General features: G+C 51.3%; 122 protein-coding genes and 1 tRNA gene (2 of these 123 cut by a window edge). 62 read left to right on the top strand and 61 right to left on the bottom strand.

All coding sequences use genetic code 11. The features are described 5' to 3' along the window. Positions 1 to 201, top strand: partial view of a putative phosphothreonine lyase domain-containg protein gene (locus tag Q7J08_RS08235; RefSeq protein WP_304911203.1) — the 3' portion only. The gene continues 474 nt to the left of window position 1, outside the view; only the last 201 of its 675 coding nucleotides appear in the window; its start codon lies beyond the left edge, outside the window; the stop codon is at positions 199 to 201. Here the strand turns inward: Q7J08_RS08235 and Q7J08_RS08230 are convergent. From Q7J08_RS08230 to Q7J08_RS08170, 13 genes are all read right to left on the bottom strand, one after another. Then, positions 189 to 710 carry a hypothetical protein gene (locus Q7J08_RS08230; protein WP_304911202.1) on the bottom strand — a complete coding sequence of 174 codons (522 nt, stop codon included), beginning with the start codon at positions 708 to 710 and terminating at the stop codon, positions 189 to 191. The genes Q7J08_RS08235 and Q7J08_RS08230 overlap by 13 nt on opposite strands. Before the next feature lie 113 nt (positions 711 to 823). After that, positions 824 to 967, bottom strand: coding sequence for a 50S ribosomal protein L40e (locus tag Q7J08_RS08225; RefSeq protein ID WP_304911201.1), 144 nt, complete (start codon positions 965 to 967; stop codon positions 824 to 826). Positions 968 to 1017: 50 nt separating this feature from the next. Further along, complete coding sequence (rdgB, locus tag Q7J08_RS08220) at positions 1018 to 1575, bottom strand: RdgB/HAM1 family non-canonical purine NTP pyrophosphatase (RefSeq protein WP_304911200.1); 558 nt, start codon at positions 1573 to 1575, stop codon at positions 1018 to 1020. After that, a complete protein-coding gene (locus tag Q7J08_RS08215) occupies positions 1572 to 3149 on the bottom strand; it encodes a bifunctional N(6)-L-threonylcarbamoyladenine synthase/serine/threonine protein kinase (RefSeq protein ID WP_370651245.1) in 1578 nt (525 codons plus the stop codon). The genes rdgB and Q7J08_RS08215 overlap by 4 nt, the downstream gene beginning before the upstream one ends. 13 nt (positions 3150 to 3162) lie before the next feature. Next, entirely contained in the window at positions 3163 to 3345 is a 183-nt protein-coding gene (locus tag Q7J08_RS08210) for a 30S ribosomal protein S27ae (protein ID WP_304911199.1), read from the bottom strand. Positions 3346 to 3347: 2 nt separating this feature from the next. Continuing rightward, entirely contained in the window at positions 3348 to 3641 is a 294-nt protein-coding gene (locus tag Q7J08_RS08205) for a 30S ribosomal protein S24e (RefSeq protein ID WP_304911198.1), read from the bottom strand. Positions 3642 to 3685: 44 nt separating this feature from the next. Beyond that, complete coding sequence (locus Q7J08_RS08200; protein WP_304911197.1) at positions 3686 to 4171, bottom strand: GTP-dependent dephospho-CoA kinase family protein; 486 nt, start codon at positions 4169 to 4171, stop codon at positions 3686 to 3688. Next, positions 4172 to 4390 (bottom strand): transcription elongation factor subunit Spt4, encoded by a 219-nt coding sequence (gene spt4, locus Q7J08_RS08195; protein WP_304911196.1) that lies wholly within the window; start codon positions 4388 to 4390, stop codon positions 4172 to 4174. After that, positions 4390 to 4962 (bottom strand): DNA-directed RNA polymerase, encoded by a 573-nt coding sequence (locus Q7J08_RS08190; protein ID WP_304911195.1) that lies wholly within the window; start codon positions 4960 to 4962, stop codon positions 4390 to 4392. Before Q7J08_RS08190 ends, spt4 begins: the two co-directional genes overlap by 1 nt. Positions 4963 to 4985: 23 nt before the next feature. Next, positions 4986 to 5399, bottom strand: coding sequence for a PIN domain-containing protein (locus tag Q7J08_RS08185; RefSeq protein WP_304911194.1), 414 nt, complete (start codon positions 5397 to 5399; stop codon positions 4986 to 4988). After that, positions 5363 to 6598 carry a translation initiation factor IF-2 subunit gamma gene (locus Q7J08_RS08180; protein ID WP_304911193.1) on the bottom strand — a complete coding sequence of 412 codons (1236 nt, stop codon included), beginning with the start codon at positions 6596 to 6598 and terminating at the stop codon, positions 5363 to 5365. The genes Q7J08_RS08185 and Q7J08_RS08180 overlap by 37 nt, the downstream gene beginning before the upstream one ends. A 68-nt stretch (positions 6599 to 6666) precedes the next feature. Next, positions 6667 to 6948 carry a DUF2098 domain-containing protein gene (locus Q7J08_RS08175; protein WP_304911192.1) on the bottom strand — a complete coding sequence of 94 codons (282 nt, stop codon included), beginning with the start codon at positions 6946 to 6948 and terminating at the stop codon, positions 6667 to 6669. A gap of 45 nt (positions 6949 to 6993) precedes the next feature. After that, on the bottom strand, positions 6994 to 9600 hold the full coding sequence (locus Q7J08_RS08170; protein WP_304911191.1) for an oligosaccharyl transferase, archaeosortase A system-associated: 2607 nt from the start codon (positions 9598 to 9600) through the stop codon (positions 6994 to 6996). 125 nt (positions 9601 to 9725) lie between these two features. Here Q7J08_RS08170 and Q7J08_RS08165 point away from each other — a divergent pair, with 125 nt between their 5' ends. Next, complete coding sequence (locus Q7J08_RS08165) at positions 9726 to 10856, top strand: glycosyltransferase (RefSeq protein WP_304911190.1); 1131 nt, start codon at positions 9726 to 9728, stop codon at positions 10854 to 10856. A 2-nt stretch (positions 10857 to 10858) separates the two neighbouring features. Here the strand turns inward: Q7J08_RS08165 and glmS are convergent, their stop codons facing one another. From glmS to Q7J08_RS08125, 8 genes are read right to left on the bottom strand one after another with little or no spacing between them, the layout of a single operon-like run. Beyond that, positions 10859 to 12601: a glutamine--fructose-6-phosphate transaminase (isomerizing) gene (gene glmS, locus Q7J08_RS08160; protein WP_304911189.1), complete on the bottom strand. Its 1743-nt coding sequence runs from the start codon at positions 12599 to 12601 to the stop codon at positions 10859 to 10861. 1 nt (position 12602) lies between these two features. Next, on the bottom strand, positions 12603 to 13727 hold the full coding sequence (locus tag Q7J08_RS08155; protein ID WP_304911188.1) for a sugar phosphate nucleotidyltransferase: 1125 nt from the start codon (positions 13725 to 13727) through the stop codon (positions 12603 to 12605). Position 13728: 1 nt separating this feature from the next. After that, positions 13729 to 14928, bottom strand: a complete 1200-nt coding sequence (gene glmU / locus Q7J08_RS08150) for a bifunctional sugar-1-phosphate nucleotidylyltransferase/acetyltransferase (RefSeq protein ID WP_304911187.1) — start codon at positions 14926 to 14928, stop codon at positions 13729 to 13731. Positions 14929 to 14931: 3 nt separating this feature from the next. Then, positions 14932 to 16191: a phosphopentomutase/phosphoglucosamine mutase gene (locus tag Q7J08_RS08145; RefSeq protein WP_304911186.1), complete on the bottom strand. Its 1260-nt coding sequence runs from the start codon at positions 16189 to 16191 to the stop codon at positions 14932 to 14934. A gap of 36 nt (positions 16192 to 16227) precedes the next feature. Further along, positions 16228 to 16818, bottom strand: a complete 591-nt coding sequence (locus tag Q7J08_RS08140; protein ID WP_304911185.1) for a hypothetical protein — start codon at positions 16816 to 16818, stop codon at positions 16228 to 16230. Next, the gene (locus tag Q7J08_RS08135; protein WP_304911184.1) at positions 16815 to 17345 is read right to left on the bottom strand and encodes a cyclase family protein; all 531 of its coding nucleotides are present in this window, start codon (positions 17343 to 17345) and stop codon (positions 16815 to 16817) included. Before Q7J08_RS08135 ends, Q7J08_RS08140 begins: the two co-directional genes overlap by 4 nt. Then, positions 17346 to 18455: a SufD family Fe-S cluster assembly protein gene (locus Q7J08_RS08130; protein ID WP_304911183.1), complete on the bottom strand. Its 1110-nt coding sequence runs from the start codon at positions 18453 to 18455 to the stop codon at positions 17346 to 17348. It lies immediately after the preceding gene. Next, positions 18443 to 19171, bottom strand: a complete 729-nt coding sequence (locus tag Q7J08_RS08125) for an ABC transporter ATP-binding protein (RefSeq protein WP_304911182.1) — start codon at positions 19169 to 19171, stop codon at positions 18443 to 18445. Before Q7J08_RS08125 ends, Q7J08_RS08130 begins: the two co-directional genes overlap by 13 nt. A 239-nt stretch (positions 19172 to 19410) precedes the next feature. Between Q7J08_RS08125 and Q7J08_RS08120 the strand changes: the two genes are divergently transcribed. The 4 genes from Q7J08_RS08120 to Q7J08_RS08105 are packed head-to-tail and all read left to right on the top strand — an operon-like array spanning position 19411 to position 23024. Further along, the gene (locus Q7J08_RS08120; protein WP_304911181.1) at positions 19411 to 19563 is read left to right on the top strand and encodes a hypothetical protein; all 153 of its coding nucleotides are present in this window, start codon (positions 19411 to 19413) and stop codon (positions 19561 to 19563) included. Between the two features lie 8 nt (positions 19564 to 19571). Beyond that, positions 19572 to 20516: a ribonuclease H-like domain-containing protein gene (locus Q7J08_RS08115; RefSeq protein ID WP_304911180.1), complete on the top strand. Its 945-nt coding sequence runs from the start codon at positions 19572 to 19574 to the stop codon at positions 20514 to 20516. Then, complete coding sequence (locus Q7J08_RS08110) at positions 20509 to 22716, top strand: DEAD/DEAH box helicase (RefSeq protein WP_304911179.1); 2208 nt, start codon at positions 20509 to 20511, stop codon at positions 22714 to 22716. The genes Q7J08_RS08115 and Q7J08_RS08110 overlap by 8 nt, the downstream gene beginning before the upstream one ends. Before the next feature lie 14 nt (positions 22717 to 22730). Beyond that, positions 22731 to 23024, top strand: a complete 294-nt coding sequence (locus Q7J08_RS08105; RefSeq protein ID WP_304911178.1) for a hypothetical protein — start codon at positions 22731 to 22733, stop codon at positions 23022 to 23024. 245 nt (positions 23025 to 23269) lie between these two features. Here the strand turns inward: Q7J08_RS08105 and Q7J08_RS08100 are convergent, their stop codons facing one another. Together Q7J08_RS08100 and Q7J08_RS08095 are read right to left on the bottom strand one after the other, a co-directional pair. After that, on the bottom strand, positions 23270 to 23836 hold the full coding sequence (locus tag Q7J08_RS08100; RefSeq protein ID WP_304911256.1) for a TATA-box-binding protein: 567 nt from the start codon (positions 23834 to 23836) through the stop codon (positions 23270 to 23272). A 168-nt stretch (positions 23837 to 24004) separates the two neighbouring features. Then, positions 24005 to 24859, bottom strand: coding sequence for a pirin family protein (locus Q7J08_RS08095; protein WP_304911177.1), 855 nt, complete (start codon positions 24857 to 24859; stop codon positions 24005 to 24007). Positions 24860 to 25239: 380 nt separating this feature from the next. Between Q7J08_RS08095 and Q7J08_RS08090 the strand changes: the two genes are divergently transcribed. Further along, positions 25240 to 25875 (top strand): MarC family protein, encoded by a 636-nt coding sequence (locus tag Q7J08_RS08090; protein WP_304911176.1) that lies wholly within the window; start codon positions 25240 to 25242, stop codon positions 25873 to 25875. A 2-nt stretch (positions 25876 to 25877) separates the two neighbouring features. Further along, the gene (locus Q7J08_RS08085; protein WP_304911175.1) at positions 25878 to 26555 is read left to right on the top strand and encodes a hypothetical protein; all 678 of its coding nucleotides are present in this window, start codon (positions 25878 to 25880) and stop codon (positions 26553 to 26555) included. On the opposite strand, the gene tsaA is transcribed toward Q7J08_RS08085, so the two are convergent. Continuing rightward, the gene (gene tsaA, locus Q7J08_RS09470; protein ID WP_370651244.1) at positions 26524 to 27363 is read right to left on the bottom strand and encodes a tRNA (N6-threonylcarbamoyladenosine(37)-N6)-methyltransferase TrmO; all 840 of its coding nucleotides are present in this window, start codon (positions 27361 to 27363) and stop codon (positions 26524 to 26526) included. The genes Q7J08_RS08085 and tsaA overlap by 32 nt on opposite strands. A gap of 53 nt (positions 27364 to 27416) precedes the next feature. Here tsaA and Q7J08_RS08070 point away from each other — a divergent pair, with 53 nt between their 5' ends. Beyond that, a complete protein-coding gene (locus Q7J08_RS08070; RefSeq protein WP_304911174.1) occupies positions 27417 to 27875 on the top strand; it encodes a YbhB/YbcL family Raf kinase inhibitor-like protein in 459 nt (152 codons plus the stop codon). Between the two features lie 87 nt (positions 27876 to 27962). On the opposite strand, the gene Q7J08_RS08065 is transcribed toward Q7J08_RS08070, so the two are convergent. Continuing rightward, the gene (locus Q7J08_RS08065) at positions 27963 to 28532 is read right to left on the bottom strand and encodes a TATA-box-binding protein (protein WP_304911173.1); all 570 of its coding nucleotides are present in this window, start codon (positions 28530 to 28532) and stop codon (positions 27963 to 27965) included. 72 nt (positions 28533 to 28604) lie between these two features. Then, the gene (locus tag Q7J08_RS08060; protein WP_304911254.1) at positions 28605 to 28925 is read right to left on the bottom strand and encodes a transcription factor S; all 321 of its coding nucleotides are present in this window, start codon (positions 28923 to 28925) and stop codon (positions 28605 to 28607) included. Between the two features lie 102 nt (positions 28926 to 29027). Here Q7J08_RS08060 and artA point away from each other — a divergent pair, with 102 nt between their 5' ends. From artA to Q7J08_RS08035, 5 genes are read left to right on the top strand one after another with little or no spacing between them, the layout of a single operon-like run. Next, positions 29028 to 29882: an archaeosortase A gene (gene artA / locus Q7J08_RS08055; protein WP_304911172.1), complete on the top strand. Its 855-nt coding sequence runs from the start codon at positions 29028 to 29030 to the stop codon at positions 29880 to 29882. A 2-nt stretch (positions 29883 to 29884) separates the two neighbouring features. Next, positions 29885 to 30259, top strand: a complete 375-nt coding sequence (locus tag Q7J08_RS08050) for an HIT family protein (protein ID WP_304911171.1) — start codon at positions 29885 to 29887, stop codon at positions 30257 to 30259. 40 nt (positions 30260 to 30299) lie between these two features. After that, positions 30300 to 31808, top strand: a complete 1509-nt coding sequence (locus Q7J08_RS08045) for a homocysteine biosynthesis protein (protein ID WP_304911170.1) — start codon at positions 30300 to 30302, stop codon at positions 31806 to 31808. Further along, on the top strand, positions 31805 to 32191 hold the full coding sequence (locus Q7J08_RS08040; protein ID WP_304911169.1) for a 4Fe-4S binding protein: 387 nt from the start codon (positions 31805 to 31807) through the stop codon (positions 32189 to 32191). Before Q7J08_RS08045 ends, Q7J08_RS08040 begins: the two co-directional genes overlap by 4 nt. Then, positions 32191 to 32901 carry a UPF0280 family protein gene (locus tag Q7J08_RS08035; RefSeq protein WP_304911168.1) on the top strand — a complete coding sequence of 237 codons (711 nt, stop codon included), beginning with the start codon at positions 32191 to 32193 and terminating at the stop codon, positions 32899 to 32901. The genes Q7J08_RS08040 and Q7J08_RS08035 overlap by 1 nt, the downstream gene beginning before the upstream one ends. Here the strand turns inward: Q7J08_RS08035 and Q7J08_RS08030 are convergent. Beyond that, positions 32898 to 33305, bottom strand: coding sequence for a hypothetical protein (locus Q7J08_RS08030; RefSeq protein WP_304911167.1), 408 nt, complete (start codon positions 33303 to 33305; stop codon positions 32898 to 32900). The two genes, Q7J08_RS08035 and Q7J08_RS08030, sit on opposite strands and share 4 nt — an antisense overlap. Positions 33306 to 33407: 102 nt before the next feature. Here Q7J08_RS08030 and Q7J08_RS08025 point away from each other — a divergent pair, with 102 nt between their 5' ends. From Q7J08_RS08025 to hisD, 7 genes are read left to right on the top strand one after another with little or no spacing between them, the layout of a single operon-like run. Next, complete coding sequence (locus Q7J08_RS08025) at positions 33408 to 33638, top strand: hypothetical protein (protein ID WP_304911166.1); 231 nt, start codon at positions 33408 to 33410, stop codon at positions 33636 to 33638. Beyond that, complete coding sequence (locus Q7J08_RS08020) at positions 33635 to 34186, top strand: tRNA (cytidine(56)-2'-O)-methyltransferase (protein WP_304911165.1); 552 nt, start codon at positions 33635 to 33637, stop codon at positions 34184 to 34186. The genes Q7J08_RS08025 and Q7J08_RS08020 overlap by 4 nt, the downstream gene beginning before the upstream one ends. After that, on the top strand, positions 34183 to 35256 hold the full coding sequence (locus tag Q7J08_RS08015) for an ATP-grasp domain-containing protein (protein WP_304911164.1): 1074 nt from the start codon (positions 34183 to 34185) through the stop codon (positions 35254 to 35256). The genes Q7J08_RS08020 and Q7J08_RS08015 overlap by 4 nt, the downstream gene beginning before the upstream one ends. Beyond that, on the top strand, positions 35253 to 35888 hold the full coding sequence (locus tag Q7J08_RS08010; RefSeq protein ID WP_304911163.1) for a TFIIB-type zinc ribbon-containing protein: 636 nt from the start codon (positions 35253 to 35255) through the stop codon (positions 35886 to 35888). Before Q7J08_RS08015 ends, Q7J08_RS08010 begins: the two co-directional genes overlap by 4 nt. Further along, the gene (locus Q7J08_RS08005; protein ID WP_304911162.1) at positions 35881 to 36360 is read left to right on the top strand and encodes an HDIG domain-containing metalloprotein; all 480 of its coding nucleotides are present in this window, start codon (positions 35881 to 35883) and stop codon (positions 36358 to 36360) included. The genes Q7J08_RS08010 and Q7J08_RS08005 overlap by 8 nt, the downstream gene beginning before the upstream one ends. A 40-nt stretch (positions 36361 to 36400) precedes the next feature. Next, entirely contained in the window at positions 36401 to 36853 is a 453-nt protein-coding gene (locus tag Q7J08_RS08000; RefSeq protein WP_304911161.1) for a C-GCAxxG-C-C family protein, read from the top strand. Between the two features lie 50 nt (positions 36854 to 36903). Then, positions 36904 to 38151, top strand: a complete 1248-nt coding sequence (gene hisD, locus Q7J08_RS07995; protein ID WP_304911253.1) for a histidinol dehydrogenase — start codon at positions 36904 to 36906, stop codon at positions 38149 to 38151. A gap of 230 nt (positions 38152 to 38381) precedes the next feature. Here hisD and Q7J08_RS07990 read toward each other — a convergent pair whose 3' ends face one another. From Q7J08_RS07990 to ilvE, 9 genes are all read right to left on the bottom strand, one after another. Further along, positions 38382 to 39638, bottom strand: a complete 1257-nt coding sequence (locus Q7J08_RS07990; RefSeq protein ID WP_304911160.1) for an SPFH domain-containing protein — start codon at positions 39636 to 39638, stop codon at positions 38382 to 38384. Then, positions 39638 to 40177, bottom strand: a complete 540-nt coding sequence (locus Q7J08_RS07985; protein ID WP_304911159.1) for a hypothetical protein — start codon at positions 40175 to 40177, stop codon at positions 39638 to 39640. Before Q7J08_RS07985 ends, Q7J08_RS07990 begins: the two co-directional genes overlap by 1 nt. Positions 40178 to 40184: 7 nt before the next feature. Further along, positions 40185 to 40529: a hypothetical protein gene (locus tag Q7J08_RS07980; RefSeq protein ID WP_304911158.1), complete on the bottom strand. Its 345-nt coding sequence runs from the start codon at positions 40527 to 40529 to the stop codon at positions 40185 to 40187. Further along, positions 40526 to 41119 (bottom strand): hypothetical protein, encoded by a 594-nt coding sequence (locus Q7J08_RS07975; protein ID WP_304911157.1) that lies wholly within the window; start codon positions 41117 to 41119, stop codon positions 40526 to 40528. The genes Q7J08_RS07980 and Q7J08_RS07975 overlap by 4 nt, the downstream gene beginning before the upstream one ends. A gap of 9 nt (positions 41120 to 41128) precedes the next feature. Beyond that, positions 41129 to 42160 (bottom strand): hypothetical protein, encoded by a 1032-nt coding sequence (locus Q7J08_RS07970; RefSeq protein ID WP_304911156.1) that lies wholly within the window; start codon positions 42158 to 42160, stop codon positions 41129 to 41131. Continuing rightward, positions 42157 to 42870: a hypothetical protein gene (locus Q7J08_RS07965; protein WP_304911155.1), complete on the bottom strand. Its 714-nt coding sequence runs from the start codon at positions 42868 to 42870 to the stop codon at positions 42157 to 42159. The genes Q7J08_RS07970 and Q7J08_RS07965 overlap by 4 nt, the downstream gene beginning before the upstream one ends. A gap of 108 nt (positions 42871 to 42978) precedes the next feature. Continuing rightward, the gene (locus Q7J08_RS07960) at positions 42979 to 43299 is read right to left on the bottom strand and encodes a M48 family metallopeptidase (protein WP_304911154.1); all 321 of its coding nucleotides are present in this window, start codon (positions 43297 to 43299) and stop codon (positions 42979 to 42981) included. 74 nt (positions 43300 to 43373) lie between these two features. Then, positions 43374 to 43446, bottom strand: a tRNA-Glu gene (locus tag Q7J08_RS07955). Between the two features lie 68 nt (positions 43447 to 43514). Then, positions 43515 to 44378 (bottom strand): branched-chain-amino-acid transaminase, encoded by an 864-nt coding sequence (gene ilvE / locus Q7J08_RS07950; protein WP_304911153.1) that lies wholly within the window; start codon positions 44376 to 44378, stop codon positions 43515 to 43517. 177 nt (positions 44379 to 44555) lie between these two features. Between ilvE and Q7J08_RS07945 the strand changes: the two genes are divergently transcribed. From Q7J08_RS07945 to Q7J08_RS07935, 3 genes are read left to right on the top strand one after another with little or no spacing between them, the layout of a single operon-like run. Next, the gene (locus Q7J08_RS07945) at positions 44556 to 44999 is read left to right on the top strand and encodes a peptidylprolyl isomerase (RefSeq protein ID WP_304911152.1); all 444 of its coding nucleotides are present in this window, start codon (positions 44556 to 44558) and stop codon (positions 44997 to 44999) included. Positions 45000 to 45037: 38 nt separating this feature from the next. Then, a complete protein-coding gene (locus Q7J08_RS07940; protein WP_304911151.1) occupies positions 45038 to 45316 on the top strand; it encodes a MoaD/ThiS family protein in 279 nt (92 codons plus the stop codon). Between the two features lie 3 nt (positions 45317 to 45319). Then, complete coding sequence (locus Q7J08_RS07935) at positions 45320 to 45718, top strand: molybdenum cofactor biosynthesis protein MoaE (RefSeq protein WP_304911150.1); 399 nt, start codon at positions 45320 to 45322, stop codon at positions 45716 to 45718. 45 nt (positions 45719 to 45763) lie between these two features. Here Q7J08_RS07935 and Q7J08_RS07930 read toward each other — a convergent pair whose 3' ends face one another. Genes Q7J08_RS07930 through Q7J08_RS07920 form a run of 3 tightly spaced genes read right to left on the bottom strand, consistent with a single transcriptional unit; the run spans position 45764 to position 48385 of the window. Then, a complete protein-coding gene (locus Q7J08_RS07930; protein ID WP_304911149.1) occupies positions 45764 to 46897 on the bottom strand; it encodes a sugar-specific transcriptional regulator TrmB in 1134 nt (377 codons plus the stop codon). Then, the gene (locus Q7J08_RS07925; protein ID WP_304911148.1) at positions 46887 to 47873 is read right to left on the bottom strand and encodes a homoserine dehydrogenase; all 987 of its coding nucleotides are present in this window, start codon (positions 47871 to 47873) and stop codon (positions 46887 to 46889) included. The genes Q7J08_RS07930 and Q7J08_RS07925 overlap by 11 nt, the downstream gene beginning before the upstream one ends. Then, on the bottom strand, positions 47870 to 48385 hold the full coding sequence (locus Q7J08_RS07920; RefSeq protein ID WP_304911147.1) for an ACT domain-containing protein: 516 nt from the start codon (positions 48383 to 48385) through the stop codon (positions 47870 to 47872). Before Q7J08_RS07920 ends, Q7J08_RS07925 begins: the two co-directional genes overlap by 4 nt. A 282-nt stretch (positions 48386 to 48667) precedes the next feature. On the opposite strand from Q7J08_RS07920, the gene Q7J08_RS07915 reads away from it, so the two are divergent. From Q7J08_RS07915 to hisB, 11 genes are all read left to right on the top strand, one after another. Further along, the gene (locus tag Q7J08_RS07915) at positions 48668 to 48940 is read left to right on the top strand and encodes a ferredoxin family protein (protein WP_304911146.1); all 273 of its coding nucleotides are present in this window, start codon (positions 48668 to 48670) and stop codon (positions 48938 to 48940) included. Next, the gene (locus Q7J08_RS07910; protein ID WP_304911145.1) at positions 48937 to 50070 is read left to right on the top strand and encodes a 2-oxoacid:acceptor oxidoreductase subunit alpha; all 1134 of its coding nucleotides are present in this window, start codon (positions 48937 to 48939) and stop codon (positions 50068 to 50070) included. The genes Q7J08_RS07915 and Q7J08_RS07910 overlap by 4 nt, the downstream gene beginning before the upstream one ends. After that, positions 50067 to 50861, top strand: a complete 795-nt coding sequence (locus Q7J08_RS07905) for a thiamine pyrophosphate-dependent enzyme (RefSeq protein ID WP_304911144.1) — start codon at positions 50067 to 50069, stop codon at positions 50859 to 50861. The genes Q7J08_RS07910 and Q7J08_RS07905 overlap by 4 nt, the downstream gene beginning before the upstream one ends. Continuing rightward, the gene (locus tag Q7J08_RS07900) at positions 50858 to 51391 is read left to right on the top strand and encodes a 2-oxoacid:acceptor oxidoreductase family protein (protein ID WP_304911143.1); all 534 of its coding nucleotides are present in this window, start codon (positions 50858 to 50860) and stop codon (positions 51389 to 51391) included. The genes Q7J08_RS07905 and Q7J08_RS07900 overlap by 4 nt, the downstream gene beginning before the upstream one ends. Next, positions 51388 to 52473 carry an ADP-forming succinate--CoA ligase subunit beta gene (gene sucC / locus Q7J08_RS07895; protein ID WP_304911142.1) on the top strand — a complete coding sequence of 362 codons (1086 nt, stop codon included), beginning with the start codon at positions 51388 to 51390 and terminating at the stop codon, positions 52471 to 52473. Before Q7J08_RS07900 ends, sucC begins: the two co-directional genes overlap by 4 nt. Then, positions 52470 to 53342 carry a succinate--CoA ligase subunit alpha gene (gene sucD, locus Q7J08_RS07890; protein ID WP_304911141.1) on the top strand — a complete coding sequence of 291 codons (873 nt, stop codon included), beginning with the start codon at positions 52470 to 52472 and terminating at the stop codon, positions 53340 to 53342. The genes sucC and sucD overlap by 4 nt, the downstream gene beginning before the upstream one ends. Then, on the top strand, positions 53342 to 54148 hold the full coding sequence (locus Q7J08_RS07885) for a diadenylate cyclase (protein WP_304911140.1): 807 nt from the start codon (positions 53342 to 53344) through the stop codon (positions 54146 to 54148). The genes sucD and Q7J08_RS07885 overlap by 1 nt, the downstream gene beginning before the upstream one ends. 169 nt (positions 54149 to 54317) lie before the next feature. Beyond that, positions 54318 to 55535: a methionine adenosyltransferase gene (locus Q7J08_RS07880; RefSeq protein ID WP_304911139.1), complete on the top strand. Its 1218-nt coding sequence runs from the start codon at positions 54318 to 54320 to the stop codon at positions 55533 to 55535. 2 nt (positions 55536 to 55537) lie between these two features. After that, positions 55538 to 56398 carry an ATP phosphoribosyltransferase gene (hisG, locus tag Q7J08_RS07875; protein ID WP_304911138.1) on the top strand — a complete coding sequence of 287 codons (861 nt, stop codon included), beginning with the start codon at positions 55538 to 55540 and terminating at the stop codon, positions 56396 to 56398. A 1-nt stretch (position 56399) separates the two neighbouring features. Further along, entirely contained in the window at positions 56400 to 57119 is a 720-nt protein-coding gene (gene hisA, locus Q7J08_RS07870) for a 1-(5-phosphoribosyl)-5-[(5-phosphoribosylamino)methylideneamino]imidazole-4-carboxamide isomerase (RefSeq protein ID WP_304911137.1), read from the top strand. Next, positions 57107 to 57688: an imidazoleglycerol-phosphate dehydratase HisB gene (gene hisB, locus Q7J08_RS07865; protein ID WP_304911136.1), complete on the top strand. Its 582-nt coding sequence runs from the start codon at positions 57107 to 57109 to the stop codon at positions 57686 to 57688. The genes hisA and hisB overlap by 13 nt, the downstream gene beginning before the upstream one ends. Before the next feature lie 130 nt (positions 57689 to 57818). Here hisB and Q7J08_RS07860 read toward each other — a convergent pair whose 3' ends face one another. From Q7J08_RS07860 to Q7J08_RS07850, 3 genes are all read right to left on the bottom strand, one after another. Then, entirely contained in the window at positions 57819 to 58022 is a 204-nt protein-coding gene (locus Q7J08_RS07860) for a histone family protein (protein WP_011832869.1), read from the bottom strand. Positions 58023 to 58192: 170 nt separating this feature from the next. Beyond that, the gene (gene mtxX / locus Q7J08_RS07855) at positions 58193 to 58948 is read right to left on the bottom strand and encodes a methanogenesis marker protein Mmp4/MtxX (RefSeq protein WP_304911135.1); all 756 of its coding nucleotides are present in this window, start codon (positions 58946 to 58948) and stop codon (positions 58193 to 58195) included. Continuing rightward, entirely contained in the window at positions 58945 to 59937 is a 993-nt protein-coding gene (locus Q7J08_RS07850; protein ID WP_304911134.1) for a methanogenesis marker 2 protein, read from the bottom strand. The genes mtxX and Q7J08_RS07850 overlap by 4 nt, the downstream gene beginning before the upstream one ends. A gap of 173 nt (positions 59938 to 60110) precedes the next feature. Here Q7J08_RS07850 and Q7J08_RS07845 point away from each other — a divergent pair, with 173 nt between their 5' ends. From Q7J08_RS07845 to comE, 8 genes are all read left to right on the top strand, one after another. Beyond that, complete coding sequence (locus Q7J08_RS07845) at positions 60111 to 60869, top strand: TrmB family transcriptional regulator (protein ID WP_304911133.1); 759 nt, start codon at positions 60111 to 60113, stop codon at positions 60867 to 60869. 87 nt (positions 60870 to 60956) lie between these two features. Next, positions 60957 to 62390 (top strand): replication factor C large subunit, encoded by a 1434-nt coding sequence (locus Q7J08_RS07840; protein ID WP_304911132.1) that lies wholly within the window; start codon positions 60957 to 60959, stop codon positions 62388 to 62390. 297 nt (positions 62391 to 62687) lie between these two features. Then, entirely contained in the window at positions 62688 to 63479 is a 792-nt protein-coding gene (locus tag Q7J08_RS07835; RefSeq protein ID WP_304911131.1) for an ATP-binding cassette domain-containing protein, read from the top strand. Further along, complete coding sequence (locus tag Q7J08_RS07830) at positions 63476 to 64189, top strand: GTP-binding protein (protein WP_304911130.1); 714 nt, start codon at positions 63476 to 63478, stop codon at positions 64187 to 64189. The genes Q7J08_RS07835 and Q7J08_RS07830 overlap by 4 nt, the downstream gene beginning before the upstream one ends. Further along, positions 64189 to 64815: a (Fe-S)-binding protein gene (locus Q7J08_RS07825; protein WP_304911129.1), complete on the top strand. Its 627-nt coding sequence runs from the start codon at positions 64189 to 64191 to the stop codon at positions 64813 to 64815. The genes Q7J08_RS07830 and Q7J08_RS07825 overlap by 1 nt, the downstream gene beginning before the upstream one ends. Continuing rightward, positions 64812 to 66038 carry a methanogenesis marker 16 metalloprotein gene (locus Q7J08_RS07820; protein ID WP_304911128.1) on the top strand — a complete coding sequence of 409 codons (1227 nt, stop codon included), beginning with the start codon at positions 64812 to 64814 and terminating at the stop codon, positions 66036 to 66038. The genes Q7J08_RS07825 and Q7J08_RS07820 overlap by 4 nt, the downstream gene beginning before the upstream one ends. After that, positions 66039 to 67277: a cysteate synthase gene (locus Q7J08_RS07815; RefSeq protein ID WP_304911127.1), complete on the top strand. Its 1239-nt coding sequence runs from the start codon at positions 66039 to 66041 to the stop codon at positions 67275 to 67277. Continuing rightward, complete coding sequence (gene comE, locus Q7J08_RS07810; RefSeq protein WP_304911126.1) at positions 67274 to 68389, top strand: sulfopyruvate decarboxylase subunit beta; 1116 nt, start codon at positions 67274 to 67276, stop codon at positions 68387 to 68389. The genes Q7J08_RS07815 and comE overlap by 4 nt, the downstream gene beginning before the upstream one ends. Positions 68390 to 68393: 4 nt before the next feature. Here comE and Q7J08_RS07805 read toward each other — a convergent pair whose 3' ends face one another. The 4 genes from Q7J08_RS07805 to Q7J08_RS07790 form a co-directional block, all read right to left on the bottom strand. Beyond that, on the bottom strand, positions 68394 to 69020 hold the full coding sequence (locus Q7J08_RS07805; protein WP_304911125.1) for a GyrI-like domain-containing protein: 627 nt from the start codon (positions 69018 to 69020) through the stop codon (positions 68394 to 68396). Positions 69021 to 69025: 5 nt separating this feature from the next. Beyond that, positions 69026 to 69748 carry a DUF4276 family protein gene (locus Q7J08_RS07800; protein WP_304911124.1) on the bottom strand — a complete coding sequence of 241 codons (723 nt, stop codon included), beginning with the start codon at positions 69746 to 69748 and terminating at the stop codon, positions 69026 to 69028. Then, positions 69712 to 70812: an AAA family ATPase gene (locus tag Q7J08_RS07795; protein WP_304911123.1), complete on the bottom strand. Its 1101-nt coding sequence runs from the start codon at positions 70810 to 70812 to the stop codon at positions 69712 to 69714. The genes Q7J08_RS07800 and Q7J08_RS07795 overlap by 37 nt, the downstream gene beginning before the upstream one ends. A 997-nt stretch (positions 70813 to 71809) precedes the next feature. Beyond that, entirely contained in the window at positions 71810 to 72358 is a 549-nt protein-coding gene (locus Q7J08_RS07790; RefSeq protein WP_304911122.1) for an HdeD family acid-resistance protein, read from the bottom strand. 109 nt (positions 72359 to 72467) lie between these two features. Between Q7J08_RS07790 and Q7J08_RS07785 the strand changes: the two genes are divergently transcribed. The 7 genes from Q7J08_RS07785 to Q7J08_RS07755 all read left to right on the top strand — a co-directional run bounded on the left by Q7J08_RS07785 (position 72468) and on the right by Q7J08_RS07755 (position 82823). Then, complete coding sequence (locus Q7J08_RS07785; RefSeq protein ID WP_304911121.1) at positions 72468 to 74375, top strand: Yip1 family protein; 1908 nt, start codon at positions 72468 to 72470, stop codon at positions 74373 to 74375. Between the two features lie 17 nt (positions 74376 to 74392). Next, positions 74393 to 75994: a PKD domain-containing protein gene (locus Q7J08_RS07780; RefSeq protein ID WP_370651243.1), complete on the top strand. Its 1602-nt coding sequence runs from the start codon at positions 74393 to 74395 to the stop codon at positions 75992 to 75994. Positions 75995 to 76603: 609 nt separating this feature from the next. Further along, positions 76604 to 78253, top strand: coding sequence for a cache domain-containing protein (locus Q7J08_RS07775; RefSeq protein WP_304911120.1), 1650 nt, complete (start codon positions 76604 to 76606; stop codon positions 78251 to 78253). Positions 78254 to 78259: 6 nt separating this feature from the next. After that, positions 78260 to 78691: a hypothetical protein gene (locus Q7J08_RS07770; RefSeq protein WP_304911119.1), complete on the top strand. Its 432-nt coding sequence runs from the start codon at positions 78260 to 78262 to the stop codon at positions 78689 to 78691. 179 nt (positions 78692 to 78870) lie between these two features. Continuing rightward, positions 78871 to 80565 (top strand): cache domain-containing protein, encoded by a 1695-nt coding sequence (locus Q7J08_RS07765; protein WP_304911118.1) that lies wholly within the window; start codon positions 78871 to 78873, stop codon positions 80563 to 80565. A gap of 140 nt (positions 80566 to 80705) precedes the next feature. Next, the gene (locus tag Q7J08_RS07760; RefSeq protein ID WP_304911117.1) at positions 80706 to 82400 is read left to right on the top strand and encodes a cache domain-containing protein; all 1695 of its coding nucleotides are present in this window, start codon (positions 80706 to 80708) and stop codon (positions 82398 to 82400) included. 6 nt (positions 82401 to 82406) lie between these two features. Next, positions 82407 to 82823, top strand: coding sequence for a hypothetical protein (locus Q7J08_RS07755; protein ID WP_304911116.1), 417 nt, complete (start codon positions 82407 to 82409; stop codon positions 82821 to 82823). Positions 82824 to 82880: 57 nt separating this feature from the next. On the opposite strand, the gene Q7J08_RS07750 is transcribed toward Q7J08_RS07755, so the two are convergent. The 8 genes from Q7J08_RS07750 to nifB all read right to left on the bottom strand — a co-directional run bounded on the left by Q7J08_RS07750 (position 82881) and on the right by nifB (position 91785). Beyond that, entirely contained in the window at positions 82881 to 84110 is a 1230-nt protein-coding gene (locus Q7J08_RS07750) for a TIGR00300 family protein (protein WP_304911115.1), read from the bottom strand. A 667-nt stretch (positions 84111 to 84777) separates the two neighbouring features. Beyond that, on the bottom strand, positions 84778 to 85746 hold the full coding sequence (locus Q7J08_RS07745) for a polyprenyl synthetase family protein (protein ID WP_304911114.1): 969 nt from the start codon (positions 85744 to 85746) through the stop codon (positions 84778 to 84780). Between the two features lie 9 nt (positions 85747 to 85755). Further along, the gene (locus tag Q7J08_RS07740; RefSeq protein WP_304911113.1) at positions 85756 to 87099 is read right to left on the bottom strand and encodes an RNase J family beta-CASP ribonuclease; all 1344 of its coding nucleotides are present in this window, start codon (positions 87097 to 87099) and stop codon (positions 85756 to 85758) included. A 19-nt stretch (positions 87100 to 87118) separates the two neighbouring features. Then, complete coding sequence (gene fni, locus Q7J08_RS07735) at positions 87119 to 88186, bottom strand: type 2 isopentenyl-diphosphate Delta-isomerase (RefSeq protein WP_304911112.1); 1068 nt, start codon at positions 88184 to 88186, stop codon at positions 87119 to 87121. Beyond that, positions 88183 to 88938 carry an isopentenyl phosphate kinase gene (locus Q7J08_RS07730; protein ID WP_304911111.1) on the bottom strand — a complete coding sequence of 252 codons (756 nt, stop codon included), beginning with the start codon at positions 88936 to 88938 and terminating at the stop codon, positions 88183 to 88185. Before Q7J08_RS07730 ends, fni begins: the two co-directional genes overlap by 4 nt. Next, positions 88931 to 89803 carry a mevalonate kinase gene (gene mvk / locus Q7J08_RS07725; protein ID WP_304911110.1) on the bottom strand — a complete coding sequence of 291 codons (873 nt, stop codon included), beginning with the start codon at positions 89801 to 89803 and terminating at the stop codon, positions 88931 to 88933. Before mvk ends, Q7J08_RS07730 begins: the two co-directional genes overlap by 8 nt. A gap of 1 nt (position 89804) precedes the next feature. Continuing rightward, positions 89805 to 90644, bottom strand: a complete 840-nt coding sequence (gene amrB / locus Q7J08_RS07720) for an AmmeMemoRadiSam system protein B (RefSeq protein WP_304911109.1) — start codon at positions 90642 to 90644, stop codon at positions 89805 to 89807. A 208-nt stretch (positions 90645 to 90852) separates the two neighbouring features. Next, positions 90853 to 91785, bottom strand: a complete 933-nt coding sequence (gene nifB / locus Q7J08_RS07715) for a nitrogenase cofactor biosynthesis protein NifB (protein WP_304911108.1) — start codon at positions 91783 to 91785, stop codon at positions 90853 to 90855. A 117-nt stretch (positions 91786 to 91902) separates the two neighbouring features. On the opposite strand from nifB, the gene Q7J08_RS07710 reads away from it, so the two are divergent. The 4 genes from Q7J08_RS07710 (at position 91903) to Q7J08_RS07695 (ending at position 97156) form a co-directional block, all read left to right on the top strand. Continuing rightward, the gene (locus Q7J08_RS07710) at positions 91903 to 95130 is read left to right on the top strand and encodes a tetratricopeptide repeat protein (protein ID WP_304911107.1); all 3228 of its coding nucleotides are present in this window, start codon (positions 91903 to 91905) and stop codon (positions 95128 to 95130) included. Then, a complete protein-coding gene (locus Q7J08_RS07705; RefSeq protein WP_304911106.1) occupies positions 95131 to 95607 on the top strand; it encodes a 23S rRNA (pseudouridine(1915)-N(3))-methyltransferase RlmH in 477 nt (158 codons plus the stop codon). A gap of 72 nt (positions 95608 to 95679) precedes the next feature. Continuing rightward, complete coding sequence (locus Q7J08_RS07700) at positions 95680 to 96360, top strand: phosphoribosylaminoimidazolesuccinocarboxamide synthase (RefSeq protein ID WP_304911105.1); 681 nt, start codon at positions 95680 to 95682, stop codon at positions 96358 to 96360. A gap of 64 nt (positions 96361 to 96424) precedes the next feature. Beyond that, positions 96425 to 97156, top strand: coding sequence for a protease inhibitor I42 family protein (locus Q7J08_RS07695; protein WP_304911104.1), 732 nt, complete (start codon positions 96425 to 96427; stop codon positions 97154 to 97156). 46 nt (positions 97157 to 97202) lie between these two features. On the opposite strand, the gene Q7J08_RS07690 is transcribed toward Q7J08_RS07695, so the two are convergent. The 5 genes from Q7J08_RS07690 to Q7J08_RS07670 all read right to left on the bottom strand — a co-directional run bounded on the left by Q7J08_RS07690 (position 97203) and on the right by Q7J08_RS07670 (position 103013). After that, entirely contained in the window at positions 97203 to 99914 is a 2712-nt protein-coding gene (locus Q7J08_RS07690) for a DEAD/DEAH box helicase (RefSeq protein WP_304911103.1), read from the bottom strand. Beyond that, positions 99911 to 100666, bottom strand: coding sequence for a metallophosphoesterase (locus tag Q7J08_RS07685; RefSeq protein WP_304911102.1), 756 nt, complete (start codon positions 100664 to 100666; stop codon positions 99911 to 99913). Before Q7J08_RS07685 ends, Q7J08_RS07690 begins: the two co-directional genes overlap by 4 nt. A 2-nt stretch (positions 100667 to 100668) precedes the next feature. Next, the gene (locus Q7J08_RS07680) at positions 100669 to 101367 is read right to left on the bottom strand and encodes a hypothetical protein (protein ID WP_304911101.1); all 699 of its coding nucleotides are present in this window, start codon (positions 101365 to 101367) and stop codon (positions 100669 to 100671) included. Positions 101368 to 101741: 374 nt separating this feature from the next. After that, positions 101742 to 102071: a hypothetical protein gene (locus tag Q7J08_RS07675; protein WP_304911100.1), complete on the bottom strand. Its 330-nt coding sequence runs from the start codon at positions 102069 to 102071 to the stop codon at positions 101742 to 101744. 576 nt (positions 102072 to 102647) lie between these two features. Beyond that, complete coding sequence (locus tag Q7J08_RS07670; protein ID WP_304911099.1) at positions 102648 to 103013, bottom strand: hypothetical protein; 366 nt, start codon at positions 103011 to 103013, stop codon at positions 102648 to 102650. A 352-nt stretch (positions 103014 to 103365) separates the two neighbouring features. On the opposite strand from Q7J08_RS07670, the gene Q7J08_RS07665 reads away from it, so the two are divergent. Then, on the top strand, positions 103366 to 104331 hold the full coding sequence (locus Q7J08_RS07665; protein ID WP_304911098.1) for a replication factor C small subunit: 966 nt from the start codon (positions 103366 to 103368) through the stop codon (positions 104329 to 104331). A gap of 7 nt (positions 104332 to 104338) precedes the next feature. Here the strand turns inward: Q7J08_RS07665 and Q7J08_RS07660 are convergent, their stop codons facing one another. Together Q7J08_RS07660 and Q7J08_RS07655 are read right to left on the bottom strand one after the other, a co-directional pair. Further along, positions 104339 to 104827 (bottom strand): tetratricopeptide repeat protein, encoded by a 489-nt coding sequence (locus Q7J08_RS07660; protein WP_304911097.1) that lies wholly within the window; start codon positions 104825 to 104827, stop codon positions 104339 to 104341. Continuing rightward, positions 104824 to 105198, bottom strand: coding sequence for a HEAT repeat domain-containing protein (locus Q7J08_RS07655; RefSeq protein WP_304911096.1), 375 nt, complete (start codon positions 105196 to 105198; stop codon positions 104824 to 104826). The genes Q7J08_RS07660 and Q7J08_RS07655 overlap by 4 nt, the downstream gene beginning before the upstream one ends. Before the next feature lie 140 nt (positions 105199 to 105338). Here Q7J08_RS07655 and cfbA point away from each other — a divergent pair, with 140 nt between their 5' ends. The 7 genes in view from cfbA to hemB are tightly spaced (at most 2 nt apart) and all read left to right on the top strand, a layout consistent with a single transcriptional unit that may run on beyond the window. Next, entirely contained in the window at positions 105339 to 105752 is a 414-nt protein-coding gene (cfbA, locus tag Q7J08_RS07650; RefSeq protein WP_304911095.1) for a sirohydrochlorin nickelochelatase, read from the top strand. Continuing rightward, positions 105749 to 106894 carry a coenzyme F430 synthase gene (gene cfbE / locus Q7J08_RS07645; RefSeq protein ID WP_304911094.1) on the top strand — a complete coding sequence of 382 codons (1146 nt, stop codon included), beginning with the start codon at positions 105749 to 105751 and terminating at the stop codon, positions 106892 to 106894. Before cfbA ends, cfbE begins: the two co-directional genes overlap by 4 nt. Before the next feature lie 2 nt (positions 106895 to 106896). Then, positions 106897 to 107958, top strand: coding sequence for a Ni-sirohydrochlorin a,c-diamide reductive cyclase catalytic subunit (gene cfbD, locus Q7J08_RS07640; protein WP_304911093.1), 1062 nt, complete (start codon positions 106897 to 106899; stop codon positions 107956 to 107958). Beyond that, a complete protein-coding gene (gene cfbB, locus Q7J08_RS07635; RefSeq protein WP_304911092.1) occupies positions 107958 to 109361 on the top strand; it encodes a Ni-sirohydrochlorin a,c-diamide synthase in 1404 nt (467 codons plus the stop codon). Before cfbD ends, cfbB begins: the two co-directional genes overlap by 1 nt. Position 109362: 1 nt before the next feature. Further along, positions 109363 to 109977, top strand: coding sequence for a bifunctional precorrin-2 dehydrogenase/sirohydrochlorin ferrochelatase (locus Q7J08_RS07630; protein ID WP_304911091.1), 615 nt, complete (start codon positions 109363 to 109365; stop codon positions 109975 to 109977). Beyond that, a complete protein-coding gene (gene hemA, locus Q7J08_RS07625; protein ID WP_304911090.1) occupies positions 109974 to 111248 on the top strand; it encodes a glutamyl-tRNA reductase in 1275 nt (424 codons plus the stop codon). Before Q7J08_RS07630 ends, hemA begins: the two co-directional genes overlap by 4 nt. Further along, positions 111227 to 112068, top strand: the 5' portion of a protein-coding gene (gene hemB, locus Q7J08_RS07620) for a porphobilinogen synthase (RefSeq protein WP_304911089.1). It continues 124 nt past the right edge of the window; 842 of the gene's 966 nt are visible here — the first part of the coding sequence; the start codon lies at positions 111227 to 111229; the stop codon falls past the right edge of the window. Before hemA ends, hemB begins: the two co-directional genes overlap by 22 nt.

Here is a 112068-nt window from a genome sequence, read left to right as displayed (position 1 = left end):
GACAATGAGGACGCGTATGATGACCGGAAAGTGATCTATGTTTTCACCTCTGACTGGGCGGATGAACCGGATGTCATGCGAATCCGTGCAGAACTCAAAGAACTCGGATTTGTCGACAGAATAGGATACAAACGAAATCTGGATACCTACGCCGGCGAATACCGAGAAAAAGGTAAACGCGTTGCGTATTACTCGGTCTGAGTACTTCTCTTTTTTATTACAAAGCCTATAACAGAGATCACGATCGCCAGAAGACAGGTACTACTGGCAACAAGATATCCCCAGGGAAATCCTGCCTCGCCAAGCGCGTTTTTGATGATCAGGTCAATGCAGATACAAAGGAGACCGCTGAGGAAAATGATTGCAGGGACAGTAAACCATATGCTCCGCGGTTTGATCAGCAGACCGTATACGAGCCACATGAAGACGATTCCCGTGGCTGAAACCGGCACGCCGATAGGCAGGAACCAGTTAGTATCCCCGCTGAACTGATCGAGTATCAGGAGAAACGGCAGAAGTAATGCCGTGATGATGCCGAGAGACATTTTCAGCCCTCTCTTTTTGTAATAGAGCAGGGGCATCAGGACAAGCCAGCCGAACAACAATGAGCAGACCGGATAGACCAGCCAGCCGACGGTATTTGTGAGTGCCAGATTACAGATAATACAGATAAAAACAGCTGCAAAAACACAGATGGAGAGAATCCACATTGTCAAATCAGAAAATGATGGTTTCATGTCGGTGTGCTCTTTATTTCAGGAACGATACTTTCATGCAAAAAAATGGGACGGTGCAAAATCCCGCACCAAAACTATGCGAAAGATTATGCTTTGCGTTCTTTATTCTTCGGGCGAAGGGACGATGAACCGCATTTGCGGCAGGTCGTTGCGCGAACAGCGTTACGTGCGTTGCATTTCATGCAAACTTTAACATTAAGAAGTCTGGCTTCTGCTTCTGGGAATCTCATCTATGAATAACCCCGTATATTGAGTTCTAGTATGTATGCTCTTGTTCATATTAACGATTCCGTTCAGACCGTGCTGAAATATACCATTCACGAAAGGCGAAAAGGGCACGGGCGCGATGGGAAACGGTGTTTTTCTCGTGCATATCCATCTCGGCAAGGGTGCGTCCCTGAACGGAAAATATCGGGTCGTAGCCAAATCCATCCGTTCCGCGGGGAGCGTCGGTGATCTCACCCTCGACCCTGCCTTCAAAGGTCTGCACGCCGGTTTCATCAATATAGGCGATCGAGGTGGCGAAATAAGCACGGCGGTTGGTGATACCCCCCATAAGGCGCAGAACACCGGCGTTTCCAAGGGTATCCTGAATGTATGCAGCGTACGGGCCGGGAAATCCGGATAATGCTTCGATGAAGAGTCCGGTGTCGTCAACGATCAGCGGGATCTTAAGGGCAGCATAGGCCTGCTCTGCTTTTGCCCGGGCGATCTCTGCAATATCGTCCGACTGCGGTTCGATGCAGTCAAAGGAGATATGCGAGACGTCCGCGATCCCGTGAAAGAATGCGGCGACTTCGGCAGCTTTGTTTTTGTTTCCGGTAACGACGGTTATCATAAGTATCTCCCGCGAAGTTCGATCTCGTGTTCGCGCAGGATCACGCTCGCGGCATCAGGAAACGCCGCGCAGTATCCTTCGATGAATGCATTTTTCAGAGATTCCGGATCTTCTGTCGTGCTTTCCAGTGTCTGGAACAGAACATGAAGATCGACTCCGCGCGGTTCGATCTCCCCGGTGATCTGTGAGAGACCAAAGTCGATGAGATAGATACGACCGTTGTGCCAGATCATGTTGGAGGTCGTCAGATCACCGTGGGTTATGCCTGCTTTGTGCAGTTTTCCAACCGTGATCCCCGCACCATGAGCGTAATCTTCATTCATGACGTATTTGAGCACATCGCCGTCGAGTTTTTCCATGACGATCTCGTGGTCGGTAACATCACGGATCACCGGGACCGGGACCCCGGCGCGTCTCGCAGCAGAGATGGAACGCGCTTCGGCACGTGTCCGTTCGATGATCAGATGCTGATCGAGTTCAGGTACCCGGTATCCTTTGGACAAACGTGTTTTTACCACATCCTTATCCGTGAGGTTCACCGATGCCTCTGCGCCGCGCTCAGCAGTTTTCGACTGACCAGGTGCGAAGAGCAGGCCAGCATCGAGCCGCCACGTCACTTCGACCTGATCCGAGCGGAATCCGGGATTCACGACTGAGTCAGCGATTGGGATGGTGGATCCGGCTTCCAGCATGATTTTCCCGGTGTAGGCGATCATCGCGCCGTTGTCCCCCATATACGTTCGCGGGGGCGCCATGAACTTCGCTCCGCGTTCTGCACACATGATCCCAAGCATTTCCTGCAGGCGTGCATTTGCCCCGACGCCGCCGACCAAGATGACCTCATCCTTTCCCGTGTGGGCGAGGGCCCGTTCGGTCACTTCAACACACATGGCAAATGCCGTTTCCTGAAAACTGAAACAGACATCTTCCATGGATGCACCGCGCATGGTCGCTTCCTTTGCGGCACTCATCAGCCCGGAGAACGCGAGATCCATTCCTTTCACGGTGTAGGGAAGAGGGATGTATGATCCGTTCTTCGCCAGGTTCTCGATGATGGGACCCCCGGGGTGAGGAAGGTCGTGACTCCGCGCAAACTTGTCGAGAGCATTGCCAAGCCCAATATCCAGCGTTTCGCCAAAGATACGGTATTTCCCATTCAGAAATCCAAGGACCTGGGTGTTTGCACCGGATGCGTAGAGCACGATCGGGTCGGCAAACTTTGTGTACCATCTGCCGATCTCCACATGGGCGACACAGTGATTCACGCCGATCAGTGGTACGCCAAGTTTGAGCGCAAGGGTCCGTGCCGTGGTCGCCGCTATCCTGAGTGACGGTCCAAGTCCGGGACCAATTGAAAATGCAACGGCATCGATCCTGCCTCCTGCTTCATCCAGAGCTTTTCTGATAACATCGGATGCAACAGAAGCATGATGCTGAGCAGCCTCACGCGGATGGATACCGCCTGTTGGCGGAGCGTAGGGTGAGGAATGAAGACAAACTAAATCTTCCGCAAAAACAGCGGCACTGAAGTTCCATGCTGTTCCTTCAATGCCGATGACCCTTTTTTCGGGCATAATGTAATGTATATTATTGCTTAAACTCGGTGTACCCGCACTTTCCGCAGGTAAATCGGTCTGAGTGTTCACCCATAAAGACACCGGCTCCACAGCGCGGGCATGTACGGTGAGCAGTAGTTGCTTTTCCCTGTCCGTCAACGGTGTAAAGTTCGCTGCGTTTCGGGGTTGCTTTTACTACCTTCTTTGCTGCCATTTTTACTCCTCCTTTTCTGCTTTGGGCTGTCCGCGTATAATCAGAAACTCGCGTTCAGTGGATTTGAGTGCTTCCGGGGTGTCGTAAATGCGGGCTACACCGGTCACTGCTTTCGTTCCAAAGCGCCCCTTTAACGGGGAGAGGATCAGGTTTTCAACAGGGGCATTGTGCATCGCGGCAATTTTTGCGCCGATGTCAGAACGGGCCGGGGTTGGACCTTCATAACTTGCGTTGAATGCAAGCTCGTTACGGCTTAAAAGCTCGTTCCTGGTATTAGAGGTAATCTTAATCTCCATCGATATCCCACAATTATTGGAATGCAGTATATTTAATACTGGCGTCATAGACTGACAAAATAGGTCAACAGTTTTTTTGCATCGGCACGAAGCTTTTTGTTTACTTCGCAGACAACAAGTCCCTCTTCCGGCTGACCGTACAGAATTACGGCGCCATCCGGCAGGATTTCTGTGAGCGGAAGGACGGCAAGATCCTCTTCGCCCCTGACCATGACCACACAGGGCATTTTTCCCTGTGCTTCACGGAGCGCGGAAACGAGTTCATCCGTGATCGTTCCTGCGGGGTTTGTCACATGCAGGATATGTCCACGGATCTCCGGCATTCTGAGATAGGGAGAACGTTTGGTAAATCCGTCAATGACCCCTATCGACGGGATAAGACCTGCGGATAATGCATTGTGAGTGACAACATCCCCGACAGTACAGAATATCTTTCCTTCAAGATAAGGAATGACCATGGAAAAATCAGAAAAAACAGTACCGAACGGCTCTCTGAAGAGCCACCGGTTCTCTGGCGGGAGCGTTAGCATTTATCGTACCTTGATTGCGTATCTGCCGTTAAATTCTATGTTCATCTTCTCTGCAACATCAGAGTGGCGCGAGTCGATGATCACGAGGTACCCGAACCATTCAGGCGTCAGGGCATTACCCTGACATTCGGGACAGACAGTTTTATCCGCTTCAAGGATTTTGTGACAGTTTCGGCATGCCTGCAGGAGTTTCTTTTGTGTGGAACGTTTTGCTGCCATTACTTCGATTCCTTCTCAGCTTTCTCTTTGTTCATGTCCTCTTCGATCCATGCAAGAGTGCCGAGGCCCGGCTGACGCATCGTCAGACCGATCTTTGATTCACGGGGATCACGTTCGTTTAAGGAGAGAGCAACAACTCTTGCGCGCAGACTGTCGCCAACGCCAATCGTTCTGCCGCTGTCTTTACAGACAAGGCGTGAGTTTTTCTCATCATAATCGATGTATTCATCGGATATCTGACTCATGTGAAGCATGGCATCGATCGGACCGAGAGACACGAATGCCCCAAAGCTTGTTGTCTCGACGACAACTCCTTCGATTATTTCCTGGAGGGATAAGCGGAGTACAACAGCGATAAAGTCAACGTCGTAATACACGCCTCCATCACTGTAGATGATCTCTCCATCGCCAACACGGTCAACGCTGGTCACTGCGATGAAAATACCCATCTCTTTGTCAACACTCCCTTCAAACTGTTCCTGCAGGACGTCAAGAATAACGGTGTTGAGATCTTCACCCATGCGTTCCGGGGGGACTCTGACTTTGTCGTTTAGTTTCAGCTTATAATACATATTTGTCTCCTCGCCTGTTTTGCTTATTTTCCAATTAGTTCTAGTTTGCAGCGTGATCTGAGAACAACGACCGGGATACGGTGTTGTTTCAGACGATTTCTCAATTCTCTATCATTGGTAACTACTACAGCATTAAACATCTCTGCTGTGCGGATGACTTTGTCATCAACAGGGATATTTTCTGCCAGTTCCGAAAGGACAGTGCAGCGGGTTAGAACGGTCAAACCAAATCGCGCAGCTGCCGCATCCTTTCCCCGTCCCATCGAAAGACCGCGCAGTTCGTACACCACCTCAGCAGGCACGAGCGCGTCATAGGCGCCCAGGAGTTCACGCAGACCTTCGAAAAGGTCAACGTTGAACTGTGCAGGCATCATCAGGGCATTTGTGTCTAAGATGACCGTTACTCGGTCAGAAGACCCATGCCGATCAAACGCCATCTGCCCCCTACCTGACGGCTGATTGCGATCCTGGAACCTACTTCGGCGCAGACCGGACGTTTCAGCATGACTTCAGCCTGGTTTTTCTTCGCTGCAAGAACGATTCCCACAGTTACAGCTGTTCCAACAGAAAGCATCAGCGGCTCTTTGAGTTTGAGCGGCTCGATGTTCAGTTCAGCTGATGAACCGACTACACGCTCCATGAGCGTGACATCGAACCTGAGTTTTTCCCACACGGGCGGCAGTGATCCCGCCATGCCGGCAACCTGTCCAACAAGCGTGTCACTTTTGGTGATGGCCGGATCGAGTTTCGTGCCGATCGCTGCCAGTCCACCGGGCGTTGCCGTGAGGACCTTATGGGATGCCTTGTTCATCGAGGTGATCCTGGTTGTGATCGGTTCCCACTTTGCTTTGTTCTCCGACATGTATTGTCTGCCGGGACGGATTTCAATATCATCACCTTCGTGGAACTCGCCGCGAATAAGTGAACCTCCGATAACGCCGCCTTTGATATCTTTCCAGGAACTGCCCGGACGGTTAACATCAAATGACCGTGCAATCAGCATGGTCGGCGTGACATCGGACTCGCGCTCAACATCAGGGATGGTGGAATTCAGCGCATCCAGAAGCATGCCGAAGTTTATCCTTTTCTGTGCAGAGACCGGAATGATCGGTGCATTTTCAGCGACCGTTCCTTTTACAAATGCTTTGATCTGTTTATAGTTTTCCAGCGCCTTTTTTTGCGGAACAACATCGATCTTATTCTGAACTATGACGATGTTTTTGATGCCGGTCAGCTCCAGAGCCATAAGATGTTCTTTGGTCTGAGGCTGCGGACACGGCTCATTTGCCGCAATAACGAGCATCGCGCCGTCCATGATGGCAGAGCCTGAGAGCATCGTTGCCATGAGTGTTTCATGACCCGGTGCATCTACGAATGAAACAGATCTGACTGCTTCAAGTTTTTCACCGCAGGTGGGGCATACCTCTGTATTTGTATAGAGATCTGCACCCCCGCATTTTGGACATTTATAAAACGTTGCGTCGGCGTACCCAAGCCGGATCGAGATCCCGCGCTTCAGTTCTTCACTGTGGCGGTCTGTCCACGAGCCGGTAAGCTGGCTGACTAATGTAGTCTTGCCATGGTCAACGTGACCAACTACGCCGATATTTACGTTTGGTATTGTAGGATCATGCAAAGAAACCAAAACCTCCTCTAACCCTATATAGTTGACTTCAACACTGATATATGTGTGTGATACCGGATTTATCCTCCGCCTTCACAACTCTGATCGGTATTTTGCCAGGCATTTTCCTGCATATCCTGTATTTTTTCCTGTTCCTCTTTGAAATCTTTCTTGAAGTCATGTGATTTTGTCACATGATGTCTCCCTTCTTTAATCACGGTGAGCTGATCTATTCGGTAGTACATACCAGTGCTGTCAAGTTCGGCGAAAGTGTCTCCCCTTTCTTCCATAAACGACACGATTTTTCCGACAGTGCCGGTCCGACCGTAACGTACGGTCTCTCCAACTTTGAACGTACTCATGATTAGTACATGGAAGGTGGTTTATGATAAAAGTGTGGGAAAAAGTTAGTTGATAGTCAGACCATTCTGCACTGCTTGTTCAGAGACTGCGAAGGTCTGCCCGGTTCCAACAATGGTGTATAGTCCGGTGGTTTTTACGTCAGAAGAACTTCCCGAGGTGACATAGGGGACAATAAACTGCCCGTCCACACTTTCCTGACGGTAGGTGAAGGTCCGGCCGTTGTTCGTTATAACGTCTACTTCGATGATCCCCTCTCCTTTGATGACAGCTCCGGGAACATATTCGAAGGTCTTTACATATGCAGTTCCGCCTTCATTTGCTCCGGTTACATAGCCTCCAACGACATAGGTCGTTGATTCATACGTTAAGCGGAAGTGCTGAAGTGCGGGTACCTTGACACTTGGAAGATTGTAGTTGGTAAGATCGGTTGGGGCTGAGATTACGTAGGCATATTTTCCGCTGGTCGCGTTGGCGTTATAATTCTCAGCTGCAGTCCATGCTTCATCAACATCAGTGTAAACTTTTGTAGATGTAATCACCGGAGCACCGTATCCTGCAGTCGAGTCGGTGATCACGACATAAACACTTCCTGCATCAGTCATCGAGCCGTCAAAATTCTGTAGCCTGACGGTCAAAGTGTTGTAGAATTCGGGTGTAGGGGCTGAAACATAGGAATAGGTCCCGTCTGAGCCCTGTTGAAGGAAGGTGTAGTAGTAAGGGGTGGTTTGTAATGTAGTGTCATTCCAGATGGCCATTGCTCCAAAGATGCCGTTTGCCATCAGATAATCGGTCATTACGTACTTTGTACCAAGATGATCCAGCTTTTCCATGATCTGCGCCTCATCTGTATTTGTTAATACGGCAGCAACACCATACTCTCCAGAAACTCCCGCCTGGAACGGATTGCTGTTTGGAATCCTCTTACCGATGGTTGTGATGTAATGCCCGTAGTCCCACCATGAGAGAACACCATAGGACTCAGGCGGATAGGTAAATGTAGATTCATCATAGATCGTCAGATAATCCACCCCGGTGTCAGGAGTATTTACAGAGAGCCACTCGCACGCGTCGATCCAGTCCTGTGTCGTCCCCCCGTTTGCAGAGGCTGAACTTAATTCAACTGCATATGCAGATGAAGAACCTACAAATACGACTGCGATGATCATGATAACAACAAAGATACCCAGTTTGATCGGATCCGGTTTTCCTGAAGCAGATTTCTCCTGAGTTTTGGATTTTTTGGCTTGTTTTTTGTTTGCAGGTTCAGTTGGTTTTTGTGATTCTGTGCGTTTTGCAATAAGTAAACCAAGATCTTTTTCTGCAAAGGTGATCGCCCATCCTACGAATACAGCTGCGAGTAACGCGACATTTGCGGCAAAGTAATACTCCCAGCGTATGTGAGCACATGTCGCAAAGAACATGAAGAAAGACCAGATAACGACAAAGAGGACACCGGGCGTTTGATGCTTCCAGATATTCCAGAGGAGGCAGATAAATCCGCCGATCGCAAGAAGAATTCCCCAGTTATATGATGAAACTGCGCTGGTAAAAGACCAGGAAGACATCTCCTGAACGGTCGCAGCAGTGGCATTGTTTGCGAAGAACCCGGCAAGATTTCCGATCAATGAGTTGAAGAGATCTGGGAGAGCGAGGGCAAGGATCAGTGAACCTGTAGCCAGCAGTATGACCAGCGTAATCAGATAATAATACCAGGGTTTTTCGAATTTTGTTACGAGGCGCGATATAAGATATAATACGACCGTGCCGAGAACAAGGAGCAAATGTACGAGGAACAGACCTAATGAATAATCGGTGAAACCGAAACTGAAATTACGAATGCCGTACAGCAGTAATCCAAGTGCAGCAATGATAAACGTGACCACGTTCAAACTGAGGAGATACTCAGTTGGTTTGCCTGAATATTGATTCAGAATGAACTGGATCAGCGTAAATACGGCTACAAACATACCAAAGACAACCATGGTAGTCATCGTAAGGAGCCCAAGGAAGTATGCGATACCGCAGATAACTCCGTAGAGTAAAGGCAGTTTCAATGTTGAAAATTGTTTGAGATCGATCTTGTGATCGCTGAGTGCATACAAAGTGAGCACATAGCAGAGACAGAATAAACTAGAGAATAATGTTTCCGCAATGTGGTGATCAAAATGTCCGTAAAGCGAACGGGAGAGGAATTGACCCCCTATAACTGCAATGAAGAGCGCGGAGATGAAACCTGTTTTCCAGTCGCCGATCCTTTTTCCAAGGAAGAACATGACCGGAACCATGAGTGCACCGAGAACTGCCGGGGTCCAGGATACTGCCGTGATAATGTCCACCCGTGTTGCGGCCCCTGCGATAAGAGCAAAGAACGAGGCAATGTAGGTAAAGAGCGGACCCCAGACGATTTCCTGTCCGGTAGGATACAGCGTCATTGGTTCGAAGAAGATATACCCAAAGTTGTTTGCAAGAGCCACTTCAACTAACCGGAGGTTATACCACGCATCCGGGCCTGCGATCATATTTCCGGTGCCGGCTAGGACGGCCATCGGGATTATTCGTATCCAGAAAGCAAGTAAAGTACATATTAGGACGGCGAGTCCGATAATGCCATAACGATATCGTTTATCGTTCCAAAAACTCTGAAAATCCATAGTCTATCACGGGTAGATATTAGCTATATATTATCTGAGCGTTGTTAAACAATAAAATAATTGGAAAGCTAACCCGCAATCATGAATATCTCTAAGTATGGAATCAGCGCAATGAATAATAAATAATGTTTCTTTATCTCCTTCCAGTCGGGGCGGGAATCATACTTCTTGCAGTCATCCCCTACATAGTATATTTATTCGGCGTGACCTTCGGAAAAAAGCCCGTAGAGATGGACTTAGATATAGCGAAGACTCTTCCGGCTATCTCCATTGTGATTTGTGCTTACAATGAAGAAAGAACCATCGCCAGAAAAATCCAAAGTATCTCCTCCTGCACGTATCCAAATGAGTTGATGGAGGTTGTCCTTGTTATCGACTATTCGGATGATAAAACCGAAGAGGTTGCTCGAAGTGAACTGGTCAATGTCGACTTTTCCTGGAAAATATATGTTAACAAACAGAGATTCGGGAAAAACACCTCACTTAACACGGGGATCGGTCTCACTGCGAACGAACTGATTGTCGCAACAGATGCAGATTTAGTCTGGGATACCACAAGTGTTGAGCATCTCGTTCGGAGGATACTGGCTGATGATAAATTTGCTGCAGGAACCGGCGATCTTCAGCCAAATCCCGGAGCTGACCGTGTCACCTCTATGGAAAAAACATACCGGTCCTATTTTGGTCGAATGGCTGAATGGGAATCTGCTCATGATGCCACGCCGGCATTTAACGGCTGCCTCTTGATCATGAGAAAAAGCATAGTCGACGGAGTGAATGAGACAAGCGGCGCAGACGATGCTAATCTTGCTTTTGAAGCTATACGGAAAGGGTATCGGACATTTTATGAAACTCGGGCAGCTATCTACGAAGAATTACCGGAAAATCTCAAAAAACAGTACACCCAAAAAGTGCGGCGGGCCAAAGGACTCATCCAGACAACACTCGCGAACCGGGATCTGCTGGAAGTAGATCGTCCCTTCTGCCGGATATTCTACCCTCTTCGGTTATGGATGTATGTGATTACACCGACAATGCTTCTGATCGGCGGCATAATTTTTTCGATCGGATTACTGCTCAATCTACCGCTCCTCTTGACAGCGCTTCTCATCGCCTTCCTTTTGTTTAGTGTCATCAAAAAAGGAAATCTGATGACTGCTTTTGTCACGAATCAGTTTTATCTTCTCGCCGGCTTCTACTCAAGAAAGAATAATGCTGTCCTATGGAAAAGCACGTCGAAAAAAGTCGGAGAGTAACGTTACTCTACCGTCACACTTTTTGCCAGATTTCTCGGCATATCAACATCTCTCCCAAGAGAAACTGCTGTGTGATATGCGAGCAGCTGTAGTATGATCGAAGACAGGATGACCGACCCGTATTCTGAAACCGCAGGAAGCGGAATACATACGTCAGCAACATCTTCCAGATCTTTGTCGCAGTCTTTGCCGATCGCAATGATTGGAGCGCTCCGTGCTTTAATCTCTTTTAAGTTTGACATCATCACCGGGTAAACAGTGCTTGAAACACACATCGCTATGACCGGGGTCTCCGGGGAAAGTAATGCAAAAGGTCCGTGCTTCAGTTCACCGGCGGCATAGCCTTCTGCATGGATGTAGGAGATCTCTTTCATCTTTAACGCGCCTTCCATTGCTACCGGATAAAACATCCCTCTCCCAATGTATAGAAGGGAGGAAGCATCTTTGCATAATTTGACTGCATCCGACATATCCGTGTTGAGGATCTCAGGAATATACCGCTGGATCTCGGTCAACTCCCTATCCAGCTGATGATCAGAGAGCAGATTTACTATCTGCATAAATGCGGCGACCTGAGAGAGAAATGACTTCGTTGCTGCAACACTCATCTCAGGACCTGCTCTCGTATAGAGAACGGATGAAGCTACTCTTGTAATGGAACTTCCCAGAACATTGGTTATTGCCAGTGTCTGAGCACCTAAACTTTTTGCAAGTTTCAGGGCTGAGATCGTATCTGCCGTTTCTCCTGACTGTGAAACACCGATCACCAGATCCGTGTGCGGTGTCGGGAAGTACTTAAATTCTGATCCAAGTACCACGCGTGTGGGGATATGACATATGCTTTCCATCAGATAGGAAAAAACCAGTGACGCGTTTGCCGAGGTCCCGCAGGCAACAACCGTAATGAAGTGCGCGTTTTTGATCAGATCCATCTCATTCGTACAGCGTTTAATTGAAGAAAGGGTATGTGCAAAAGCTTCCGGCTGTTCGAAGATCTCTTTGAGCATAAAATGCCGAAACCCTCCTTTTTTGACCTCTTCCAAACTCCACTCGATCTCAGTGACCCCGCGTGAGACAGGTAAGCCAGCATTATGAATGGTAAAACCGTTTTTCGTTATCTCCATAACATCCCCCTCCTCGAAATACACAGCTTTCCGGGTGTAATCCAGAAGAGGAAGAGCATCGGATCCCAGTATAAATTCGCCGTCACCGATACCAAGAACAAGAGGGCTTCCGTGTCGTGCCGCGATCACCTTCTCTTCTCCTTCAGCGAGTATCAATAGCGCATACGAACCCTCGAGAAGGGGCAAGATACTTGATACTGCTGCAAAAAGATTTCCTGCATACTTTTCTGCGATCAGATGGGGGATGACTTCCGTGTCGGTCTGTGATGTAAAAACGACACCGCGGTCTTCCAGTCCTCTTCTGAGGTCTGCATAATTTTCAATGATCCCGTTATGAACCACGGCGATCTTCATCTTTTCATCAAGATGCGGATGGGCATTCGTTTCGCTGGGAACACCATGGGTCGCCCAGCGTGTGTGACCTATGCCAACAGTCCCTTTCAGATGTTTGGCGGATTCGGCGGATTCTGAAATTTTTCCAAGATGCTTGTAGGATGAAAGTGATGGAGAAAGAGTGGCTAGCCCGTATGAATCATAACCCCTGTACTCTAAGCGCAGAAGACCGGATGTACAGACCTCGGCGGCCTCACGGTATCCGATATATCCCACAATCCCGCACATCTCAGATCACCTGAGCGTTATCCGGAATCTCTTTTTCCAGGATTTTTCCGCCTTCGATAATGACATTGTTCCCAATTATTCCGCCTTTTATTACAGTGAAGGGGCCAATATTTACGCGGTCTCCGCATACAGCACCGAACTCGTTGGACACTGTCGAGAGATGATTACTGTAGATCCCACCCTCTCCGAGAATCGTATCTACAACCCGGGAGTGAGATCCGATGATACAGTCATTCATGATAATACTGTTTTCGATGTAGGTAAAAGGTTCAATCGTGACGCGGGATCCAATGGAGGTGTTTGGACCTATGCATACATTTGGCCCGACTATGCTTCCCTCTCCGATAACTGCCGGACCGAGAATTACCGTACCCGGGCCGATCACGGTGTGTTTTGCAATGGATACGTGTCCCTGGACAGTAACGCTTTTGTCGACCGTGCCTGAAATTTTTTCTCTTACCTGTTTGAGCAGGTTTTTGTTTACTGAAAGCAGATCTTTTGGATAGACAGCATCCTGCCAGTCGTTTGCCGAAACGATGGAGATCTTCATTCCCGCTTTGATGCTTTTCTCCAATGATTCGGGAATTGTCCGCTCCCGTATATTTCCGATAAACTCCGGTGTAAAGATATAAACACCGCAGCTTACGAGAGACCCCGGTTCAACATCTTTCGGTTTCTCCACAATCCCAGTCAAAATCCCGTCATTGCTGGATATCACGCCAAAATTGGCGGGAGATGAGTGAGGGGCCACCAAAACGGCATTCTCTTTGTCCAGTATTGAACGCAGCGATTCAGGATCAACATAGTTGTCTCCTGCAAGCACGAGGGTTTTTGTATGGACATACTTCTTCGCCATAGAAAGAGCATGCGCTGTTCCCAGCTGTTTGTCCTGAACGACCACCTGCACGGGAACCGGATAGGTATTCAGAAACGTCATCACCTGTTCCTTTTTGTATCCGACAACCACCGTGATATCACGAATACCTGCGGCAACGACCGAGTTCAGAACATGTTCGAGGATGGGGCGGTTTGCCACAGGGAGCATGACCTTCGGACGGTTTTTTGTCAGAGGGCGAAGACGGGTCCCTTCTCCGGCTGCGAGGATAACTGCCTGAATTTTCGTCATCTTACTTCACCACCGTTTTGTTTTCGATCATTCCTGAAACGAGCGTGTGGGGTGCGACTCTTGTTCCGCTGCCGATCGAGGATCCGGTATTTATGGAACAGTTGATCCCAAACATTACATCATCCCCGATGACTGCCCCGAACTTCTTTCGACCTGTGGACATCCCGCCTACTTTTACCGGTCCATGATCGTGACGAAGGTTCGCGATCTTCGTTCCAGCGCCAAAATTACATCTGCTTCCGATCACACTGTCTCCGATGTAATTGTAATGCGGGATCTTCGTGTCATCAAAGATAATGGAGTTTTTGATTTCTACGGCATGACCTATGTGACAGTTGTTCCCGATCGTCGTTCCCGACCGGAGATATGCATTCGGCCCGACAACGGTGTTCTCACCTATGATACAGGGCCCTTCAATGTAGGTCCCGGATTTAATAACGGATCCTTTTCCAAGAATCAGCTGACCTTTGATCATCACATTTTCCTCAACAGTTCCATTCTGCTCTCCGACCACAGTCTCAAGGAGATGTTCATTTGCACTCAGCATATCCCAGGGGTATCCCACGTCCATCCAGATCGAGAGGGGATAAGCGGTAAGTTTTCCCTCCGAGATGTAATCAGTCAGAGCATCGGTCAGTTCGTATTCCCCTCTGGTTGACGGTGAAAGCTTTTTGAGAATGACAAATATATCTGGATCGAAGAGATAGGCTCCGGCGTTGATGATATTTGATTTCGGGTGAAGGGATTTTTCTTCCAGCGTAGTGATTTTATCATTTTCAACAGTTACTACCCCAAAACTTTCCGGGTGCATCGTCGTAGAGGTGGCCATAACCGGACTTGGAAGAGCAGTGATCTTTTCCAGATCAGCTCTTTCAAGGATCATGTCGCCGTTCAGCATCAGAAATATATCATGAATAAACGGTTCGACCGTTTTCAGGGCATCTGCCGTCCCCATCTGTTTTCTTTGAACAACGTAGTGTATCGACACGCCAAAATTTGAACCATCATCAAACCATGTTCGGATCGCTTCTTCACGGTATCCGACAACAAGAATTATTTCAGTGATGCCGGCATCACGCACATTTCTGATAAGATGTTCAAGCATCGGCTTTCCCGCTAAAGGCAACATGACCTTGGGGCGGGACGTTGTGAGAGGTCGCATACGGGATCCTTCACCTGCGGCTAGAATTACACACTGCATACATTACTCCTTGATCTGATGAATGGCATTACGGATCCTGGTCATTCCTGCATCCAGCATCCGTTTTGCATCGTCTCTTGTTCTTCCTTCTGCTGTACAGCGGATCTTAGGTTCGGTCCCGCTTGCACGGATCAGGCACCATCCGTTTTCTTCAGTGAGCCGGATCCCGTCCGTCGGCTTGTCCGCGCCGAGCCCTGAAAGGATCTCTTTTCCATGCTTTGTCTCCAAAGAATCACGAAGGATGGTATATCGCGGCATCGCATCAAGCTCCTCTGCCACATTCCATTCACCCGAAATCTCGGCGAAAAGTGCTGCAGCGTAAGGTCCATCGGGACAAAGGGAGTGTTTCGGGAAGATCCAGCTTCCTGACGGCTCACCGCCGAACGTCCCCCATGAGATGAGTTCCTCGGAAACAAAACTGTCACCAACCGGAGTTCGGTGAACCTCGGCGATCTCTTCGATCGCCATTGAAGCGTCAACGGTTGTAACAACCTGTTTTGCATCCAGATACTTCGCAAAAAGCATGAGCAGATGATCACCGTCAATATATCTACCCCAATTGTCGAACGCCATCATCCTGTCGGCATCCCCGTCATTCACGACTGCACAGTCAGCATCGATTTTTTTCATCAGCTTTGGGATGTGGAGAAGATTTTTTTCGAGCGGTTCGGACGGGCGCGCAAACTTTCCTGCGGGATCACAGTTTACAGAAATGACGGTTGCTCCCGATTCTTCAAAGAGCTTGGGCGTGATCTGTCCGCCGGCTCCGTTACCACAATCCACGACCACAGTCAGGTTTTCCGGAATACAAACTGATGTAAGGATCGCTTCTTTATGCGGAGTAATAAGATCAGCATCAGTTAATACACCCTGTTCGTCCCACTTACTCCACGAAGGATGTTCTACCTCATCTTCGATCTCTTTTTGCTGAGCGAGCGTATAAGAGGATCCGTCAGACCGGAAAAGTTTGATCCCGTTGTAGGGCTCAGGGTTATGTGATGCCGTTATCATAACACCTGCATCCGCAAATCCGGCACAAAAAGCTACGGTCGGGGTGGGACATATCCCGCCGTAGATAACATCCGCCCCATTACTGATCAGTCCCGAAATCACTGCGTTTGCGAGGATTTCCCTGCTGGTTCGCGAATCGGTTCCAAAAACAATGTGTTTTGCATTTTGTGCAACTGCCGCTCCAACTATCGGAGCAAGGGAAAGGAGGCGCTGATCAAACATCTGTCTGATACCGGACGAGCCAAAAAGCATAATGATTGTAATTATGTGTTTAAGAGAGTTAAATTATTAGGTCCCATAGGGACACCAGGACCTTTTTCCAAGAAGAGATGCCACTCCCGCACATGTGGGGCCGACAAACAACAGCTCCTTTTCCTGTTGAATCGCTTCATCAATTTCGGCAAGAAGATCGTTATCCTGCAATGCATCACCGGTCACGACCACAACATCGGCATCTTCTAGAAGTAATGTCTGTTTTATTTTTGGGATATCGCGGCCAAGAATGTAGACGTTTTTTCCATCAAGATACCGGACCAGTTCTTCATGGCAATCCTCAAAGTTTACTGTTGGACATGGACCAAGTTTTCGAATAAGCATGAGAAAACCTGTGACCACCGTCAAAGCTCCTGCCGCGGCAGCTTTTGTTTTTGGGGATTTCAGCGGGGCATCATACAGATTTTCAAGCCGCATTTTTGCACAAAATGGCTCAGTAGATGAGATCTCGGCGACCCTCCCGCCGAAACATACCTCAAGACAACTTCCGGAACAGAACTGGCATATGTGATTCTCAGGGCGGTTTATATAGACAAGGTCGCCGTCTTCAACACCCATTCCTGTAGCAACTTCGTGCAATTTTCTAACGGCATCATGTAATATCATAACATATCATCCAGTAAAATAACTCGTGCAGGCGAAGCGTCCGCCCCTTCGATTTTCAGAGGCAGAGCGATCATTTGATAAACACCATCCGAAATCTTCGAAAGGTCCAGCATCTCGATGATGACGATCTCATTTTTCAGTAAAAAACGATGAACGTCATCATCTCCTATCGAAGGTGTGTCACAACCAACTGTTTTGAAACCTTTGAGCAGGAGAACTTCAGCCATTTCCATAGATAACGGTGCTGCATTTTTAAAAAAAACTGCCTTGCAGTTTTGTGTCGGCAAAAGGGGAGAGGTTACGACCTCGACAGGAATGATCAGATTATCCAATCCTATCCTGTCAATGGTTTTTTCATTCGGGAAATAATGTGCGGGGGCATCGATGTGGGTGCCGGTGTGTGTCCCAAGAAACATGGATGAGATGTAAGCATTTCCTGCCTTCAGCGGGGTCAAAAGAAACTCCGGATCCCCGGGATATATATACATCCCGGGATGCAGGCCGACACTCACATCATAGATCTTCATTCAGAATCCGTGATCAGCCGAATCGATTGCATTTTCGATCTGCTTCTGGAGAGCATCCGGAAGACCTTCGATCCTGACATCCAGGAATCCGCGGATGATCGTTGCAGTAGCCTCTTCTTCCGAGAGTCCGCGTGCCATGAGATACTCAATCTCATCTCTCGCGATCTTGCCGACCGCTGCCTCATGGGACAGTTCAACGTCAACAACACGTCCGTCGATTTCAGGGATCGCGTGCATAATGCCGTCTTTTAATATAAGTCCGCGGCATTCGATGTGTCCTTTTGTCTGAGGGACTTCAGCAATTATAGCTCCGCGGGATATGATCGTTCCGCCGTTTGTAATAGCGCGGGTTATCAATTCAGCGCTGGTGTTCGGCGCCTGAAGCACGGCTCTCGAACCTGCATCGATGTATGAGCCGGTTCCGGCGACGATGACACTTGAAAAGCGTGCGACTGCGCCTTCACCTTTGAGAAAAGCGGTTGGATACATCTGGACCATTTTTGTAGGGCGCATACAGACGTAGTTGGAAAGGAACGTTCCTCCTTCTTCGACGACGGTCGCCGTACGCGGGAAGACTTCGATCTCTTCTCCCCACGTATGGATCATGGTCGAGGTCACTTTGGCATTTTTCCCAACATAGATCTCGTTGATCCCATAGTGTGCCCCCTCTTTTGTTTTCAGAGAACTTGCACATCCTGCGATCAGATGGACTTCGGACCCTTCCTCGGCTATGACGATGTTGTGCACAGTCTGAATCGTGTCGCCTTGGAGAAACATACAGCTCTGGAGGGGAAAGGTGGTTTTTGTTCCTTTATGGGCGATTATGACATAACCTCTCTGAGGGTGATCTGCGACGTACTGTGTGTACTTATCTTTGTCAGCCGGGACAAGGTTCCAGCAGTAATCCTTGAGCCACTCGTATTTTTCGAGTGCTTTTTCGATCATCAGCACCTCTACTCCTTCGGCTTGGGAACCTGCGTGAAGGATATGATCATTTACGAGGAGGAAACTTCCTGCGCGTCCTTCCATTGAATCGGTGTGGATCCCGGTTAAGGCAAGGCGTTCTTTATCTTCGGGGCTGATCCCCGAGAATCCATTCATTTCCGGCATGATAGACAGTCCTTATATCCTGATGTTTTCACACTTTTGAGAATTTCACGCGGGTTTCCGCTGCACTGGAGAGATCCGTCGATCAATACATAACCGACATCAGCCTCAAGATAATCAAGAATATATCCAGTGTGTGTGATGATCAGTCCAGATTTGGTACGGTTTTTCATATGGATCCCTTTTTCCAGAAGAGCGGCGGCGGCATCGCCGAGGAGGGCCATATTTTCCACATCCACTCCGCTTTCCGGTTCATCCAGCATCACAAATGACGGATTCTGAACGGTAAGCTGCAGGATCTCACTGCGTTTTATTTCTCCGCCTGAGAATCCTGCATTGACATCTCTGTCAAGAAATTTGGTCATGTGCAGTTTTTCCACGATAATTGGGATCCGTGCCTCATCGATGTTATTTGTTGCATTGATGAATTTGCCGAGTTTCAAGCCGGATATTGTGGGCGGGCGCTGAAACATGATCCCCATTCCTAGTTTTGCACGTTCGTGGACCGGTTTATGCGTAACATCAACGCCATTAAAGATTATTTTCCCGGAGGTTACTTTCGAAGAGGCAAAGCCCATTATCGTACGTAGAAGAGTAGTTTTTCCTGACCCATTCGGGCCAAGGAGGACATGGGTCTGTCCATCCGGCACGATCAAAGATATCCCGTGCAGAACTTCGCGTCCGCCAACTTCCACATGCAGGTTTTCTATCTCAAGCATGAAAAATCACGTAATTGTTTTGTCGTCTGTAATTGTAAAGATGCGTATTTGAGTAAAGATAAAACCACAATATATCTCAGCTCATCTCGATTTTTTGCACACGATTCCAAACCAATATTGAGCTTAGATTTTGAAAATAACTAAAAATTATTCTATTTTATAACATTTTTAAATGAGGGAGGAGGCATTATCGCACCGCGCGGTTTGGGATATATATACTCTGGAGTTGATTTTTGTTTATGACGAGTATTGCTTTAAACTCAATCGCAAAACGTGCAGAAGGATACACCGTAGTTCAGAGAAAAAACCAGCTCTCCAAACTCTGCTGGTTTGCATCAGACAACAGTGAACATGCACTCTCAACAAAAGATCAGAACTACCTTATTTGCTGATCCCCTTCATGCAGGTCCTCAGTAAGGAATTCGTACAAAGTGTATTTCTGAAAACAGAAACACGTGGGAGGGGAAATGCAGAGATCCCCGGTACCTTTGAGATAGATACACCTGATGGTACGTGTCTTTCGAGGGAAACTACCCGGATCTACCCGGATTATCTCATTTCAGAAGAGAGGATTCGCGAACGGTGTATGTGTGAACTGACATTGGTGCCCGGGATAGGTCCAAGACGTGCTTATGAGTACCGAAGAAAAGGCGTGGTGAATCTTACCGACCTAAGACATACCTGCCGGCGGGAATCTGCATTTGAAATCGCAGATGTTATCGAGAATGGGAATCCTGGAGACATTTTCAGGATCTTTCAGGATGCTCACAGAGGAAATGATCCACTATTACTGGGTTTTTCCCATGCACTTCCGAAAGAAGATCTTCTGTATTTCGATATAGAGACACTTGGCATGTTTCAGTCCCCGATCATCCTTTTCGGGTGCGGTGTCTGGAAAGGGAACGAACTTACCGTTACTCAGTATCTTCTCCGTGATATCGAAGACGAACCTGCTGCTCTCTATCTGACCGGTCAGGCTTTTCGAAAACATGCCCATGTCGTCACCTATAATGGGAAAGGGTTTGATGTGCCGTATCTGAATAATCGTCTATCCTATTATGGCGAGCGAACGGTCTGTCCTGATCTGCATTTTGATCTTTTGTATCCCACCAGAAGACTTTACGGAGCTGATATTCCTGACTGTTGTTTAGGTACTGTTGAAAAGTTTGTTCTTCACACGCCAAGATCGAACGATCTGCCGGGATATCTGGTCCCCGCTTATTATCAGAATTATCTCCGCACCAGAGACCCGTCAATTCTCACGCCGATCATGAAACATAATGAACTCGATGTTGCAAATCTCGCTCTGCTTCTCCGAACTGAATGTGAGACCATCTATGGATGACAAAAATATGTATATAAAATACGAAGAGGCACAAGTTCCAAAATATCAGATACCGAAATCTCCGATTTCCGAAAAGATCACACGGTATCTTACAGAGAGAAACATCAGGCTCTACGCTCATCAGGCAGAAACATTTGACCAGGTATCGAACGGAAAAAATGTGATCATCACAACGCCGACCGCTTCGGGGAAGACCCTTGCCTACTCCCTTCCCATTCTGGAAAGACTCGTCACTGATCCAGATGCGACCGCATTGTTCATCTATCCGACAAAAGCCCTAACTCGCGATCAGCTGCTCTTCTTTACAGAATTTGACTCTGCTCTTCATGCAAAAACAAAACCGGCGATCTATGACGGCGATACAAAACAGGAGCTTCGGCCAAAGATCCGTACAGACTCGCGCATCATTCTCACAAATATGTATGAACTTCATCATATCCTTGGATGGCGAGCCAAATGGGGTGATTTTTGGACAAATCTCTCATTTGTAGTTGTTGACGAGGCACACAGATACCGGGGTATTTTTGGATCCAACACGGCCCTTCTCTTGAGAAGACTGCGGCGTGTCTGCAATTTTTACGATGCAGACCCACAGTTCATTTTATCATCGGCAACTCTGGGGGATCCGGTGTCATTTGCAGAAACCTTGACCGGTCTGCCGTCTGTGGAGATCAGCAGTGACGGATCACCGCGTGCAAAACGGATCTTCCGGATCTACTCTCCCGAAAACAAAAGCAGTATCTCTGCTACCGCCGAACTGGTTAGTTCCCAAATTAAAGCCGGAATGCAGACATTGTGCTTCACCCGTTCAAGAAATGCTGCAGAGATTACAGCCATGCGATGCCGCGAGGAGCAGCCTGCTGGAAATATTGCCTCCTATCGCGGAGGATATCGTCCGGCTGAACGAAAAGAGATCGAAGCAAGGCTCAAAACAGGGAACGTATCCGGGGTCATCAGTACCAACGCTTTGGAGGTCGGCATTGATGTGGGCGGTCTGGACTCCGTCGTCATCAGTGGATTTCCAGGATCTATGATCTCTGTTCTTCAGCAGGCTGGACGCGCAGGAAGAAACGGACAAGACGCAGTCATTACATTTGTTGCCGGACAAAATCCGATCGATCAGTATTATGCCAGAAACCCTGAGGCATTTTTTGATGCCCCGCGCGAACAGGCAATCCTTGGCATCGAAAATCCCTATATTCTCTCCTCTCATCTCCAGTGTGCCGCAGCCGAACTCCCGTACAAGCCCGAGCGTGACCAGAAATACTTCGGGGATGCTGCTGCTGATTTAATCACCGTTCTCAAAAACGAACATCTCGTTTCCAGCACCTCGAAAGGATATGTTTACTGCGGCGTGGAAAATCCTGCACAGAACACACCGTTCTTTGGGATAATAGGAAAAACCTGGTCAGTACTTAACGGGAAAACCATTCTTGAAACCATGGATGAAAATCAGGCATACAGGGAAGCATATCCGGGCGCAGTCATCTTTCATCAGGGTGAACGTTATCGTGTGGAAACCATCGAACCTGAACATCGCCTCATCAGAGTCAGAAAAACATCAGATCTCTATCACACGAGACCGATTTCAATGACGGAAATCACCATCACTGCAAAAGAAAAAACCAGAAGACACAATGATCTTCAGGTAAATTACGGCGAAGTTATGGTCTCATCCCAGATCCTTGGCTACTCAGAGATTGAGTATGATCAGATCATAGCAGCACATGAACTGTCTGTGTCCCCGCGGAGATTTACCACGAAAGCCTGCTGGATAACCATTGACGAAGAATGCGGCATCAAACCGGAAGCGTTCGCCGGTTCGCTTCACGGTGTTGAACATGCTCTGATTGCCGCGATGCCGCATTATGTCCTTTGTGACAGAGCCGATATAGGCGGGGTATCCACGCCGTTCCACAGCGATACTGCCGCCCCCACGATCTTCATCTATGACGGAGTTGCCGGCGGCATAGGTCTTGCAGAAAAAGCAACGGAGATTTTCCCGGATATACTCACATTTGCCCGTGAGATAGTAACAGGATGCCCCTGTAAAAATGGCTGTCCTTCCTGCATCCACTCACCTAAATGCGGAAATAACAACCAGCCTCTGGACAAAACCGGCACGGTCTTCCTTCTGGGACACCTCGAACGCGAATCCAAAAAACCGTCGTCTATAAATAATTCTGATGTAAATTCTTAATATAGGTTTAAACCATGAAAATCGAGCATATTGGTGTATCTTCCGCAGCATTTGTTGTGGGAGGAGTTTTAGCTGTCCTCTGGGCGATCCTTGGAATTATCAAAGGTGTCCTGCTGATGTTTAATCTTCAGTTTGACATAGGATTCACACTTGGATTTGGTCTTGGTGTTGTTGATATCCTCGCCTACTTCATCGTTTACGCACTCGCAGGATTTATCGTCGGCATGATTGTCGGGGCAATTTCCGCAATTGCCTACAACAAAACTGTCAAACTCTTCGGCGGACTTGATATCTCACTGAAAGAATAAAAATCCAGATCAACTCATTTTTATTTATCTGAAAAAGCTATTTTTGAGTTATTCAACAAAAATATCCCAGGCATATCTATCTATAAGTCACTGGTTTTTCTTAAAATACGAGATATGGTCGAATTATCATAGAATAAATCAATCCAAGGCACACTGAGAAAAATATAAGATATAAGGCAGGCATCTCTGAATTGAAATCCCCCTAAAATTAAGATGTATGTGAGAATCTCACAGAGGATGATTGATTATTTTTGTTCTGTCAGGACATCCTTGAGGCTTTCTTCAAGGAAGTCAAGACCTCTTCGGACATCATCAAGATTCTTGCCGCCGGTCAGGATGATCTTTCCGGACGAGAAGAGGAGTGCCACGATTTTTGGATCTTTGATCCGGTATACGAGACCTGGGAATTGTTCCGGCTCATACTCGATCGCTTCGAGAGAAAGGGTCGCGACAACACGGTTGAGATTGATGAACCGGCCGATGTCGTAGGAACATACTATGTTGGTCACGGCAACCCGGGGGACATCCAGCACTTTGACGCCGGCTTCTTTCAGAGAGGCAAGCACCTTTGCGAGACCCTCATCGAGCGCTGCTTCATTTCTGATTCCGGTAAGCACAACTTTTCCTGAGGAGAAGATGAGCGATGCCATTTTCGGATTGTCTATACGATACACTGCACCGGGGAAACGTTTTGTATTGAGTTCACACCCGTCAATTTTTTCAGATATCTCTGCAAGATCAATCGCTTCGGCGATTACACCGGAGGCGACGATATTTTCAATCTTCAGAGAGGCGTATGTTTTCCCATCCATCTTTAATAAATGGAGCATGGAGGAGCATAATACTTCGCGTTAGTGACAGGGATGCTTTCCCTGAAATATCCTCGTCTGTTTTGGAAAATCGGCGGGCACATACCTGCATATTACGGAAAAAAAATAGTTTGGACCCGGGTGTTCTGTCGGGAAACCCTGTCCCTCTTTCTACGTTGGATCATGATACGACCGGCGTTCCTCAACATGCCCGTCGATGTACTTTGCGAACCGGTTCTCGCCGATGTCATGGACCGGGTCGGGGGCGTCCCACGGCCATCCGCCGAATCCGGTCTGCCGGTAGTCCCGGTAGGCATCCTGGATCTCTTCAGAGGTGTTCATGACAAACGGCCCGTACTTCGCGATCGGTTCATTGATCGGTTCGCCTTCGAGGAGAAGAAGGAAACACTGGGCGTTCCCGGCCTGTATCCGGAGATCCCTATCCCCGGCGAGTACTGCCCGTGTATAGGGGAGGATCTCCTTTCCGCTGATCCTGATCTTATCCCCTTCGTAGAAGTACAGGTTCCGGGAGATCGTTGGCGTAACGGCCGGGATCCGGATCTCGGCTCCCGGATCCATCCGGATGAGGAGGATCCGGACATGGTTGTTCGGGTCGTTTGCCCATGAGGCGGGTGAGGGGGCTGGCGCTTTTGCTCCGTCCCACTCACCGGCGATCAGCCGGACCGTGCTCGCCCGCCCATGGGCGTCCGTGGAGGTCAGGACGGGTATATCCTCGGCCCAGAGCATGCGGTAATGCGGCTGTGCGAATTTATCTTTAGCCGGAAGATTCAGCCATATCTGGAAAAGTTCAAGCGGGTTCTCCTGGTCCTGATGCACGAGCGGAAACATCTCCGCATGCTGACAGCCGCTCCCGGCGGTCATCCACTGAACATCGCCGTTACAGTATCTCCCCGCGGCCCCGAGCGAATCTGCATGGTCCACATATCCCTGAAGAGTGACCGTGATCGTCTCAAATCCCCGGTGGGGATGTTTTGGGAATCCCGGGATCCGCTGGCCGTGATACATCCGAAATCCGTTTTTTTATGATAAAATCGTTTCCCAGATTCCGACCAGAGAGCGTGACTGCCGGTCCGAGATCCCGTTCCCCTTTTGGATACCTGTCCTTATGATGCGCACAGAATAGAAACGGGTTTTCCGTCTCAAACGGAAATCCGAGTTTCTCAATACGGATATCTTCTTTCTCTGCCATTTCCATTAATCAGAATACAACTCCCCCATCTATTTTATATCTGTGGGAGACGGCAGGCGCTTTCCCTCACCAACTGCGGGAGAAGAGGTATATGGTTTTTTTCGACCCCGGATCTTGACTCAGGTTTCATCATGATTCCTGCAGAAAAGTCAGTCATGCCGAGGTATAATATGCGGGAACGCTCAATACTACTTATATGCTCGAACTACTGGTGACCGTCATATCTGCCGCGTTTACCCTGATCATTATTCTGGATCCTCTCCTCTCGGTCTCGATGTTCATCAACCTGACCCGGGATCTCCAAAAACCCGAGATGATCAGGCAGGCGTTCGTTGCAACCGGAGTTGCCGGCGCTCTAATGCTGACATTTCTGATATTCAATAATATTTTGTTCGATATGCTCGGCATCGAGCTGGAGAGTTTCAAGGTCGCCGGAGGTATAATCCTCTTTATTCTCGGTCTGCAGATCGTTCTTGGCCTGGACATCGGCGGCTCCTCGGCAGGACACAAAAATCTGGAGAGTTCGGATCGGATCGGGAAGAAGTCGATGGCCGGCGTCATCATCGGCACGCCGGTGATGTGCGGGCCGGGAACGATCACGACAGTGATGATCCTTGGGGCGCAGAACGGTATTCTTCTGACCCTCGTCGCGGTGCTCCTTGCCCTGTTTTGTATCTGGCTGATCCTGATCTTCTCGGCGCAGATCAAGAAACTGCTCGGGGAAACCGTGCTCGTGATCCTCTCCAAGATCGTCGGTCTTCTTCTGACGGCGATCGCCGTACACACGATCTGGACCGGTATCCTCGGACTGATCGCCATCTCGGTCATCTGATCATGGTGATGTTCAGCCCCTCACTGACGGAGTTCCTCGTTTTTGATCTGGAGGCATTCGTGCCGCCGGCTGACCGGAGGAAACGGACCGGCGCCTCCCTTGCCGTAAATGCATTTCGCGAAGGCCATACTCTCCTCGGCGGCGTGGTCTACGGCAGCCGCCCGATCGCCGGCGAGGTTGTTCATAACTACACGCATCATTGGATGTGGCGTGAGGGCGGCGAAAGAGAGGTGGTGACTTCTCTTTATCAGGTTTTTGCGAATATGTGGGCCAATGTCAAAGACAAGAAGATGATCCAGGCAGATCCTGTTGTCTGCGGGGTCGGGATCTCGACCTTTGATATGCCGTTTCTGCTCGCGAAATGTCTTCAGTATCAGGTGGCTCCCCTGGAGGAGATCTACAACACGATCGGCAAGTGCCGGGTCGTTGATCTTTCCGTTGCGGGGATCGGTTTTATTCCGACACAGAATCCTATCCTGCATCCCTGCTCGCACAATCAGCTGGCCGATGCACTGCTCCCGGAACGGGAGAGGAAACCGACTGGAAAAAAGGTGTGGGAGATGATGGACGCGAAGGATTACGGGGCAGTCGAACGTCGGTGCGAATCCGAGGTCAGGGAGATGGTGGAGATCGCGAACCGAATGCTGCTCAGCTGTCGATATCCCCGTAATACGGTTTGATGTCGAGGACCGGCGTGGTGTCAAGCGCCTCGAGTCCCTTGACGGTGAGGACGAGGTCATTTATGCTGATGATCGTAACGAGGGTCAGGGAGATCGGATTTGGCCTGACCGGGGCACGTGTCGAGAAAACGCCGCGCATCTCGCCTTTCCCGTGACCATGCGGTTTTACTTTGAGGATGTCGCGTTCCGCCCGGTCGAACCAGCAGAGGATGAAGACTTTGTCCCCGGCGGCAAGACCAAAGAGACCATCCCGGTATTTTTCATAGATCGTGATCCTGCTTGGTTTGTCGGTGAAGATCCCTTGTCTGGGCGCATCCTCGGGATTGGTGAACGGCGAGTGAACGATACCTATCGGCACGCACTCAATCTTTTTTTGGACCGGCGCTGGTTTCTGTGAGAGAAGGTCCAGTGCATTATTGCATAACCAGTCGCATGAACCCACATAGGCATTCTCCCGCGGGACATGGGTGTAGTTCACCGAGGCAAACACCGATGCCAGCTCTTTTGCCTTTTCATACAGCGGGCGAAGATCCTCCGACCTGACCGCATATCTCCCAGTCATCTGGGAGATCATCAGATTACTGTCCGAGAAGACCTCGACCCGGGTCTCTTTCGGGGTGCAAAACCGTGCTGCCCGCCGGAGAGCAGCATTCAGTGCCGAGTATTCGGCAACATTATTGGTCGCCCGTCCAAGTGTGAGGACATCAGATTCCAGTACTTCATCTCCCCGTAAAATCAGCCAGGCGGAGGCGGCCTGTCCCGGGTTTCCCCGGCTTGCTCCATCGGTGTAGATCGTCAACTGGTCCATGGAATAGTAACTCGACCTAAACTTTAATTAATTTGCCTGTCTGAGTATACTTCATGGACCCTATTACTATTCATTTAGGAAAACAAGGCCTGACTCCGTCGAGTACGTTTGCCGGCGGGAACATCTCCCCGAAGATCGAACTCATGGGTGTCCCTAAGGATGTCCAGTATGTGGCAATGATCGTCCAGGATAAATCCGGTGTAGAGGCCTACAAATGTCTCTGGTCTATCTGGAATATTCCGTCGGTTGGGTACATCTCTCCCGGATATGATGCAGGACCGGCGCCGAAGTTCCCGTTCCCTGCTGTCCAGGGGATGAACGATTTCGGCGAGCATGCCTGGCATGGTCCGTCTCCGGGACTCGGCACGACAGACAGACTTCTGTTCCAGGTGTTTGGCAGGGCTGAGCCGCTGATCATCTCGGCGAATGCAAAGATGGATGAGGTCATCGGGGCACTTCGCGACGGCAAGACCACCGCCCACGGCAGTCTTGAGGTCATCTATCAGGGATAAGGATCCCTATATTTTTTTTCTCCGCATCCGCTTTCATCAGCGGCACGGAAAATCTTGAAAAAAGATTTGTTGAAGGTCGTTATTGGATTATTCTATCTGTAGAAGTTTCAAAGCGATCAGATCTTCATAGATCTTCTTGACCGCACGCTGTGCATCGACCGTTTTCTTCCCGCCGGTGATGATCAGTTTTCCCGAACCGAAGAGCAGAACGACCACCTTCGGATCGTCGAGCCTGTACACGAGTCCCGGAAACTGCTCGGGTTCATACTCGATCTTGTCGAGATTGAAACTCATGGCGATCTTGTTCAGATTGATGCGGCTTCCCAGATCCGCTGAAGTGACGATGTTCTGTACGGTGTATGTCGGGTTATCCAGGATATCGATTTTCAGATCCTTTAAAAGCGTGACGAGATATTCCAGTCCTTTGGTAAGATTCTCAAGACTTTTTGCCCCGGTCAGAACAACTTTACCTGATCCGAAAACCAGTGCGGCTATTTTCGGGTTCTGCATACGTAGAACTACCCCCGGGAAACGCTGTTTATTATATTCCGCTCCCGGAATCTGGGCAGCGAGCGCCACCAGGTCCAGACTGTCATTCACCTTAGTTGATGCGACAATATTCTCAATCTTCAGTGAGTCTTCGGGAAGGTTTGACATATTTATAAGATATTACAGGTAAGTATATAAATACTCGTGTCGCCTGCTTAAAAAAGGAGAGAAGAAACCTGATCAGTCGTATTCACGCCAGGTGTGTTTGCATTTCGTGCAACGGAAGAATCTGACCTCAGACTCATCAGCACTGCGTAACTGGCGGAGCCACCACTCAGCAAGATTGTGACCACAGTTCGGACATTTGATCGCAATAGTAGGTTTCGTTCCGATATCCGCGCCCTCTTCCACAATCAGAATGTCATTTTCCTGCATGTACGCAACTTTTTTCATCTGCTCCTTATTTTCGGCGGTGATGGTTTCGGTATATCCACATTTAGAACAGCATAACAGACCGTCCTTCGTTTTCATCAGCTTCCCGCAAGTTGGGCAGAACATCATAGACTTTACTATTGGTTTTACCAAGTTAAATACTCTTATGGATGGGGATAAACTCCCTGGCAAACCCATTTATCCAACTGGCTCCAATCAATAAGCATCTACATGCTGGATACTTTGATTTTCTGTGCACTTACCGTCAGTCTGATTGCATTTGTTCTCACGCTGATTCCGGGAAAATATGATAAATACACCGCGGTCGTCGGCTGGATCATGCTGGAATTCAGTTTCCTTCTGATGCTTCCGTCCCTCCTCGAAGAGGGGAACTTCTTCTATCCGATGCTCGCCATCGTAGGAATACCGCTCATATATATTACCGTAAAACGCCTGCTCGTCCGGGATCTGCGGATCCTTAGGCTCACCTATGCCGCCGCAATCGCCGGGATCATATATGCTCCGTTTGCGATGTTCACTGTTCTCGGCAACTGGCTTATCTCAGTGGTGGTTTTCTGTATCAGGTGGGTATTCGATCTGATCGGTTTCCAATACACCATGGCGGCCTGGGACATGTTCGAGTCGGTATGGGTTATCCCGGGTCAGACATACGGCTATATGGATCAGATCATTCTCGGATGTACCGGGATAACGGCGATCGCGATCCTCCTCGGCGTGATCGCTCTCACGAAGACCTCCTGGAAACAGAAGATCGGTCTGACCCTCCTTGTCTTGGTGCCGATCTTCATCATCAACATCTTCAGAAACGTGTTTGTGATCATGGCATACTTTTCGCAGTGGTTCCCCTGGTACGAGGATGTATTTTCCCATCCGACGATCCCCGGGTATGCAAGTTTTTTCTGGTCCCACAATGTCATCTGCGAAGGGGCGGCGTTCCTTCTTATCCTCCTGATCGCCTACCTCCTGTTCCGGTCCTCACCCGGATTGATCAGCAATATCCAGGAGATCCTGCTAGTCTACAGAGATGATCTCAGGTCGATGCTCGGTAAAGGACCGCGGACATAACTATGGAATGTCCGTTCTGCACAGACAAACCCTGCTTATTCGGGAATGCCCTCGCCTATGTAAAATGGGATCTCTACCCAGTCTCACCGGGTCATGTCCTGATCATTCCCCGTCGGCATATCTCCTCCTGGTTCGATCTTACTTCCGAGGAGCATGCGGCCGTAAGTGAACTGATTGGGCTTGCGAGAGAGCATCTGGACGCTGTGTACTCGCCTGCGGGATACAATATCGGGGTGAACTGCGGGGTGGCCGCCGGTCAGACCGTGATGCATGCTCATCTGCATCTCATCCCAAGGTATACAGGAGATGTTCCCAATCCCCGCGGGGGAATACGGGCCGTAATTCGGGCAAAACAGGATTATCCACACATAGAATAACGCGATTTATATAGGATGAGCGGGATTAAATATTATTTATATGTACAAATCCATCGACGAAATAAATGAGCGTATTCGTGATGGAAGTGTCCGTGTGGTCAGCGCTGAAGAGATGCCGAATATCGTCGACGAACTCGGCGTTACCGGGGCACTTCGTGACGTAGATGTGGTCACCACCGGTACTTTCGGCGCGATGTGCTCGTCAGGCGCTTTTCTAAACTTTGGGCATTCTGAGATACCGATCAGAATGGAGAAGATGTGGCTGAACAATGTCGAGGCATATGCGGGTATCGCGGCCGTTGACTGTTTTATCGGGGCAACTCAGGAATCCACCACTCGGCACTCAGAGTACGGCGGGGCACATGTGATAGAGGATCTGATCGCCGGAAAGTCCGTAGAACTTCATGCACGGGCAAAGGGGACCGACTGTTATCCCAGAACATCTATAACGAATGAGTTTACTCTGCAGGAACTGAATCAGGCCATCATGCTCAACCCGAGAAACTCATATCAATCCTATAATGCTGCCACCAATATGAGCGATCAGGCAATAAAGACCTATATGGGATTCCTTCTCCCCTCTCACCGGAATATCACGTATTCGGGAGCCGGCTGCCTCTCCCCCCTCGCAAATGATCCGACCCTTTCCGTCATCGGTTCCGGCACCCCGATCTTTATCGGCGGGGCGAACGGTGTCGTTGTCGGGGAGGGCACACAGTCCTCCCCGGGAGCCGGGTTTGGGACACTCATGACCTCCGGTAATATGAAGGAGATGTCATCTGATTACATCCGTGCCGCTACCATGACCGGATACGGCGTGACAATGTACGTCGGCGTAGGCATCCCGATCCCTCTCTTAAATGAGGAGATCGTCAGGCACACTGCGGTCCGCGACGAGGATCTGAAAACGAACATCGTCGATTACGGTACGCCGTTCAGGGACAGACCTGTGATCCGGGAGGTCACATATGCCCAGCTCAAGAGCGGGTCGGTCGAGATCGACGGCGAGGAAGTGCGCTGCTCCCCTCTCTCGAGTTATAAGAAGGCACGTGAAGTCGCGGCCGAACTGAAGACACGTATAGAAACAGGGTCCTTCACCATGGCCCTCGCTACCCGACCGATCGATTCCCATAAGATAAACAAGCCCATGGCGGAGAAGGGATATGTCTGCCATGTCAACGAGATGATGGTCTCAACGTTCGTCACCATTACGGGTGAGGAAAGCGTTAAAGAAGCTGCCAAACGGCTGCTGAAAGGCGAAACGAACCATCTCCCGGTGATCGATTCGGAAAACAGGCTGATCGGTATCGTTACGACCTATGATGTCTCCAAAGCCTTCGCAAAGGATGAACAGGATATGTCCGTCTCTGAGATCATGACCAAGAACGTCATCACCATCGCCCCGGACGCCCCGGTCGATTTTGCCGCACGCACCCTTCAGCAGCACAATATCGGTGCCTTAGTGGTGATCGACTCGTCCAGGCATATCCTGGGCATGCTCAACTCGTATGATCTTGGTGATCTTGTCGGCGGGAGGGGACGAAGATGAAATTGATGGTCGAGTTTGACTCCGACGGAGTCCAGTATCCAAATATCGCCGCGGCCATACTCAGGTCTGGCGTGATGGTGAATGTTGAACGTGCATTGATCGACGGGGACGAGGGTTGGGCCCTTCTTGACGTTGATGACAAGGATGCAGACATGTTCATCACCGCCCTCTCCAGAAAAGGCGTGTCTATCCGTATCCAGAAGGACGCGGTTTCTCACAACCGTACGGACTGTGTTGACTGCGGACTGTGCATCAGTATCTGTCAAAAGCAGGTCTTCTCCTTCGATGAAAACTGGCAGCTTGTCGTCGATTCTGAGCGGTGTGTCCTCTGCGGCAGATGTGCCACCTACTGCCCTCAGCGTGCGTTGAGTATCCAGAAGTAATGTTCCGCGAACACTTCGCGTACCGCGAAACGATCACCACGATCCTTGCCGACGATGCTTTGCACATCGAAGCGGCAAAGGACGGGATGATCGCGGCACGGACCGGTCTTGAGCATTATCTCACGACCGACCCTTTTTTTCAGATGAGTTATGGTCCAGTTCCGGCATCAGACGGTGCGTCGGAATCGGTCAGGCAGATGGCTGATGCCTCGTTCGAGGCGGATGTCGGTCCGATGGCGGCCGTCGCGGCCACGATCGGATGGGCGGGCGTTCGGGCGATGCGGGATGCCGGGGCTTCATTCGGTCTGATCGACAACGGCGGGGATATCGTGCTGTTTTCGGACCGTGATCTTCGGGTCGGTATCTACGCTGGCTCTGCCCCTTCTTCGGGAAAGTTTGCCTTTATCGTGCCTCCGCAGACCGAGATACTTGGTATCTGTACCTCCTCCGCGACTGTTGGGCCTTCGGTCTCGTTTGGGACCGCGGATTCGGTGACCTGTTTTTCCCATGATCCTGCAAAGGCGGATGCCTGGGCCACGGGTCTTTGTAATATCCTCACGCCGGAAAACTTTGACGAGGTCATGAAAAAAGTTGAGGGGTCATCGGTCTTCGCCGTGTATGCCGTGATCGGGGAATGGATCGGGCGGTGGGGGGATCTGCCCAGGATCGTTCCTGCGGATGTCAGGTATGATCTGATCACGAAAGGTTAGGCACACTGCTCTTTTGCACACTTCACCGCTTCCCGGTAAGCGCCGGGACCGGAGAAGGCTTTGAGAAACTTCTCTCCATTCCAGACCGCGATGAAAAACAGGTTCGTTTTTTTGTCAAACCCGAAGACGATGTCGGCGAGCTCCACATTTCCGATCTTGATCCCGCGGGGGATCATTGAGGAAGGCTGGAGCAGGAGAAGTTCATAGATATCGATCTCCGGCTCTTCTTCAAATGCGTAAATGTAGGTCTGCAGGGCATTGGTAAGATCAGACGTACAGAGCAGGACCGCCGTCTCTTTTGGTAGTTGGCGGAGCAGATCCGCGAGTCTGAAGTCATCGTCCCCCGATGCTTCATACAGTTCATCGGCAAGAGAGTCAAGCCCGGAGTTGGAGGTGTACGCCATATAATGTACTTTTCTGTTGTGTGAATCAATAAAGTATAATGTCTCTCTCCTCCAACTTGTTAGGACATGAGAAATGAGGACGTGGACTGGGCCCTATATCATATGATCCCTGATAATGGAACGCCGACGATCACCGAACTGGTGGAACGATCGTGTCTTTCCGTAGATGAAGTCAGGGCTTCCCTTGCACGGCTCGAGAAAGCCGGTCTAATCTATGTAAAATGTGAGAATGTCTGCCCCCTCTCTCTCAACGATATGTTCATGATGAACGAAATCAGGAACACCCCCTCGGATATCTACATCGAAAACGGCGTTATCAAGGTAAGAAAATGAATCTCAAACCCGAATCCTATATCCTCAGAATAGGTCACCGACCCGAACGGGATCAGCGTGTCACCACCCATGTCGGATTAAGTTCCCGCGCTCTCGGGGCAAGCGGCATGTATCTTGCAGCCGATGATGCGAAGGTTGCCGGCAGTATCACTGATGTTGCAACAAGATTCGGCGGGACATTCTTCTGCGAAAACAATGTCAAATGGAAGTCCTGTATCACACAGTTCAAAAAGAACGGCGGAAAGGTTGTCCACCTAACGATGTACGGTCTTCGACTCCAGGACGTCATTGCCGATATAAGAAAGGAGGAGAAGGTCATGATCGTCGTCGGTGCGGAAAAGGTCCCGGGCGATCTCTACGAGCTTGCCGACTACAATGTGGCAGTCGCGAACCAGCCTCACTCCGAGATCTCTGCTCTTGCCCTTTGTCTCGATCATCTGTATGAAGGAAAGGAGCTGGACCTGGCTTTCCCGGATGCCGAGCTTGAAGTCCTGCCGACGAAGATCGGCAAAACCACGATCAAACACGAGCACGAAGAAAACCTATGAAGAGTATTCTTGTCGCTGGATATACTACCCGCCACGTTGCCGCCTCGGCAGCCCGTGCAGGGTATGATGTCTATGCCGTAGACCATTTCTGCGATCAGGATCTTATCTGGTGCACGAAGGATCATCTTGCTTTCGATGAATTGAACGAACTGCCGTTTGCAGTTGAAGAGATGCTCGATGCTCATGATATCGATCATGTCGTGACCACATCTGGGGCCGAACTTCTGCCTGTGCGTGACAGGCTCGGAACCCCCGTGAATGTTGCCGAACGATTCATGGATAAGGGAAAGACCCAGGATTTCTTCGAGGAGATCGGTGTGCCGGTCCCCCGGAGACTTGGTCCCGGGGAGTATCCGGCAATGATGAAGACCCTCTCCGGTGCAGGCGGATGGCGGAACGCCTGTGTGCATTCGGATGAGGAACGCGAGGCATGGGAGGAGTTCGTGGAGCATCTCCCCTCTATGGCGCAGGAACCCATCTCAGGTCAACCGGCAAGCGTCTCGTGCCTCGGCACCGGGGACGCTGCTATGGCTCTTTGTGCAAACGAGCAGATCCTCCGGGGCGGGGATACCTGTGCCTATGCATTCTCCGGCTCACTCACTCCCTGCAGACATCCTCTTGCAGACCGGATGATGGAGCTTGCGGAGAAGATCGTTGCTGCAAGCGGCTGTGTGGGGTCGGTTGGGGTGGACTTTGTGTTGACCGATGATGAGGCCTACGCGATCGAAATAAATCCGCGGTTCCAGGGCACCGTTGAGACGGTCGAGAGAGCGCTCGGCGTGAATCTCTTCTCCCTGCACGCAGATGCATGCAGAGGCGTCCTGCCAAAGAAACGGCCGGAACCAGCATGTTTTGCGGTCCGGCGTATCCTTGCCGCACCCCGGGATATCACGATCCAAAAAGAGATGTCCGCTTTACGTGAGACGATCACCGACATTCCGCATCCAGGCACATCATTTGAAGAGGGTGAGGTGATGTTTTCCGTGACCGGTTCCGGGGCGACCCGCGAGGATGCCTTCTCCTCACTGGATAAACATATTAGGGATGCACTACAATTTACTAAGGAATGACGGTCATCACAGAAGAGCAACTCGGGAATCCGGCAATCTATCAATATCTGTTGAAACTCGTCGGTGAAGAGGGTCTTGAACTCCTTCGCCGCTGGTCAAGCGTGGAATACACGCGCAGGTGGATGGAGGGAAAGCTGAGCAGTGAAGATCTCAAGGCATCCGACAGAGTAAGGTTCACGGCTGAGATCAAGCATTCCGATGAGGAGCTTATCAGTGCGGAACGTAGCGACGAAGAGATCGCTGAACTCACCGGCATCAATCTGAACTCGGTTCGCCACACTCTCTATAACTTATACGAACACCGTCTTGCTGAATATCGCAGGATCAAAAACAATGAGACCGGCTGGCTCACGTATCTTTGGCTGATGCGTATGGATCATATGAGCATGGTCCTGCGTAACGAGATGGAAGTCGCGGCAGGGAAACTTGCGGGACGGCTGAGATATGACGAGGCGAATGACTTCTATCAGTGCAAAAACTGCGGAATCACGACGACCTTCAACAACGCGATGACGACCAACTTCTCCTGTTCTCAGTGCGGGACCATGCTGGTGCATTTTGATGACGATCTTATCGTTGCTGCACTGAAAAAACGCCTGGCCAAGATGCAGAACGCACTGGATAATGCCTGAATATTCTCTCACTCTTTTTTCCGCCGGCTGTGACGCCGGGGTCGTTTCTCACTGTGCAAAAGTTGCTGAGGTCGCCGCACGCTATACTGGCGAGTCTGTCGATCCTGATCTGGTATATGCCGGGGCAATGCTGCATGATATCGGGAGGTCAAAGACTCACTCAATCGAACATGCCGGAAAAGGGGCAAAGATCTGCCGCCGCCTGGACCTTTCCGAGGAGATCGTCAACATTGTCGGGCGGCATACGGGCGCTGGTCTGACCGAAGACGAATCCGTTCTTTTGGGTCTGCCCCCTATTTCTGCGATGCCTGAGACACTTGAGGAGAAGATCGTCGCACACGCGGACAATCTGGTGAAAAGTTCCCGTGAGGTCACGATCTATCACCGCATGATGCAGATCGCCGATCTGCCTGCCCGTTCGAAACGAAATATCTGGCGTCTTTCAATAGAAGTCGAACTGCTCGCCGAATGATTTTTTTCTGATCAGTGCGATATCTTTAATGGATTTACTTATGGATCATGCAGAAAAAGCAGTAGTCACGTTTTCCCAAGGGTTAAACTGTGCGCAGTCGGTGTTTTCCTCATTCTCGAACGACCTCGGTGTCGATGAAAATACCGCAAAGAAAATCGCCGGAGGTTTCGGCTCAGGCATGCGGTACGGCGAAGTTTGCGGCGCCGTCACGGGTGCGCTGATGGTCATCGGTCTGAAATATGGCCCCTCCACTGGCGAAGATCTTGAAGCGAAGGCGGATACAAATGAAAAAACCGTGGAATTTCTCGATGCGTTCAAAGCGGAAAACGGCTCGATTCTCTGCCGGGATCTCCTTGGATACGATATATTGAAGGAGAATGAACTCGCGATCATCAAGGAGAAATGCCTGTTTAAAACGATCTGTCCAAAACTGGTGGAGTCGGCCGCTCTGATCCTCGAGAAAAAGCTGGACGAATGGGAAGCAGACCGGTGATAGTAATCCCCATACTCTAAATCTATCCACATCCCATACTGTTTATCATGATATGGCAGCCGCTTAATGTTGAGTCGTGGGTTTCGATGCGTCGCGGCTCACTCGCCGACGTAAAGGAATCAGTCGAGGCAATTATTGAGGATGTTCGTAAAAATGGCGATGCTGCTCTTTTTGCGCTGACGGAAAAATTCGATAAGCAGAAACTCTCCTCACTCAGGATCTCCCGTGAAGCGATCGACGAGGCGTATGATGAGGTCGATCCTGCTCTCGTCCAGGCACTGATCGAGGCCGAGGCACGCATCACCCGGTTCCATGAACTGCAGATGGATAAATCTCTCTGGCTCGAGGAGACGGAACCGGGCATCACGCTCGGCGTGAAGACAACGCCTCTTGACCGTGTCGGCGCATATATTCCCGGCGGACGGGCGGCCTATCCATCAACGGTCCTTATGACCACTGTCGCGGCCCGCGTCGCCGGCGTTCCTGAGATCGTTCTCTGTACGCCGCCGCCGGTAAACCCGCTGACCCTTGTCGCTCTCGACATTGCCGGCGTTACGGAGGCCTACTCCATCGGCGGGGCCCAGGCCATTGCGGCTCTGGCTCTTGGAACGGAAACGATCCGTCCGGTCCAGAAGATCGTCGGGCCGGGAAATGTGTTTGTCACGCAGGCAAAGATGCTGCTGCGCGAACATGCTGAGATCGATTTCCCTGCTGGTCCAAGCGAGATCGGTGTTCTCGCGGATGAATCGGCAAACCCTGCATTCATCGCAGCCGACATCCTTGCTCAGGCAGAGCACGACCCGAACGCGGCCTGTGTTCTCGTGACCACCTCCGAAAGGATTGCTCAGGAGGTCGGGATCGAGATCGAAAAGCAGATCGAGTTCGCTCCGCGTCGGGAGATCATGGAAAAGGCTCTGGCCCACTCGGGTTATGTGATCGCCGGGGATCAGGACCTTGCGATCGATCTGATGAATGAGATCGCTCCTGAGCATCTTTCGATCCAGACCGCTGATCCGCTTGCGACGCTTGAAAAGATCCGTCACGCAGGTTCGATTTTCATCGGTCCATACACGCCGGTTGCCTGCGGGGATTATGCATCCGGAACGAACCATGTTCTTCCAACGGCCGGATATGCAAAGAGTTATTCGGCACTGGATGTTCACCACTTCATGAAACGTTCACAGGTCCAGATGGTCACGAAAGAAGGGCTTGAAACGATCGGTGATATCGTGGAGATCCTGGCCGAGGCCGAAGGACTTGCAGCCCATGCCGCATCGGTAACGATCCGGCGTACCTGATTTTTTTCTTTTTTTTCATCAAATTTCAAACGGTATTTCCGGTTTCCCAAGATTTTTTACCAGGATATCTGATAAGGAACAGGTTCAGGTCGCAAGGACACTCTACAAAAAAAATTACTGGACGCTATTTTGAGAAGGAAAAATGAAATTCATCATTCATAAACTGATAGCTGTTTTTCTCGACACATAAGTCTGATTAAAAAATAAAAAAAAGAGATTCCAAAAAAATATCAGAGTTTCTGTCCGCATTCGGGACAGAACTTTGTTCCGGCAGGGACCACGGAATCGCACCGCGGACATCTCCGAACGGTCTCGACCTTTGTACCGCATTCCGGACAGAATTTTGCTCCTGGTGAAAGGGCAGTTCCGCATTTTGCACAAGTTAAGCTTCCGGCAGGCGTCATCTTCTGTCCGCAATCCGGGCAGAACTTCTTGCCGGCTGAAAACTCGGCTCCGCAGTTATTGCATTTATCCATCGGTTCTGCCTGTTTCGGTGCCGCTGTCTGGGGTGCAGGTGCCTGAGGTACAGCTGCTGTCTGGGGGGTAGCTGCCTGTTGGCCGCCAAAGGGAGCTGGCTGACCGCCGCCGCCTGCCATGCTCTGGGTCATCATCCCACCCATGCTCATTCCGGCACCCATTCCGGCACCCATCATGGCAAATCCGGATCCCTCGCCGCCTTGAGCAGCACCCTGTCCGATACCTTCGATGGCTTTACCGGACTGATACTGGATATAGTTCACGCCAAGGGCGGACATAGCTCCGCGCTTGTTGATCGCTTCCTGAACCTCTTCGGGCATGTTGATGTTCAGGCCGGCGAACCTCATGATCTTCAGACCATAAATTTCCGTCTCGGTCGTCAGTTTGCCAAGGCAGAGCTGTTCGATCTCCTGCAGATATGCAGGCATATCCAAAACACCCATCTGCTTCTTGCTCTTCAGCTCGCCGAGGGTATCATTCAGGACCATGATGACCTGGGACTTCAGCCACTCAACGATTTCCTCGGATTTTGTCAGACCTTTTGTTCCGACAAACTGGGTGATCAGGAGAAGCGGATCGACGATTTTGTATGAGAACTGACCGAAGATCCTCAGTTGAACGACACCAAAGTCCACATCACGGAATGCGAGCGGCTGTGGTGTTCCGAACTTATCCCGGAACTCACGTTTCTGTGCCCAGTAGAACTCTCCAATCTGGACGTTTCCGGCCACAGTTCCAAGAATGCTCTTCAGGACAGGGATGTTCTCGGTCGTCAGGGCATACCGGTCCGGACGGTCAAAAACAACGAGGGCTTTTCCGTCACGGAAGAAGATACCATACTCATCCTCACGGACGAGCACGTTATCGTTCCACATAATGTTCCGGGGGAGACGCCACATGACGTTCTCGCCTTTTTGATCCTCAACCCAGTAGAATCCTTTTCTCGAGTCTGCACCTTCAATATCTGAACCTGAGCCGATCGTCTTATTTGTTTTTGAGAATAATCCCATTAGAATGCACCTATCCCTGCGATCTCCACACTGCGTTTGTCAAACATCACGGTGAACTCGCTGAATCCAGACCTGATCTCCCGAATTTTTTCCTTGACGCTGTCAAAGCTGCCGGCATCAGCAGAGCTGAATGCGGCTTTTGCCAGATCACCGAGTCCGCGGATACCATCGATCAGTGCGAGATCATACTCATACAGCGTGTTCAGCTCAGCTTTTTTGATACGGTTTGCCGGGGAAACTCCGGTGTATCCCTGCTCTGCATGGCGAATTTTTGCTTCTGCAGTCTTTGCCTGTGAGATCACGGCGGCAAGATCATTCATCAGATCAAGCTCGAGTGCCCGACTGGCTGACTCACGGGTTTGTTCCAGGGGCAGGAGGACGTTGTTTTTCAGTTCGTCCGCAAGCTGCTGGCGGAGCAAGGCGTCTGCAAGTCGGATATCCTCTTTCTGCCTGTATCCTCGGAATCCCGGGATGCATAACTGGATTTTTTTGATCAGACCGCGGTCATCCTCAACTTTGTTTCGTAAATCTACTGTCATGGTTTACCTATTTTTTCAGTACAAGGAATAATATGGCACCTAATGCCGCAATCACTAATGCCGCTCCAATCAGGACCGGTGCAGTGAGAATCGGTAACATTGTGGTCAGCAGTCCCTGAACGAGGAGAAGTACTCCTGCGAGAACAAGGAACAGCGGGAAAACCGGTGTGGCCCTAACGCCCATGAACATAACTAAACAGAAGGAGATCACTCCAACTCCTGTCAGAAAGATGCCGGTCCCTTCCCAGAAGCCGATCGCGGCTACAAGAAATGTTACCAGAATTGAAACACCGAGCATCAAAATGACCGATGCCCATATCAGGTGCATGCGTTTATCTTCAATATCACTCATGAGGAAATACCTAATACATATTTGTCATTGGTTTTGTATGCTGGAAGATAAAGCACTTTTGTGCTGTTTATCTTGAAGTCATACTCAAGCTTCTGGAGCGTGCCGGGGATCTCCGTTTCATATCTCAGGAACAGAAATTCCGCATTTTCTCCTGCTATGCCTTTTTCCATCTTCATTACTGCACGTTTTCCGCCCTTGAAGCCGGAAATAAGGTTCAGCCCTGGCTGGTCAAGTGTAAGGTCCATGTTCCATTTCCGGCCGAACTCCTCAGGAATTGCTGCGGCACAGACATAGAAGTCGCGGGTTCCCCGCATCTGTTTTTTATCCGTAACAAACCGGGAGATCTTGCCGCCGGAAATAGTTTCTTTGCGTACATTCAGGTCGGCATTTACTATCCAGAAGGGAACGTAGACCAGTTCACCTGGAGATTCCTTTGTGGGTCCGGCGATAGAGTAAGCAACATCACCCACCTTACCGTCTGCATACAGACTGATCCTCCCGCAGTGACTGCAGGTCAGCATCATGTCACGTTCCTTGGATTTGAGCGGAGCGCCGCAGCCAGGACATTTAAGTTCTTTTAACAACATCATTGATCACCTTTATTTAAAGTAGTCATATGTTTCATTGTGGATGGACTGTACTTTCTCCTGGGTCCTGCCTGATTTCAGACCTTTCCCATTCAATGCTCCCTCCAGGATCTCGTCGCCATACCTGAATCTCTTATAGAAATATCCAATAAGTGCGATGGCCGCAACGACTCCAACCACAAGGACGCCGACACCAACATCAGCTCCTTGGGTCGCGATGACGAGACCAAGGCCAAGACCCACCGCTCCGCCGGATACTGCTCCGCCGATACCAGCAGAAGTACTCTGGCTTCCGGCATTTCCTGGAGCTCTTCCAGAGACTACGTGTGCCGAGATACCGTCAACGGTCGCGAAATAGGTGCGTCCCTCGTAGGTATATCTGACGATCCAGAACGGATAATAGATCAGCGTGAATGCTTTGGGGAAGAAGAACGACTTCGAGAAGTAGACCTTAGTCATACGACCGCTGCCGTCTTTCACTGCCATCTGACTGATAGCTTTTCCTCCTACCTCGTATGCCGCATCCCTTGATGAGGTCACACCGAATGTGACGATCTCCTGATCATCATAGGATATTGCCTCTGCACGGTCTGGAATCACAATGCTCTGGATACCAAGATCTCCTGCCTCACAGGCGATCTCCGAGTAGATGTACTCACGGTTGATGAGTGCCTCACGCGGGATCTCAACCTTTTGATTATCTTTTCCGGTCCTCTGCTCTTCGATACCGCAGACACAGGCTTTTCCTCTTGCGATCAGACGCCAAAACGGAAGATACAGGGGATATGCCTCGGTTACTTGCGCAGTATTCGGGAGATCTTTTGCTTTAGGTCCAGTCCCGAACCATGCCTTCACTTTTGCGAGGGCCTTGTCCTTATCAACGGTCATTTTGTACATGACCTTATTCGAACCCTCGTCGGTTGTCAAGGCGAACACGGATTCACAGAACTTACAGAGAACCAGGTCCTCTCCTTCTTCACACTGCACCTGACCGCCGCATGATGGGCAGGTCATCGAAACAAGGATCTTCTGAGCTTCACTCATTTTACTTTCACCCCCGCATCAGCGGGTTTTTCCCGCCCGACAACTTTGGATGCAAGAAGTTTCCCTGCAAAAAATCCGGCAATGATCAGAACGAAAAATATCGGATTCACCATGATACCGAGAACTCCTCCAAGGAGTCCCAGAACAAACGCAAGTCCCATTACGGCAACATAGGCTCCGGAACTGCGGGTCGGGGATGAGGTCGTGTAGACTGCTCCAGATGATCCGTCAATGACTGCCTGATAGGATGAGCCTTTGTAATCATAGGAGATCTCATAAATCGGGAAGTACACGAGTGCCTGATCAATGGAAGTCCCAGTGAGTTCGGGAAGATAGGAATCGAGCGTGATATCCGGCTGGATCACTTCGGCCCCTCCGGTGGATGTTTTCGCATCATAAACTACAGTGTTTCCTGGGGGAATCGTGAGGTCCTGCATTCCGGGAAGAAGTGTTCCTTTCGCAGGTTTTGCAAAAACAGTTTCTTTCCCGTTCACAGTCCGGCGGAATCGGAAAACCGGAAAGAATTCTTTCGTGAGTTTCGTGATCTTTGCTGTTGACTCGAGATCTTTAGCTTGGGCGGGACCGGCAGTCCAGCGTTTAAAAATCCCTTTTGCTGCACTCTCCTCTATGGAGAAGGGAAGCAGATAAAAGAATAACGCAGAACTTCGATCAATATAAGTGACCGTACCACAGAATGGACAGGTCGCCATCTGTGTACCCGGTTTGACTTGAAGTACCGCGCCACACTTTGGACACTTAAAATCGGGCATATATTTTTCTTGATTTCCAAGCGGATAAGGATATCTCTCTGCAGTTATCTACAGTTCAGAGAGACGAATGAGACATGCCGTTCTTTTCTCTGAGGCTCCAAGTTTGTCAAAACATTCGGCTAATTTTTCAAGAGAGAATTTGTCGTCCGGGAGGAGAATCAGTGCCATCTCAAATGCGCTCACGGCATCCCCGTATTTTTCGAGACCGAACAGGGCAGATCCTCTTCCTTTCCATGCATCTGCATCGCTTGGCAGAAGTTCTGTTAACCGGAGGTACGCTTCCGCTGCTTTCTCATAGCGCTCATCCGCAAGAAGGTTGTCTGCGGTCGTCTTCCAGAAGACAGGGTTGTTGGTTGGGTGAAATGACATGATAAAATTGCAGGAAAATACTCATGACCAAGAGTCATGTTTTGACTGGGCAGCACATCAGTGCCGCCGGTGAATGCTGATATCGGGATTCGAACCCGAGTCGCCGGCGTGAAAGGCCGGCATGATTGGCCTCTACACTATATCAGCCCAAACTGCCTATAATAGTCAACGCTGTATTATAAAAAGATTGTCGTTTGATCCCTGATGATTTGGGATCAGTATGCGTCGCCGGAGTTCTGTGTCTCCGCCTGGAATGCTGCAAGAAGGTTTTTGTAGACTGGACCCGGCATTCCGTTTCCAATAACTCTGCCGTCTATTTTCGTGATCGCACAGATTTCTGCGGCCGTTCCAGTGACCATGACCTCATCTGCGGTGTAGAGATCGAAGAGTCCGAGTTCACAGACCTCATAGGTGATCCCCATCTTCGCGCAGAGATCAAGAAGAACAGAGCGAGTGATGCCTTTGAGATTGTTGATGGTCGGAGGGGTGTAGAGGAAACCGTTTTTCACAAGGTAAATGTTGTCGCCTGAACCTTCAGCAAGTTTGCCGGTCCGATCAAGGAAGATGGCTTCATCGCCACCCTTGTAGTTTGCCTCGATCTTTCCAAGAATATTGTTCAGGTAGTTGAGGGACTTGATGTTCGGCGGGAGGGTGTCCGGCGGGTTTCTTCTCACACAAACCGTCACCGCGGTAAGACCGGTTTCATACAGATCACCGTACATCGCCCCCCAGGCGGAAGCAGCACAGATGATCGAGGGGTTTGCGCAGTGACGCGGGTCGAGCCCCATCGAACCAATGCCCCGCGTGATGATCGGCCGGATGTAGGCATCCTTCAGATCGTTTTTGCGCAGAGTTTCCTTGATGATCTCGCCCATCTCGGCACGTGTAATCCCGGGATTGAGGTCTATCGCTTTCGCTGAGTCAAAGAGACGGTCCACGTGTTCCTGAAGGCGGAACACACGTCCATTGTATGCTCTGATTCCTTCAAACACACCGTCTCCGTAAAGGAACCCGTGGTCAAAGATCGACACAGCAGCCTGATCTTCAGGCACATATTTCCCGTTTATGTAAACTAACATGATAAAATATATTTGATGTGGTATGATATAGGATTTTGGTCTCGGCAGAACGAACTGCCATATCCGGGCATTTTATCCCATCAATTATTGTGCTAAATCGGTGTGTTCGTTGGATGATTTTTGTATGGTGATGTGGTCCCGCCAAATACTTATACCGTTAAATCCCACCTTCTCGGTATGTCAGTACAAAACGGCGATACAATACGCGTACACTACATCGGAGAATTGACCGACGGGACCCGTTTCGACTCATCAGAGGATCGTGATCCTCTTGAGTTTACCGTGGGTTCGGGAATGGTCGTTCCCGGATTCGATGCCGCAGTTATCGGGATGGAGATCGGCGAGAGGAAGTCGGTCACGATCCTCCCAACAGAAGCATACGGCGAAAAGACCGACGAAATGACTGTGGACATTCCGCGAAAAGAATTCGGGGAAGATTTTACTGCAAATCCCGGCGAGCAGCTTATGATCCAGCTTGGGGACGGAAATCAGATTCCTGTCACCATCACAAAGATCGATGAAGAGACGGTGACTCTTGATGCAAATCACCCTCTCGCAGGCAAAACCCTTGTGTTTACTATCACTCTGGCTGAGATCCTCGAAGCAAAATCCGACGCGTAATTATTCATATCTGCAGTGCCAACATCTTATCAACGAACATGCCGCAGATAACCATACGCTCATTTGCTAAGTTCCGGGAGTTCTTCGGTGAGAAGAACACCCTGAGCGTCCCGAACGGGACCTCCGTCCTCGGCGCCCTTCTGGCTTTTGCAAAGACACGAAGTGAAGGAATGGACCAACTCTTCGCCGATGCCGAACTCAGGTCCCATATCATCCTTATGTACAACAGGGAGCGGATCGACTCCGACGATGCAGCAACGATTCTGGTGGCTGAAGATGACGAGATCGTCATTTATCCGCCGGTTTCAGGAGGGTAAGATATGGTTCTCGCATTACAAAAGGAAGATATCGATATCGGCGCTCTGATCAGTGCCTCACGTACGAACAATGACGGCGCCCAGATCGTTTTCGTTGGGTGTGTGAGGGACGACGGGAACATGGACGCCCTCGAGATCGAAGCGTTTGTTCCGGTCGCGGAAAAAGACCTCGCATATATTGCGGAGGAGGCAACGAATAAATTCGGGCTGAATTCTGTGGATATTATTCACCGGTACGGACGCCTTGCTCTGGGTGAAACGATCGTCGTCATTTTGGTGGGAGCTGGCCACCGTCCTGAGGCCTATGAGGGCTCACGTTTTATCATCGAGCGTCTGAAGGAAAAAGTACCTATCTGGAAACAAGAACTCTCCGGAAACGCCCGGGGAGAATGGGTGCACTAACTCCCGATAACTTTTTTTTGAAAAAAACTGCGGTTATTGTAGGAATTATTGTCCCATGACAATAGGGTTTGCCAGATCCAAAAGGACTTCCTGGGGCTGGGATTTCAGGCTCACTGCTCCGACCGCTCCGATGATGCCTTTTTTGCCGTAGACACGAACACCGGTACGTTTTGCGATTTCCAGGACTTCCTCCATTGACACCCGTTCCTGCCTGATTTTTTTCCCAAGCATAAGGAGATCCGAGGGTACAGTGATGCTGGTGAGGATCGCGACCCCCCAATTATCGGAAACGCTCTCCTCTTCGACAAACCTGCAGACCTTTGCGGCAAGTGAGTCGAAAACACTCGGATCCACGGCAAGTTCAATAAAACTGCAGGAGTTTCCGGCGGTTTTTTCTTCGATATCCTGACATAGTACCGCGACCTGATGTCTGATCCCGATCACGCTTCCCGGGTCTGTCAGATATTTCATGAGTGCCTGAGAAAGAGCAAAGGTCGCACCTCCGCATCCTTTCCGGTCGGTATCATCCACGCCGATCGTGACTGCCTTTAGCGCAAGGGTTCTGACTTCGCCGGTTACTACCCCGTTGGCAGCCATGATCTGTACGCCCTTTACCCCTTTTGCATGGCTCATCATTGCTGATAATGAGTATGCCGGCCCTCCGGGGATCGAACTGATCGTCTGGATGATGTCGTCCCCGTCTGTTTTCACAGAAGCAAGGCCGACTGCGGCAATATCAAGTCTGAGGTTCCCTGCTTCGCCGATCCTTGCCCGTTCACGAAAGATCATTCCGTCACGGGTAACAGAGAGCGCCGCGCCGCAGGCCTTCCGGTGATGGAACTCACAAAACCCTGCACATCCGCTCGAGAGACATTCATGGAAGATCTCCACATCACTGCCGTCGAGGGTCGTAAATATCCGTTTACACGTGGTTTGCGGGAGTGCACTTCTGGATGCGTAGTGTGCCGGGTTTCTGCCGTGAGGCTCTTCCTTGATGAAGATACAGCCTTCTTTGATCAGCCGGTTGATCCAGTCCTGTGCCGTTGAACGCGGAACGTTCGCGGAAGCCGCCAGATCGGCGGTGGTGAAGTGACCTGATTCAAAGGTCATCTGTCTCGTGGCTGAGAGAAATGCTCCGCGGCGTTCGAGGACACCGCCGGTTTTTTCCTTACCGGTCATATTTATCTGTGATGAACAGGAGATCCGCCAGGATCGCACTCGCCGTTTCGACCGACCCTGCGCCGCGTCCGATGAACGTGATCGCGCCGGCATACTCGGTTTCGACGGTCACCGCATTCAGAGTTCCGGAAACCACAAGCGGATTGGTCTTCGAGATGAGGCGGGGCGATACTTCAAGCAGATTCTTTTCTGGATATAGGCTCGCGATAAGACGTATCGAGTGTCCGGTTTCTTCTGCCATCCAAAGTGCGTCAACGGTCAGGTCGGAGATGCCGGTACGTTTCACATCGGCAAGTTTGACATCCATCCCAAGCATGGTGTTTGCAAGGATGACGAGTTTGATCGCGGCATCGGTTCCGTTGATGTCATATGTTGGATCAGCCTCGGCATATCCGAGATCGCGTGCTTCGGCGAGTGCCTGGATATAGGTCAGACCTTCCTCCTCCATTCTGGTCAGGATATAATTACAGGTCCCGTTCAAAACACCGTACAGTGCTTTGATCTTGTTGCCGGCAAGTCCGTATTTTATCCCGCGAAGAATTGGAACGGCGCCTGCCACGGTACCTTCGAAAAGGAACCCGACGTTATTTTGTTCCGCAAGTCTGAGCAGTTCTGCTGAGGCAAGTGAGACCGGACCTTTATTCGAGGTGACGACATGTTTCCCCCGCATGATCGCGGATTTTATGATGGAAAGTGCCGGTTCGCCGGTTTCGGCGTTGGTTGGGGTAGCTTCGACCAGGATATCATATTCAGCTTCGGCCGCGATACGTGCTGCCGGCCAGGCAGGATCTCCGCAGCGTCCGGTCTTCTTTTTCTTTGCAAGAACTTCATCTATATTGAGGCCTGCGGAATCGAAGACACCGCTTTTTGAATCAGCGGCGGCAACTATACGGAATCTGCCATCTCCTAAAAGGACCTCAGCCACGCCGCGTCCGACCGAGCCAAGACCGATCAGGGCGATGTTCCATGTTTTCATAAGCCGCCTCCTATCTGATTGATGATCAGAAGATGTTTTTCCACGGCAATCTCTTTGAGCGTTGTCACTGCCTGATTCATCTCAACTTCGCTCATCGCTTTTATCGTGAGTTTTGCGGTCGACGGCTCTTCCATGCCGGGCATGACCAAGTCGAGTTCGGTCACTTCAGCAATGTGCTGCTTATCGATCCGGTTGATCGTATCCGTAAGATCGGTGTGAAGGATATGGCCAATGAGAATGAACGTTTTTGTACAGGTGAGATGTTCTGTACCGATTCTTACGATGGCCACACCGTTCGCACGGAGAGCGTCCATCAGTTCAACGAGCCGTGTCTCAGGAAGAGAGATGACTATGTCTACAATTAAGGCCCCGTTAACGGACTTCGTGTCTCGCTGGTGGGAGATGGTTATGATATTTGCCCCGCTTTTTGATATTGGTTCTATTGCAGCAAGTAACTGCCCGGGTTTGTCTTTGAGCTCAAGTCGTAGTGAGGTTCTGACATTTTTCTGCAAGCGTATCCCTCTGGTTGTTAATAATTCTTCTTTTTAAAATGGATAAGGATTCCCATAGGACTCCATACCCTTCCATATGCTGGGACGGGGTCAATTTCTTCCATCATCATTTCCGCATGCAGGCAGGGTGTTTTCCGTTGATCTCCGACTTGATTTTTCCTTCCATCCTCCGTCAGGGGAGAGTCTGCAGGTCTATTTTTCTTCGGATATACGGGATGTGCGGCATACTCAACGGAAGAACTTTTAGCCTGTTAAAGACTCATAATATTAATAGTATTAATAATGAAGCTCGTTATCAATGAACGCCGGTGTAAAGGCTGCAATATGTGTACGAAAGTCTGTCCTTACGGAATTTTCCAGGAAGGGACGAGACCTGGTTCACGCGGCTACATCATCCCGGTTTTGGACCATCCTGAGAGATGTACAAACTGCCGTTTGCAGAAGCTCTATGGTCGCCAACTCTGCGGGATGTGTCAGATGATATGTCCGGACCAGGCAATATCCTGGATTGATGAAAAACCGTTCGAGCCTCAGAAAGTGGTGATTGAATATTGACAGACAAAACTGATTTCCTGAACGGCAATGTTGCCTGTGCAGAAGGAGCTTTGGCTGCCGGATGCAGATTCTTTGCCGGCTACCCTATCACCCCCTCGACGGAAGTCGCCGAGAGAATGGCAGTTCGCCTGCCAAAAATCGGCGGGACCTTCATCCAGATGGAAGATGAGCTTGCAAGTGCCGCCGCGATCATCGGAGGTTCCTGGGCCGGCGCCCGGACGATGACCGCGACGTCGGGACCTGGCTTTTCCCTGATGATGGAAAATATCGGATATGCTGCCTTCACAGAAACGCCGATTGTGATCGTAAACGTTCAGCGTGGAGGTCCCTCCACCGGTCAGCCGACGATGGCCGCTCAGGGAGATATGCTTCAATGCAGATACGGCTCGCACGGTGATTACAGTGTGATCGCTCTGTCTCCGTCCTCTGTTCAGGAGATGTATGACCTGACGGTGAAAGCATTCAATCTTGCCGACCGGTTCAGGACCCCGGTGTTCCTGATGACAGATGAAACCATCGGACATATGCGGGAAAAGATCACGCTGCACAGCAATGTCGAGATCGTACCCCGCCGCGAGTTGAAAGAGGGCGAGCTTCCCTGTGCCCCGGACGAGAACGGTGTTCCCGGATTTGGAACATTTGGCATGGGTCATAACGTCCACATCACCGGACTGACCCATAATGAAAAGGGATATCCGGCGACCGATTCTGCGGAGATCCACGAGAAACTGGTCCGCCGCCAGGTTCGAAAGATCGAGGATTTCAGAAATGAAATAACCGATGTCGACATAGTCAATCCGGACGCCGAGCTGGTTTTCATCTCGTACGGTGCTCCGACCCGTACTGTTCGGCAGCTTATAGCCGACGTTCCGGATACATATGGTCATCTGAATCTGCGTATCGTCTGGCCGTTCCCGGATGAATCATTGCTCGCATTCAAAAATGCCAAAGCGTTCATCATCCCGGAGATGAACCTCGGACAGATCGCAAAAGAGGTGCGCCAGCACACCAATATTCCGATCGTGGTTGTGCCGAAACTCGGAGGTGCTCTTCATACGCCGGCAGAGTTGCTTAAGGCAGTGGAGATCGCAAAAACCGTGAAAAAACCGGTGACTGAGGTCTGCTTATGAACCTGGAAGACTGGTATCGTCAGGATCGGCTGCCTCATATCTACTGTGCGGGATGCGGGAACGGGACGATCCTCAACTGTACCCTCAGGGCCGTTGAGGAGCTGGACTTCAAAAAGGAGGAGACGACCTTTGTATCCGGAATCGGCTGTTCTTCCCGTGCGTCGGGATACACATCGTCCGACTCGCTCCACACGACCCACGGCCGTGCTCTTGCCTTTGCGACCGGTCTGAAACTGGTGAAACCCCGACAACATGTGATCGTGTTTACTGGAGACGGAGACTGTTCTGCGATCGGCGGGAATCACTTCATCCATGCATGCAGAAGAAATATCGATATCACTGTGATCTGTATGAACAACAACATCTACGGCATGACCGGTGGTCAGGGAAGTCCCTGTACTCCCTATGGTGCCATCAGCACAACAACACCTTACGGCATGCAGGAGCAGCCGTTCGATCTCTGCAAATTGGCAGAGGCAGCTGGGGCAAACTACGTTGCACGCTGGACCTCATTCCACGTAAAAGAACTGACCGAAGCGATCCGCATTGGACTTGAGACTCCTGGTCTTTCGTTCATCGAGGTAATGGCCCAGTGTCCAACTTCGTTTGGCAGCAAAAACAAGATGCGGCAGGTGACCCAGATGATCGACATGTTCCGGGAAAATGCCGTGCTGAAGGTAAAAGCCGACCGCGATGCGGCCAAAGGTATCCAGCTTTCTCCGGAAAAATTCGTTGTAGGTCAGTTCGTCCGCAGGAAAAATCCGCCACTCGGCGTGGAGGCGGCGAAATGAAATCCGAAATCAGATTCTCCGGTCTTGGCGGTCAGGGGATCATCACCGCGGCGGTCATTCTTGGAAGGGCAGCTGCATTATATGCGGGAAAATATGTTGTCCAGACTCAGAGTTACGGTCCCGAAGCCCGCGGCGGGGCCTCAGCCTCTGCGGTTATCATCTCGGATGATCCGATCTTTTATCCGAAGGTAACGGATCCGGATGTATATGCCATTATGTCCCAGGAAGCATACAATAAATACGGCTCGAAGGTCAAGGATAATGCCGTAATGCTCATCGACCCGGGGTATGTCACCAGCCGGCCGGCATGCAAATATTATGAGGTGCCGGCGACGGCAGAATCAAAATCGCAGTTGGGAAAAACCGTGTTTGCCAATGTGATCATGCTCGGCGGGATCCTTGAAGCGACCGGGATCGTGTCCTATGATGCGCTTGAACATGCGGTTTTGGACAGCGTCCCCAAAGGTACGGAAGAGAATAACAAACGGGCACTTGCGATCGGGCAGGAACTCGTCAGGAGTCAACTATGAAATTCCGCGAATATGAAGCGAAACAGATCTTCCGGGAATCAGGAATCCCGGTGCCAAACAGCGTTCTGATCACCTCCGCCGACGAGGCAAAACCGGCTCTGGACAAGGTTTCTGATAAAGTCGTCCTCAAAGCTCAGGTCGATGTGGGCGGCAGAGGAAAAGCCGGCGGCATTCTTCCGGCAACGGCAGAGAACATTGCCGATGTCGCCCGCGATCTGTTTGCGAAGACCATCAAGGGACTTCCCGTTGAAAAGATTCTGGTCGAAGAAGCGCTCGAAATCTCGCATGAATATTATCTGAGCATCACCATCGACCGTGCAAAAAAAATGCCGCTGATTCTTTTTTCCAGCGAAGGCGGCGTCGAGATCGAGACCCTCGCAAAGGAACGACCCGAGGCACTCCGTCGCGTGTATGTGGATCCGTCATTTGTCACCCTTCCGGATTTCATCGTCCGAAACGTGATAGGTACCGCTCCAAAAGAAATAGGTAAAATCGTTCGTGATCTCTTTGCCGTTTTCCGATCTAAAGATGCAGTTCTTGCGGAGATCAATCCCTTGGTGATGACGCCGAAAGGTATTCTTGCAGCAGACGGCAAGATCATTCTGGATGACAACTCCCTAGCCCGCCAGGGCATCTCCGAGAACAGGGACCTCACCCCGCGTGAGGCCGAGGCCGAGAAGCACGGCTTCTCCTATGTCGAGCTGGACGGAAACATCGGCGTGATCGGAAATGGAGCCGGCCTTACCATGGCGACGCTCGATATCATATCCCACTATCACGGAAAAGCCGCGAACTTCCTGGATGTCGGCGGCGGGGCTGCGTCAGACAGAGTTATGTATGCAGTCCGGCTTGTTGCATCCATGCCTGGCGTAAAAGTGATCGTGGTCAATCTTCTTGGCGGGATCACCCGCTGTGATGAAGTCGCCAAAGGGATTATTGAAGCAGGCGTCTCACAGCCGGTGATCGTTCGTATCGCCGGTACAAACGAAGAAGAAGGCCGCCGGCTCCTTCAGGCGTGCGGATACGTCATGTCCGATACTATGGACCAGGCGATCCGGGCCGCGGTGGAGGTAATACAATGATCTACGCAGGAAAGAACACAGGCATCCTCGTGCAGGGAGCAACAGGATCCCAGGGAAAGTTCCACATCAATCTGATGAACGCCTATGCAAAACAGGTGGGCGGCACCGGCGTTGTTGCCGGTATGACTCCCGGAAAAGCCGGTCAGGATGTCTTCGGCGTTCCGGTCTATAACTCCGTTGTGGACGCCTTGGATGAATATGAGATCGGAGCTTCGGTCATCTTCGTTCCGGCAAGCGGATGCGGGGACGCCATCATGGAAGCTGCCGATGCACGCATTCCTACCATTGTCACGATCACAGAACATGTTCCAGTACATGATATCATGCGGGCAGTGGCCTATGCCGGTTCCCGCGGGTCCCGGGTTATTGGCCCGAACTGTCCGGGAATGCTTGTTCCGGATGAATGCAAACTGGGTATCATTCCGGCAAATCTCTGCAAGAAAGGGGACGTTGGCGTCATCTCGCGAAGCGGGACCCTGACATACCAGGTCATATCCGAACTGACCTCGGCCGGTTTTGGTCAGTCAGGAATTATCGGCATCGGCGGAGATGCGGTCATAGGTCAGACCTTTGCCGAAGTTGTAGATGAGTTCCATGCAGACGGACGGACAAAGACCGTTGTTCTGATCGGGGAGGTGGGCGGCAGTCTGGAGATCGAAGGAGCACGTCGTGCACTTGACCTCGGCATGCCTATCGTCTCGTATATCGCCGGTGTTTCTGCCCCGAAAGAGAAACGCATGGGACATGCCGGCGCGATCGTCGAAGGCGGCGAAGGAGATGCCGGATCCAAGATCGAACGTCTGCGAGCCCTCGACATCCCGGTTGCAACACGCCCGTCGGAGATCCCAGATCTTATCAGGGGGTTATAATGAGTGATAAGAACAGAAATCTTCTATTAGCCGCGGACAATCTGGCAAAAACGGTGAACGCCCTTGCCATCATTTCTTTTCTTCCAAAAGAAGAGGAGCTCGTCATCGACACACCTACCGTGCACGTGGTCGATATCCAGCCCGAGATCCTGCGTGATCGCAGCATGATAGCTCTCGTGGATTACTGTTCGAATCAGATCGTCGATGCGGTACTTCAGTATAAGATACTGACCAGCGTGGACAGTGGAACGGTGGTTGCCGCATTTCCGTATGCGATCCTTATCTATGATGTGGAAAGTGAGGACAATTCATTCTCAGTCGGCAATTATGCACATATCGTCGATCCGGAAGCCCTTCACGCAGTACTGATGCTCGCGCTTGAACTCGCCCATGACGGACGTGAAGGCAGATCGATTGGTACTGCTTTCATTGTAGGCGATATCGATGAACTGAAACGCTGGTCGCATCAGGGTGTTCTGAATCCATATGCGGGCCACCCAAAAGAAGTCAGGGACGTAAAGGTCAAGGAAAACTGGGAGAGTGTGAAGGAGTTTGCCCAGCTTGACGGCGTCTTTATCGTCGATCGGAACGGGATCATCGAAGCGTCCGGCAGGTATCTCGATGCAGACAGCCGTGATGCGAATCTGCAGAGCGGACTTGGCGGCAGACATCTTGCCACCGCGGCAATCACCAAGGTCGTACAGGCGGTAGGCATCGTTGTCTCCGAATCGGGGGGGGTCATCCGCGTCTTTGTCGGCGGGAAGTCCGTTGCCCAGATCCGAACGGATATCAAACTGATACTTTGAACCGGCGCGATGGATATGATCGTTCACCGCCCGGTGAATCACTGTGATAATCTCTATGAATAGTTTCCGTAATTTCTTATATTCAATTTCCCGCAGGTCCAAAATTATCTGATTTGTAATGAAAGCTTTTTTATATTCAAACGTCAGATTATTCTGAAGTGATTCAAAAATGAAGAGAAATATCAGCATCACACATCTTTCTCAGACTCCAATGGAAAAGCAGAAAGTCGAACTGGTCGAACGCAAATGTATCGGTCATCCCGACAGTATTGCTGACGGCGTTGCCGAAGCGATCTCCCGGGCACTCTGCAGAGAATACATGGACGAATGCGACGGCGCAGTCCTTCACCACAACACTGATCAGGGCGAAGTCGTTGCAGGTGAATCCCTCCCGCAGTTTGGCGGCGGTAAGATCATCAAACCGATCTACTTCCTCTTAACCGGAAGAGCAACCCGCCAGTTCGGCGACAAAGTATTCGCCACCGATTCTATCGCCGTTGAGGCTGCACGTTCCTATCTGAGAGAAACCATACCCACCTTCAATATGGAAAGCGATGTAGTCGTCGACTGCCGTATGGGTACGGGATCCACCGATCTTCGTGATGTGTTCCACACAAAGAAAGGTCACACCGCAGTTCCGCGTGCAAACGACACCTCTTTTGGTGTTGGTCATGCTCCCTTCTCCCAAGTCGAGCAGATAATCCTCGGACTCGACGAGTACATCGCCAAAGAGTTCCGTCCGAAAAACCCGATGGTCGGTTACGATCTCAAACTCATGGGACTCAGAGACATCAATACCATCACCATCACTGTAGCCTCAGCAATGGTCGACCGATATTGTTCCGGAGTCGACGAGTATGTGGAGATGAAAGAGAAGATGGCAGAATCCTTCTCCAATGTCGCCAGACAGTACACCGACAGAAAAGTGAAAGTCGAGATCAATACCGCAGATATCATCCGCAAAAAAGCGACCTCGGTTTTCCTGACCGTGAACGGTACTTCTGCTGAGATGGGCGACGACGGATCGGTCGGACGCGGAAACCGCTGCAACGGACTTATCACGCCAAACAGACCTATGTCCATGGAAGCAACCTCAGGTAAGAACCCGATCAACCATATCGGCAAGATCTACAACCTGCTTTCTACTGAAATTGCAAAGGAAGCATGCCAGAAAGTTGATGGTATCGATGAGATGTATGTCAGACTCCTCTCCCAGATCGGTCACCCAATCGACTACCCGCACATTGCAAGCGTTCAGTGCATTACCAAACGCGGATACATGTTCAAGGACTTCGCACCCGAAGTCGAGGAGCTCGTCAACAAGCGTCTGGAAAACATCACCGACATCACCAGACTCGTCATCGACGGGAAATTAAAGACCTTCTAAGTATGGCTAAAATACGTCTGGCGATTCCAAATAAGGGTCGTATAGCAGAGCCGATCAACGATCTGATGGACAAGGCGGGTATCCATGTCAACATGACCGGTTCCCGTCAGCTTATCGCAAAGACCATAGATCCGGAGATCGAGGTCCTGTTCGTCAGGCCGATCGACATACCCGAATATGTAGCAAAAGGTGTTGCCGATATCGGCATCACCGGCCTAGATATGGTCGCAGAACGCCGGGCGGATGTTTCCTGCCTTCTGGACCTGAAGTTCGGCTCGGCAAAACTTGTACTCGCTGTCCCGCATGAATCTCCGATCAACTCGGTGGAAAATATGGATGGGATTCGAATTGCCACCGAATTTCCAAACATCTGTAAAGATTTCTTTACAAAGAGATCCGTCAATGTGAGCATCATAGAGGTCTCAGGAGCATGTGAAGCGGCACCCCATCTCGGCATCGCCGACGCAATCGTCGATTTGACCTCGTCAGGGACGACTCTTGAGGTCAACAAACTCAGGATCGTTGACGAGATACTCGCAAGCACTACCAACGTCATTGCGAACAAAACCTCTCTCGCTGAAAAGCATGAAAAGATCGAGGAGATCCTTCTTGCCTTTGAAAGCGTTATCGCGGCAAAAGGTCAGTGTTATCTGATGCTGAATGTGAAACGCGAAAAACTCGAGGAGATCAAAGCACTGATCCCCGGTCTTGGAGGTCCAACCATTATGGACATTGCAGGATCCGGTTCTGTCGCTCTTCACGCTGTCGTGTCGACCAACAAGGTGTATCAGCTGATCAATCTCCTGAAACGTGCCGGAGCACGGGATATCCTTGTTCTGGACATCACGAGGATGGTGAGATAAGATGGAGATCTTCCCGGCGGTCGACATACTTTCCGGGAACTGTGTCCAGCTTGTCGGCGGCGACCGTCTGACGGCCACGGTCTACGGATCCCCGATGGACAATGCACGCCGCTGGATCCGTGAAGGTGCTTCCAATCTTCATGTCGTGAATCTTGACGGAGCATTTACCGCGAGCAGCACGAATGCGGAGATGATCCGCGAGGTGGTCGAGATGACCGACGTCTTCGTTCAGGTCGGCGGCGGTATCCGCAGTCTTGAAGATGCCCGCGGGTGGCTGAACTGCGGGGTCTCCCGGATCATCCTGAGCACATTTGCGACCCAGGACCCCTCCGTTATCCGGACACTAAGTAAAGAGTTCGGCAGCGAATGTATCATGGCCGGCGTGGATGCACGTCGGGGAGAGATCGCCGTTTCCGGATGGCAGGAGCTTGCAGGCGATTACATCGGCTGGGCACAAAAGTTCGAAGAACTCGGTGCCGGATCTCTTCTCTACACAAATGTAGATGTGGAAGGGAAACAGGCCGGTATCGACAGCGAACCCGTACAAAAACTTTTGGATGCCGTCAGCATTCCGGTCATCATTGCAGGAGGCGTCACGACGTCTCAGGATGTTGCCTGTCTCAAACAGCTGGGTGCGTCCGGCTGTGTTCTCGGATCGGCACTCTACAGCGGACGAATCACGCTGAAAGAAGCATTGGAGGCAGCAGTATGCGATCAGTAGAAAAAACCCGAGAGACAAAAGAAACCAACATCCGTGTCGTTTTCGATCCGGATACGCCCGGAACGATCGAGATATCAACAGGCGTTGCATTTATGGACCACATGCTGAACGCGTTTGCCCGTCACGGCGGCTTCTCCCTGACCGTTCTGGCAAAAGGCGATCTTGAAGTTGACTGTCATCACACGATTGAGGATATCGGGATCGTTCTAGGAACCGCCGTCAAAGAGGCGGTTGGCGATGGACGCGGCATCCGGCGTTTCGCCCATGCCATCATTCCTATGGACGAATCACGGGCCACCGCGGCACTGGACATCTCCGGCAGGGGGTATCTCGTCATGGAGGGTGCCTTCACCGGTATTTCTACGGGCGGTATCCCAAACGATGTATTCGAACACTTTTTCTACAGTCTCTGTATCAATGCGGGCATCACTGCGCATGTGATCTTCTCCGGCGTAAATGATCACCACAAATGCGAGGCGATCTTCAAGGCGTTTGGGATAGCTCTCGGGAAAGCCCTCTCAGTCCGTCCCGGAAACACTGCGGTTCCAAGTACAAAAGGAACACTCTAATACTTTTTTAAGAGACATAGCTCTTTTTGGGAAAAATCTGGGCTTCATGAGAAACCGCTCGTAAAAAAATACAAGCCTGGGCTTGTTTTATGCACGGGTCTCTTCGACCCGCACACCACATAAAATCTGGTTATTCTTTTGTGGCGAGGTCAATGTCCTCGGCCTTGATGGTCTTGCGACCTGCGTGCTGGGCAAGCTCAAATGCCTGCTTTGCAATAGCCTCAATGTACGCTTCTGCTTTTGCTACTAATGCATCTGCTGCATCTTCGCCGACACGAACTGCGCCAGCTTTCTTTGCAAGTCTGACAACTGCTGCTTTTGGTAAGTCTGCCATAATTATTCTCAAAGAGAAAATGGTTCAAAATAATATATATAACTATGCCAAAAATGAGCATTTTTATCATACTGATGATTTTTAGAGGGTATTTTATATTTTGCTTTGGCATTGCGCCCGAATTTCCGATTAAGTCATCATAAAGAACCAGATCGAAAAATAGAGCTTGATTATAGATTATTTTTTCCAGAAAGGGCCGCGGCCAGATTCAGGGCGGGGACGTATCCGAACGAGGCGCGCGAACTGTCGATAAAAACGCCCGGAATATTCGTAACGGGCGCACCATGCCCGATTCCGGTTCCAAGAAATGTTAGTGTACGGAAAATGAGGTTCCCGGATATGCCGTCAGGGGCAATGATAACCCCACATTCTTTGACCGCATCTTCGATCAGGATCTCGCTATGGATCGCCCCGGTTTTTTCCGCAACCAGAATCGCGTCCTGTATGGATCTGTCAACGATCGGGTGTCGTCCGATATCGCCGATCCTTCCCCCGGAGAGAACGGCCGTCTTCTCGGACAAACCAAAACTCTTTGCGAGGTCTCGGCCGCGGGCAATCAATGCTACTTTCTCCTCCACCGTCCATCCTTCATCAACACCAACCGGTGCGAGGAAAAACCTGTCACCGTGTGCTGTTTCCAGCAGTGCGATCCGTTCCAAATGGGAGACACCGTATGCGGTCTTCAAATAACGGAGGGTCTCATTTGCCGGAAGTGTCCCTCGGACTGCGCCGTCAATTTTTCCCGCACGGAGATCATCGATGAGAGCCACCTCCGGATGATTCGAGATGACCGTTCCGACAAAGGCTGATCCTTTCAGCGGGACTTTCGTATAGCAGAGAATGTGGAGATCCTCTGAAGCTGCCGTATTTGCACTTGCCAAGACCTTTTCGGCGTCGGCGCCGCAGCCGATCCCAAGCGTTATCATACAGTTATATTGGTTATACCCTCAACGCAGAAGTTGAAGAGCGTGGCTTTCTCGCTGCCTTTCTGAAGAACGAGCTGCCGGGTATTGTTTACGGTTCCGATGACCTGAGCTGCCATATTGACTTTTCTGAAAGTCTGACAGACCTGATCGACCGATCCCTGGTTTGCTGTTACGATGAATCCCATACCAGGATACATCCGTACCCACTGCTCGAATCCGATGCCGAGCTTCTCCAGATCAGGCCGCGGGATCGCGTCGAGATCGATCAGACCGCCGACATTACTGGACTCAAGAAGCATGCCGAGCGTCCCGATGACCCCTGGATTCGAGATGTCTTTTCCTGCGGTCAGGAGATGACGTTCGCCGAGCGTCTTCATGACGGCGATCTGGGACCTGAGCAGTTTTGGGTCCTTCATCGTGACCGAGTCCCAGTTCATACCTGCATTCGGGTGGACCCTTCCGTTAAGATCGATCGCGACGACGATCGCATCTCCCGGTTCTGCCGTCGTACTGTAGATCACGCTATCCAGCTCGGCGATCCCGAGGATCGAAACGTCGATGACATTGTGGGGTGCATCGGGGTGAAGATGACCGCCGACGACCGGCACGTCAAAGGCTCTGGCTGCATCACACATGCCCCGTGTGACTTTGTCCATGAGTTCATCGTCTACTGCAGAGAGAACATCCACCATCGCGATCGGTTTGCCCCCCATTGCAGCTATATCATGGATATTGACAAGGATCGAGCAGTATCCTGCCCAATACGGATCAAGATCCATCAGCTGATTCCATATCCCGTCTGCAGCCAGAAGGAGAGCCGAACGACCGTTCTGAATGACCGCAGCATCTTCTCCGTACGATGCAACAACGTCAATGTTATCGATGTGGAGCGTTTTTACTAGATTGCCAATCGCTTTTTTGCGTCGTACACCATCATATTTTCTGACGGCGTCTGAAACGGACTCGGGGGTATATGTATCTGCAGACATGGTTTTAGGATCACCTCTTGAGAATGAAGGGACAGGATTTTTCCCGCCCCTTGGTATGTTGTCTTGTCTATTTATTCCCCCTCTGTAATGATAATATCTGTGTTTCAGCAGGCCGAATCAGGGGGAAATTTTATCTTTGCGTATGGGAAACATACTCATATTGACGAGGGTGTATGTTTGAAGAAAATATGATAGTACAGCTCAAAGGGATCGGGATGAGTGAGTATGAATCAAAGGTGTATCTCATGCTTATCTGTATAAACTCCGCAAGTCCCAGGGAGCTCCACGAGACTACCCAGATTCCTCGGGGGAGAGTATATGAGACGCTCACCAATCTGGAAAAGAAGGGTTTTATCATCTCAAACAGACAGTCACCCGTTCGTTATCGGATCGCCGACATTCCTCTCACCATGGAAAGGCTGAAACAGGAAGCAGTAATCAGGTATGATGCCCTGGGTCTGGCGCTTGAAACCTATGCTACTCTTACCTGCCCAGATCAGCTTGGTCAGACCCACACCATCCAAACCGAGTGGGGTATTGAGAATCATATCCGTCTTCTCCTGAAAACAGCAAAAAATGAACTCCTCATCATCTCCGACGACCCCATTTTTTATCAGCAATATACAAACGAACTCTCTCAGGCAGCAAAACGCGTCACTGTCAACTGTGTTGTCAGTAACCGGAAGGCCGCAAAGAACATACCATTCCCCTGTTTTCTGGCAGACAAAGACACAAAAGATGCTCTTTTCCAGCCGCCAATCCTAAAAAAAATGTCCATGCCGACAAAACTGATCATCTATGCAGACAGAAAAGAGGTACTTGCAGTATATGAGCGGGAGGGAGAAGAGGAGGCGGTGTTTACGAAAAACAACATATACGCCGAGTTCATCACCCGGACCATTCTGAAAAATCAGGTCATGATCAGTTCATAAATCTTTTTTCAGGATTCCGCATCGCGCCCTTTCCCGGGCTTTTCCCAACCGTTATTATCTTCCGGCGACCATATTACAGTAACGAACATGGACTGGGCAGAGAAGTACCGCCCGATGCATCTTGCCGATATTTTAGGCAATGGATCCGCGGTCAGACAGATAGTTGACTGGGCACGAACCTGGACACCGGATTCACGCCCGCTTCTTTTCACGGGAAAACCCGGTATTGGAAAGACCTCAGCAGCTCTTGCTCTTGCCCGTGATATGGACTGGGAAGTACTGGAACTGAACGCCTCGGATGCCCGCACGAAAGCAATCATTGAACGGGTCGCCGGAAACTCGTCAACCACCACCAGTCTGTTTGGCGCCGGACGAAAACTGATCATCATCGACGAGGTGGATAATCTCGAAGGAAATGCGGACCGGGGAGGCGCCCGGGCAATTGCGGATATTCTCAAAGAAGCAAAACAGCCGATCGTTCTGATTGCGAACGATGCATACGGCGTATCGGACTCGATCCGCAGACTCTGCGATCCCGTCCCTTTTAGAGCGATCGCAGGATCAACGCTGCAGAAACGGATGAAAGAAATTTGCCGCGTCGAAGGGATCGCCTGCGGGGAAGACGCACTTTTGGCGATCTCCGAGAGTTCGGCAGGGGATATGCGTACGGCAGTAAACATGCTGTTTGGCTCCTCGACCGGGAAGACCAGTCTCTCGGCAGGGGACATCAATACCGCCCAGAAAGATGAACGGGCAACGATCTTTGATTTGGTCGGCGGGGTCTTTGCCGGAGCTCCGGACCGCGAACTGCAGAAACTTTCGTTCGAGTGTGAAGAAAAACCGGACGCCGTGATGCAGTGGGTCGAGGAATCTATTCCACTGATGAATGATCCCAAACGGCGGATCAGGGCATACGGCAGGATCTCACGGGCCGATGTGTACCTCGGCAGAACGATGCGGCGCCAGTATTTCACCCTCTGGCGGTATGCCTCCACGATGACGACGCTTGGGGTCGCTTCGGAAAACGCGGGCGCAGGATTTCGGACACGGATCATGCCGCCGTCCCGCTGGAAACGGATGAGTACTGCTAAAAAGCAAAAGACGGTCAGAAGAACGCTCGCGGCATCGCTTGCCGAAGGATACAGCATTCCGGAGAGTCAGATTCAAAGTCAATATCTCGATCTGCTTTCCCGGTTTGCCGAAAAGGATCCTGCAGCGTTTTGTGAACGCCATGACCTCGACATCGATCAGATGGGAATCGTTCTGCATGACAAGGTCGCCGCCGCCGCCGCAGTGAAGACAGTCCAGCAGGTCGCAAAGGAGCGGGACACGAAGGTGAAAAAGATGGCTGCCTCAAAGAGGGCAGAGATGCGGAAACTCGAGGATCAGCTGGACGCACTGCGGATGCAAAAACCAGCGGTGCCGGAAAAACCTCCCATCCCCGAACCAGAACAGATATCTGAGGATGCACAGGATGAGAGAAAGATCGCCCCAAAACAGGCGACCCTGGACTTTTTCTAACTCGCAAAATCCCAATCCCTTTTTTCAGATCTTTCCGAGTCACAGACGTTTGAACCAAATTTCATTCATTATGTCATAATAGTGTATAATTGACGTGATACCTCATCAATACCGGATCACTTCCCGAATATTCATGAAATGAGTCCTAATTACACATCAGACTTAGACCAGATTATTGGGGCATGGTTACTAAATGTTATACTAAAATTATATTTTATGGAAAATATTATCTTTTTATATTAATAATAATGGCTTGTAGATAAAGTATTATTACGCGTGAAGTGGATATTATCAGGTATGTCTTCTTCACGCACAGAGATAGAGTCGCTCACTATTCTTCCCGGAACCACCCGCGATGGAAAAAAGGAAGGATTTGATGAGATCGTTATCCGTCCGGGCGACACGTTCTCCATCGTTGGTCCGACCGGTTCGGGAAAAACCGCTTTCATCAATGATATCGAAGTGTTTGCCCAGGGAGATACCGTCACGAACCGCCGAATATTAATCAACGGCAGCGAACCCGGCGAGGCTCTGGTCCGTGATCCGTCCAAAAAACCCATCGCCATGATCACACAGAATACCAAATGCCTTGCCGACCTGATCGTTTCCGAGTTTCTGGAGATGCATATCCGTTCCCGCAAACTGGACGGGCAGGGGATCATGGAGAAAACCATCAGCGTCGCAAACGAGTTTACCGGAGAGAAAATATCGCCGCATATGCGGATGAGCGCTCTTTCCGGCGGACAGACCAGATCGCTCTTTATTGCCGACGCGATCGTGATTTCCAACACGCCGATCATTCTGCTGGATGAAGTGGAAAATGCCGGCATCTTCAAGGACCGGGTCATCGAAGTCCTGCGTGAAGAAAAGAAGGCCATTATTTTTGTGACCCACGATCCTTACGTCGCTCTCCTCACCGGGACGCGGATCGTCATGGGGAATGGAGCCGTAACAAAGATCCTGACCCCGGGACGAAAAGAGGAGGAGACACTCGCAGAAATCGCCCGAATGGATGCAAAGATCACCCATCTCAGAGAACGCATCCGTGCCGGCGACCTGCTTTCCGGACTCGAAGGGGTCGAGGCATGAATGTCAAACTGATCGCCATAGCCGGACCGCCGAGCGCGGGAAAGACCACCGTTGTCAAACAGATCATCCGGAGTCTGCCCGACCCGAAAAAAGCCGCATACCTCAAGATCGATGTCGTGCAGGCCTGGGAGGACGAGGAGATCGCGGCGGAATTCGGTATTCCAACAAAAAAAGTGTACTCTGGAGATATGTGCCCGGATCATATGGGGATCATGGTCATCCGGGACGCGATGGAATGGGCAGAAAAAAAAAACGGTGCCGATTACCTCCTGTATGAAAGTGCGGGCCTCTGTCTGCGCTGTACTCCCTACACAAAGAACTCACTTGGTCTGTGTGTTATCTCGGCCGTGTCGGGAACCCATGCTCCGCTGAAGATGGCCCCGATGATCGCCCTTGCCGATGTGGCAGTGGTAACAAAGATCGATCTTGTCTCCCAGGCAGAAAAGGAGGTCTTCCGCGAGCGGATCAAAGAGGTCGCGCCGGATATCGACATCATCGAAACCAACGCCGTCCAAGGGACCGGGATGCGGTATCTCACCAAAGTGATCGCGGATATGCCGCCCGCTCCGTCAGAAAAGGATATGCTCCGTGGGGTCCCGCCGCTTGGCGTATGCACGATATGTATCGGGAAAAAGGAGATTGGATGGCAGGAACATTTTGGAGTCATCCGTCAAATCGACGCTCCCGACAGTATCTACCGGGGTGACTGATGATCTGGACGCCTCCGGGAAAAGACTGCGGTGCCTGCGGAGCGGAAAGCTGCGATGCATTCATGATCCTGGCAGCGTCCGGCATGAAAAACCTTGCCGCCTGCCCGTATTATCATGAGGATAGTCAGAAATACAGCTGCAGAGAGCTTTCCGCATCGTATTCGGGAACGGATATCTGCAATGCTCCGTACGACTTTGTGCTTTCTGCGCTGCCGAACGAGCCCTCAGCACGAAAAATACTTCTGCCGTTTCGACCTGATCTGGTCGAACGCGAGGAAATCAAAAAAGGCGACATCGTTTTAGGCAGACCCGCGGGTGCGGGATGCCCGGTCCAGCATGTCATACGGGTCCTCGAAGCGGATTATACCACCGGGCTGATCACCGGACATGTTGTCGGTCCCGCTTTTTCCCGGGACAAAGCTGATATCGTTGATCTGAAGATGTACCATATGATCGGATTCGAGGGAGTGGCTAGGGTCATCGCCCGCCCCCCGGCATTCGGGGTCAGGCATCCATTCCTGCCGGGATTCTGTATGATGGACCGGACGCACACCGGCATCGTCAATATGATCCTGAAGAAGTCCTACGGCCTCCACGTCAGAGTGGAGGGGATCGTGATCTTATGAAAACGCTTGCAGATATCAACCGGAAAATCGCCGACAAAACCGCGGTCGTTATAACGGCAAAAACCCTCAAGGAACGTATCCGAAAAGGGGAGAAGATCACCCCTGATGACGTGGACGTGGTGACCTGCGGGACGTTCGGCGTGATGTCCGGAACGTCCGCGGTGCTCGCGTTCCAGGCCGGCGCTCCCGGAACCTTCCGGCGTGTCGTCTCCATGACACTGAACGGGGTCCCGGCGTTCATCGGTCCCTGCCCGAATGAAAGCAACGGACATGTCGATTGTATGGTGTATGGGACATCCCATGCGGAACACGACCCCTCATACGGCGGCGGACACCTTTTTTCAGATCTTGCCGCAGGAAAGCCGGTCACTGCAGAGATCATCACCGATACGGGGAAGATCACCCGCATGGTCAGCCTTGCCGAGATGTCCTCCGCCAGGCTGATCGTCACCCGCGGAGCATTCAAAAACTACATGGGATTTGTGAACCGGAGCGGGGAGGAGATCTCCACGATCTTTTCCACGTTCCCGATGAAACCGGATATGCAGAGCGCGTCCGTTTCCGGCTGTGGGGAGATCAATCCGCTCGAAAATGATCCGGGATTACGCTATCACGTCCCGGGAGCGGCGGCGCTCGTGAACGGCGGACCCGGTCTGATCCTTGGGTGCGGGACGAGATCGTCGCCGCAGAAACCGAATCTTTCTCTCTCTGCGGATATGCGGGGCATGCATCCCGATATGATGGGCGGTTTTGTGACCGCTCTCGGCGCCGAATGCCTGACTTCGATCGGGACCGCGATCCCTGTACTGGATGACGAAACCCTGAATGCCCTCCGCGTTCTCGATGAAGATATCCCGCTCCCGGTCGCCGACATCCAGAACAGGACTCCATTTGCCGCCGCGACCTACGCGGATATCTGGCAGAACACCGACCGACGGGTCCGTGTCGATCCTTCGCGCTGCGTGGATGACTGCACAGAGTGCGCGAAAGATCTCTGTCCGGTCGCGGCGATCCGGCCCGACCTCTCGATCAGCAAATCATGCATGGGCTGCCTGACCTGCGTGACCGTCTGCAAAAATCAGGTGTTTTCCGCAAACGCGGGAACGCTGCAGATCCCGGACGCGGATATCCCCATCGGACTTCGTCAGTCCGACCGCGTGCGGGGAGACCGGGCGGCGATCCTGGTCCGCGACCGGATCCATTCCGGCGCTTGGAGGTTTTAGATGGGCGATTACGTTTTACGCTGTCTTGCCGGCGGGGAACTTCTCGAAGACCATTATACCCTTGCCTGCCCCAATCATCCGGGTTTTGTCCGGGCCGAGTACAAAGCCTCTCAGCTGACCGTCCGGGAAAATCTCCCGGGTATTTTCCGTTTCAGCGACTGGCTCCCGGTCCATAGCTTTGTCCCGAACAAATCAAGACCCGTGACCTTTCAAAACCGGAAACTCTGCCGCGAACTCGGATTGCCGAATCTCTGGATCACCTTTACCGGCTACTATCCGGAACGCGGCTGTTATGTGCCAACCGGTTCGTTCAAGGAACTGGAAGCTCTGCCGACGATCGTCCGCCTGAATGAGGCGGGAGGCGGAACACTGGTCGTGGCGTCAGCCGGAAACACCGGCCGGGCATTTGCCCAGATGTCCGCGGAATTCGGGACACCCGTGGTCCTTGTCGTACCGGAAAGTTCGGCCGACAAACTCTGGACCGCGGGATGTTTCGATCACAGCAATATTCGGCTTATCACAGTCCGCGGAGATTACACCGACGCAATAAAAACAGCCGATAAAATCTGCGAAGCCCCGGGATTTTTCCCGGAAGGCGGCGGCAAAAACATCGCCCGCCGGGACGGGATGGGCTGCGTGATGCTCGATGCCGCCGTTACGATAGGAAAACTGCCCGAGTATTACTTCCAGGCGGTCGGTTCAGGAACCGGAGGGATCGCCGCATGGGAAGCTGCGGTTCGCCTGATCGGAGATGGACGCTTCGGCAGTGCATATCCGGAGCTCCATCTCTCCCAGAACCTGCCGTTCGTTCCGATGGTCCGTGCATGGAATGCAGGCAGAGATCATATCACCGAAGAGGATATGCCGAATGCACAGGCTTCAATTGCCGCGGTATCCGCACATGTCCTGACGAACCGTACACCCCCATATGGGATCCGCGGCGGGGTGTATGATGCCATGAAAGCCTGCGGCGGGCGAATGTATACCGTAGAAAACAGCGATGCGGCGAGTGCCGCTAAAATCTTCGCCGAAGCGGAAAACGGAATCGACATCGATCCGGCCGCCGCCGTTGCCTTCGCGTCCCTCATCTCCGCAGCCGAAGAGGGTTCTATCCGGAAAAATGCAACGATCCTCTTAAACATCACCGGCGGGGGATACGAGCGGGTGAAAAAGGACTGCGAGATTGCACAGATAGGCGTTTACACCACGGTCGATCCCGGCGAGGTGCCGGCATTATGAACGAAGAAACGGTTCTTCGGATCATGCACGAAGAAGGGATCGACATGATCGCCTCTCTGCCGTGTGATAAAAACAAGCGTCTCACCGCGCTTTTAAAAACAGAGTTCCCGGTCATCGACCTGGCACGTGAAGAGGACGGGGTCGGGATCGGGGCAGGCGTAGTTCTCGCCGGAAAACGTCCGCTCGTCTCGATCCAGAGCTCGGGCCTTGGGAATATGCTCAACGCACTCCTCTCGCTTTCCTGCGTGTATCACTTTCCTCTGCCGATCCTTGCAAGCTGGCGGGGTGTATGCGACGAGAAGATCTGTGCCCAGATCCCGTTCAATGCTCCGCTGCCGAAACTGCTGGATGTGTATAACATCCCGTATCGGATCTGCAGATCCGCAGCGGATCTGGAAGGGATCAGAGAGGTCATCAGAGGTGCGTTTACACAGCAGACGCCGTATGTTGCTCTGATCCTTCCTTCCTGCTGGGATCCCCAGCAGGATGCACCCATTACGTATCCGAAACGTTCACTTCCGGACCGGACATTTTTCCTGCCGGGATACACCGAACCTGAACTCACACGGCTTGACGCGATAGAAAAAATCGTCTCCGCGGTTCCCGAAAACGCGGTCATCATCTCCAATATCGGAGTTCCGTCCAAGGAACTCTATGCGGCAAAGGACCGGGCAGGGAACTTCTACATGCTCGGCAGTTATATGCAGACGTCCGCGATCGGTCTTGGCTGTGCGTTTTCCTCACCGAAAACGCCAGTCTATGTGATCGACGGGGACGGAAGTCTGCTCGGATCGGCAGTTCTGCCGGTGATCGCGGCACAGAAATGTGAGAATCTGCATATCATGGCGCTGGACAACGGGACGTTTGGAAGCACCGGGAATCAGATCAGTCCAGCGTATGAAACCGCAGATATCGGGATGCTCGCACGTGCGGCCGGGATCACCTCGGTCGAACGTGCCGTATCCCTTCAAGAGATATCAAGCGCCGTATCACGGGGTGTTTCGTTCGTTCATCTCCTTATCCGCCCGGGAAATTCGGCATCGCCGAATATTCCCCTCTCTCCGGAAGAGATCCGCAGAAGAGTGGAACAGTTCATCCGGGAAACCGGATAAACATTCACGCTTTTTTTACCGGAATGCGGAGGATGGTTTTCATTTTGCCCGGATCGGTTTTGCGAGGGTCCGAGAGATAGATCTCATGATGCCGGCGAGTGGTAAGATCAGGGGTCAGACCATTTTCCCTAATGAACTGGTCCATACTCTCCAAAGTCAGAGGTTCCTCATCGAAGGGGCCGATATGCATGCACTGCACACAAAGACCTTCGGAAAATATCTCGAGCCGCGCCTTTGACGTATCCAGTTTCTTCTTTTCTTCGACCATGCGGCATGCTCCGGCAAACACCTCCGCCGTCACGAACTCCGGCTGGCGGATCATGGACGTCCAGAGGAACTTCTCTTTGTTTTTGAAGTCGACCCCCTCATCCAGACTCCACAGCCCTTCAAGTGGAGGGACGACATACTCAAAGTAGCCTTGCGGTCGACTCTCCCCTTTTTTGTTCATTTTTATCGTATAAGACAGACCATACAACAGCTCGACCGCCGCGGGATACTCACCGTCGGAATCATTCGGGTTTCCTTTTCCGTCGACCATAATGAACGTCATAGGAGGAACTTCCACCGCGGAAGGACTCGTCTTCGGCTTATACAGATCGGGAAATGCTTTTTTATAATCGATTTTTTCCATTTATCTTACCTTTCATGTACTGTTTGTTTTGCCGTTTCGGGGAGCGTTTTGATCCATGCGACCCATTTTCCAAAATGCGGGCACTCTGTGCACATCGTCTCAAGCCCGATCTCACGTGCGACCGTCAGCCCGTCGGTAGGTTTCTGATATCCGGGATTGACCCGCAGTATCCGTTTAGAAGGCGCGGTCATCTCCCCGCCGTTTATTTCTTCGGGGAGAAAATCCCTGCGGACAGCTGCGAGTTTACTCACCTGTTTTCTGCTCATCCCGCAAACGGAAAACGCTGAAGGATCGGAAAACAACAGGGTCTCGAACTCATGCAGCTGGATGTTTGCATGAAAATTTTCCCGGTCGATATCCTCTGCAAACGCCGCTTCCATCTCGGTCACCCGCTCAAGAGGGGAGGCTAGATCGTAGGACACCGTGTATCCCGGGATCGCCGGAAACTTATAGAAATCATACATTGACGTGACATAGGAACCCGGTCGTCTGCAAAGATTCAGTACATCCCTCCTGATCTTATCGTAGGAAGAGCAGCCCCCTCTGCACACGGCCCCCGACTTACGCTTTGAAGTCATCACGATCACGGGAATGAGAGTGACACCCAGATGCGCCAGTTCCTTTGCCATCAGGCGTTTGATAAAAACCTCTTCGGTATACCCTTCACAGGATATGAACAGGGTGACCATGCTTACTGCGGTCTCCCGCCAAAGATGTTCTTCTCCCAAAGTTCTCCCAGAGAATAATCCTGAGCGATCCAGTTCTGGAGCTCCTCGTCATCCTCAAGTCTGCGGAAGATTGAGGCGTCGTCCCGCCAGTCGACAACGATGATGTCCTCCAACTCGAACTCACTCAGTAGAAGAGCCGACTGCGTAGAAACGATGATCTGTTTCACGAGACCGGCGGATTTGATCAGGGCCGCAAGCAATGAAAGGGCATAGGGGTGAAGACCAAGTTCCGGCTCCTCAAGAAGCACCGTTTCCGGGATGTTCTCGACAGGCTGAAGAAGAAGCGTTGCAAGGCAGATGAACCTGAGCGTTCCGTCGGAGAGATCCGCGGCTTTGAACAGTGTATTTCCATGGGTAGAACACCATTCGAGTTCGATCATATCCGGATTCTCGGGTTTCGGCCGCAGGATGAAATCCTCGAAGAAGGGAGCAGCAAGCTGGATCACTTTTCTGATCCTCTGGTAATTGTTCGGGGCGGTCAGTTTCATCAGATAGAGATACGCGGCAAGATTGCCTGCATCCTGTCTGAGGGAAATGTTATCATTGATCGCATGGATATGCTTGACTTTTGCATGATCGCCTGTTTCATTGAAGTGATAGACAACCCACTGATGAACATGTTTCAGCACATATTTGTCGATGAATGTTCCGGTCCCGGCATCATACAAAGATTCCAGGTGTCCGCATCCAAGTGACCGGTTCTCCTTGAGGAGATTCCAGGAGAACCATTCATCCTCGAACATCATCCGATTATCTTTTGTGGGTTTGAGATCGAAACCGTATCCGTTGTTTCCGAAGTATATGCCGACACTGATCTTCTCGGTCTCCTGCCTGCCGAACCAGAGAAGAGAGTCGGGACCTCCGTTATAGGTGACATAGTTCTGCAGACGTTTTGCAAATATCTGTTCCATCATGCAGAACACCGAGAGGAAATTAGATTTACCGGCGCCGTTGGCTCCTATGAGAATATTGATGTCGCGAAGCCGGAGATCGCAGGATCGTATCGAGCGGAATCCGCGGATCGTTATCCGGTCGATCTGGGAACCGGGTTGCTTCTGCCTCATATGTTTAGCTTTTGCGCACATGAGAGATAATGGTATCTTCAAATGAGGCGAGGATCTTTAGGTCCCTCAGCCGAGCAAGTCGATAGACTTGCGGGAAAGACTTTGCCTTGCGAACAAACAGAAAGTTTGCGATGGGCAAAGACCCAAAGCGGAGAAAAGCAAACGCCTTCTGACTGTGCAAAAATTGATGTGTTTCCACTCGAAAATAGGAGTTTCTATTCCATTTTGACCTCCCGGCAATCATTTTTGATGGATTTTTGATGATGATTTTCGGCGGGTAAAAATTGAAATCGGCAGGATCTGGCGTATTTTGGTTTTTGTTCGTTCATTATATATAAATTGGTAGGGAGGCGCCTGGAAAAAACGATACCCCGGGAAAGACTACCTACCTAGGTTGGTAGTACTTTATATAGAAGTAATTTTCATTTTGGTTTTTTTCTTTCATTCTCTCTCTCTCTCTCTTCTGCAATGTACATAAAATAATAATAATAAGAGACCAGGCGCCCGAAAAAAAAGTGATTGATGAGAGATTTTTGTGCTGCTCTAGGTCACTACCTAGGTAGGTAGTCTGTCGGGGGTTATCGTTTTTTCAGGCGCCTGGGCATTTATTTATATAGTTTTGGTGTTTTGGCGGGAAAATCGGCAGCATTGGGCGTATTTTTTGTTTGGGGTGTGGTTTTATCGGGTCGGAAAAGGGGTGTTTTTGATCATCGGAGGGTGATTTTGGAGTGGAAATAGTTATTTTCGAGTGGAAGTGGAGGGAAATGAGAGGAGGAGAAGGCGGATTGACGGCGCAGCCGGCGATCTTAGCTGAGGCGGGGTGAGCCTCAAGGCTCGCCCTCAGCTGAGCAAGTCGACAGACTTGCGAGCAAGGATTTTCCTTGCGACCAAATCTATGATTTGCGAGGGTCTATTTTGATGAGAAAAAAAGGCGGGAAAGCCTCGCTTGCTCGCAAGTTTCCTTCGAAAACTTGCTCGGCTAAGGCCGCCCCAGCGGTTATACAGCAGCGGATTTTGCCATGAATGCTTCGATGATCGCGACGATACCGAAAGCAAAGAAGAAGATACCCGCGATCTCGATGATGGTGAATGCCGAAATGACCGGGTTGATCAGGAACAGGATACCAAGAATGATGCCGAGGATACCGGAAACAGCGAGAAGACCACGGTTGACCTGAGCGGATTTTCCCATCAGGGCAAGGGCAAGGTCGGTCAATCCGCCGATCAATGCTGCTGCCGCAAGAACATACATCGCGTAAACGAGCATGATCACCGGGAAAATCAGGGTTAGGATACCAAAAATGATCACAAGGATACCGAGAACGACGACCCACCAGGTGCGTTTTGGCTGGCCAAAGAAGGTTGTTCCTGCGGTCAGAAGAGTGATACCCACAAAGATCAGCAGGATTGCAAGCAGGATCTCACTGGCGAACAGTGAGGCCAGGGTAAAGACCATCATCAGGATACCGAGAATGATCATCAATATGCCTTTTGCCAGAAGCGACCCGAAGGTACTTCCGCACATAGGACAGGAATTGTCAGTCATATTATGAAAATACACCCGCAAACGTATTAAAACATCGCATAACGCGTTGACATGTATAAATAGTTCGGATGAGAAATAGTTAACCTAATCATATATGTCTCCCGTTGAGATGCACGCAAATGAAGTTCGGCATTACGCATCACCAATACTCGTAAAGAGCCGACAGTTTTTTGCCACCCTGACAAGTGAACGGCTCATTGTTGAAGGGGGTCCGTCACCTAGGGAATTCAAGGTCAGCAGTATCCTCTCAGCCTCCCCCTGTAAACTAGAAACAGGCGAGCCGGGTCTGAAACTTATCGTCTCGACACCGGACGGGCAAAAGGAAATGATTTGGGGGTTCCCGGTAGGGAATGCATTCAAGATCGGTGAGCAGGAGGCATGGACAGATCAGATCACGAAGGTCAGCGGGGTAAAACCGTTTGCCGAAGGAGGAGGCGAGGTCGCAAAGCCCCGGACCGCAGTCCCCCCTCGGATCCCTGCGCCTGAGCTGAAGATCAAAACCTCCATTCCTGCACCCGATATCCCGGCAAACAGTATCCGTCCGGATTTTGTTTCCGGTGAGTCAGTCGTTATCGAAACGGCGGGCGTCCGAGTCAAACGGACATTTTATACCATATATCTGACAAACATCCGGCTGATCCTTCAGAATACGACCGGAAAGATCGGCAGGGAGTTTGCGATCGCTGAGCTGATGGATGCGGCGGCGTTCGAGACTGAGGAAGGGGAACCGGCGATCGCGCTTTCCGTTGGATCGCAGACAGGCGCAAAGCAGATGGTCCTGTCATTCCCGACAGAGTCCGCCCGAAGTGCCTGGATGCAGGAAATAAAAGCGAAACTGCCGGTACGACAGACACTGATCTCAGCTGCGTCTGAGCCGACGGTCGTGACCTGTACCGGGTTGTTCGCTCCCGATGCCGGTGAGCGGGTGATCCTATCAACAGGCGGCGTTCGGATCAAGCGGAATTTTATTACGCTGCATCTGACGAACACCCGGATGGTTATTGAGGGCAAGGCGGCAATTTTAGGTGAGTTTTCACTGAACACGCTTGTCCGGGCCATCCGTCTCGCGGGTGAGGTCGGCGAGCCGGGCATTGCCCTGCAGATCGCGGGAAGAGAGGGAGAGAAGGAGATGCATCTGCTGTTCTCCGGTATGCCTGACCGCGAACAGTGGATCCAGAAGCTTTCCGAGATCATTCCCGAGGAAGACCATTCGATGTATGCGCCGGAGCAACATCAGTACACGGTGACCACGGTCGCCCAGCCGACTCAAAGAAATTCGCAGGATACATACTGTCCTGCGTGCGGGGCACGAAACCATGTGGATGATGAGGTCTGTGCCCTGTGCGGGACGCTTTTGCATCCGCCGGTCGAGTCTTCCCGTGCTCCTGCACGCCGGGAGAAACGGGCGAAGGCTGAGAGACCTGCGAAACGTGATAGACCGGAGAGAGGAGAGAAGCGTGAGAAAGTGCCGTATAACGGCGGAGCGATCGGATTTATCACCCGGCCTTCGGATGCGTTTTCCTATTATCTGCGCGAGACACCCCGGGACGCTCTGGGAATGTTTTTGTTGTCGGGAGCGTTGTGGGCGGTTCTTTCGGTCCTGATGATCGCGTATGTGCTCCCGGTCGTTTTGCGGATCTCCATCACGGATTTCCCGATCTTTTCTGCTCTACAGACCGATCTGATGCTTCTGGTCCTGTTCGTCCTGGTGTTGTATGTGATCTGGATCATCTGCGTGATGATCCAGGCACTGATCACCGGGATCGTTGCACGGGTCTGTGAGCCGGAGGTTCGGTTTTCAGAGATCATGGCGATCGTTATGCGAAGCACGCTTTCGTATCCGGTGATCGGATGGATCCCGATCCTGGGTCAGTTTGCAGCTGGTATCTGGTCAGCGGTCGTGACCTGGAAGGGTCTTACCGCAGGTCAGAATATGCGGGCCGGTCAAGCTGCGGTTGCCGCATTCCTTGGTCTGATCATCGTGTATATGCTGCTGTTTGCGGTCGGGTCGATCTAAATGGAGGAGGTTGAAAAATGATACTGAAACAATGTTTACTGGTGCTTCTCGCGATGTTCCTTGTGATGGGATGCGTGGGAGCAGTGAGTGCAGATGACGAACCGAAAATTAATTCTTTCACTGCAAATTCAATAGAAGTTAATGTAAATTCTCCAGTGACATTTACTTTTTCTGTTGATGATAATACCACATCTCTCACACTCAAATATTTTGCAACTGATTCAGAAAATAATGTATTCGGCCAAACAAGTGCATCTCACACATATTCTACGCCTGGACCTTATGTTGCAACTCTCACAGCCACAAATGCCACTTCTGGAATGACTGATATCAAGACCCTTGATATTCAAGTTAATGAGATAGTAATCCCGCTCACAGCCTCTTTTATCATGTATCCTACATCGGGAACTGCTCCTCTAAGTGTTCAGTTTTCCAATACGTCTACCGGATCACCTAATAGTTGGGCTTGGGATTTTGGCGATGGAGATTCCTCTTTAAATCAAAATCCAACACATACCTTCTCAAGTGCCGGAACATATACTGTGAGTCTGACTGTGAGCAAGGAAGGAATGGAATCTAGTACAACATCACACAACATCACCGTTAGTCCAGCCCCGACTCTTACCAACATCACCTCTCTTTCCGTAACCGAACTTACCGCTCCGGTGTATAGCGCAACGCCAGACACTACCTTCGTCGTTTCTGGCGGAGGGACGCCGGTCAGTGTATCATGGAATGCCGGTGCTTCAACATTTGGAGAAAATACGCAGTACACCGCGACCATCACGATCCAAAACGCATCCGGGTATGTATTCACTGCAGCCAAACCTACAGTCTCGCTGAATGGAGATTCCGTTTCTTCCACATATGTGACCGTAAATCCCAGCACGCAGCTGCTTACTATCTCCCACACTTTTCCGGCAACCGCAGCAAAAATCCTGCCGACCATCACGCTTTCCGCAAATGTTACCTCAGGTACCGTATCGCTGCCGGTCAAATTCACGTATAATATAACCAATGCAACCTCGACTTCATGGACCTCGTGGACCTATGGGGATGGGTCGACTGCTTCCCTCTCCTCACTGAGCGGTACGCTGACCCACACATACACGAGCGTCGGGAACTACACAGCAAATCTTACGGCAACCAATGCTAACGGAACGGTGTATAAAACGGTCGTGATCACGGTGAATAAAGTAGGGCTCGACGCATCTTTTACAGCCTCATCCGAATCCGGAACCATGCCATTAACTGTTTTGTTCGTTGACAAATCCGCTGGTTCGCCCACACAATGGGTCTGGGACTTCGGCGGACTTGGCTCTTCGGCGACGAAGAATCCCTCCTTCACCTTTACCTCGGCAGGAACCTATATAGTTAAGCTGACGGTCATCGATAGTACGGGAGCAACAGATTCGTATTCCCGGGCAATTTACGTGAACTCCCCGGTCACTACATCCACCACGACTCCTACCCCCACACCGACCAACGCCTCACTTACCACCCTGTCCATTGGAGAGATAGTCATCCCGGCTCCTCTTGACATCATCAAAGAGTTCATGCATCTTTTCTACAGTCTGTTCGATTCAACGAATTATGTGTTTATTGTGAATGAGAGCTGAACGGGAAGGAACCCTCCTTCCTTTTCATGCAAGGGGAAAGTTCTCCGTGGAAAACAAGGTATCACGTATAAGCCCTGACGTATTGCCTGCCCACGTGCCCTTTGACGCAACATAACCCGAAACTGCGTCTCGGGAATACGCCAGGCCGCAGCAGACGTATAACTCAAATCCTTCTCTCTCGAAATCTATGCGTGACATCGATAATCCCCGCTGACACCGCAATTTCCGACAAAAACGCGCAGAACCGCACAACCTGGTGAACTCAGAACCGAGTACCTAGCCAAATTTGAGAACTTAATGGTGAGTATCACATCATTTTTCGGTAGATTTCTCATCATTTCCTCCTAATTCCAAATCCCAGCCGAAATCGCCCATGAGCTTAAAGAGCTTCTCCCCCCTCTCAAAAAACACCAGGCCTTGAAAAGTCCCAGAACAACCCGGAAATGAGAAAAAAACAACCCATTTGCAGGAGAAAGAGTAAACACATGCTCCTAAAAAACTGGACAAAATCCAGGGAAAAATAGACAAGATATTATATACATGGAGACGTAAAAAAATAATTATATAGACCGGGATTACGGCACAATGACTCAGCAAACAATACATTTTATGATAGTATGTCTGATCCTGGCGCTCATTTTAACCACTGGATGTATAACGACCCGACAGATGGGACCGCTCTCTGATGAAAAAATCGCCGAGATGCAGAGTTCATTAGATACGTTCGTCCCAAGCCTTGAAAAACAACTCAACGAAATCTTCATTCTCACAAACAGTACGGCAGGTAATCTTACGGGAACTAATACAGACACCCCCACATTAAACCAAGCATTATTACAACTTCGCCGCGACATCCCTGCCGCATATGACGTATATGTCGTCAGTGCAGACAACACCTTTCTTGCGGTTATCAGCAAACAGGATAAACAGGATCTTATTGGGAAACAGGCTGGAATCTCGACCAGCGATGCGGATTTCACCAATACGACGAACGGCTGCATTATCACAAAGCCCATCACATTTATCACCGGAGAAAGAGGTATTCTCATCGTTGCCCCGATCTATGACGAAAATGGCACATACACAGCGTCGCTTCGTGTCTCCCTGAACCCGGCCTATCTTTTTGCCGGGCCGGTATCTCAGCTGAAAAAGCAGGAAGGTTACACCATATGGGCAATGCAGCCGGACGGTGTACTGATCTATGACGAGGATATTCAGGAACTCGACAAAAACGCTCTGACCGACCCGCTGTACAGCGAAACAACGGTCAAAAATGCCATGTACCAGATCGCTGCAGAAAAACAAGGGAACATATCATACATGTTTCAAAACGTCGGATGGACCGAGTATGTTCAGGCAAATGCCGTTTGGTATACTTTAATGCTCCCAAACGACATTGAATGGAGAATCGTTCTCTGTGACAATATCAACACCAATATCAATGCCAATACCTGCGAAGATGCCCGGCTCACCACAAAAGAACTCCAGACATTTGTCGAGAAGGCATACTTGTACGCACGGACCCATACCAAAGAGGAGGCTTTGCGTGCATTCAATGATCCGCAGGGTGAGTTCATCGACGGAGAACTCTACATCTTTGCCTATGACATGAACGGGACGACCCTTGCCCTTCCATATCAACAGAGCATGATCGGAATAAATCGATGGAGCGGGGAAGACATCATCGGAGTAAAGCCTGTCCAGAGATTTATCGACAGAGCAAAGTTTGGAGGAGGGTTTGTGTATTACCAGTATCCAAACCCCAACAACGCCTTCATCACCGAATTAAAGTTTTCATATATTATATCCGTCGACGATGACTGGTTGATCGGAGCGGGAATATACCCGGGAACTACGTCCCTGAACTACAGTTGGGAGGAACGCGATCAGTTGGTCACCCAGGTGAGAAACTTCCAATATCTCTCCACCTTACTCCCTCAGGAAGATATTCTGCAGATGATCAATGATCCAGAGAGTGGGGTCCAGGTCGAAGGGCTCTATCCGTTTGCCCTGAATCCACATGGAGACATCCTCGCCAATGCCCATGACCCTTCTGAGACCGGAAAGAACCGGCTTGGATACACGAACTCTTACGGAATGTCGCCCATACGGGAGATCATCTCCCTGGGTGAATCCGGAGGAGGACTGATGTATACTCTTGTGTGGGACTCGGTCGCGGAAAAAGAGGTGTATGTACTCATTTCTGTAGAACCTGCAGATGAGGATATCTACTACGGAAGTATGATGCGTTTGGAGTAAATCAATATGGCACTAAGATACAAAAAACAGAGTCAGAAAGAAAAACGCCTGATCATGATAGTTATTCTGGGAATTGTTTCGCTCATCATTGTAGGTGCCTGTGCCGCGGCCGTACTTCTCGGAACCGGGTATGTCATAGATAAATCACTTGAGGATCCGGATGTACTGCTGCATGTGTTTGTAGTTGGCAATGATGTGATCGTAACGATTTATGAAGGACGCAGAATTGATGAGCTGGTCATGCTTTCGCTGGAGATCGAAGGAGTCTCGCTCCCGACTTCAGCCTCACTAAAACCGGCACCAAATTCCAGCACGGGAGAAGTCTACTTTACGGGAGTCGGTGAAGGAGTAACGGGTGTTAGAGATATTGCGGTTCGCGGGATATTTTCGGACGGCAAAACACAACTCCTTAAAATGAACACGATGAAGTTCACATAAATAACCCCATTTTTTAGAGGATTATAACCTATTTCCTCATTCGCAAGGACAATTACCGATCAGGCACCCAAAAATCTGTATGCCGGTATCATCTCATTCCCGCTGATTTCCTGAAAAGTTCCCCATAACAAAAGGTATAAGAACTTTCCCTCTACTATTGTTCACTAAGGAATCTGATCATGATACGACATGCTTTTTCAAAGATAGTATTTATAATCATAGTTCTTCTTTTCATATCCGCCTCCGGATGCATAAATTTTATCCCGGAGACAGAAAATCTGGAACCGGTCACTGATGAGTATTATACAGAGATGGACACGGTCCTTTACCCATATATCCAGACCATAGATGACGAAATGAAGACGATGACCGCGACGGTGTGGAATGCGGCACGGGAACTGGACGGCGTGCCGGCAGATGACCCGGCGGTCGCTCTGGCTTTACTGAAACTCAAAAGTGAGATCCCTCTGTCCTATGAGGTCGGCAGAGTCGATACGGAAAATATCCTTACTGCCATTACTGGGGATGTGAATAACCAACAGCTCATCGGCACGGAAATAATAACCACCCCCTACACTGAAGAAGAACTAAGAGTTGCCGGCCCTGATTGTCTGATATCAGAGTATGTAACCTTCCAAAACGGTGACAGAGGAATCAAGATCATCGCACCGGTCTATGACGCAGAGGGGAATTTTGACGGGACCCTCCAGGCAGCTTTTGATGTAGGATATCTTTTCTCCGGAACGGTGGAGAAACTCAGGTCGGAATACGGGTATACCGTCTGGGTCACTCAGGACAACGGGGTCGTGATCTATGACGAGGACACGCCGCAAATCGGAGGTGACCTCACGACCCAGTCATCGGAATATACACCTTCATTTGCCGAGGCAGCTGCAGATATTCTCAACAACGAATCAGGGCATGCATCCTACATATTCTATAGACCGGGCTCACACATAATTTCCCAGACGAACGCCGTGTGGGAAACCGTAGATCCGGGATACGGAGCGACATGGCGAGTTGTGCTTGTCGACAATCTCCCGCTACCCCATGAAACCACTGAACTCACCGTTACCCAGGAAGAATTGAAAGCCTTCGTAAGTAATGCCTACATCTATGCCAATACAGAAGGAAAAGAAAAAGCCATTGCGGCGTTCAATGATCCAAACGGGGAGTTTATTGACGGTGAGTTGTATATATTTGCCGGAGATATGAATGGGACGATATTGTCGGTCCCGTATCAGCCGGCTCTCGTCGGGAGAAATGCCTGGTTCACCGAAGATGCAAACGGCGTAAAATTTGTTCAACGGACAATAGCTAGGGCAGAACAGGGAGGAGGATATGTCTTATATCTGTATACAAACCCGAATCAGGATTACTCAAGAGAGTTAAAGTTGTCCTATGTGCTGCCGATAGATAACGAGTGGTACATCGGTGCGGGAATGTATGTGCATAATACCTCGTTTTCCCATACGGTCAATGTTGACTGGCAGACCCGAAACGCTCTGATCCAGCAGGTTAGGACCATGCGGTATCTTGCAGCGGTCGACGGCATCCCCGCGGTTACTGAGATGATGATGGACCCGAATAGTGAATTCCAGAGAGAAGGACTCTACCCGTTTGCAGTCACCGGAAACGGGACGATCCTGGCCTTTTCCCAAGACCCGGCTCTGGTCGGAACCAATCAGCTCGGCAGTGTAAACTCATACGGCATGTCGTTTGTCCGGGAGGGAATATCGCTCGGGGAGGCCGGCGGCGGTCTGATGTATACACTTGCCTGGGACTCGGTAAAACAAAAAGAGGTGTTTGTTCTGGATTACGTTGAACCAGTGGGGAATGACACCTACTTTGCCAGTTATATGATTCTGGAGTAAGGAGGTCGGCACCAGAAATCATACAATTTTATATATCCAGCATCAAATTTCCCAAAAAACTATGAAATGATTTCCAGAATAAAAAGATATAAGAACATTCCCCCCACAATGTTCATTATCAAGACCCAGGTACAAAAAAAATGAAACAACATACAGTTGTGATGATCGGAATTATCGGTATATTGCTCTTTTTCATTTTTACCTCGGGGTGCATTACCGCAGAAAACACCGCTGAACTGGAACCGATTTCTGCTGAACAGATCAGCGATATGAATACTACGCTCTATCCGCTGGTCTATATGATCAGCAAAGAGATGGAGCAGACATGCTGTTTAGTATGGAATACCGCTCGGGAACTTGACGGCGTGTCGGTCGATGACCCCGCGGTCGACCTTGCCCTGCTCAAACTGAGACGCGATGTCCCGTACTCGTATGAGGCAACACTGTTCGACACAAATGAGATACTCATCGCCTCAACTGAGGACCTGGGTAAAACCATGGAGATCGGCGTCAGCAGGGCAACGAACCATTATACCGAAGAGGATTTCAAAGCTGCCGGATCACAGTGTATCGTATCAGGATATTCACGTTTACTTAACGGAGATAACGGCGTTACGATCACCACTGCAGTGTACGATACTGAGGGAAACTATAACGGAACGCTGCGAGTCGGGATCAATACATGGGATCTCTTCTCAGGGATCAATGAATATCTGAGAACCTCATACGGCTACACGATATGGGTGACCGAAAACAACGGGCTTCAGATATATGATCAGGACACAGAAGAGATCGGCCGCAACATACTCACCGATGCTCTTTATCAAAGCAGTTCCACCCAGTACGCAGCGAAAACCATCTGCGAAAATCCGTCGGGAAATGTCTCGTACTTTTTCTATGATACTTCGTGGGTAAATCTCGTCCAGACCAATGCGGTATGGAACACGGTGTATCCAGGATACGGCATGGAATGGCGGATGGTTATTACCGACAATGCTCTAACGAAGACCACAAACGAAACCACGAACACACCGACCACTGAGGAGCTGAAAGCCTTTGTCGAGAAGGCGTATGTGTATGCCCAGAAGGTGGGAAAAGAGCAGGCTCTTGCCGCATTCAATGATCCAAACGGCGAGTTCATTGACGGCGAGATGTATATATTCGCCTATGATATGGATGGGGAGGTACTGGCGCTTCCTTACCAGCCAGGTCTTGTTGGGAGCAATCGATGGTTCATGGAGGACGCGAACGGAGTAAAGGCAGTGCAGAGAGTTATCGCGAGATCCGAGCAGGGCGGAGGATATGTTTGTTATCTGTATCCAAACCCGGATCACAACTATGCTCAGGAGTATAAACTGTCCTATGTAATGCAGGTGGATGATTCCTGGCTCATCGGCTCGGGCATATATATCCAGGACAACCCCTTATCTCAGGCTCAATATATTGACTGGACCGAGCGGGAGCATCTGACGTATCAGGTGCGAAACATGAAATATCTGGCACAAGCCGAAGGGATCGAGTCTGTCATAGACATGATCAAGGACCCGGAGAGTGAACTGCATATCCCTGGATTGTACCCGTTTGCGGTCACGGAAAACGGAACGGACCTTGCCGATGCGCTGAACCCGGAGATGACGGGTACAGATCAGCTGGGTATTACAAATTCATTTGGGATGTCGATAACACGCGAGATCATATCCCTTGCCCAGGCAGGCGGAGGAGTAATGTACGGTCTTGTGGAGATCCCACCCACTAACGAAGAAGAACATGTAATGATCTACGTCGAACCGGCAGACGCCTCTACCTATGTCGGCAGTCTGATCATTCTAGGGTGAGCTGATATGGTAATTCGCTATAAGAAACGCAGTCCAAAAGACAGGCGATTATTGATGGCGGTATTCCTGATCATAACCATTATGCTGATCCTGGCAGGTTCCCTTGCAGGGTTACTCTTTGGAGCAACCTTTATTGTAGATCAATCTCTTGATGATCCTGATGTCCTGATGCATGCCGCAATATCGGGAAATGATATCATCGTGACGATCTATGAGGGAGGGAGAGTCGATGAACTCGTACAGATCTCTCTGGAAATCGAAGGATATTCTCCGGTGATACAGGATGTGCCCAAAGGAGAGAGAGAGATCGTCTATTCGGGAGTGGCCGTACAGATCACGGGAACCAGAAATGTAGGACTGCGGGGGATCTTCACGGACGGAACGGTGAAACTGCTGAAGGTACTCGTGTTGAAGTTCACCTGACCCGGACAAAGAAAGGGGAAGATGAGGGAAGAGTTCCCCTCAAAAATACTCAGAGAATCAGCGTTTCGACTGATTTCTCAACTCTTCTAAAAGGAGCGGCATAAACGTTCCGGCATCGCTGATCAGCCCGATTGCCTGAGAGGTCCCGCGGTCCATAAGTTTTGTGACGGACGCAGGATTAATATCCACGCAGATGGTTTTGACATGAGAGGGGAGCAGATTTCCGACCGCAACGGAGTGCAGGAGGGTTGCCACCATCAAAACCATCCCTAACTCGGGGATATGCCGGCGCATGGCATCCTGGGACTCCATGACGTTCTGGATAACGTCAGGCAGGGGACCGTCATCACGGATCGAGCCGGCAAGCACAAAGGGCACATCGTTTTTGATACATTCATACATGATCCCGCGGGTAACGAGTCCCGATTCGACGGCGGCACGGATCGAGCCGGCGTTCATGATCTTATTGATGGTATAGAGGTGATGTCGGTGTCCTCCGCTCACGAGTTCGCCGGTCGCAAGGTTCATCCCAAGCGATGTGCCAAAGATGCTGCTCTCAAGGTCGTGCGTCGCAAGAGCGTTGCCGGCAAAGATGACATCCAGATATCCTTCACGGATCATCGAGGCCACCGCGTCCCCTGCCCCGGTGTGGACGATCGCGGGTCCGCCGACGAGAGCGACTTTTTTCCCGGTGGATTTGACCCAGAGGAGCTCTTTTGCGATCCGGCTGATGATGGTTCGGCTGGGTCTCTCAGAGGAGACATTGCCGCCCATAAACTCGAAAACGCCGATCTCACGCGGACGCTCAGGGAAGTCGACCCGCACGCCTTCTTCGCCGACGACGACGGTGTCTCCGGGCAGAAGTTTGCCCTGCACGACACATTTTGCCGTCATATTTTTCGTATCGACCGAGATCAGGGCATCCATTTTCATATTGTCAACTGAAATCCAGATGTCCTGATAATGGACATAGGTCGGGTGATTGGTCGTAGAGTAGAACTCTTCCGGTGCGACCTTTGCTTTTATGACCGAGACGAGCTCTACTTCCGCTTCTCCGGATACAAGGACACCTAAACGGCGAAGCTCGCTTATCAGCGTGCTCAGCTGCTCCGGGGTCTCTGCAGATATCTGCATCCTGGCATAACTTGGATCCGTCTTCAGTCGGCCTAATGTGAACTCTTCCGTTTCAAAATCACCATTGTATTCGACGACGGTATCCATGACCTTGGCAAGGATGCCGGAATCTACAATGTGGCCCCGAAGTTCAATTTCCCGCGAAAACTTCATGGGGTAGTATTTGGACGTGATATGACATGAATTTAGGGGGCGGATCGACGGCGCAGCCGGCGATCTTAGCTGAGCAAGTTTTCGAAGGAAACTTGCGAGTGGCGGGGTGAGCCGTCAAGCGAGGGTCGTAGACCCGAGTCGGAGACAAACCGAAGGTTTGCGAACAGGCTCGCCCTCAGCGGAGGCGGGCTGCCACGTAGGGGTAGCCTCAGCGGAGCAAGTCGATAGACTTGCGACCAAGTTTTCGAAGGAAACTTGCGAGTGGCGGGTTGGATGCGAGCGAAGCGAAGCAGACGACCCGTAGGGGCGACCTTAGCCGATATTTTTCGATTTCGTGTACGGGATTCTTTTTGATGAGCGCATTCTCGCAAGGCATTTGCCTTGATCGCAAATCAAAGATTTGCTCCGCTAAAATCGCCGGCTGCGCCGTCGATCCGCCTCAGCTAAGGTCGTCCGCTTTCAGCGTCCACCCCGCCATCACACGAAATGCACGAAAAGTGGGACAGGAGTGGAAGGATGGGGAGATAGGTAAGCTCTGAGAAGGAAGTAGTTGGGATGAGTGTGGACACATGAGAAAAACCAACCGCGAATCGGCGCACGTTCGCAAATCAGAGATTTGCTCAGCTAAGACCACCCCTACGGGCAGTCCGCCAAAAAAAAGAATAAGTTAGTAGCCTCTTGCAATGAAGAAGTCCGCCATCTCCAGGATCAGCGTCTTTGCTTCCGAATCCGGAAGGACAGAGAGGCCGGCTTTGGAGTCCGTGATGAGTTTTTCGGCAATGCCGCGGGCTTTGTCCAGAACACCGGACGTCTCAAGAAGACGGATCGCATCGGCGATCTCCTCTTTCGAAAGGTCAGGCTTATGGTAAGCGGAGAGGTCGATGCCTCCGTCGCGGGCAAGGATCGCAAGGATGGTCTGTTTGTTTTCCCGGAGATCAGAGCCCTGATCTTTGCCGGAGACTTCAGATGGCGCGAGAAGATCGATGATATCATCCTGGATCTGGAATGCGATACCGGTGTTAAGACCGAGTGTATACAGAGCAGAGATCTGCTTGATATCTCCACCTGCAAGGGCTGCCCCGATCCCGGCGGCGGCCGCATAGAGGACACCGGTCTTTTTCCGGACCATTGAGAGGTATTCTTCCAGGGTCACATCCGATCTCGTCTCGAAGGATACATCCTCCTGCTGACCTTCGCAGAGTTCATGACAGGAGTGGGCAAGCATCTGGACGGCGATGACTTTGGATTCTGCCGTCGCTTTTTTCACACAGCAGAGATGTTCAAATGCATTCGCATACAGAACATCGCCCGCCAAAATTGCGGTAGCTTCGTTCCAAACAACATGGACCGTCGGTCTGCCGCGGCGGAGAGAATCCCCATCCATGATATCATCATGGACTAGGGTGAAGGTGTGTGTCCATTCCAGCGCAAGGGCTGCCTGAAAAATATCTTCCGACGCACCACTCCGGACCGCGTCTGCCGAGAGAAGCACGAGTGCCGGGCGAAGACGTTTTCCTCCCCCCACAAGGAGATGGGACGCTGCTTTCTGCAGGGTCGTGTCGACCGCTTTACTATACTCGTCCGCCTCCATATTGACTTTGGCGGCAACAGTTTTCAGATATTCATCAAGTTTCATAGGATCATCTCATTTGGGAAGGACCAGGCGGTCTCCATTCTGCATAATGTGGATCTCTTTGTTCAGTGCGTATCCAAACTCAGAACCAAGCGTCACATGACCCGCTTTCATTGAGAACGGACCGTGGGACGGGATGATGTGTTCTGGATTCAGCATGGAAAGGAGATCGTAATGCTCCTGATAGTAGGCGTGACCCGTAACGTGGAGTCCGTCGAAGATCCGGGCACCCTGCCGGATCAGAAGGCGGTCGACCTCGGCACGCTGGGCATAGTTGGTCGGCGTCGGGATGATGTTTGCCGAGAACAGGACCTTGTCGCCCTTCTCGATTTTGAGAGGGGTCTCATTTAATGCGATCCGGGAAAGCATGGATCCTGGTTCACCCTGGTGACCGGTCGCAACGAGAAGGAACTTGTCCTTGCCTTCTTTGAGAACGCGGCGGAGCATACGGTCAGTGGTTTTTCTGTTTCCGTAGATACTTGTCCCCTGCGGGAAGGCGACCTGCTTCAGGACCTCGGCAGTGGTGTTGTACCTCTCCATACTGCGTCCGAGAAGGACCGGGATCCGATCGATCTCACGGGCACACTCGGTGATGGTCTTGATCCTCGCGATCTGCGAAGCGAACGTAGAGACAATGACGGCATTTTTATCGTCCTCACACCGCATGATCGCGTCACGGACCCGAAGACGGGCAACCTGTTCGCTTGGAGAGTATCCGCGGTCATCAAGGTTCAGGGATTCAACGATCAGGACCTTGACGCCTTGTTTGCCGATCTCACGCATACGGGCGAGGTCGGGAGCTTCGCCGATCACCGGCGTCATATCGAACTTGAAATCGTTTGCATACACGACGCAGCCGACCGGGGTATGGAGAACTGCCATTACCGAATCGATGATACTGTGCTGAACTCGGATGAACTCTAAGGTCAGGGTCTGGGAAATGGTATATTTTCCGCCTGCTTTGAGCGCAAAGGTCTTGTTCATCACCGTGAATTTGCGTTCGCCTTCGATCTGCTGTTTGATCAGCTCGTTCGTGTAGGGTGTCGAGATGATCGGGCAGTTATACCGGTGAGCGAGTTTCTGGATCGCACCGATGTGGTCAAGGTGACCGTGCGTACATACGATCGCTTTTACGGTCCCTTCGACCGAGTTCATTACCGTGTCATCGGGAATGGCGCCCATCTGGATAAGATCCAGAGAGTGCATATTCTCCATATCCACGTTGTTGCTGCCCGTTATCGGGTCCAGATATAATCCAATGTCAAAAATGACGATTTCTTTGCCGACACGGACCGCGGTCATGTTTCTCCCGACCTCGTTGTATCCGCCAACGGCTATAACTTCTATGTCTACCATATTATGTTTCCTGATTTTTTTATGTCCGAATCATCTGCCTGATGTCCCCTAAGAGGTAATACCTGACCTTGGAAAGGGAGGAAATATCTTTTGCCCCGCAGAGGAACATTGCAGCAGAGAGTTCCGTGTGAATTGTGTCTATTGCAGATCCCAAGGCTTCTTCGCCGGCAAGAGCCGGGTCAAGGAGGGATAAAGCCATCCCTCCAAGCGTTGCACCTAGCACGATCCCTTTTGCAATATCGAGACCGGTCTTCAACCCGCCTGTAGCAATGACCGGCCCTTTACTCACCTTCGCTACCTCAAAAACGCTGACCGCGGTAGGTATTCCCCATGTTATGAGAGAATCCCCCAACCCGATCAGGGTCTTATCACCGGCAGCATCCCGTTTCTGTGCACGGGCACCCTCGATCTTTGCCCACGACGTACCGCCGTATCCGCCGGTGTCTACAGCTGAAACACCGACATCGAAAAGCCGGGCGGCAACTTCTGACGAAATACCGCATCCGGTCTCTTTTACGATTATAGGAACATTTGCTTCTTTACAGACCTGTGAGATGGCGCGAAGGCATGCGGTCGCATTGTGGTCGCCTTCCGGCTGGATGGCTTCCTGAAGAAAGTTTAAGTGAATACAGAGTGCATCGGCATCAATCATGTCGACCGCGGCATCGACCCATTCCATACCATGGTTGACCAGCTGAACCGCACCAAGATTTCCACACAGAAATGCATGCGGTGCGGCGTCTCTCACAACACTGAAACTATCAGCAAGATCGGGATTTTCGAGAGCCGCACGCTGGGAACCTACACCCATCGCAAGACCGTATTTTTCCGCAGCAGACCCTAAGACCCGGTTCACTTCTTTGGTGTCAGGGTGACCGCCGGTCATTGCGGAGATGAAGAGGGGCGAGGAGAGTTTTCTTCCAAGGAAATCGACGGAGAGGTCGATCCTGTCAAGATCACATTCGGGTAATGCATTGTGTACAAGAATGACGTCTTCAAATCCAGCACTGCCGGCGGTTACGTCGGTTTCACTGCAGAGACGCAGATGATCCAGTTTTCTTGATGATGTACGTTTATCAGGGGTCATTTTCTTACCAGGGTCCCGCCGTAATTTTTTCCAAAGAGGAAATCCGCCACACGGTTCGCGGCGAAAATGTGCGAGTCGATTCCTTCATCGGCGAGAAGGAGAAGTTCATTGATCTTTCCACGCATGCCGCCGGTTATGTCGGTGCTCGACGAACCGCCGAGATCGATTTTACCGACGTTCGTCCGGTTGATCTCCGGGATCACCTCGCCGTTCGAAAGAACGCCGCCGACATCGGTCGCGATGCCGACACGTTTTGCGCCGAGGTTGACGGCAAGGTAGGGAACGATCTGATCGCCGGATATGATACAGGCGCCGCGTTTTGTGTCCATAACCACATCGCCGTGCAGAACCGGGACGAGCCCGAGTGCAAGCATTTCGTTGATCTGCGAAACGCCGGCAGAGACGAGTCGTCCGTCTTCTGCAAGACAGCAGCCGAACGGATGGAGAGAGACGGCTTCCATGCCGGCTTCACGAAGCGAGGCAACGACCGAGCGGTTGAGCTTGGAAACCGCCGTGTGCGTAACAAAAATACCTGCGGCGTTTGCTTTCGTGACCCCGCCCGGGATATCATAGGCTTTTGCCTCGGGATGGCCGCATGAACCTGCCCCGTGGACGATGATGAGGGGGAATTTCCCGGCAAACGGCGCGATCTGCTCAGCAAGGAGTTTGATCTTTGCTGAATCGACGATGCCGTCTTCGGATTTTTTCGTTACGATGCTTCCGCCGAGTTTGATGATGACAGGTTCACTCATCTTTTTCCCTCCGTGCTCCTTCAGTGTCAATGGAAGTGGTTATCGGGCGGGCATCGCAGTCTTCGATTGCCCCTGCCACCCGATTGCGGGAACCCTTTGAGCATAATGCCCAGATACATCCTCCTCCGCCGGCTCCTGAAAGTTTTGCTCCGTATGCGCCGGCATTCCGGGCCGCAAGAACAAGCTGGGATAAAACCGGGTGACCCACACCTAGTGCGTCGAGAAGAGCATGGTTCCGGTTCATCAGAACCCCCAGCTCTTTAGGATTTTCAAGATTGTGCATGGCTTCCATGGTCACGCCGCCGATAGCATCCATGATCCCGTTTGCAATGACGGGCGAGGTCCGTCTGAGCTCAGCAACTTTTTCCACCATCTCCGCGGTGTTGTGCGAGATAAGCGAGTTGCCGATCACGATCGAGAGATTCTGCGGGGGAAGAAGACGGCGTTTTTCACTACCGCGGATAAAGACCAGGCCGCCGAATGTCGAAACATACGTGTCGGTCGCACTGGCACGCCCTCCTTGGGTCGCCTTTTCCACCTCGAAGGCAAGATCGCCGACTTCTTCGCGGGTGTAGCCAAGCTCGAATTCATCATTGATGGCAAAAAGCGTTGCTACCGTAACGGCCGCAGAAGAGCCGAGACCGGACGCGCTTGGCAGCTGGGATCTGACATACACGCTGCCTTTCACATCGGTGAGCCGGAAGCATTCCGAGATGTACGGGGAGTTTGGTTTCTGATAATATTTTGAATGACGGACGGTGACCTGAACGCGGGGTTTAATCGCCATCGCGATGGCAGGTTTTCCGTAAACAACCGAATGTTCTCCAAAGAGAATGACTTTGCCGGGAGCACTCCATGTTGCCATTTCAGACCACTTCCATGGCAGCATATCCTACGACTTCGGTCAAATCGCCAGTGACATCCCCGGATGTCTGATATAAAATAACACGGGCTTCTTTTGCGCCGAACGATGCACAAATCTCTGCCATTGCGGCAATACAGCCGAATCCGCACATGGAGGGACGAAGTCTCGACAGTGCATCATAGAAGGCGGACGTGTCTAGATTTCGTATGGCTGCAAGGACCGTTAAGTCATTCTGCTCGGCGATTTTTGCCTGAACATAATGCGAACCGTCGCCTGATGCGATGATGATCGGGCGGATCCCTGTCGTCTTGGCAGCAGACAAAACCGCCTGAGCGACCCGTTCTGCTCCGCGTGGGGACTGATCGCCCATCAGGATCGGGACGATTTTGGCCTTCGGGAACCTATACCGGATGAAGGGTATCTGAACTTCGAGAGAGTTCTCCTTTATCGAGATCAGATCATTATCCACCGGTACGGATGAACTCAGGGCTTCGATGAAATCAAGATCCGGGAGGACGTTTCCAATCGGCGTTTCCCAGATCATATCCGAGGTGGAGGTGTCCACTCCCGTGTGGCTTGGACCGATCAGAACAAAGGTCCCGGCAAATGCAGGAGAGATCTTTGCATACCCGCATGCTGCCGTCTGTCCCGAATAAATATACCCTGCATGAGGGACGAGTATCCCGTATGGATCCGAAACAGACGTCACCGTAGATGCAAAAAGAGCAGATAAAAGCTCCTTCAGCTCAGGCTCATTTTTTGGATAGAATATACCCGAGAGTGTTGAGAGCCTCACAGACTTTTCCGTAGCCTTGGGCTCTGCCGGTATTTTTGATATCATTGTTATATAATGGGAAGATTTCCAGATTCCCCATCTAACCGTTTTTGTCCGCCAAACCTGTGAAGCGTGGGGCGGGTGTATGTAAGGTACATTATTATTAGTAGGTAAAGGCTTTAATTGTTGGGGTAGAGAGGAAACGAACGGAAGAAAAAAAGCAAATACGCCCGAAAAATAGAAAGGGGCCAGGGAGCCATTTCCGAAAAATGGATCACTCGCCGCTGCATCCTTTCCCGGAACCGTCGCCTTTACCGCAGCAGCCGAATTCGTTCTGGACATCCTTGCCCAGAATTCCGACCGCGTCTGCCCTGCATCTCTGACAATGACGCATCTGACGAACATACGGTGCACAAAGCTCGTGCATCCGTGTCTTGTCTGCATTGGTCGGCGGAACAACGTCCTTGAATTTATACTGGGGGATCAGCGGGATGATATTGAAGTTGAACACTCCCATGGCTCCGACCTTTTTTGCGATCTCAGGGATATGCTCGTCGTTTACGCCGGGAATGTACACGGTATTGATCTTCACGAGCATCTTGCGTTTTACCGCCTCTTCGATACCGAGGAGCTGGTTTTTCAGCAGAATTTCAGCAGCTTCACGCCCGTGATACTTTTTCCCCTGATACTCAACGAACGAGTAGATCTTCTCGCCTATTGAGGGGTCGATCGCATTCAGGGTGACCGTGATATTTCTGACCCCATACTTTTCCAGAAGATCGATCTTTTCCGGAAGAAGCAGACCGTTTGTGCTGATGCACAAGATCACGTCAGGATACTTTTCGTGGACAAGGTGAAGCGTCTCAAACGTCTCCTCGTTTGCAAGCGGATCTCCTGGTCCTGCGATCCCCACGACTTTAATATGTTTCATCCGGGCAACGACTTCATCGATCCGCTCCAAAGCGTCCCCAGGTGCGAGGATCTCGCTCGCAACACCCGGGCGTGACTCATTGACGCAGTCGTAATCCCTGACGCAGTAATTACACTGGATATTGCATTTCGGCGCAACGGCTACATGACACCGGCCGAACGCATGTCGGGCGTCCTGACTATAACAGGGATGCTCATTGATTCTTCGGAGTGTGTCCGGGTCATACGGCAAATTCTGTGCATCACGCAGATCTTTGTCAGTTTCACGGGAATCCATAGTAAATCTATTGTGTCTTGTTCTATAAAGTCCAAACGTTTCTGGCACCGATGTTTCACAGATAGGCTTTATATTCACTGGGTTGAAATAGTTTAAACAGAGTATCAGGAGGATGGAATGGTAGATATTGGCGGTCTTTTCGGCAAAAATGATAAACAGAACCCATGGATAGCACGCGGAGAACAGGCATACGAAAAAGGAATGTATGACGACGCGACCCAGCATTTCACAAAAGCACTTGAATTAGAGCCTGGTTCTGCAAATCTCTGGAAAAGACTTGCGGCCTGTCAGCGCCTGAACCAGAAATTCGATGCCGCCTCCCGATCATATGCCAAAACGGTGGAACTCGACCCGAATGATTTCCATGCCTGGACATCACTTGCCATTCTGCTCGGGGATGCAGGAAAATACGAAGAGGCACTCTCTGCCATGGGACATGTCGTTCTCCCGGAAAGCGAGATATACCTCAAAGATAAGAAATGCGAGTGGCTCCTGCACTCAGGAAAATACCGGGAAGCCGCTGCAGTCTGTTCACAGCTGATCTCCCATTTTCCGGGAAATGTACAATACCGGATCCGTTATGCCGATCTTTTGATGCGAAGCGGGATGTTTGCCGAAGCACGCTCAGTATATGACGATCTCTCCTCCTCTCTTGGAAGATCCGAGATGGCCTCCAATGCTGCGTTCTGCTGCGAGATGACGGGAGATGTCGAGGGAGCGCTGAAACGATATGCGAATCTTTCCGAGAATGATGTGGTCGGCTGGTACCGCCGGGCACGACTCGAAGAAAGCCTCGGAAACTTTAAGAACGCAAGTGCTGCCTACGGCATGATCCAGCATTACACATCAGGAGATGACATCACCATCACAGTTCGTCGAGCATTGTCATTTTACTGGGACGGAAACGGGAAAGAAGCCGCGATCCAGCTTGAAAAGGTATTGGCAAAAGGCTATGCGAATGCCGAACTTTGGTATCTGCTTGGGACCATCTCGTTTTTGAACGGTGAGTTCAGGCGTGCCGTTCAGGCGTTCGTCGAATACATCCACCTGAATCAGACAAATAATGCCGTCTGGTACATGAAAGGCTGTGCCGAGTACCTTTCCGGGAAATACAAAGAGGCGCTCGAAAGTTTCGAGAAGATGAGTAAACTCGGCGCCAGCGGACCCTCGCCTGCGAAAATGAAATGGTTCGAGGACAGCGAACTGGACTTATTTGACAGTGCGTCTTCTAAAAAAGAGCAGGTCAAAGTCGAGGTCGGCGTCGTGAACGAAGGGCTTCTCTCTATGCAGGGATACGCCCTTGCAGCACTCGGTCGATATGGCGAAGCCGACAAAGCCGCCGGCGTTGTGCTGAGCCATTCTCCAGCAAGGCTCGACATGGAACTTCTGCACAGCAGATGTCTTGCAGGACTCGGGCGGTATCAGTACTCCGGGGATGCAGCGGCACGGGTTCTTGCAAAATCCCCTGAAAATATCGCAGCCATGGAGCAGCATGCCGCGTCCATGATGCTTGCCGGCAAATACAGAGAAGCTGCCGGATCATGGAAAAAACTCGTCGAGGAATCTCCGGAAAACACGCTTGCCTACATCGGTCTCCTTAAAGCCTGCAGCGGGACCGGGAGATATGCCGAGGCACAGGAAATTGCTGAACTTCTGTTAAGCGAAGAGTATCAGCCCAGGGACATCACGATTACCCTGCTCGCGGGAGAAGCAGCAGCCTCTGCCGGAAATTATGAGGAGGCAGTCATCCATTATCAGAACGCCGCGATCTTATCCGCCAATACGCCGGCGGCATTCATCGGTCTTGGATCCGCATATGAAATGCTTGGCGAGTATGAAAAAGCCGTGGAAGCGTTTGCCTCTGCAGACGAGATCCTGCCGGATCACCCGGGGATCCTCCTTGATCTTGGAAGGGTCCAGGCAGCAGCGGGACAGAGTCAGGCAGCTGCAGAGACCTATATCAGGATCATGACCGACCACCCCGACATTGCTGGAGCGGCAACGCATGTCACAACACTCTGCGCCGATCTCGGTCTAAACGAAGAGGCGGCAGATGCGGCTTTAGTTGCATTATCCAATGGAGAAGGAAGAATAGGTCTTTTGACACTCGGCGGAGACCTCTGCAGATCGGTCGACCGGCTCGATCAGGCACAGGACTGCTATACTGCAGCCCTCAAAACAGACCCTGATAACATCCATAATCTTTACTCGATCGGACATGTTCACCTGCTCAAAGGCGAGTTCAAACTCTGTATCGAATACATGGACCAGTGCCTCGAGCGTGCACCCGAACATTCCCCGGCTTTGTTCGACAAAGGAGCGGCATACGTAAACCTCGGCAGACTCGAAGATGCGGCAAAAGTCCTGCGGCATCTGACCGATATCGACGAAACCAACACAAAAGCCCTGCTTGAACTCGCAGATATCCTTGCGCAGCTGCAGAAGTATGATGAGGTCCTCGAGGTCTATGCAAAATATCTCAATGCAGGTGTTCCAAATTCTGATGTTGTCAGGAAACTTGCCTCGATCTATAGTATGAGAGGTGAATACGAAGAGGCACTCTCCGGGTATGATCTTCTGCTCGAATCAAACACGGATGACATTGTCACCCGCCGTCTGCGAGCAGAAGCTCTCAGATTCCTTGGAAGAGATGAAGAGGCCGCAGAAGCCTGTGCCGGGATGCTGGCTCTTCGTCCGCATGACCAGAATATCAGATCCATGTATGCGGCATCTCTTGCAAACATTGGAAGAACGGAAGACGCACTCAAACAGTACGCCGAGCTGACCCTCAAAGACCCGGAAAACGTCGCCGCTCTTTTCGGCTATGCCGAGATGCTTTCACGGATGGGAAAATATCCCGAAGCGATCAGATCCTATGACAAACTGATTGGAAAATACCCGAGAAACAGTCTGCTCCATATCGAAAAAGCCCTTGCCTCGATCAAGATCGGCGAGCCAAAGGATATCGTGAGCGACATGACGACTGCGGCACAGGCAGATCCGAAAAATCCGTATGTGCTTTCCGGCCTTGGATTTATGCAGATGGTCACCGGCCATCCGACCGAAGCACTTGCAGCATTCGACAAAGCAGAGGCAGCAGGATGTAAAGATCCTGATGTAAACTTCTGCCGCGGGATCATCTATCTCCAGCAGAGCAGATTCGATATGGCGGAAAAAGCAGCTGATCATATCCTGAAAACCGATCAGGATCACATGCCCGCCATGCATCTGAAAGCACGGTCGCTTGAGTCTGTCGGCAGACTCAAAGAAGCAGTGACCTACTACGACCGGATCATTCAGCTCTCGGAGATCAGTCAGGACCCCGAAATATCCGCAGAGGAGTAGATGCAGGTCCAGATCCTCTGCATCGGAAAGATCAAAGACGCGTATATTTCCGCAGGCATTGCCGAGTTTGAAAAACGTCTGCGTCCCTACGGGAAAATATTCATCACGGAACTTGCCGAGGTGAAGATCCCGGAAAATGCCTCGGCATCGGAAGAGATCCGCGTAAAAGAGAAAGAAGGGGAGCTTATCCTCGCAAATGTGAAAGAGGGATTCTCCACGTTAGCTCTTGATCCGTATGGGCTCTCTCTTTCGAGCGAAGCGTTTTCCGGGATCTTTCGCGAGGCGAAATTATCCGGGAAGAATATCTGTTTTATCATCGGCGGACCCCTTGGTCTGTCGCCGGAATTGCTCAGATCGGTTGAAAAAAAGGTATCCCTATCACAGATGACCTTTACTCATACCATGTGCAGGCTGATCCTCTTCGAACAGATCTATCGCGCGTTTCGTATCCTGCATGGCGAACCGTACCACAAATAACCCCTGACAGCGTGTTACTTGTTGTCATGTAGCATCAATATTATACGTGGTCAGTTACAACATATGAGTACCATGAAATTGGTATACACCGGCAAAACAAAGGATGTATTCTCACAAGAAGATGGGAACTATCTGCTGAAATTTAAGGATAACTGTACTGGTGCTGATGGGGTATTCGATCCAGGGATGAACACAGTTGGCCCGACTATTGAAGGTGCCGGACGTGCTGGTCTTAGATTAACTCAGTACTTCATGGAGATCCTGAATGCAAAAGGGGTCCCTACCCACTTCATCAGTGCAGACATCGAGAATGTAACGATGACCGCAAAACCTGCCAAGACATTCGGCAAGGGACTCGAGATCATCTGCAGATTCCGTGCAGTAGGCAGCTTCTACCGCCGCTATGGCGACTACATTGAAGAGGCAGCCCCTCTGCCGGCATTCGTCGAGACAACATTCAAAGATGATGCACGCGAAGACCCGCCAGTAACCAAAGATGCACTTGAAATTCTGGGCATCATGTCCCCCGAGGATTATGAGAGCCTTAAAGTTCTCACCCAGAAGATCGGTACCATCATGAAAGAAGAGCTCGCAAAGAAGAACATCGAACTCTACGACATCAAGTTCGAGTTCGGTAAGATCGGCAATCAGGTCGTTTTAATCGATGAGATCTCCGGTGGAAACATGCGTGCATACAGAAACGGCGAGTACCTTTTACCGCTCGATCTGACAAGCAAGGTTCTCGACGAGTAACCTCCCCCTCTTTTTTCTAAAAAAATACTTATATCAGGCTGTTCTATCATTCATCATGAACAGAATGAAACTGTTGATTATCGGAGCATGTACACTTATCATCTGCATTTTTGCAGCAGGCTGCATATCTCCGGAAGTTCCTGTGAATATCGATGATCCTGTTTTGACCGTAACGGTCCAAAAAGAAGGAATGATGATCCCGGTAAATGCGTCGATGACGTATATTCTCCCGTCAAATCCAACCACCGGATATGGCTGGACCGTTCTCGGAAGTGAAGGATTGATCGTCAAAGATGAGTATAAGGCAACGCCTGTTCCCGAAGGATGGGCCGGCGGGGGAGGCTGCCAGTATTATACGATCACTGCCGAAAAGGCCGGGAGCTATACATTCAAAGCAGGATATGAACGACCCTGGGAAACGGATGTCGACCCGATCTACACCACGACCCAGACCTTGGTGTTTTCCGAGGCAGAGGGCGATGACCCTGCAGGAGACGTAATGCTGACCGTACTGTTTAACGGCGTGGTCAATCCGAAAGCCGGAGAGGTCGTGAAGATCTGCACTGACGGAAACCCGACAACCGGCTATTACTGGACCGCCTCGCCTGAGTCCGGACTGACCGTTCTCAAGGACGATTACATCACCGATAATACCACGGGCCTTGTCGGCGCCGGCGGAACATATGTGTGGTATGTTACTGCGGAAAAAGCAGGAACCTATCAGTTTGGCGCAACAAATCAGAGATCAGGGCAGGATCCGGCAAATCTGTTCTTCTTTGATCTGACGTTCGTCTGACCGGAAACGAAGGAAGCCCGCAAGCTTCTTCATCCCTTTTTTTTCTTTATCCCCAGTATCTGTGCGTCTGTACGAACTTCCGCTCAGCCTTCAGAATCTCCCGGTAAAAGTTATCCCCGCTCGCAAACGTGTTCAGGATCCGGGCCGCCGCTTCCGGACCGACCCCTCTTCCCGCCAATGCCACGACCGCTTTTTTCCCGCTGGAAAGGACCATGTTCGCGTTCCGCATCATCCGGGTCTCCGCCTCCCGCTCTTCAGTTGAAAGGGTCTTCTTTTTCAGAGCGGCAAACATCGGCTCCTCGTAAGGCTTCAGCGCCGCGATCAGCCGGGCACCGCAAACCGGACACACCAGCTCATCGGGAACTCTCGCGACCTTCGTCTTCGACTTCCATTTCCTGCAGTGCATACAGGCAAGGATCACATCCTGCTCATCGAGTCTGTGTTTCACGCTCTCGATAATCGCCTGATCCTCGCCAGGGGGCACGACCACATCACGACCGGTAAAGAGTCCCTCCGCTCCGATGATCGACAGACGGCTCGTCTTCGTCTCCATCTTGTGGTCCTTCAGCATCGCGACAACGTTCTTCGCAGACTCCACATCCATACTCGAAAAAAACAGTTCGCGGAACGCCTCTTTCTCGATCACCGTTCCGTCGAACAGATCGAGAAGACGGTTCATACTGATCTTTTCATAATCCGCATCCGCGTCGATCGCCCCGAACTTCTTCGCGATCTGCACGAGTTTCCATTTATAGAGCGCCGTCTTTTTGAGTGCAAGCATCAGGATCGCCTCCAGATGTTCCGGCTCGAGAGAAAGCAGCACCTCTTCAACATCCGGGGCCCGCAGAAACTTCGGGAGCCGGAGAAGGATCCGGTAGGCATTCGTCTCGATCCCGACCGTGGTCCCGTACCGGGCGGAGAGCAAAATCGAAAGAACACGTCCGATCGTTTCGTTTACCTTGTGCCCTCCGCACAGATTCACCACGACCCCCTCGTCCGAGTCTTCGAGAACGATCAGCTGATCCGTCGCCGTGATAGACCGGTTCTTTTTCATCTCGGAAAGGACCTTTTTTGCAAACAGCACGGACTTCTCATCCGCACGATACTCGTCGAAGTTCTGCAGACGGCGCAGTCTCCCGACCTCGGTCGCGACCGTGAACGGAACCGGGATCTGCTCGCCTTCCCAGGATGGGAGTTCTCCTTTCGCATTCTTCGCCGGCTCGACCATGATCCGGTCCTCATCGATGTCGAGGACCCGCCAGATCCGCCCTCTCGCAACAAACACGGCGCCGGACGAGATCCAGCTGATCACAAAGGACTCATCCAGGGTCCCGACCGGTTTTCTCGAAACCACATCGAAGATCATGCTCTTCTTCTCGTCTGCGATCATCGAAAGATTCAGCGAGAGATACTTCCGTGCCCGGGATTTCGTGATCACCATGCCGTTTTCGGTCCGGATCAGGTAATGTTTCTCCATGCCGGCGATCACCTCGCGGATCAGCGGCCCGGCATTTTCAAAGCAGAAGCTCCGGGAAAAGATCTGCTCGATCTTTTCGATCGCGATCTCGCCGCGTTCTACTGCGAGGGCCGCGATCTGGTTCGCGATCACATCCGCGGCATTAATGTGCGGGCGGATGTTCTCCGGCTGATTGCTCATCGCCTTGTTGACGATCACCATCGACTCCAGGATATCGTCGAACCCGGTCGCAAGGATCATGCCTTTCGAGGTGGCATGGATCTGATGGCCTGCCCTTCCCGTCCTCTGCATGAGGCGGGCGACCTCACGCGGCGAGTTGAACTGGATGACATGATCGATCTGCCCGATATCGATACCGAGCTCCATCGACGATGTACAGATCATGCCTCGCGTCATTCCGGCACGGAATTTATCCTCGGCATCGACCCTGACCTCCCGTGAGAGGGACCCGTGATGAACGTCCGTGTCCCCGCGGGGGAGAAGAGCATGGCCTATCGCCTCGGCGACGCTCCGGGTGTTCGTAAAGACGAGGGTCGAGGTGTGGGCGTCGATGCATTTGTCGATCATCTTCGTCTGATCCCCGAACGACTCGCCGGCAAACTTTACGGAAAGGTCGAGGGTTTTGGCGACTGGGACCTGCACGATCGTGCATGGACGTTTTCCGCAGAGGAACCTGCCGACGACATCGGGGTTTCCGACGGTTGCCGAGATCCCGATCCGCTGAAACTCGCCGGCGAGTTCGGCGACCCGTTCGAGCGCAACTGAGAGCTGGGCGCCGCGTTTTCCGTCGGCAAGCTCGTGAATTTCATCGACGATGACGTAGCGGACTGCCGCGAGATGTTTGCGGAGCACTTTCCCCATCATCATCGCCTGCAGGCTCTCAGGCGTCGTGATCAACAGATCCGGTGGATGGGTCGCATGTTTTCGCCGGTCGGTCTGACTCGTGTCTCCGTGCCTGACCGAGATCTTCAGACCAAGCTCTGCCCCCCACCACTCCAGCCGGTTCATCATGTCCCGGTTGAGGGACCGAAGCGGCGTGATGTAGAGAGCCGAGAATCCTTCGGGCATGGGATCCGTGAGCATGTGATGGAAAACCGGCAGCATCGCACTCTCGGTTTTTCCCGTTCCGGTCGGGGCGATCAAAATCGCGTTGATCCCGGTGATGAGTTCTGGGACCGCCCTCATCTGGATCTCGGAGAATTCGTCGAATCCCCGCTTTTCCAGGACCGCCCGGAGTTTTGGGTGGAGCGAGTCTTTGAGCTCCTGTATCGCGGATGTCATACTCGCTCCAGAGGATCGGGGCGGAGTTCCGCAAACGGAGCGACATATGTTCCGTCTTTCAGGAACACCTCGGCCGTTTCGGTCAAGATCGCCTTTGCTATAGGAGAGATCCTGCCGCCCGGGATCAGCCGGATGTCCATCCCGCCGGCAAGTTCATAGAACGCCGGAACGAGCAGGACCCGGGTCGGGTCGAGAGGCGCCGGTCCCCAGACCGAAGGGTCGATCTCGGCAAGCAGATACCCGGGCGTTCCGCGAAGTGAACAGCCGACGGCGTCGTAGATGTTCACGACCGGGTGGTGGTGGCCGCACAAGATCAGGTGACCCAGAAGAGATGGATCAGGGATCGTATGGCCGTGGAAATAGCCTGTCCCGTCGATGAGTGCCCCGTTCATCGGGAGGAGTTCTCCCTTTTCGAGATAATGTTCAAGACCGGTGTCGTGATTTCCGGGAGCGAGCCGGAATGAGGTCTCTCTCCGGATCTTTCTGAGGACCTCGGGCATTTCGATCCGTTCCTGGTAGGTGACATACGGGATCATGTGCTTGAGGTCGCCGAGCACGATGAGGTAGTCGGGATCGGCCTGTTCGATGACGGCAAGCAGTCTCGCGAGACGCGAATTGGTTCCGCTCTGAAAATGCAGACCATGCCGGTGGAGGTCCGCTTCGACGCCGAAATGTGGGTCGGCGATCACAAGAGAACGCTCCTGCCTTTCAATGAGGACCGCGGGACCGTCTGCATAAAATTCCGGCTGCATGATCAGGCGATTTTGATGAACTCGGTCGTAGGGGTGTAGCATTCCCCTTCTTCCATCAGCATGCTAAGACGCATCTTCGCTGACGGATCGTCGAGTCCGAGGCTTTTCAGGCGGGAGATGACGTCGAGTATTCTTGCTCCCTTCTTTTCGGAGAGAACGGAGATGATTTCAAGTATTTTTTCGTTGGTGATCTCCTCTTTTGGACCTGCCGGTCTGACTGAGGAGAGCGCCGCATTGATCCGTCCGGCAAGTTCTTTCCTGAGATCGGACGCCGGGGATTTTTCCAGTCGGGAGATCGCGGACTCGGCAGTGCTCAGGATCCAGGCGTCCCGTGCCTCGCGGGTCGAAGGCGTGATGGTTTCCGGAACGATCTCGAGAAACGTTCTGCCGGCGTATTTGCGGAACCTGACGGTGCCAAATACGGCGACGAATGAGGGGGCCTCGATCTCGTCTGCGGTTTTGAGAAGAGGGGTGTTCTGCCAGCTCATGGAGCAGGAGAAGACCCCGGTCGGATCGCTGATGCGAAGCGAGGAGACCTTGCCGTCTCTCTGGATCTTTTCGGTGAGGGTGCCTATGAGAAATATTTTGGGGGAGAATATGCCGAACGGGGTCGTAAATCCGATTTCCGCTTCCGCTGCATGCATGAGTTCGCCGGCGAATATACAGGATGCCGGGAGAAGTCCGTTATTGGGTGTGTCCATTCCTTCTATTATTTAGTGTGAGGGAGCATTAAATCGACCGGACGGGGATATTTTCCACTCATGAGATGGAGAGCCGCTTCGGGTAGGGTTGGTGTAAGGGATTATTTGGATGGTACCACTCATCACACGAAATGCACGAAAAAAATACGAAAACACGAAAATGAATTAGATTGGTTGGGTGGGATACATGAGGTTCCCTCCCCGTCCCACTCGCAAATCACAGATTTGCTCGACTGAGGTCGGCCGCTTTCAGTGTCCAACCCGTCCCCCACACGAAACTCACAAAAATCAACGAAATTCACGAAAAGGGGGACAGGGGCGGAAAAGATCCGGAGAGCTGCATTCTCTCCGGGATCCGATCCCCGCATTTCTGGTTACGTACTCAGTCCATCGGCAACCACTGCAGCAAATCCCCGGGCAATGATTCGGGCAATACAGGCATCCCACTCGATACCGAGCTCTTTACGCTGTGTTTCAATGATATTCAGCTGCTTTTGTGTAATACAGATATTTACATACTCTATCTCGTCCCTTCGATAGTCAGGCAGCTCAGATGCCCCGCAGCCATGGGGAAACGCTTCTTCCGATCCCTCAATGTGAGAGACTTGTTCATCATCAAAAATGTACGCAATTCCTGAAAAATACAGAGGTTCGTCATCGCTAAACAGGAAATCATTCCCAGATACATTGTCTTTTTCTGACATAATACTCAATCAGCATACAGGAATATAAACCCCTAACCGCGCGGTGCGATAATGCCTCAGAATAGGGCAAAAATGCCGCTCTCACTCAGAGAGATAGGTTACGAAAAATGCAGAAAAACGGGCAATTTGTGGGGGCGGGGTGAGCCGTCAAGCGAGGGTCGTAGACCCGAGTCGGAGAGCAAACCGAAGGTTTGTGAACAGGCTCGCCCTTAGCTGAGGCGGGTTGGAGACGTAGTCGACAACCTTAGCCGAGCAAACCGAAGGTTTGCGACCAAGTTTTCGAAGGAAACTTGCGACCAAAGCTTTGCCTTGCGACTATGCGGTGTGGACGCTTCGTCCCCGAGCCAGTATCTAAAGGGAACGTGTATGTCATTATTATCAAAGTGTTTGGCGTAAATACAGCACAATTATGAAGATAACGTCAAACACACGGATCGAGAATAGCTGAGTGAAAAATGGATCTATGTGTAGACATAGATATTGATCTGCATGTTGAATATCTCCACATAATTAAAATATTATAAAATAGGGGCATTAATTCTATGTAATGTGTCAATTATTGTCTCAATAACGGGATTATTCTCTCCCCTCTTTATACGCTTTCACTCTGTCCAGAATATATTCCTGTATAAGGGGCATCTGTTCTTTTAATTGCTTATTTTGATCTGTTCCCGTTGCAGCAAATATGAAACCTTTCTCATAGTTGGTCTTGTTTGCGCTATGAGGACCAGTATACTCGAATTGTAATATTCCTTTGTCATCTCCAAGAATATTGAATTGCACCGACGTAATATCAGAATAGTAATATTCTTTATCCTCAGTGATCAACCTTCCAAACAATGCACCATCAACTCTCGGTTTTATTGAGATCACACATCTATCTTCATAAACTTTTAGGATTTTGCCCATGTTTCCATCAATTTCATAAATCAATTCACTCATAATTATGTACCTCCATTTAAAATCTGGTTGTCTTGTGACAAGTCATTGATATGTATCTTATTCTATTTCAAAGTGTTTAACACCGAACATTTTCGTGTTTTTCATTGATTTTAGATAATTTAGTGAAGTTAAATGGGGGAAGTGCCGCACAAATGAGCCAAAAATCAAACATTATTGATATTCGTGTTTTCATCACTTCTTCGTGGATTTCGTGTGATGGCGGGTTGGACGCGAAGCGGCCGACCTCAGCTGAGCAAATCTTTGATTTGCGATCGCGGGTTGGCTCACCCCGCTTCCGATTTATCCCCCTGTCGAATGATTAATTGGTTCTAACATCCAACAATCATTCATTATGGATGTGTCCCCCGAAATCTGGATAGAAAAATACCGGCCCAAAAATCTTTCCGAGGTCGTCGGTCAGCAGGACGTCGTCGAACGGCTCCGCTCCTACGTAACGACCCGGGCCCTTCCGCATCTCCTGTTCACCGGCTCTGCCGGCGTCGGGAAGACCACCTGTGCCGTTGCTTTGGCCCGCGAGATGTTCGGCGATACCTGGAATATGAACTTCCGCGAACTCAACGCCTCGGACGAACGCGGGATCGATGTCGTCAGAAACCAGATCAAACAGTTTGCACGAACAGCCCCCCTGGGCGATTCAACGTTCAAGATCCTGTTTCTCGATGAAGCGGACGCCCTGACCCAGGACGCCCAGGCCGCTCTTCGCCGGACCATGGAAAACTACGCCGAAACCTGCCGTTTTGTTCTCTCATGCAACTACTCATCGAAGATCATCGACCCGATCCAGTCCCGGTGTGCGATCTACAGGTTCCGGCCCCTCACCGATGAAGCCATCAGTGAGGAAATGGCAAGGATCGCAAAAAAAGAGGGAATAACGATCGACGAAGGGGCATTTCTCGCCATTGCTTATGTGTCCTTAGGGGATATGCGAAAAGCAATCAATGCCCTCCAGGGTGCCGCCATCGTCTCAGATCATGTCACCGCCGAAAACATCTACGCCATCACCTCGAATGCAAAACCCGAAGAGATCACGTCGCTCCTTTCACGCTGTCTCGAAGGCGACTTCGAAACAGCCGAACGCATGCTCCATGCGCTGATGTATGACAAAGGCATTGCCCCCAACGAACTCGTGAATCAGCTCTACCGGGAGATATCGCGTTCCGAAAGCCTTGACCGCCGGCTCAAAGTCGATCTCATCGATCACCTCGGCGAAACCGACTTCCGCATGAGTGAAGGGGCCGACGCCGATATCCAGATGGACGCCCTGCTTGCACGAATCGTCCGTTCAGGAATGAACTAAAAAAAATCTAAAACCCGCTTCTCTCGAGTTCGTCCCCGATCCTCGCGAGAAGCAGTTTGTCCCCATCCTTTTTTGCGAGATCTTCTGCGGTCGTGAGATCCATTATCGCCCCCTCGATCTCCCCCTCTTCGAGCCGGATCAGACCACGTCCAAGGTATGCCAGTGCCGACCAGTGGGGTTCTTCCGGTTCTGCGGAATTGAGGATCTCTTCAAAATCCTCCCGTGCCTTTTGCAAATCGCCGGACTGCAGGAAAAGGTCGGCTCTGTTGTATCTGATAGGGAACGCGGTCGGCTGGCGGACGAGAGCATTCGTGTAATCCGAGATCGCCTCGTTTGCGGCGCCGGTCTCCTGAAAACAGACCCCCCGATAGTAATAATAGTTCACGTTCTCCGGATTTTTCCGCAGTGCATCCGTGAAACATCCTGCTGCTTCTCTAAAATTCCTGGCCGCAAACAGAAGAAGTCCCTGTCTGAACACGTCTGTATCACTATTCATATCTTCCAGCCGGACAGGACCCCGACCGTGATCCGCCGGACAAACGGATTTTCATCATTGAGCATCGGCGAGATGACCGGCGCGAGTTCTTGTGTTCCGCAGCGTCCGAGAGACTTAACTGCCATATAGCGGACATGATCCTTTTCGTCGGCAAGAAGTGGGGTGAGAAGCGGGACGCCTGTCGGATCTGCAGTAAATCCGATGATCTCGGCCGCACGGTACCGAAGCCTCCACTCGGGATCGGTCAAGAGAGGACGGACCGCGTCGATCCCGGCCGTCCCCATCGTGCCGAGTTTTTCTGCGGCAAGATGCCGGTCCTCCTTCTTTTGTGAATGGAGAAGGGCAAGATACTCCGGTAGTGCAGATGTCATACATAGATTGTACTAATCATATCATATTTCATACTTTCGATTTTTATCATACGAAGTTAGGGTAAACCACCTCACTAAATATTACGATTAAGGATAGTTAGTCATACTAATTTATGTGTGTGAATAACCTATCAAAACGTATGAGTGCGAAAGGTCTCCTGTTGGTCGGTCATGGGAGCCGACTTCAGTATAATAAGGAGTTGATCACGACCACCGCAAAGATGATGGAAGATAGCGGTGGTGATTATCTGATCAAGTCGTGTTTTCTTGAATACAGTAATCCGACCGTTGCCGAAGGTCTTGATCTTATGCGAAGCGAGGATCTGGAGATCCTCATCGTTGTCCCGCTTTTCCTTGCAAAAGGGATCCATATCCTGCGTGACATTCCAAAGATCCTCGGACTTGAAGCCGGGAAAAAACGCGGGACGTTCACGCTTGCTGACGGCCGCGTGATCCCTCTCGTCTATGCCGAACCGATCGGAATCGACCCGCTTTTAGCCGAGCTTATGCTGAAAAATGCCGCGAACGCCCAAAAACTTCCGGAGGATGCATGAAAGTCCTCGTTCTCGATACGATCCACGGCGGAACGATCCTTGCAGAAGCCCTTCTTCGAAACGGCGATGATGTGGACGCTTTGGATGTCTACCGCGGCGTCGGTCTCACGCCCGAAGAGGCGGCATCCCGGAAATATGATCTGATCACCTCCCCGGTCCATCTCGATCCGGCATATCCCCTCCTCGATACAAAAACCCCGGTCATCTCCCATCATGAAATGACCCGCCGGCTCGCCGGCGAACTTCCGCCGACGGTCATTGAAGTGACCGGTGCACGGGGAAAAACGACTACTTCTTTTGCGATCGCGTCCCTTTTTGAAACAAAAGGCGTGCTTCACACCAGCAGAGGGACCTATGTTTATCCGGAAGGGACCTTTCTCTGGAAAAAGAGCATCACGCCGGCCTCCGTCCTTCTCGCCGCAGGCGGGGCAAAGACGCAGCGTGCTGAATGGCTCGTTGCAGAAGTCTCCGCAGGAGTCACCGGGATCGGGACCCTTGGTGTTCTGACCTCCCCGGACGATTACCTGATCGCCGCCGGAAAGAAGAGTGCCCTTGCCGCAAAACTCGAATCCCTTGCAAAATGCAAGACCGTTCTCGTCCCGAAAGGTATTCCGCTGAAAGCCGGCTGGCATGTCATCGACGATCTCGTATCCGTGGAAGGCGACGTGCTTTCCTGGGACGGCGGATCGTTCAAAAATCCGCTCCTTACCCTTGCCGGATACCGCGAACCGCTCAAATGCGCCGCGGCCGCCGGTCTTCTGCTCGGACTGGATCCGGGCAGGCTTGCAGAGTTCACTGCGATCGAAGGAAGGATGCAGTATTATATTGAAGACGGCGTGCCGTTCCTCGACAACGCAAACAGCGGAACGACCCGGGAGACCACGCTCGCCGCGGCCGCCTATCTCCGTCGGCTGGTCCCCGAGAAGGAGATCGTTCTCGTGATCGGCGAGGAACATAAGGCCGTCTGTGAGGGATTTCAGGATGACGCGATCCGTCAAACGATCGCCGATATCTCCCCGATCCATACAATATCCGTGAGCAAGTCAGGAGGCCTGAACTTTGCCGCATCAAAGTCACAGGCGCTTTCCGCAGCAAAAGAACACAACGCGGCAGTTCTTCTCGCCGTAAAAACCTGGAGGTAAAAATGCGTTACGTTCAACCGCGTCCAAGCTCCATTGTTGCAGCCCTCTACACCCTTCGGGATCTTAACGTCGATCTCGCGATCCTTCACGGCCCGTCAGGCTGTTCATTCAAGCACGCCAGACTCTTGGAAGAGGACGGGATCCGTGTTCTGACGACCTCGCTCGGTGACGAGGAGTTCATCTTCGGCGGGCAGAATATCCTGGAAGATGTTCTCAGGTATGCGGAAAAGGAGTTCTCCCCACGCCGCATCGCCGTTGTCGGGACCTGTGTCTCGATGATCATCGGCGAGGATCTCGAAGCCGGCATCGAAGCGTCCGGCATCACGACCCCGGCGATCGGGGTCTCGATCCATGCAGGATTCCGCGAGAACATTGCTGGGGTCATTGCCGCACTTGAACCGGCGGAAAAAGTCGGCTGGATCTCCGAAGAGGAACTCGAACGGCAGAGAGGCGTCCTTGCCTCTGCGAACCTAACCGAACGGGAACGGGGAGCGGCCTGCAAGACCTACATTGCCCCGTCCCGCGGCGATCTGAAACATATTGCCGCTGCCGAACTCGCTGCACTGCTGCGTTCCGGCAAAAAAGGCATGGCGATAATGAATGCAAAGAAGGAAACGGCATACATGTTCGCCGACCATCTCTGCGCAGTGCACGAATGCGTACCGGAAGCGAACGTGACCTATGTCGCAAACCTCGAAGCCCGCGGTCTGCCAAAAGTCAGAGGAGATGCCGCGATGATTCTTGCGGAGCTGAACGAACGCGGCCTCCATCCCGAGCTTATCGGGGCACTGGACGAGTACGGCGGAAACGGATCGCGGATCGCGGACCGGATCGCTGAGGTGAAACCCGAGTTCATTCTTCTCGTCGGGGTCCCGCACGCAGTTTCGCCCGCCGCCCTCGCAGGCATCACGGTATTTTCCGTGACAAACGGCCCTCGTCAGGTCCTCCCCCTCAAAGAGCAGGGACATGCCCATGTCATGGTCGAGGTGGATCTCCATCCAAAGACGCTGGGCGTCCACAATATCGTTGAAAGCGAGTTCGGAGCCGTCTTAAGGAGCATGTGATGAAGTCGCTTCTGATCTCGGGAGATCGTTCGGGCGCCGGAAAAACCAGCATCACCCTAGGCCTCGCCGGTCTTCTTTCAGAGAATTCGGTCGTCCAGACCTACAAGGTCGCGATGGACTACATCGACACCTCCTATCTTTCTGGCGTCACGGGCCGTCCGTCCTATAATCTGGACACCTTCGTCCAGACCGACGAGGAACTCTCCGGTCTTTTCTCCTACGGGGCAAAAGGTGCGGACATCGGGATCGTCGAAGGGGTCCGTGGACTTTACGAGGGGCGCGACTCGTTCACCGATGTCGGCAGTACCGCCTCCATCGCGAAACGCTTCTCCCTCCCGACGATCCTCGTGATCGATGCACGGAGCATCACCCGGTCCGCGGCCGCTCTCGTAAAGGGATTCCAGGCATTCGACCCGGAAGTTCGGATCAAAGGCGTGATCCTCAACAATACCGGCGGAGGACACCATGTGCAGAAAGCGACCGAGGCAATAGAATATTACTGCGGGATCCCCGTTCTCGGTGCCGTTCCCCGAAGCCCGGAGATGGATCTTTCCATGCGGCATCTCGGTCTTGTTCCGTTTGTAGAAGGCATGCGGGACCCGGGATTTGCCAAAACCATCGGAGCGATCATCCGGCATGTCGGCGCACATGTGGATCTTGACGCGATCAAAGCCCTCGCAGAAGATGTGACCCCGGAACCAAACCGGGTCACCGAGTCCCTCGCCTCACGCCCGAAACCGACCCGAAAAATAGCGGTCGCATTCGACGAGGCGTTCACTTTCTACTACGGTGAGCTGGAATCTGTTTTGCGCAGTCAGGGCTCTGAAGTCACAAAGTTCAGTCCGCTCCACGACACTCTCCCGGAGGCCGACGGTTATATTTTCGGCGGAGGGTACCCCGAAATGTTCGCGGAGGAACTTTCAAACAACGTTTTGATGCGGGAGGCGATCCTTGCGAAAGCAAAGGCGGGGGTCCCGATCTATGCGGAATGCGGCGGCCTGATGTACCTCACTCGGTCGATCACTCTGAAAAAAGGCTGGATGGGGAAAAGCGAGGACGCGACGTACCCAATGTGCGGGGTTTTTGCCGGCGACACCGTGATGCCTGCCGGAAAAACGCTCAGATATGTGGAAGGGACCGCGGTCCTTTCCGGGAACTCATATCCGTTCAAGGGTCATGAGTTTCATTACAGCGGCGTCGTTATGGATCCGGACACACGATTCACCTACTCGCTCTCGCGGGGGACCGGGATAATCGACGGAAAGGACGGGGTCGTTTTCAACAATGCTCTTGGTACCTACACCCATCTTATGCCTGTCTCGGCAGAAGGAATCCTCCGGGAGATCTTTGGAGAAGAGCGTGGAAAACAGTACATTAAAGCGGATTCCCCGCAGACGTTATAGTATGATCCCGCTGTTCCTCGACCTGTCAGAATCCCGTGTCCTCGTGTTCGGCGCGGGTGAGGTGGGAGTCCGGAAAGCCCGCCATTTCACGTCAGCTGCACGGATGACCATCGTTGCCGAAGATATTTCGCCCGAGATCTTCTCCTTTTCGAATGTATCCATCAAGCAGATGGCGATTTCGGATATGGAGACTGAGGATCTGGAGAAGCTGATCGACCGCCACGATATCGTCATCGCCGCCCTTTCTGATGAAAAGGAGAACGAGCGGCTTTGCCGTCTTGCAAAATCCGCCGGAAAGTTATACAACAATGCGACAGGCGACGGAAACATCCGGATCCCGTCCGTCGTCTCCGGGGCTGAGTATCAGATCGCCGTCACGACCGAAAAATCGGCTCCGGTCGTCCCGGCCTTTATCCGGTCATATCTGGAAAAACAGCTTCCCTGGCTGGACAATATGATCCTTCTGCAGAATACTCTGCGTGAGGAGCTGAAAACGATCGTCCCTGATCAGGCACGCCGGGCGGAGATCCTTCGCGCCGTGATCAATGACGCTGGAATACAGAATGCCTGTGCATCAGGTGTTCCGCCGACCGAAATCTGCAAAAAATATCTATGACCCGGACACTTCTTACTGAAATTTCGGTGGCGACCGCAGACCACAGCAAATACGGCGAGGAGGTCCTCGGCCTTTTTAGGTTTAAGGACGAGACCGCCTTTTTTGAAAAAGCCTCCAAGATCTTTTCCGGCGTGGTCCTTCTTGAAACCTGCAACCGAGTCGAGATCCTTGTTCACGGCAGCGGCAAGCAACTGAGAGATTTCCTGCACGGAGAAAACCGGTTCGGGTTCGAGATCCTCGAAGGCGAAGCCGCCCTCATGCATCTTCTGGAACTTGCCGCCGGAACGAAGTCGATGATCATCGGCGAGGATCAGATCCTCGGACAGATGCGCCGCTCGCTTCTTCTTGCCGAGTCGCACAATACGAATGACGTCATCACCGATGTGTGTCTGAACACCGCGATCCGGGAAGGCGTGTCCATCAGGCAGAAGACCTGTATCAACAAAGGTGCGGTATCCATAGGATCGGCCGCGGTTCTTCTCGCCGAGGAGCTTATGGGCAATCTTGACGGGAAAAACATCCTTGTCGTCGGCGGCGGAGAGATGGGGACGCTCGTCGCCCGTGCTCTCTGCGAAAAGAATCTCCGGGCGATCTATGTCACGAACCGTTCGTTTGACCGGGCTGTCCTTCTCGCACAGGAGATCAAAGGCCGGGCGATGCGGCTCGATCAGCTGTATCCGTGCATTGCCTTGTCGGATGTCGTGATCTCCTGCACGGGAGCGCCGCACCTGATCATCCACGGAGAAGAGCTTGCCGAGACGATGAACGAGAGGTTCTGGCCGCTCGATTCGGAACCCAGGCATCTTCTTTTGATCGACATCGCCCAGCCGCGTGACATCGATGACGCCTGCCGGGATATCGCCGGCGTTTCTTTGAAAACGCTCGACGATCTGAAAAGCATCTCCGAAAAGAATCTTGCCGCCCGAAAAACCGAGTGCGAGCATGCGGACGTTCTCGTCCGTGCCGCTCTCCCCGAGTTCATCAAGGCCTTCAATCGTGCGGCTTCCGGCGATCTGACGAAGACCCTTTACACATGGGCGGAGGAGATCCGTCAGCGTGAAAAGAACAAAGCGCTTTCCCGTCTCCGGGACGCCGATCCTTACACAGAGTCCGTGATCGACGACCTGACGAGCGCACTCACGAAAAAACTGCTCGAGGATGCGGCAAAAAGCATCCGGGCGAGCGCAGAATGTACCGACACACAGACCGCAGAAATCCTCCTCAAAGCAATAATTTCAGGTGAAGTATCATGTATCCGCAGATCCGAATGAGAAGACTCAGGCAGAATATCCTTCAGCCGATGTTTAAGGAAACAAGACTTGTAAAAGATGAACTGATCATGCCGCTCTTTTTCGATGAGAAGGCGGTAAAACCGGTTCCGATCGCGTCCATGCCCGGCCAGTTCCGATACCCGCTCTCTTCTGCCGAAGAGGTCGCAGAGGAGATGAAGGCCGCAGGTATTCGCGCCGTTCTTCTGTTCGGGATCCCGAAAGCGAAGGACACGGAGGCTTCAGGCGCATTTGCCGAAAACGGGGTCGTCCAGGAAGCGACCAAACGTATCAAAGCCGCCGTGCCCGATTTGGTCATCATCACCGACACCTGTGCATGCGAATATACCTCGCACGGACACTGCGGGATCCTCTGCGGAAAAGAGCTCGACAACGACGCCTCGCTTCTCTTAATGGAGAAGATCGCGGTCAGTCAGGCGGCAGCCGGAGCAGATATGGTCGCTCCTTCCTGCATGCTGGACGGACAGGTACTGGCGATCCGCGAAGCACTGGACGAGGCGGGTTTTTCGAACACCCCAATCATGTCCTACTCGACCAAATTTGCGTCCGCCCTCTATGGTCCGTTCCGTGAAGCGGCCGACTCGGGATTTTCGTTTGGAGACCGGACAAGTTATCAGATGAGTCCGGCAAACCGCAGGGAAGCGATCCGCGAATCCTATCTGGATGAGGTGGAGGGAGCGGATATCCTGATGGTGAAACCCGCAGGATTCTATCTCGACATCCTCCGCGATGTGCGGGAATCCACGGATCTGCCGGTCGCGGCCTATCAGGTCTCGGGCGAGTATTCGATGATCAAAGCCGC

Source organism: Methanocorpusculum sp., from assembly GCF_030655665.1.
Classification (GTDB): Archaea; Halobacteriota; Methanomicrobia; order Methanomicrobiales; family Methanocorpusculaceae; genus Methanocorpusculum.
Note: the sequence above shows the minus strand (reverse complement) of the source record. Positions and strands in the feature narration are given on the sequence as shown.

Excerpts from the sequence above, each read along its gene's own strand:
- Q7J08_RS08230 (WP_304911202.1), bottom strand. The coding sequence starts at position 710 with ATGTGGATTCTCTCCATCTGTGTTTTTGCAGCTGTTTTTATCTGTATT.
- Q7J08_RS08225 (WP_304911201.1), bottom strand. The coding sequence starts at position 967 with ATGAGATTCCCAGAAGCAGAAGCCAGACTTCTTAATGTTAAAGTTTGC.
- rdgB (WP_304911200.1), bottom strand. The coding sequence starts at position 1,575 with ATGATAACCGTCGTTACCGGAAACAAAAACAAAGCTGCCGAAGTCGCC.
- Q7J08_RS08215 (WP_370651245.1), bottom strand. The coding sequence starts at position 3,149 with ATGCCCGAAAAAAGGGTCATCGGCATTGAAGGAACAGCATGGAACTTC.
- Q7J08_RS08210 (WP_304911199.1), bottom strand. The coding sequence starts at position 3,345 with ATGGCAGCAAAGAAGGTAGTAAAAGCAACCCCGAAACGCAGCGAACTT.
- Q7J08_RS08205 (WP_304911198.1), bottom strand. The coding sequence starts at position 3,641 with ATGGAGATTAAGATTACCTCTAATACCAGGAACGAGCTTTTAAGCCGT.
- Q7J08_RS08200 (WP_304911197.1), bottom strand. The coding sequence starts at position 4,171 with ATGCTAACGCTCCCGCCAGAGAACCGGTGGCTCTTCAGAGAGCCGTTC.
- spt4 (WP_304911196.1), bottom strand. The coding sequence starts at position 4,390 with ATGGCAGCAAAACGTTCCACACAAAAGAAACTCCTGCAGGCATGCCGA.
- Q7J08_RS08190 (WP_304911195.1), bottom strand. The coding sequence starts at position 4,962 with ATGTATTATAAGCTGAAACTAAACGACAAAGTCAGAGTCCCCCCGGAA.
- Q7J08_RS08185 (WP_304911194.1), bottom strand. The coding sequence starts at position 5,399 with ATGGCGTTTGATCGGCATGGGTCTTCTGACCGAGTAACGGTCATCTTA.
- Q7J08_RS08175 (WP_304911192.1), bottom strand. The coding sequence starts at position 6,948 with ATGAGTACGTTCAAAGTTGGAGAGACCGTACGTTACGGTCGGACCGGC.
- Q7J08_RS08170 (WP_304911191.1), bottom strand. The coding sequence starts at position 9,600 with ATGGATTTTCAGAGTTTTTGGAACGATAAACGATATCGTTATGGCATT.
- Q7J08_RS08165 (WP_304911190.1), top strand. The coding sequence starts at position 9,726 with ATGTTTCTTTATCTCCTTCCAGTCGGGGCGGGAATCATACTTCTTGCA.
- glmS (WP_304911189.1), bottom strand. The coding sequence starts at position 12,601 with ATGTGCGGGATTGTGGGATATATCGGATACCGTGAGGCCGCCGAGGTC.
- Q7J08_RS08155 (WP_304911188.1), bottom strand. The coding sequence starts at position 13,727 with ATGACGAAAATTCAGGCAGTTATCCTCGCAGCCGGAGAAGGGACCCGT.
- glmU (WP_304911187.1), bottom strand. The coding sequence starts at position 14,928 with ATGCAGTGTGTAATTCTAGCCGCAGGTGAAGGATCCCGTATGCGACCT.
- Q7J08_RS08145 (WP_304911186.1), bottom strand. The coding sequence starts at position 16,191 with ATGCTTTTTGGCTCGTCCGGTATCAGACAGATGTTTGATCAGCGCCTC.
- Q7J08_RS08140 (WP_304911185.1), bottom strand. The coding sequence starts at position 16,818 with ATGATATTACATGATGCCGTTAGAAAATTGCACGAAGTTGCTACAGGA.
- Q7J08_RS08135 (WP_304911184.1), bottom strand. The coding sequence starts at position 17,345 with ATGAAGATCTATGATGTGAGTGTCGGCCTGCATCCCGGGATGTATATA.
- Q7J08_RS08130 (WP_304911183.1), bottom strand. The coding sequence starts at position 18,455 with ATGCCGGAAATGAATGGATTCTCGGGGATCAGCCCCGAAGATAAAGAA.
- Q7J08_RS08125 (WP_304911182.1), bottom strand. The coding sequence starts at position 19,171 with ATGCTTGAGATAGAAAACCTGCATGTGGAAGTTGGCGGACGCGAAGTT.
- Q7J08_RS08120 (WP_304911181.1), top strand. The coding sequence starts at position 19,411 with ATGACGAGTATTGCTTTAAACTCAATCGCAAAACGTGCAGAAGGATAC.
- Q7J08_RS08115 (WP_304911180.1), top strand. The coding sequence starts at position 19,572 with ATGCAGGTCCTCAGTAAGGAATTCGTACAAAGTGTATTTCTGAAAACA.
- Q7J08_RS08110 (WP_304911179.1), top strand. The coding sequence starts at position 20,509 with ATGGATGACAAAAATATGTATATAAAATACGAAGAGGCACAAGTTCCA.
- Q7J08_RS08105 (WP_304911178.1), top strand. The coding sequence starts at position 22,731 with ATGAAAATCGAGCATATTGGTGTATCTTCCGCAGCATTTGTTGTGGGA.
- Q7J08_RS08100 (WP_304911256.1), bottom strand. The coding sequence starts at position 23,836 with ATGGATGGGAAAACATACGCCTCTCTGAAGATTGAAAATATCGTCGCC.
- Q7J08_RS08095 (WP_304911177.1), bottom strand. The coding sequence starts at position 24,859 with ATGTATCACGGCCAGCGGATCCCGGGATTCCCAAAACATCCCCACCGG.
- Q7J08_RS08090 (WP_304911176.1), top strand. The coding sequence starts at position 25,240 with ATGCTCGAACTACTGGTGACCGTCATATCTGCCGCGTTTACCCTGATC.
- Q7J08_RS08085 (WP_304911175.1), top strand. The coding sequence starts at position 25,878 with ATGGTGATGTTCAGCCCCTCACTGACGGAGTTCCTCGTTTTTGATCTG.
- tsaA (WP_370651244.1), bottom strand. The coding sequence starts at position 27,363 with ATGGACCAGTTGACGATCTACACCGATGGAGCAAGCCGGGGAAACCCG.
- Q7J08_RS08070 (WP_304911174.1), top strand. The coding sequence starts at position 27,417 with ATGGACCCTATTACTATTCATTTAGGAAAACAAGGCCTGACTCCGTCG.
- Q7J08_RS08065 (WP_304911173.1), bottom strand. The coding sequence starts at position 28,532 with ATGTCAAACCTTCCCGAAGACTCACTGAAGATTGAGAATATTGTCGCA.
- Q7J08_RS08060 (WP_304911254.1), bottom strand. The coding sequence starts at position 28,925 with ATGATGTTCTGCCCAACTTGCGGGAAGCTGATGAAAACGAAGGACGGT.
- artA (WP_304911172.1), top strand. The coding sequence starts at position 29,028 with ATGCTGGATACTTTGATTTTCTGTGCACTTACCGTCAGTCTGATTGCA.
- Q7J08_RS08050 (WP_304911171.1), top strand. The coding sequence starts at position 29,885 with ATGGAATGTCCGTTCTGCACAGACAAACCCTGCTTATTCGGGAATGCC.
- Q7J08_RS08045 (WP_304911170.1), top strand. The coding sequence starts at position 30,300 with ATGTACAAATCCATCGACGAAATAAATGAGCGTATTCGTGATGGAAGT.
- Q7J08_RS08040 (WP_304911169.1), top strand. The coding sequence starts at position 31,805 with ATGAAATTGATGGTCGAGTTTGACTCCGACGGAGTCCAGTATCCAAAT.
- Q7J08_RS08035 (WP_304911168.1), top strand. The coding sequence starts at position 32,191 with ATGTTCCGCGAACACTTCGCGTACCGCGAAACGATCACCACGATCCTT.
- Q7J08_RS08030 (WP_304911167.1), bottom strand. The coding sequence starts at position 33,305 with ATGGCGTACACCTCCAACTCCGGGCTTGACTCTCTTGCCGATGAACTG.
- Q7J08_RS08025 (WP_304911166.1), top strand. The coding sequence starts at position 33,408 with ATGATCCCTGATAATGGAACGCCGACGATCACCGAACTGGTGGAACGA.
- Q7J08_RS08020 (WP_304911165.1), top strand. The coding sequence starts at position 33,635 with ATGAATCTCAAACCCGAATCCTATATCCTCAGAATAGGTCACCGACCC.
- Q7J08_RS08015 (WP_304911164.1), top strand. The coding sequence starts at position 34,183 with ATGAAGAGTATTCTTGTCGCTGGATATACTACCCGCCACGTTGCCGCC.
- Q7J08_RS08010 (WP_304911163.1), top strand. The coding sequence starts at position 35,253 with ATGACGGTCATCACAGAAGAGCAACTCGGGAATCCGGCAATCTATCAA.
- Q7J08_RS08005 (WP_304911162.1), top strand. The coding sequence starts at position 35,881 with ATGCCTGAATATTCTCTCACTCTTTTTTCCGCCGGCTGTGACGCCGGG.
- Q7J08_RS08000 (WP_304911161.1), top strand. The coding sequence starts at position 36,401 with ATGGATCATGCAGAAAAAGCAGTAGTCACGTTTTCCCAAGGGTTAAAC.
- Q7J08_RS07990 (WP_304911160.1), bottom strand. The coding sequence starts at position 39,638 with ATGGGATTATTCTCAAAAACAAATAAGACGATCGGCTCAGGTTCAGAT.
- Q7J08_RS07985 (WP_304911159.1), bottom strand. The coding sequence starts at position 40,177 with ATGACAGTAGATTTACGAAACAAAGTTGAGGATGACCGCGGTCTGATC.
- Q7J08_RS07980 (WP_304911158.1), bottom strand. The coding sequence starts at position 40,529 with ATGAGTGATATTGAAGATAAACGCATGCACCTGATATGGGCATCGGTC.
- Q7J08_RS07975 (WP_304911157.1), bottom strand. The coding sequence starts at position 41,119 with ATGATGTTGTTAAAAGAACTTAAATGTCCTGGCTGCGGCGCTCCGCTC.
- Q7J08_RS07970 (WP_304911156.1), bottom strand. The coding sequence starts at position 42,160 with ATGAGTGAAGCTCAGAAGATCCTTGTTTCGATGACCTGCCCATCATGC.
- Q7J08_RS07965 (WP_304911155.1), bottom strand. The coding sequence starts at position 42,870 with ATGGCGACCTGTCCATTCTGTGGTACGGTCACTTATATTGATCGAAGT.
- Q7J08_RS07960 (WP_304911154.1), bottom strand. The coding sequence starts at position 43,299 with ATGTCATTTCACCCAACCAACAACCCTGTCTTCTGGAAGACGACCGCA.
- ilvE (WP_304911153.1), bottom strand. The coding sequence starts at position 44,378 with ATGTTAGTTTACATAAACGGGAAATATGTGCCTGAAGATCAGGCTGCT.
- Q7J08_RS07945 (WP_304911152.1), top strand. The coding sequence starts at position 44,556 with ATGTCAGTACAAAACGGCGATACAATACGCGTACACTACATCGGAGAA.
- Q7J08_RS07940 (WP_304911151.1), top strand. The coding sequence starts at position 45,038 with ATGCCGCAGATAACCATACGCTCATTTGCTAAGTTCCGGGAGTTCTTC.
- Q7J08_RS07935 (WP_304911150.1), top strand. The coding sequence starts at position 45,320 with ATGGTTCTCGCATTACAAAAGGAAGATATCGATATCGGCGCTCTGATC.
- Q7J08_RS07930 (WP_304911149.1), bottom strand. The coding sequence starts at position 46,897 with ATGACCGGTAAGGAAAAAACCGGCGGTGTCCTCGAACGCCGCGGAGCA.
- Q7J08_RS07925 (WP_304911148.1), bottom strand. The coding sequence starts at position 47,873 with ATGAAAACATGGAACATCGCCCTGATCGGTCTTGGCTCGGTCGGACGC.
- Q7J08_RS07915 (WP_304911146.1), top strand. The coding sequence starts at position 48,668 with ATGAAGCTCGTTATCAATGAACGCCGGTGTAAAGGCTGCAATATGTGT.
- Q7J08_RS07905 (WP_304911144.1), top strand. The coding sequence starts at position 50,067 with ATGAACCTGGAAGACTGGTATCGTCAGGATCGGCTGCCTCATATCTAC.
- Q7J08_RS07900 (WP_304911143.1), top strand. The coding sequence starts at position 50,858 with ATGAAATCCGAAATCAGATTCTCCGGTCTTGGCGGTCAGGGGATCATC.
- sucC (WP_304911142.1), top strand. The coding sequence starts at position 51,388 with ATGAAATTCCGCGAATATGAAGCGAAACAGATCTTCCGGGAATCAGGA.
- sucD (WP_304911141.1), top strand. The coding sequence starts at position 52,470 with ATGATCTACGCAGGAAAGAACACAGGCATCCTCGTGCAGGGAGCAACA.
- Q7J08_RS07885 (WP_304911140.1), top strand. The coding sequence starts at position 53,342 with ATGAGTGATAAGAACAGAAATCTTCTATTAGCCGCGGACAATCTGGCA.
- Q7J08_RS07880 (WP_304911139.1), top strand. The coding sequence starts at position 54,318 with ATGAAGAGAAATATCAGCATCACACATCTTTCTCAGACTCCAATGGAA.
- hisG (WP_304911138.1), top strand. The coding sequence starts at position 55,538 with ATGGCTAAAATACGTCTGGCGATTCCAAATAAGGGTCGTATAGCAGAG.
- hisA (WP_304911137.1), top strand. The coding sequence starts at position 56,400 with ATGGAGATCTTCCCGGCGGTCGACATACTTTCCGGGAACTGTGTCCAG.
- hisB (WP_304911136.1), top strand. The coding sequence starts at position 57,107 with ATGCGATCAGTAGAAAAAACCCGAGAGACAAAAGAAACCAACATCCGT.
- Q7J08_RS07860 (WP_011832869.1), bottom strand. The coding sequence starts at position 58,022 with ATGGCAGACTTACCAAAAGCAGCAGTTGTCAGACTTGCAAAGAAAGCT.
- mtxX (WP_304911135.1), bottom strand. The coding sequence starts at position 58,948 with ATGATAACGCTTGGGATCGGCTGCGGCGCCGACGCCGAAAAGGTCTTG.
- Q7J08_RS07850 (WP_304911134.1), bottom strand. The coding sequence starts at position 59,937 with ATGTCTGCAGATACATATACCCCCGAGTCCGTTTCAGACGCCGTCAGA.
- Q7J08_RS07845 (WP_304911133.1), top strand. The coding sequence starts at position 60,111 with ATGTTTGAAGAAAATATGATAGTACAGCTCAAAGGGATCGGGATGAGT.
- Q7J08_RS07840 (WP_304911132.1), top strand. The coding sequence starts at position 60,957 with ATGGACTGGGCAGAGAAGTACCGCCCGATGCATCTTGCCGATATTTTA.
- Q7J08_RS07835 (WP_304911131.1), top strand. The coding sequence starts at position 62,688 with ATGTCTTCTTCACGCACAGAGATAGAGTCGCTCACTATTCTTCCCGGA.
- Q7J08_RS07830 (WP_304911130.1), top strand. The coding sequence starts at position 63,476 with ATGAATGTCAAACTGATCGCCATAGCCGGACCGCCGAGCGCGGGAAAG.
- Q7J08_RS07825 (WP_304911129.1), top strand. The coding sequence starts at position 64,189 with ATGATCTGGACGCCTCCGGGAAAAGACTGCGGTGCCTGCGGAGCGGAA.
- Q7J08_RS07820 (WP_304911128.1), top strand. The coding sequence starts at position 64,812 with ATGAAAACGCTTGCAGATATCAACCGGAAAATCGCCGACAAAACCGCG.
- Q7J08_RS07815 (WP_304911127.1), top strand. The coding sequence starts at position 66,039 with ATGGGCGATTACGTTTTACGCTGTCTTGCCGGCGGGGAACTTCTCGAA.
- comE (WP_304911126.1), top strand. The coding sequence starts at position 67,274 with ATGAACGAAGAAACGGTTCTTCGGATCATGCACGAAGAAGGGATCGAC.
- Q7J08_RS07805 (WP_304911125.1), bottom strand. The coding sequence starts at position 69,020 with ATGGAAAAAATCGATTATAAAAAAGCATTTCCCGATCTGTATAAGCCG.
- Q7J08_RS07795 (WP_304911123.1), bottom strand. The coding sequence starts at position 70,812 with ATGAGGCAGAAGCAACCCGGTTCCCAGATCGACCGGATAACGATCCGC.
- Q7J08_RS07790 (WP_304911122.1), bottom strand. The coding sequence starts at position 72,358 with ATGACTGACAATTCCTGTCCTATGTGCGGAAGTACCTTCGGGTCGCTT.
- Q7J08_RS07785 (WP_304911121.1), top strand. The coding sequence starts at position 72,468 with ATGCACGCAAATGAAGTTCGGCATTACGCATCACCAATACTCGTAAAG.
- Q7J08_RS07780 (WP_370651243.1), top strand. The coding sequence starts at position 74,393 with ATGATACTGAAACAATGTTTACTGGTGCTTCTCGCGATGTTCCTTGTG.
- Q7J08_RS07775 (WP_304911120.1), top strand. The coding sequence starts at position 76,604 with ATGATAGTATGTCTGATCCTGGCGCTCATTTTAACCACTGGATGTATA.
- Q7J08_RS07770 (WP_304911119.1), top strand. The coding sequence starts at position 78,260 with ATGGCACTAAGATACAAAAAACAGAGTCAGAAAGAAAAACGCCTGATC.
- Q7J08_RS07765 (WP_304911118.1), top strand. The coding sequence starts at position 78,871 with ATGATACGACATGCTTTTTCAAAGATAGTATTTATAATCATAGTTCTT.
- Q7J08_RS07760 (WP_304911117.1), top strand. The coding sequence starts at position 80,706 with ATGAAACAACATACAGTTGTGATGATCGGAATTATCGGTATATTGCTC.
- Q7J08_RS07755 (WP_304911116.1), top strand. The coding sequence starts at position 82,407 with ATGGTAATTCGCTATAAGAAACGCAGTCCAAAAGACAGGCGATTATTG.
- Q7J08_RS07750 (WP_304911115.1), bottom strand. The coding sequence starts at position 84,110 with ATGAAGTTTTCGCGGGAAATTGAACTTCGGGGCCACATTGTAGATTCC.
- Q7J08_RS07745 (WP_304911114.1), bottom strand. The coding sequence starts at position 85,746 with ATGAAACTTGATGAATATCTGAAAACTGTTGCCGCCAAAGTCAATATG.
- Q7J08_RS07740 (WP_304911113.1), bottom strand. The coding sequence starts at position 87,099 with ATGGTAGACATAGAAGTTATAGCCGTTGGCGGATACAACGAGGTCGGG.
- fni (WP_304911112.1), bottom strand. The coding sequence starts at position 88,186 with ATGACCCCTGATAAACGTACATCATCAAGAAAACTGGATCATCTGCGT.
- Q7J08_RS07730 (WP_304911111.1), bottom strand. The coding sequence starts at position 88,938 with ATGAGTGAACCTGTCATCATCAAACTCGGCGGAAGCATCGTAACGAAA.
- mvk (WP_304911110.1), bottom strand. The coding sequence starts at position 89,803 with ATGGCAACATGGAGTGCTCCCGGCAAAGTCATTCTCTTTGGAGAACAT.
- amrB (WP_304911109.1), bottom strand. The coding sequence starts at position 90,644 with ATGATATCAAAAATACCGGCAGAGCCCAAGGCTACGGAAAAGTCTGTG.
- nifB (WP_304911108.1), bottom strand. The coding sequence starts at position 91,785 with ATGGATTCCCGTGAAACTGACAAAGATCTGCGTGATGCACAGAATTTG.
- Q7J08_RS07710 (WP_304911107.1), top strand. The coding sequence starts at position 91,903 with ATGGTAGATATTGGCGGTCTTTTCGGCAAAAATGATAAACAGAACCCA.
- Q7J08_RS07705 (WP_304911106.1), top strand. The coding sequence starts at position 95,131 with ATGCAGGTCCAGATCCTCTGCATCGGAAAGATCAAAGACGCGTATATT.
- Q7J08_RS07700 (WP_304911105.1), top strand. The coding sequence starts at position 95,680 with ATGAAATTGGTATACACCGGCAAAACAAAGGATGTATTCTCACAAGAA.
- Q7J08_RS07695 (WP_304911104.1), top strand. The coding sequence starts at position 96,425 with ATGAAACTGTTGATTATCGGAGCATGTACACTTATCATCTGCATTTTT.
- Q7J08_RS07690 (WP_304911103.1), bottom strand. The coding sequence starts at position 99,914 with ATGACATCCGCGATACAGGAGCTCAAAGACTCGCTCCACCCAAAACTC.
- Q7J08_RS07685 (WP_304911102.1), bottom strand. The coding sequence starts at position 100,666 with ATGCAGCCGGAATTTTATGCAGACGGTCCCGCGGTCCTCATTGAAAGG.
- Q7J08_RS07680 (WP_304911101.1), bottom strand. The coding sequence starts at position 101,367 with ATGGACACACCCAATAACGGACTTCTCCCGGCATCCTGTATATTCGCC.
- Q7J08_RS07675 (WP_304911100.1), bottom strand. The coding sequence starts at position 102,071 with ATGTCAGAAAAAGACAATGTATCTGGGAATGATTTCCTGTTTAGCGAT.
- Q7J08_RS07670 (WP_304911099.1), bottom strand. The coding sequence starts at position 103,013 with ATGAGTGAATTGATTTATGAAATTGATGGAAACATGGGCAAAATCCTA.
- Q7J08_RS07665 (WP_304911098.1), top strand. The coding sequence starts at position 103,366 with ATGGATGTGTCCCCCGAAATCTGGATAGAAAAATACCGGCCCAAAAAT.
- Q7J08_RS07660 (WP_304911097.1), bottom strand. The coding sequence starts at position 104,827 with ATGAATAGTGATACAGACGTGTTCAGACAGGGACTTCTTCTGTTTGCG.
- Q7J08_RS07655 (WP_304911096.1), bottom strand. The coding sequence starts at position 105,198 with ATGACATCTGCACTACCGGAGTATCTTGCCCTTCTCCATTCACAAAAG.
- cfbA (WP_304911095.1), top strand. The coding sequence starts at position 105,339 with ATGAGTGCGAAAGGTCTCCTGTTGGTCGGTCATGGGAGCCGACTTCAG.
- cfbE (WP_304911094.1), top strand. The coding sequence starts at position 105,749 with ATGAAAGTCCTCGTTCTCGATACGATCCACGGCGGAACGATCCTTGCA.
- cfbD (WP_304911093.1), top strand. The coding sequence starts at position 106,897 with ATGCGTTACGTTCAACCGCGTCCAAGCTCCATTGTTGCAGCCCTCTAC.
- cfbB (WP_304911092.1), top strand. The coding sequence starts at position 107,958 with ATGAAGTCGCTTCTGATCTCGGGAGATCGTTCGGGCGCCGGAAAAACC.
- Q7J08_RS07630 (WP_304911091.1), top strand. The coding sequence starts at position 109,363 with ATGATCCCGCTGTTCCTCGACCTGTCAGAATCCCGTGTCCTCGTGTTC.
- hemA (WP_304911090.1), top strand. The coding sequence starts at position 109,974 with ATGACCCGGACACTTCTTACTGAAATTTCGGTGGCGACCGCAGACCAC.